Source organism: Mycetocola miduiensis (assembly GCF_900115155.1).
GTDB classification, from domain to species: Bacteria; Actinomycetota; Actinomycetes; order Actinomycetales; family Microbacteriaceae; genus Mycetocola_A; species Mycetocola_A miduiensis.
The window spans coordinates 233,236-348,578 of the sequence record NZ_FOVM01000002.1; the positions used below are offsets into that span (position 1 = coordinate 233,236).

At 66.2% G+C, this 115,343-nt stretch carries 102 protein-coding genes, 4 tRNA genes and 1 riboswitch (2 of these 107 only partly in view); of the genes, 71 read left to right on the plus strand and 35 right to left on the minus strand.

The window, feature by feature from the left end; translation table 11 throughout:
* The 4 genes from smc to ffh all read left to right on the plus strand — a co-directional run.
* A protein-coding gene (gene smc, locus BM197_RS04835) for a chromosome segregation protein SMC (RefSeq protein WP_090709338.1) crosses the window boundary here: on the plus strand, positions 1–2,795 show its 3' portion. 832 nt of this gene lie to the left of the window's left edge; only the last 2,795 of its 3,627 coding nucleotides appear in the window; its start codon lies off the left edge, out of view; its stop codon occupies positions 2,793–2,795.
* Between the two features lie 35 nt (positions 2,796–2,830).
* Positions 2,831–3,706, plus strand: a complete 876-nt coding sequence (gene ftsY / locus BM197_RS04840; RefSeq protein ID WP_090709340.1) for a signal recognition particle-docking protein FtsY — start codon at positions 2,831–2,833, stop codon at positions 3,704–3,706.
* Positions 3,706–4,203 (plus strand): DUF2004 domain-containing protein, encoded by a 498-nt coding sequence (locus BM197_RS04845; protein WP_245762391.1) that lies wholly within the window; start codon positions 3,706–3,708, stop codon positions 4,201–4,203. Before ftsY ends, BM197_RS04845 begins: the two co-directional genes overlap by 1 nt.
* Positions 4,204–4,387: 184 nt before the next feature.
* Complete coding sequence (ffh, locus tag BM197_RS04850) at positions 4,388–5,953, plus strand: signal recognition particle protein (protein WP_090709344.1); 1,566 nt, start codon at positions 4,388–4,390, stop codon at positions 5,951–5,953.
* 61 nt (positions 5,954–6,014) lie between these two features.
* On the opposite strand, the gene map is transcribed toward ffh, so the two are convergent.
* Both map and BM197_RS04860 read right to left on the minus strand, forming a co-directional pair.
* On the minus strand, positions 6,015–6,791 hold the full coding sequence (gene map / locus BM197_RS04855; protein ID WP_090709346.1) for a type I methionyl aminopeptidase: 777 nt from the start codon (positions 6,789–6,791) through the stop codon (positions 6,015–6,017).
* A gap of 19 nt (positions 6,792–6,810) precedes the next feature.
* Positions 6,811–7,980, minus strand: a complete 1,170-nt coding sequence (locus tag BM197_RS04860) for a glutamate--cysteine ligase (protein WP_090709348.1) — start codon at positions 7,978–7,980, stop codon at positions 6,811–6,813.
* Between the two features lie 74 nt (positions 7,981–8,054).
* On the opposite strand from BM197_RS04860, the gene BM197_RS04865 reads away from it, so the two are divergent.
* The 10 genes from BM197_RS04865 (at position 8,055) to BM197_RS04910 (ending at position 14,127) form a co-directional block, all read left to right on the plus strand.
* On the plus strand, positions 8,055–8,843 hold the full coding sequence (locus BM197_RS04865; protein ID WP_090709350.1) for an LLM class F420-dependent oxidoreductase: 789 nt from the start codon (positions 8,055–8,057) through the stop codon (positions 8,841–8,843).
* Between the two features lie 174 nt (positions 8,844–9,017).
* Positions 9,018–9,440 (plus strand): 30S ribosomal protein S16, encoded by a 423-nt coding sequence (gene rpsP, locus BM197_RS04870; protein WP_090709352.1) that lies wholly within the window; start codon positions 9,018–9,020, stop codon positions 9,438–9,440.
* A gap of 3 nt (positions 9,441–9,443) precedes the next feature.
* On the plus strand, positions 9,444–9,680 hold the full coding sequence (locus BM197_RS04875) for an RNA-binding protein (RefSeq protein ID WP_090709355.1): 237 nt from the start codon (positions 9,444–9,446) through the stop codon (positions 9,678–9,680).
* A gap of 2 nt (positions 9,681–9,682) precedes the next feature.
* Positions 9,683–10,345, plus strand: coding sequence for a ribosome maturation factor RimM (rimM, locus tag BM197_RS04880; protein ID WP_090709356.1), 663 nt, complete (start codon positions 9,683–9,685; stop codon positions 10,343–10,345).
* 186 nt (positions 10,346–10,531) lie between these two features.
* Positions 10,532–11,278, plus strand: coding sequence for a tRNA (guanosine(37)-N1)-methyltransferase TrmD (gene trmD, locus BM197_RS04885; RefSeq protein ID WP_090709358.1), 747 nt, complete (start codon positions 10,532–10,534; stop codon positions 11,276–11,278).
* 9 nt (positions 11,279–11,287) lie between these two features.
* Positions 11,288–11,800, plus strand: a complete 513-nt coding sequence (locus BM197_RS04890; protein WP_090709359.1) for a hypothetical protein — start codon at positions 11,288–11,290, stop codon at positions 11,798–11,800.
* Between the two features lie 171 nt (positions 11,801–11,971).
* Entirely contained in the window at positions 11,972–12,319 is a 348-nt protein-coding gene (rplS, locus tag BM197_RS04895; protein ID WP_090709360.1) for a 50S ribosomal protein L19, read from the plus strand.
* Between the two features lie 75 nt (positions 12,320–12,394).
* On the plus strand, positions 12,395–13,147 hold the full coding sequence (lepB, locus tag BM197_RS04900) for a signal peptidase I (RefSeq protein WP_090709362.1): 753 nt from the start codon (positions 12,395–12,397) through the stop codon (positions 13,145–13,147).
* Positions 13,147–13,791, plus strand: coding sequence for a ribonuclease HII (locus BM197_RS04905; RefSeq protein WP_090709363.1), 645 nt, complete (start codon positions 13,147–13,149; stop codon positions 13,789–13,791). The genes lepB and BM197_RS04905 overlap by 1 nt, the downstream gene beginning before the upstream one ends.
* 12 nt (positions 13,792–13,803) lie before the next feature.
* On the plus strand, positions 13,804–14,127 hold the full coding sequence (locus tag BM197_RS04910) for a DUF2469 domain-containing protein (RefSeq protein WP_090709364.1): 324 nt from the start codon (positions 13,804–13,806) through the stop codon (positions 14,125–14,127).
* A gap of 40 nt (positions 14,128–14,167) precedes the next feature.
* Here the strand turns inward: BM197_RS04910 and BM197_RS04915 are convergent, their stop codons facing one another.
* Entirely contained in the window at positions 14,168–16,774 is a 2,607-nt protein-coding gene (locus BM197_RS04915) for an ATP-binding protein (RefSeq protein WP_090709366.1), read from the minus strand.
* A gap of 145 nt (positions 16,775–16,919) precedes the next feature.
* On the opposite strand from BM197_RS04915, the gene BM197_RS04920 reads away from it, so the two are divergent.
* The 4 genes from BM197_RS04920 (at position 16,920) to dprA (ending at position 21,398) form a co-directional block, all read left to right on the plus strand.
* Positions 16,920–18,197, plus strand: coding sequence for a low temperature requirement protein A (locus BM197_RS04920; protein ID WP_218151817.1), 1,278 nt, complete (start codon positions 16,920–16,922; stop codon positions 18,195–18,197).
* A 98-nt stretch (positions 18,198–18,295) separates the two neighbouring features.
* The gene (locus BM197_RS04925) at positions 18,296–18,652 is read left to right on the plus strand and encodes a YraN family protein (protein ID WP_090709685.1); all 357 of its coding nucleotides are present in this window, start codon (positions 18,296–18,298) and stop codon (positions 18,650–18,652) included.
* A complete protein-coding gene (locus BM197_RS04930) occupies positions 18,652–20,181 on the plus strand; it encodes a YifB family Mg chelatase-like AAA ATPase (RefSeq protein WP_090709368.1) in 1,530 nt (509 codons plus the stop codon). Before BM197_RS04925 ends, BM197_RS04930 begins: the two co-directional genes overlap by 1 nt.
* Positions 20,181–21,398: a DNA-processing protein DprA gene (gene dprA / locus BM197_RS04935; RefSeq protein WP_090709369.1), complete on the plus strand. Its 1,218-nt coding sequence runs from the start codon at positions 20,181–20,183 to the stop codon at positions 21,396–21,398. The genes BM197_RS04930 and dprA overlap by 1 nt, the downstream gene beginning before the upstream one ends.
* A gap of 70 nt (positions 21,399–21,468) precedes the next feature.
* Here the strand turns inward: dprA and BM197_RS04940 are convergent, their stop codons facing one another.
* On the minus strand, positions 21,469–22,317 hold the full coding sequence (locus BM197_RS04940; protein ID WP_177216725.1) for an aldo/keto reductase: 849 nt from the start codon (positions 22,315–22,317) through the stop codon (positions 21,469–21,471).
* 280 nt (positions 22,318–22,597) lie between these two features.
* On the opposite strand from BM197_RS04940, the gene BM197_RS04945 reads away from it, so the two are divergent.
* The 3 genes from BM197_RS04945 to BM197_RS04955 all read left to right on the plus strand — a co-directional run bounded on the left by BM197_RS04945 (position 22,598) and on the right by BM197_RS04955 (position 26,127).
* Positions 22,598–22,978: an SCP2 sterol-binding domain-containing protein gene (locus BM197_RS04945; RefSeq protein ID WP_090709371.1), complete on the plus strand. Its 381-nt coding sequence runs from the start codon at positions 22,598–22,600 to the stop codon at positions 22,976–22,978.
* Positions 22,971–25,070, plus strand: a complete 2,100-nt coding sequence (locus BM197_RS04950; RefSeq protein ID WP_090709372.1) for an amylo-alpha-1,6-glucosidase — start codon at positions 22,971–22,973, stop codon at positions 25,068–25,070. The genes BM197_RS04945 and BM197_RS04950 overlap by 8 nt, the downstream gene beginning before the upstream one ends.
* Before the next feature lie 145 nt (positions 25,071–25,215).
* Positions 25,216–26,127, plus strand: coding sequence for a tyrosine recombinase XerC (locus BM197_RS04955; RefSeq protein WP_090709374.1), 912 nt, complete (start codon positions 25,216–25,218; stop codon positions 26,125–26,127).
* Positions 26,128–26,133: 6 nt separating this feature from the next.
* Here the strand turns inward: BM197_RS04955 and BM197_RS04960 are convergent, their stop codons facing one another.
* Complete coding sequence (locus BM197_RS04960) at positions 26,134–26,715, minus strand: M23 family metallopeptidase (RefSeq protein WP_245762392.1); 582 nt, start codon at positions 26,713–26,715, stop codon at positions 26,134–26,136.
* A gap of 304 nt (positions 26,716–27,019) precedes the next feature.
* Here BM197_RS04960 and rpsB point away from each other — a divergent pair, with 304 nt between their 5' ends.
* From rpsB to BM197_RS05005, 9 genes are all read left to right on the plus strand, one after another.
* Positions 27,020–27,976: a 30S ribosomal protein S2 gene (rpsB, locus tag BM197_RS04965; protein WP_090709376.1), complete on the plus strand. Its 957-nt coding sequence runs from the start codon at positions 27,020–27,022 to the stop codon at positions 27,974–27,976.
* A 24-nt stretch (positions 27,977–28,000) separates the two neighbouring features.
* Complete coding sequence (tsf, locus tag BM197_RS04970; RefSeq protein ID WP_090709378.1) at positions 28,001–28,828, plus strand: translation elongation factor Ts; 828 nt, start codon at positions 28,001–28,003, stop codon at positions 28,826–28,828.
* A 106-nt stretch (positions 28,829–28,934) separates the two neighbouring features.
* A complete protein-coding gene (pyrH, locus tag BM197_RS04975; RefSeq protein WP_090709380.1) occupies positions 28,935–29,651 on the plus strand; it encodes a UMP kinase in 717 nt (238 codons plus the stop codon).
* A gap of 71 nt (positions 29,652–29,722) precedes the next feature.
* On the plus strand, positions 29,723–30,277 hold the full coding sequence (frr, locus tag BM197_RS04980; protein WP_090709381.1) for a ribosome recycling factor: 555 nt from the start codon (positions 29,723–29,725) through the stop codon (positions 30,275–30,277).
* A gap of 36 nt (positions 30,278–30,313) precedes the next feature.
* Positions 30,314–31,315 (plus strand): phosphatidate cytidylyltransferase, encoded by a 1,002-nt coding sequence (locus BM197_RS04985; protein ID WP_245762393.1) that lies wholly within the window; start codon positions 30,314–30,316, stop codon positions 31,313–31,315.
* A gap of 40 nt (positions 31,316–31,355) precedes the next feature.
* Positions 31,356–31,907 carry a DivIVA domain-containing protein gene (locus BM197_RS04990; RefSeq protein ID WP_090709383.1) on the plus strand — a complete coding sequence of 184 codons (552 nt, stop codon included), beginning with the start codon at positions 31,356–31,358 and terminating at the stop codon, positions 31,905–31,907.
* 55 nt (positions 31,908–31,962) lie between these two features.
* Positions 31,963–32,676: an aggregation-promoting factor C-terminal-like domain-containing protein gene (locus tag BM197_RS04995; protein ID WP_245762394.1), complete on the plus strand. Its 714-nt coding sequence runs from the start codon at positions 31,963–31,965 to the stop codon at positions 32,674–32,676.
* 87 nt (positions 32,677–32,763) lie between these two features.
* Complete coding sequence (locus BM197_RS05000; RefSeq protein ID WP_090709385.1) at positions 32,764–33,063, plus strand: hypothetical protein; 300 nt, start codon at positions 32,764–32,766, stop codon at positions 33,061–33,063.
* A gap of 10 nt (positions 33,064–33,073) precedes the next feature.
* Complete coding sequence (locus BM197_RS05005; RefSeq protein WP_090709387.1) at positions 33,074–33,796, plus strand: alpha/beta hydrolase; 723 nt, start codon at positions 33,074–33,076, stop codon at positions 33,794–33,796.
* An 8-nt stretch (positions 33,797–33,804) separates the two neighbouring features.
* Here the strand turns inward: BM197_RS05005 and BM197_RS05010 are convergent, their stop codons facing one another.
* Complete coding sequence (locus BM197_RS05010) at positions 33,805–34,851, minus strand: AI-2E family transporter (RefSeq protein WP_090709389.1); 1,047 nt, start codon at positions 34,849–34,851, stop codon at positions 33,805–33,807.
* 192 nt (positions 34,852–35,043) lie between these two features.
* Here BM197_RS05010 and BM197_RS05015 point away from each other — a divergent pair, with 192 nt between their 5' ends.
* Together BM197_RS05015 and BM197_RS05020 are read left to right on the plus strand one after the other, a co-directional pair.
* Complete coding sequence (locus BM197_RS05015; RefSeq protein WP_090709391.1) at positions 35,044–36,912, plus strand: DUF8094 domain-containing protein; 1,869 nt, start codon at positions 35,044–35,046, stop codon at positions 36,910–36,912.
* Entirely contained in the window at positions 36,912–37,868 is a 957-nt protein-coding gene (locus BM197_RS05020) for a tetratricopeptide repeat protein (protein ID WP_090709393.1), read from the plus strand. The genes BM197_RS05015 and BM197_RS05020 overlap by 1 nt, the downstream gene beginning before the upstream one ends.
* 99 nt (positions 37,869–37,967) lie before the next feature.
* Here BM197_RS05020 and glgB read toward each other — a convergent pair whose 3' ends face one another.
* Together glgB and BM197_RS05030 are read right to left on the minus strand one after the other, a co-directional pair.
* Entirely contained in the window at positions 37,968–40,340 is a 2,373-nt protein-coding gene (gene glgB / locus BM197_RS05025; protein WP_245762395.1) for a 1,4-alpha-glucan branching protein GlgB, read from the minus strand.
* Positions 40,337–42,403: an alpha-1,4-glucan--maltose-1-phosphate maltosyltransferase gene (locus BM197_RS05030; RefSeq protein WP_090709394.1), complete on the minus strand. Its 2,067-nt coding sequence runs from the start codon at positions 42,401–42,403 to the stop codon at positions 40,337–40,339. The genes glgB and BM197_RS05030 overlap by 4 nt, the downstream gene beginning before the upstream one ends.
* A 115-nt stretch (positions 42,404–42,518) precedes the next feature.
* Between BM197_RS05030 and glgP the strand changes: the two genes are divergently transcribed.
* Positions 42,519–45,080: an alpha-glucan family phosphorylase gene (gene glgP, locus BM197_RS05035; protein ID WP_090709396.1), complete on the plus strand. Its 2,562-nt coding sequence runs from the start codon at positions 42,519–42,521 to the stop codon at positions 45,078–45,080.
* Between the two features lie 10 nt (positions 45,081–45,090).
* Here glgP and ybaK read toward each other — a convergent pair whose 3' ends face one another.
* Both ybaK and glgX read right to left on the minus strand, forming a co-directional pair.
* Complete coding sequence (gene ybaK / locus BM197_RS05040) at positions 45,091–45,579, minus strand: Cys-tRNA(Pro) deacylase (RefSeq protein ID WP_177216726.1); 489 nt, start codon at positions 45,577–45,579, stop codon at positions 45,091–45,093.
* Between the two features lie 33 nt (positions 45,580–45,612).
* Entirely contained in the window at positions 45,613–47,667 is a 2,055-nt protein-coding gene (glgX, locus tag BM197_RS05045) for a glycogen debranching protein GlgX (protein WP_090709399.1), read from the minus strand.
* A gap of 56 nt (positions 47,668–47,723) precedes the next feature.
* Between glgX and BM197_RS05050 the strand changes: the two genes are divergently transcribed.
* The 3 genes from BM197_RS05050 to ligA all read left to right on the plus strand — a co-directional run bounded on the left by BM197_RS05050 (position 47,724) and on the right by ligA (position 52,534).
* Positions 47,724–48,944, plus strand: a complete 1,221-nt coding sequence (locus tag BM197_RS05050; protein ID WP_090709401.1) for a cysteine desulfurase family protein — start codon at positions 47,724–47,726, stop codon at positions 48,942–48,944.
* Positions 48,945–48,985: 41 nt separating this feature from the next.
* Positions 48,986–50,113, plus strand: coding sequence for a tRNA 2-thiouridine(34) synthase MnmA (gene mnmA, locus BM197_RS05055; RefSeq protein ID WP_218151818.1), 1,128 nt, complete (start codon positions 48,986–48,988; stop codon positions 50,111–50,113).
* 81 nt (positions 50,114–50,194) lie between these two features.
* Complete coding sequence (ligA, locus tag BM197_RS05060; RefSeq protein ID WP_090709405.1) at positions 50,195–52,534, plus strand: NAD-dependent DNA ligase LigA; 2,340 nt, start codon at positions 50,195–50,197, stop codon at positions 52,532–52,534.
* Positions 52,535–52,715: 181 nt separating this feature from the next.
* On the opposite strand, the gene BM197_RS05065 is transcribed toward ligA, so the two are convergent.
* A complete protein-coding gene (locus BM197_RS05065) occupies positions 52,716–54,431 on the minus strand; it encodes a long-chain-fatty-acid--CoA ligase (RefSeq protein ID WP_090709407.1) in 1,716 nt (571 codons plus the stop codon).
* An 86-nt stretch (positions 54,432–54,517) separates the two neighbouring features.
* Here BM197_RS05065 and gatC point away from each other — a divergent pair, with 86 nt between their 5' ends.
* From gatC to BM197_RS05120, 12 genes are all read left to right on the plus strand, one after another.
* Entirely contained in the window at positions 54,518–54,817 is a 300-nt protein-coding gene (gatC, locus tag BM197_RS05070; RefSeq protein WP_090709409.1) for an Asp-tRNA(Asn)/Glu-tRNA(Gln) amidotransferase subunit GatC, read from the plus strand.
* Positions 54,817–56,328, plus strand: coding sequence for an Asp-tRNA(Asn)/Glu-tRNA(Gln) amidotransferase subunit GatA (gatA, locus tag BM197_RS05075; RefSeq protein WP_090709411.1), 1,512 nt, complete (start codon positions 54,817–54,819; stop codon positions 56,326–56,328). The genes gatC and gatA overlap by 1 nt, the downstream gene beginning before the upstream one ends.
* Positions 56,328–57,842 (plus strand): Asp-tRNA(Asn)/Glu-tRNA(Gln) amidotransferase subunit GatB, encoded by a 1,515-nt coding sequence (gatB, locus tag BM197_RS05080; RefSeq protein WP_090709412.1) that lies wholly within the window; start codon positions 56,328–56,330, stop codon positions 57,840–57,842. Before gatA ends, gatB begins: the two co-directional genes overlap by 1 nt.
* Before the next feature lie 116 nt (positions 57,843–57,958).
* On the plus strand, positions 57,959–58,552 hold the full coding sequence (locus BM197_RS05085; protein ID WP_090709414.1) for a hypothetical protein: 594 nt from the start codon (positions 57,959–57,961) through the stop codon (positions 58,550–58,552).
* Positions 58,553–58,612: 60 nt separating this feature from the next.
* The gene (locus BM197_RS16230) at positions 58,613–58,783 is read left to right on the plus strand and encodes a hypothetical protein (RefSeq protein ID WP_177216727.1); all 171 of its coding nucleotides are present in this window, start codon (positions 58,613–58,615) and stop codon (positions 58,781–58,783) included.
* Positions 58,784–58,920: 137 nt separating this feature from the next.
* Positions 58,921–59,157, plus strand: a complete 237-nt coding sequence (locus tag BM197_RS05090; RefSeq protein WP_090709416.1) for a hypothetical protein — start codon at positions 58,921–58,923, stop codon at positions 59,155–59,157.
* A 184-nt stretch (positions 59,158–59,341) separates the two neighbouring features.
* Entirely contained in the window at positions 59,342–60,589 is a 1,248-nt protein-coding gene (gene dinB, locus BM197_RS05095; RefSeq protein ID WP_090709417.1) for a DNA polymerase IV, read from the plus strand.
* 51 nt (positions 60,590–60,640) lie between these two features.
* The gene (locus BM197_RS05100) at positions 60,641–61,000 is read left to right on the plus strand and encodes a hypothetical protein (RefSeq protein ID WP_090709419.1); all 360 of its coding nucleotides are present in this window, start codon (positions 60,641–60,643) and stop codon (positions 60,998–61,000) included.
* Positions 61,001–61,036: 36 nt separating this feature from the next.
* Positions 61,037–61,147, plus strand: a riboswitch (TPP riboswitch).
* A gap of 26 nt (positions 61,148–61,173) precedes the next feature.
* A complete protein-coding gene (locus BM197_RS05105) occupies positions 61,174–61,824 on the plus strand; it encodes an ECF transporter S component (RefSeq protein ID WP_245762396.1) in 651 nt (216 codons plus the stop codon).
* Complete coding sequence (locus BM197_RS05110) at positions 61,821–63,323, plus strand: ABC transporter ATP-binding protein (protein ID WP_090709421.1); 1,503 nt, start codon at positions 61,821–61,823, stop codon at positions 63,321–63,323. The genes BM197_RS05105 and BM197_RS05110 overlap by 4 nt, the downstream gene beginning before the upstream one ends.
* On the plus strand, positions 63,320–64,108 hold the full coding sequence (locus BM197_RS05115) for an energy-coupling factor transporter transmembrane component T family protein (RefSeq protein WP_090709423.1): 789 nt from the start codon (positions 63,320–63,322) through the stop codon (positions 64,106–64,108). The genes BM197_RS05110 and BM197_RS05115 overlap by 4 nt, the downstream gene beginning before the upstream one ends.
* The gene (locus BM197_RS05120) at positions 64,095–64,673 is read left to right on the plus strand and encodes a nucleoside/nucleotide kinase family protein (protein ID WP_245762397.1); all 579 of its coding nucleotides are present in this window, start codon (positions 64,095–64,097) and stop codon (positions 64,671–64,673) included. Before BM197_RS05115 ends, BM197_RS05120 begins: the two co-directional genes overlap by 14 nt.
* A gap of 15 nt (positions 64,674–64,688) precedes the next feature.
* On the opposite strand, the gene BM197_RS05125 is transcribed toward BM197_RS05120, so the two are convergent.
* The 4 genes from BM197_RS05125 to orn all read right to left on the minus strand — a co-directional run bounded on the left by BM197_RS05125 (position 64,689) and on the right by orn (position 67,196).
* Positions 64,689–65,921 (minus strand): D-alanyl-D-alanine carboxypeptidase family protein, encoded by a 1,233-nt coding sequence (locus tag BM197_RS05125; RefSeq protein ID WP_090709427.1) that lies wholly within the window; start codon positions 65,919–65,921, stop codon positions 64,689–64,691.
* Between the two features lie 58 nt (positions 65,922–65,979).
* Positions 65,980–66,330, minus strand: coding sequence for a metallopeptidase family protein (locus tag BM197_RS05130; protein ID WP_090709429.1), 351 nt, complete (start codon positions 66,328–66,330; stop codon positions 65,980–65,982).
* 120 nt (positions 66,331–66,450) lie between these two features.
* Positions 66,451–66,526 (minus strand) — tRNA-His (locus BM197_RS05135).
* Between the two features lie 49 nt (positions 66,527–66,575).
* Entirely contained in the window at positions 66,576–67,196 is a 621-nt protein-coding gene (gene orn, locus BM197_RS05140; protein ID WP_090709430.1) for an oligoribonuclease, read from the minus strand.
* Positions 67,197–67,301: 105 nt separating this feature from the next.
* Between orn and BM197_RS05145 the strand changes: the two genes are divergently transcribed.
* The 3 genes from BM197_RS05145 to nadE all read left to right on the plus strand — a co-directional run bounded on the left by BM197_RS05145 (position 67,302) and on the right by nadE (position 68,893).
* Positions 67,302–67,374 (plus strand) — tRNA-Arg (locus BM197_RS05145).
* A 123-nt stretch (positions 67,375–67,497) separates the two neighbouring features.
* Entirely contained in the window at positions 67,498–68,013 is a 516-nt protein-coding gene (locus BM197_RS05150) for a DUF427 domain-containing protein (RefSeq protein WP_090709432.1), read from the plus strand.
* Positions 68,014–68,068: 55 nt separating this feature from the next.
* On the plus strand, positions 68,069–68,893 hold the full coding sequence (gene nadE, locus BM197_RS05155; protein WP_090709434.1) for an ammonia-dependent NAD(+) synthetase: 825 nt from the start codon (positions 68,069–68,071) through the stop codon (positions 68,891–68,893).
* 74 nt (positions 68,894–68,967) lie between these two features.
* Here the strand turns inward: nadE and BM197_RS05160 are convergent, their stop codons facing one another.
* From BM197_RS05160 to BM197_RS05170, 3 genes are all read right to left on the minus strand, one after another.
* Positions 68,968–69,678, minus strand: coding sequence for a hypothetical protein (locus tag BM197_RS05160; protein ID WP_090709436.1), 711 nt, complete (start codon positions 69,676–69,678; stop codon positions 68,968–68,970).
* A gap of 82 nt (positions 69,679–69,760) precedes the next feature.
* Positions 69,761–70,051: a hypothetical protein gene (locus BM197_RS05165; protein WP_090709438.1), complete on the minus strand. Its 291-nt coding sequence runs from the start codon at positions 70,049–70,051 to the stop codon at positions 69,761–69,763.
* A 323-nt stretch (positions 70,052–70,374) separates the two neighbouring features.
* Entirely contained in the window at positions 70,375–71,382 is a 1,008-nt protein-coding gene (locus BM197_RS05170) for an aldo/keto reductase (RefSeq protein WP_090709440.1), read from the minus strand.
* 228 nt (positions 71,383–71,610) lie between these two features.
* On the opposite strand from BM197_RS05170, the gene BM197_RS05175 reads away from it, so the two are divergent.
* The 4 genes from BM197_RS05175 to BM197_RS05190 all read left to right on the plus strand — a co-directional run bounded on the left by BM197_RS05175 (position 71,611) and on the right by BM197_RS05190 (position 74,961).
* Entirely contained in the window at positions 71,611–72,159 is a 549-nt protein-coding gene (locus BM197_RS05175; protein ID WP_177216728.1) for a single-stranded DNA-binding protein, read from the plus strand.
* Between the two features lie 162 nt (positions 72,160–72,321).
* Positions 72,322–72,801 (plus strand): DUF6993 domain-containing protein, encoded by a 480-nt coding sequence (locus BM197_RS05180; protein ID WP_090709444.1) that lies wholly within the window; start codon positions 72,322–72,324, stop codon positions 72,799–72,801.
* Between the two features lie 4 nt (positions 72,802–72,805).
* Positions 72,806–74,488 (plus strand): energy-dependent translational throttle protein EttA, encoded by a 1,683-nt coding sequence (gene ettA / locus BM197_RS05185; protein ID WP_090709446.1) that lies wholly within the window; start codon positions 72,806–72,808, stop codon positions 74,486–74,488.
* Complete coding sequence (locus tag BM197_RS05190) at positions 74,488–74,961, plus strand: acyl-CoA thioesterase (protein ID WP_090709447.1); 474 nt, start codon at positions 74,488–74,490, stop codon at positions 74,959–74,961. Before ettA ends, BM197_RS05190 begins: the two co-directional genes overlap by 1 nt.
* Here BM197_RS05190 and BM197_RS05195 read toward each other — a convergent pair.
* Positions 74,958–75,848 (minus strand): acyl-CoA thioesterase, encoded by an 891-nt coding sequence (locus BM197_RS05195; RefSeq protein ID WP_090709450.1) that lies wholly within the window; start codon positions 75,846–75,848, stop codon positions 74,958–74,960. The genes BM197_RS05190 and BM197_RS05195 overlap by 4 nt on opposite strands.
* A gap of 63 nt (positions 75,849–75,911) precedes the next feature.
* On the opposite strand from BM197_RS05195, the gene BM197_RS05200 reads away from it, so the two are divergent.
* Entirely contained in the window at positions 75,912–76,568 is a 657-nt protein-coding gene (locus BM197_RS05200; RefSeq protein WP_090709452.1) for a DUF8185 domain-containing protein, read from the plus strand.
* A gap of 3 nt (positions 76,569–76,571) precedes the next feature.
* Here the strand turns inward: BM197_RS05200 and BM197_RS05205 are convergent, their stop codons facing one another.
* The 4 genes from BM197_RS05205 to pepN form a co-directional block, all read right to left on the minus strand.
* Positions 76,572–78,734 carry an elongation factor G-like protein EF-G2 gene (locus BM197_RS05205; protein ID WP_090709454.1) on the minus strand — a complete coding sequence of 721 codons (2,163 nt, stop codon included), beginning with the start codon at positions 78,732–78,734 and terminating at the stop codon, positions 76,572–76,574.
* Positions 78,735–79,049: 315 nt separating this feature from the next.
* Positions 79,050–79,442: a globin gene (locus tag BM197_RS05210; protein ID WP_090709456.1), complete on the minus strand. Its 393-nt coding sequence runs from the start codon at positions 79,440–79,442 to the stop codon at positions 79,050–79,052.
* On the minus strand, positions 79,439–80,455 hold the full coding sequence (locus BM197_RS05215; RefSeq protein WP_090709458.1) for a mechanosensitive ion channel family protein: 1,017 nt from the start codon (positions 80,453–80,455) through the stop codon (positions 79,439–79,441). Before BM197_RS05215 ends, BM197_RS05210 begins: the two co-directional genes overlap by 4 nt.
* Before the next feature lie 119 nt (positions 80,456–80,574).
* Positions 80,575–83,121, minus strand: coding sequence for an aminopeptidase N (pepN, locus tag BM197_RS05220; protein ID WP_090709460.1), 2,547 nt, complete (start codon positions 83,119–83,121; stop codon positions 80,575–80,577).
* A 129-nt stretch (positions 83,122–83,250) separates the two neighbouring features.
* Here pepN and BM197_RS05225 point away from each other — a divergent pair, with 129 nt between their 5' ends.
* The 5 genes from BM197_RS05225 to BM197_RS05245 are packed head-to-tail and all read left to right on the plus strand — an operon-like array spanning position 83,251 to position 87,592.
* Positions 83,251–83,877, plus strand: a complete 627-nt coding sequence (locus tag BM197_RS05225; RefSeq protein ID WP_090709462.1) for a mycothiol-dependent nitroreductase Rv2466c family protein — start codon at positions 83,251–83,253, stop codon at positions 83,875–83,877.
* A 45-nt stretch (positions 83,878–83,922) separates the two neighbouring features.
* On the plus strand, positions 83,923–84,426 hold the full coding sequence (locus BM197_RS05230; RefSeq protein WP_090709464.1) for a ribose-5-phosphate isomerase: 504 nt from the start codon (positions 83,923–83,925) through the stop codon (positions 84,424–84,426).
* A gap of 1 nt (position 84,427) precedes the next feature.
* On the plus strand, positions 84,428–85,423 hold the full coding sequence (locus BM197_RS05235) for an Fpg/Nei family DNA glycosylase (RefSeq protein ID WP_090709466.1): 996 nt from the start codon (positions 84,428–84,430) through the stop codon (positions 85,421–85,423).
* A gap of 25 nt (positions 85,424–85,448) precedes the next feature.
* A complete protein-coding gene (locus BM197_RS05240; RefSeq protein ID WP_090709468.1) occupies positions 85,449–86,069 on the plus strand; it encodes an FMN-binding negative transcriptional regulator in 621 nt (206 codons plus the stop codon).
* On the plus strand, positions 86,066–87,592 hold the full coding sequence (locus tag BM197_RS05245; protein ID WP_090709471.1) for an amidohydrolase: 1,527 nt from the start codon (positions 86,066–86,068) through the stop codon (positions 87,590–87,592). Before BM197_RS05240 ends, BM197_RS05245 begins: the two co-directional genes overlap by 4 nt.
* A 65-nt stretch (positions 87,593–87,657) precedes the next feature.
* Here BM197_RS05245 and BM197_RS05250 read toward each other — a convergent pair whose 3' ends face one another.
* Together BM197_RS05250 and BM197_RS05255 are read right to left on the minus strand one after the other, a co-directional pair.
* Complete coding sequence (locus tag BM197_RS05250) at positions 87,658–88,143, minus strand: Dps family protein (RefSeq protein WP_090709473.1); 486 nt, start codon at positions 88,141–88,143, stop codon at positions 87,658–87,660.
* Between the two features lie 119 nt (positions 88,144–88,262).
* Positions 88,263–92,153: an SCO7613 C-terminal domain-containing membrane protein gene (locus BM197_RS05255; protein ID WP_143094997.1), complete on the minus strand. Its 3,891-nt coding sequence runs from the start codon at positions 92,151–92,153 to the stop codon at positions 88,263–88,265.
* 101 nt (positions 92,154–92,254) lie between these two features.
* On the opposite strand from BM197_RS05255, the gene BM197_RS05260 reads away from it, so the two are divergent.
* Positions 92,255–92,794, plus strand: a complete 540-nt coding sequence (locus tag BM197_RS05260; protein WP_090709477.1) for a gamma carbonic anhydrase family protein — start codon at positions 92,255–92,257, stop codon at positions 92,792–92,794.
* A 4-nt stretch (positions 92,795–92,798) separates the two neighbouring features.
* Here BM197_RS05260 and BM197_RS05265 read toward each other — a convergent pair whose 3' ends face one another.
* Both BM197_RS05265 and BM197_RS05270 read right to left on the minus strand, forming a co-directional pair.
* Positions 92,799–92,984 carry a hypothetical protein gene (locus BM197_RS05265; RefSeq protein ID WP_090709479.1) on the minus strand — a complete coding sequence of 62 codons (186 nt, stop codon included), beginning with the start codon at positions 92,982–92,984 and terminating at the stop codon, positions 92,799–92,801.
* 52 nt (positions 92,985–93,036) lie between these two features.
* Positions 93,037–93,110, minus strand: a tRNA-Gly gene (locus BM197_RS05270).
* 166 nt (positions 93,111–93,276) lie between these two features.
* Here BM197_RS05270 and BM197_RS05275 point away from each other — a divergent pair.
* The 5 genes from BM197_RS05275 to clpX all read left to right on the plus strand — a co-directional run bounded on the left by BM197_RS05275 (position 93,277) and on the right by clpX (position 97,758).
* Positions 93,277–93,350, plus strand: a tRNA-Pro gene (locus BM197_RS05275).
* A gap of 57 nt (positions 93,351–93,407) precedes the next feature.
* Entirely contained in the window at positions 93,408–94,835 is a 1,428-nt protein-coding gene (gene tig, locus BM197_RS05280) for a trigger factor (RefSeq protein ID WP_090709482.1), read from the plus strand.
* 152 nt (positions 94,836–94,987) lie between these two features.
* A complete protein-coding gene (locus tag BM197_RS05285; RefSeq protein ID WP_090709484.1) occupies positions 94,988–95,575 on the plus strand; it encodes an ATP-dependent Clp protease proteolytic subunit in 588 nt (195 codons plus the stop codon).
* A gap of 29 nt (positions 95,576–95,604) precedes the next feature.
* Entirely contained in the window at positions 95,605–96,306 is a 702-nt protein-coding gene (locus BM197_RS05290) for an ATP-dependent Clp protease proteolytic subunit (protein WP_425435681.1), read from the plus strand.
* A gap of 174 nt (positions 96,307–96,480) precedes the next feature.
* Entirely contained in the window at positions 96,481–97,758 is a 1,278-nt protein-coding gene (gene clpX / locus BM197_RS05295; protein WP_090709486.1) for an ATP-dependent Clp protease ATP-binding subunit ClpX, read from the plus strand.
* Between the two features lie 131 nt (positions 97,759–97,889).
* Here clpX and BM197_RS05300 read toward each other — a convergent pair whose 3' ends face one another.
* Positions 97,890–99,938 carry a M3 family metallopeptidase gene (locus BM197_RS05300; protein WP_090709489.1) on the minus strand — a complete coding sequence of 683 codons (2,049 nt, stop codon included), beginning with the start codon at positions 99,936–99,938 and terminating at the stop codon, positions 97,890–97,892.
* Between the two features lie 62 nt (positions 99,939–100,000).
* Between BM197_RS05300 and BM197_RS05305 the strand changes: the two genes are divergently transcribed.
* Positions 100,001–100,807, plus strand: a complete 807-nt coding sequence (locus BM197_RS05305) for a class I SAM-dependent methyltransferase (protein ID WP_090709490.1) — start codon at positions 100,001–100,003, stop codon at positions 100,805–100,807.
* A 70-nt stretch (positions 100,808–100,877) separates the two neighbouring features.
* On the opposite strand, the gene BM197_RS05310 is transcribed toward BM197_RS05305, so the two are convergent.
* Genes BM197_RS05310 through valS form a run of 3 tightly spaced genes read right to left on the minus strand, consistent with a single transcriptional unit; the run spans position 100,878 to position 104,194 of the window.
* Entirely contained in the window at positions 100,878–101,141 is a 264-nt protein-coding gene (locus BM197_RS05310; RefSeq protein WP_090709492.1) for a hypothetical protein, read from the minus strand.
* Entirely contained in the window at positions 101,141–101,587 is a 447-nt protein-coding gene (locus tag BM197_RS05315; protein WP_090709494.1) for a GNAT family N-acetyltransferase, read from the minus strand. The genes BM197_RS05310 and BM197_RS05315 overlap by 1 nt, the downstream gene beginning before the upstream one ends.
* A 9-nt stretch (positions 101,588–101,596) precedes the next feature.
* Entirely contained in the window at positions 101,597–104,194 is a 2,598-nt protein-coding gene (gene valS, locus BM197_RS05320; protein WP_090709496.1) for a valine--tRNA ligase, read from the minus strand.
* 173 nt (positions 104,195–104,367) lie between these two features.
* Between valS and BM197_RS05325 the strand changes: the two genes are divergently transcribed.
* The gene (locus tag BM197_RS05325) at positions 104,368–106,539 is read left to right on the plus strand and encodes an acyltransferase family protein (RefSeq protein WP_090709498.1); all 2,172 of its coding nucleotides are present in this window, start codon (positions 104,368–104,370) and stop codon (positions 106,537–106,539) included.
* A gap of 61 nt (positions 106,540–106,600) precedes the next feature.
* Here BM197_RS05325 and BM197_RS05330 read toward each other — a convergent pair whose 3' ends face one another.
* From BM197_RS05330 to BM197_RS05345, 4 genes are read right to left on the minus strand one after another with little or no spacing between them, the layout of a single operon-like run.
* Positions 106,601–108,220, minus strand: a complete 1,620-nt coding sequence (locus BM197_RS05330) for a dipeptide ABC transporter ATP-binding protein (RefSeq protein ID WP_090709500.1) — start codon at positions 108,218–108,220, stop codon at positions 106,601–106,603.
* Entirely contained in the window at positions 108,217–109,074 is an 858-nt protein-coding gene (locus BM197_RS05335) for an ABC transporter permease (protein ID WP_090709502.1), read from the minus strand. Before BM197_RS05335 ends, BM197_RS05330 begins: the two co-directional genes overlap by 4 nt.
* A complete protein-coding gene (locus BM197_RS05340) occupies positions 109,071–110,063 on the minus strand; it encodes an ABC transporter permease (RefSeq protein ID WP_090709504.1) in 993 nt (330 codons plus the stop codon). The genes BM197_RS05335 and BM197_RS05340 overlap by 4 nt, the downstream gene beginning before the upstream one ends.
* Positions 110,038–111,696: an ABC transporter substrate-binding protein gene (locus BM197_RS05345; protein ID WP_090709506.1), complete on the minus strand. Its 1,659-nt coding sequence runs from the start codon at positions 111,694–111,696 to the stop codon at positions 110,038–110,040. Before BM197_RS05345 ends, BM197_RS05340 begins: the two co-directional genes overlap by 26 nt.
* Before the next feature lie 152 nt (positions 111,697–111,848).
* On the opposite strand from BM197_RS05345, the gene BM197_RS05350 reads away from it, so the two are divergent.
* Together BM197_RS05350 and ileS are read left to right on the plus strand one after the other, a co-directional pair.
* A complete protein-coding gene (locus BM197_RS05350) occupies positions 111,849–112,454 on the plus strand; it encodes an acyl-CoA-like ligand-binding transcription factor (protein WP_090709701.1) in 606 nt (201 codons plus the stop codon).
* 331 nt (positions 112,455–112,785) lie between these two features.
* Positions 112,786–115,343, plus strand: partial view of an isoleucine--tRNA ligase gene (ileS, locus tag BM197_RS05355; protein WP_090709508.1) — the 5' portion only. It continues 853 nt past the right edge of the window; the window shows 2,558 of its 3,411 coding nt (coding positions 1–2,558); the start codon lies at positions 112,786–112,788; the stop codon falls past the right edge of the window.

Sequence of the window (115,343 nt, forward strand, 5' to 3'; positions counted from 1 at the left end):
GCGACGCCGTCGACGGCGCCCGTCGCACGAGCTTCAGCCTCGAGTCCGCCCAGGAACGCCTTCGGAACCTCTTCACTCTCGCCAACCAGCGACTCGCTCTTCTCGGTTCGCAGGGTGAGGCGCAGGATGCCGGCCCGAGCGTCACGAAGTCGATGGTCGAAGACGCGCACGCCGAAGTCGCCCGGCTGAAGCAATCGATCGCCACGGCGGATGCCGCATGGCAGCGCGCGCAAACCGACACCGCGTCCGCCCGCAACCGGCTCGACGCGGTCGACACGGAGATCGCCGCGCAGAGTGCCCTCGTCTCCCGGCACGACCTCGAGATCACGAAACTGACCGGGCAGGCCGAGACCGCCGCCTCACGACTGGCCGCCGTTCGCGGGGAACGACTGAGACAGGAGAACGCCCTCGACGCCGCCACCGAACGCCGCCGGGCAGCCGAACGACAGCTCGACGAAGTCGAAGAGTCAGCCGGCGATATCGATGCGGGGGAGAGCGGGCTTGACGAAGCGTACGAACTCGCCCAAGCGGCGGTGTTCGAGGCTGAGGCCGAGATCGAACGACTCCGTGACCTGTTGCACGGGCACGAACGAGAACGGGACGCCCTCGCCGCCCAGACCAGTGCGCTGTCGCGGGCGCTCGACATCAAGGACGGCTCCACCGACCTCGTCGCCGCACGGCTCGTGGGGCTCCGCGGTGTCGTCGCCGATTCGGTGCAGGTCCAACCTGGGTACGAGACGGCGATCGCCGCCGCCCTCGGCACCCTCGCCGACGCCGTGCTCGCGGAAGACCTGGCCGCCGCCGAACGTGCGATCGCGTATGCGCGGGAGCGTGACCTCGGCCGCGTCGAAGTTGTCATCGCCGACGCAGCCGGTATCCCCGTCGACTGGCCGGACATCCCGGGGGTGCGCAGCGCCGCCTCCGTCGTCAGCGCGCCCGACGGCATCCTCGGCATTCTCAACCACCTCGCCATCGCCGAAGATGTCGACGCCGCCCGGGCAGCTGTTCCCACCCTGGCCGGCGCGAACCTCGGCGGACCTGTGACGCTCGTCACGCGGGCGGGCGATGTGCTCACCGACTTCGTCCTCCGCGGCGGGTCGGGCGGTAAACAGGGTCGGATCGAGCTTCTCGCCGAACGCGACACCGCCGCAGACCGGCTCGCCGAAGTGACCACCCTCCTCGACACCGTCCGGTTCGACCTCGCTGAGCAGCGTGGTGTTCTCAGCGCAGCCAAAGAGGAGTCGAAGCACGCCCTCACGGCGCTGCGCGAGTTCGACTCCCAGGTCGCCGCGCAGGCGGAACGCCTCAACCGTGCCCGCGTGCAGGTCGAGGCGTCGGCCGCCGAATGCGACCGGCTCAGCGCGGCGTTCGCGCTGAGCGCGGATGCCGTCACTACCGCGGAGGCCGCCGCAGCACGGGCGAAGGCCGACCTTGAAACGGCGAGTTCGCGCCCTCGCCCGATCCTCGATGTCTCGGCGCGGGAATCCCTCCTCGTCGAGCTCGAGGCTGCGAGGGAACGTGAACTCGAGGCGCGACTGCAGCTGGAAACCGCCCGGGAACGGGTCCGGGCCGAGGAACAACGCACAAGCAATCTCGTCAAGCAAATGGAAGCCGACCGCCTCGCCGCCGAAGCCGCTGCACGACGTGCGGTGATCCGCGCCAGGCAGGTAGAAGCCGCGACCGGCGTCGCCGACGCTCTCCCCGCCGTGCTGGCATCCGTCGATCGCTCCGTCGCCGAGGCGAAACTCGTCCTCGAACGCGCCGAACAAGAACGCGCCAGTCAGAACGCCGAACTGGTCGCCCTCCGCCGTGAGGAGGCGGCGCTCCGGGAGCGGCTGCAGGCGATCACCGAGAACGTGCACGGCCTTGAGCTTCAGATCTACGAGAAGAAACTCCACCTCTCGAGCCTGCTCGAACGCGCCGGCTCCGAGCTGGGGCTCGTCGAGGACGTGCTCGTCGCCGAATACGGCCCGACCGTTCCAGTACCGCCCGATGGCACGGAAACCGCCGGCACCGAAACCGCCGGTACTGAAGCCACCGGCACCGAAACGACCGGCAGCAGCACCGAGACGCCGACGGCATCCGACGAGGACGATCCGGATGCCACGCCCGCCGGCATCCCATTCGACCGCGCCGCCCAGCAGAAACGGCTCGAGAAAGCGGAGCGCAAGTTCGCGCAGCTCGGCCGGGTGAACCCGCTCGCGCTCGAGGAGTTCGCCGCCCTCGAACAACGGCACGTGTTCCTCACCGAACAGCTCACCGACCTCACCAACACGCGCAAGGACCTCCTCGCCATCATCGAGGAACTCGACGAGAAGATGCAGGTGATCTTCGGCGAAGCCTTCGACGACACGAAAGCAACCTTCGCCGACGTGTTCCCGATCCTGTTCCCCGGCGGCACCGGAAGCATCTCGCTGACCAACCCGGACGACCTGCTCACCACGGGCATCGAGGTCAGCGTGAAACCGGCAGGCAAGAAAATCGAACGACTGTCCCTGCTCTCGGGCGGCGAACGCTCACTTGCTGCGGTCGCACTGCTGATCGCGATCTTCAAGGCACGTCCCAGCCCGTTCTACATCATGGACGAGGTCGAGGCCGCCCTCGATGACGCCAACCTCGGCCGGCTGCTGACGATTTTCGAAGACCTGCGCCGCACCAGCCAGCTCATCGTGATCACCCACCAGAAGCGCACCATGGAGATCGCTGATGCCCTCTACGGCGTCTCCATGCGACAGGACGGTGTATCGGCGGTCGTCGGGCAACGGGTCGCAGCGCCCGAGGAGAAGGCCAGCTGAACAAGCGGCCCCGGAACTCTCGGTAGTCTGGGCTCATGGCAGAACGCACGCCCTGGTCACTCTCCGGCGCCCTCAAAGGTATGTTCCAGAAGCCGACGATCGATGAGACGACGTGGGACGACCTCGAACATGCTTTGCTGACCGCGGACTTCGGTCCTGACGTCACTGAAGCCACCCTCGACGATCTCCACAAGAAGGTCGACCGGTATCGCACGACGGACCCTCGCGACCTGCAGCGGATGCTCCGCGAATCGATCGAAGAACGCCTGTCGAAATACGACACCACCCTCAAACTCTCCGAGCGCCCTGCCGTCGTGCTCGTTGTCGGCGTCAACGGTGTCGGCAAAACCACGACGATCGGCAAGTTCGCCAAGTTCCTCGGCACCTACGGCCGCAGCGTCGTCGTCGGGGCCGCAGACACCTTCCGTGCCGCCGCCGTCGATCAGCTCGCCACCTGGGCCGAACGCGGGGGCGCGCAGATCATCCGTCCGCAGCAGCAGGGCCAGGACCCGGCATCCGTCGCCTTCCAGACCGTCGAGTACGCCAAGCGCACCGGCGTCGAAATCGTGCTGATCGACACCGCCGGCCGCCTGCAGACCAAGAGCGGCCTGATGGATGAACTGTCGAAGATCCGCCGCGTCGTCGAGAAACAGGCGCCGATCTCCGAGGTGCTCCTCGTGCTCGACGCCACGACCGGGCAGAACGGCCTCGCCCAGGCTGAAGCGTTCATCGAGCACGCCGGCGTGACCGGCCTCGTCCTCACCAAACTCGACGGTTCCGCCCGCGGCGGTTTCGTCCTCGCCGTGCAAGAGCGCACCGGCATCCCCATCAAGCTCGTCGGCCAGGGTGAGGGCATCAACGACCTCACCGGTTTCACCCCGCACGTCTTCGCACAGAAATTGGTTGGTTGATGATCGAGCACGACTTCTTCGGAGCGATCGAGAACGATGAGACCGGAGGGCTGTACTGGTCCGAGACCGTCGAGGTCGGCGAGCAGGCGGTAGACGTCTCGGTGAGCGCCCCCGGCGGCGCGCACCTCGCGCCCGACGCGCTCGACAACGCGGCCGGCGTCATCAGCTCACTCGAGGGCCTCGATCTGCGCGCCCGCGAAGCGATGCTCTCCGACGTGGATGATCGCAACTCCGACGTCACCCAGTTCATCGAGCAGACCGTTGAGGAGGCGGGGGAGGACCTCGTCGATCTCCTCGTCGACCACTCCGGCGACAACGACGTCGACATCATCCGTTCGCTGCAGCTCATCCGCGTGGCCATCTCACCGCACCAGGCAGGAGAAAGTGCGCCGTTCGCGTCGTTCGAGTTCGCTTTCGACCCGGACAACTCCGATCTCGCCCTCGTCGTGTACCTGTCGAATCGTGGAGAATCGGTCGGGATCGAACTGCTCAGCTAGGTCCGCTGCGCAATTCCGCCAGAACGCGCTACCGCCGTCGCGCGACCGGCCCGTTTCTGCGGAGTGGCCCCCGGCTGCGACTTCATGCTGGCGGAGCTGTGCACACCGCCCGCTGGCACCGATCCGGGCGTGTCGGGGGCCGTGGGTGCGACGGTGTCTGAACCCTCGGTAAACTGAGAACCAAATGGCTACTTTTGGAAACCTCTCAGACCGGCTCTCCGAGACCTTCAAGAACCTCCGCAAGAAGGGTTCGTTGTCGGCATCAGACGTCGACGGCACCGTACGCGAGATTCGTCGCGCCCTGCTCGAGGCGGATGTCTCGCTCGACGTGGTGAAGGATTTCACCGGCAAGGTACGCGAGCGCGCCCTCGGTGACGAGGTCAACAAGGCACTCAACCCGGCGCAGCAGGTCGTGCAGATCGTCAACGATGAGCTCGTCGCCATCCTCGGCGGGCAGCAGCGCCGGCTGGAGTTCGCGAAGAACCCGCCGACGGTCATCATGCTCGCCGGCCTGCAGGGTGCAGGTAAGACGACCCTCGCCGGCAAGCTCGCGAAGTGGCTGGCCAAAGAAGGCCACACGCCGCTCCTCGTCGCCGCCGACCTCCAGCGCCCCAACGCCGTCACCCAGCTCAGCGTCGTCGCCGAGCAGGCCGGCGTCGCGGTGTACGCGCCCGAGCCAGGCAACGGCGTCGGCGACCCGGTCCGGGTGGCGAAGGACTCCATCGTCTACGCCCGCACCAAGCAGTACGACACGGTCATCGTCGACACGGCCGGTCGACTGGGTGTCGACGCCGAGCTGATGAAGCAGGCATCGAACATCCGCAACGCGGTGAGCCCGGACGAAGTACTGTTCGTCATCGACGCGATGATCGGTCAGGATGCCGTCGCTACCGCGAAGGCGTTCCAGGACGGCGTCGACTTCACCGGTGTAGTTCTCACCAAGCTCGACGGTGACGCCCGAGGCGGCGCCGCGCTGTCTGTGGCGTCCGTCACTGGACGACCCATCATCTTCGCGTCGACCGGGGAGAGCCTCGATGATTTCGAGCCCTTCCACCCCGACCGCATGGCCAGCCGTATCCTCGACCTCGGTGACATCCTCACCCTGATCGAGCAGGCCCAGGCTGCGTTCGACGAAGAAGAAGCCATGGCGATGGCCGAGAAGTTCTCGACCGACAGCTTCACCCTCGAAGACTTTCTCAAGCAGATGCAGCAGCTGCGGAACATGGGCTCCATCAAGAAGATGATGGGCATGCTCCCCGGCATGGGACAGATGAAGCAGCAGCTCGACGCCTTCGATGAGCGGGAGATCGCACGCACCGAGGCGATCATCCAGTCGATGACGCTTGCGGAGCGGCGCAACTCCAAGCTGCTCAACGGTTCCAGGCGCCTGCGCATCGCCCGCGGTTCAGGTTCGACGGTCACCGAAGTGAATGCACTCGTCAACCGGTTCGAGCAGGCCGCGAAGATGATGAAGACCGTGGCGAAGGGCGGTGTCCCGCAGATCCCGGGCATGGGCCCGATCCCCGGCGGTGGCGGCGGAAGCAGTTCTCGCAAGCAGCAGCCCAAGAAGAAGGGTTCGAAGTCAGGAAACCCGGCCAAGCGTGCGTCGGAGAACGCGGCGCTGGCCGCCGGCGTCAAGCCGGCGGGCGCTGCGAGCGGTGGCGGCTTCGGGCTCGGCGGGGGAGCTTCGGCTTCGGCCGCCCCGAGCGAAGAAGAACTCGCCAGCCTGCAGAAGTTCCTCGGCCGCTGACCCATTCGGCGCTGACCCATTCGGCGCTGACCCGGTCGGGCGCTGACCCAGCCAGTCGGGGCTACGCCTTCGTCGGCAGCGTGAGAACCTCGGCTCCGTCTTCGGTGATGGCGATCGTGTGCTCGCTGTGCGCCGTCCGGCATCCGGTCGCGCTGCGAAGAGTCCACCCGTCTGCGTCTGTGACAAGTTCGGCGGTGTCCGCCATGACCCACGGTTCGAGCGCGAGCAGGAGTCCGGGGCGCAGCTGGTAGCCGCGGCCTGGCCGGCCGCTGTTCGAAACGTGGGGGTCCTGGTGCATCGTTGAGCCGATGCCATGGCCGCCGAACTCGGCGTTGACCGGGTAGCCTGCTTCGCTGAGGACGGTGCCGATCGCGGAAGAGATGTCGCCGATCCGGGCCCCCGGGCCGGCAGCGGCTATCCCCGCCCTCAGTGCGCGTTCGGTGGCGCTGATCATCGCGACACTCTCAGCCGGACGGGCGTCGCCCACGAGGAAGCTGATGGCAGAGTCCGCGGCGAGCCCGTTCTTCAGCACGGCGAGATCGAGTGTCAGCAGGTCGCCGTCGGCAAGCGCATAGTCGTGCGGCATCCCGTGGAGCACAGCGTCGTTGACCGATGTGCAGACGTAGTGGCCGAACGGCCCCCGCCCGAACGAGGGCTCATAGTCGACGTAGCAGGATTGTGCTCCGGCCTCCTCGATCATGGCCCTGGTCCATCGGTCGATGTCTAGGAGGTTCGTACCGACGGCGCATCGGCTCTTCAGCGTCTGCAGGATCTCCGCGACGAGGGCCCCGGACTCCCTGGCCTTGACCAGTTCGGCGGCGTTCAGAATTTCGATCATGCGGTGCCTTCCCGTACCTTCAGCCCGGCAGCTGCGCTGAGGGCAGCTGGCGTGCCTGGCGTGACCCGTCGTGGAGTTCGCGCGCGAGTGCCGTCACGACAGAGGTGAGGTCGCCGTCGTTCGCTTTGGCAACACTGAGCTGGCGTGAGTAGCTCGCGCCGTTCTCGAGGATGCCCTCGATCGAAGCGAGCTCCTCCGCGCAGCCCAGGCGCCGGGCGATCGGGGCGAGGGTGACGAGGAGGTCCCGGATGTCGTCGGTGACGAGGCGTTCGTTCCCCTCCGTGTCAAGGATGATGTGGGCGTCGAGACCGTAGCGTGCCGCCCGCCACTTGTTCTCGCGGACGTACCAGGGCTGTAGCACGGTCAGCGGCTTGCCCTCATCGATGCGGGTAGACAGGTGTTCGACGAGGCAGTGGATGAGCGCGGCCACCGCCGCGAGCTCATGATGCGTCGACGCGCCGTCACAGAACCGGACCTCTAGTGTTCCCCAATGCGGTGACGGTCGGATGTCCCAGCGCACCTCGGTGTAGTCGTCGATGATCCCCGGGACGGTCATATCGGCGACGTAGTTCTCGAACGCAGCCCAGTCGGCCAGCTGGTAGGGCAGGCCGGCGGTGGGCAACTGCTGGAACATCAGGGCACGGTTCGAGGCGTAACCGGTCTCCACCCCGCCCCAGTACGGGCTTGACGCCGAGAGCGCCTGCAGGTGCGGAATGTAGCTCAGCATCGCGTTGAGGATGGGTATGACCTTTTCGCGGTCCTCGATTCCGACATGCACGTGGACACCCCAGATCATCATGTTCCTGCCCCACCAGCGCGTGCGCTCGATGAGTTTGTGGTACCGCTCCTTGTTCGCCACGGGCTGGTCATACCACTGGCCGAATGGGTGCGATCCGCTGCCGATGATGTCGATGCCGCGGCCGAGGGTGACCTCGCGCAGTTCCTGGAGTTGACCGTCAAGGTCGGCGACGGCCTCGGCGACCGTCGTGTGCACTGAACTCACCAGTTCGACCGTGTTGAGCAGCAGCTCACCGGTGATGTGCGGATGCGGCGAGCCGTCGGGTTGATGCAGGGCCTGGAGGACCTCATCGGCGGCAGAGACGAGCTCCCCGCTGTCACGGTCGACGAGGGCGAGTTCCCACTCGATGCCGACGGTCGATCGTTCCGACCTGGCGAAGTCGATGCCCATAGTGAATCCGTCCGCTTCTGCCAGGTGGACCCGGCACCGTTTCATCTTTCCATGCTGCGCTTAAGATGGGGCCCATGCCAAAGCAGCCGAACCGCGCCGTCCGTATCGGCGTGCAGATCGCCCCGCAGCACGCGCCGTACGCCACCATCCGCGAAACCGTGGCGCAGCTCGAAGACCTCGGTGTCGATATCCTCTTCAACTGGGACCACTTCTTCCCCCTGAGCGGCGAACGGGACGGTCTGCATTTCGAGTCGTGGACGATGCTCGGCGCCTGGGCGGAGCAGACCAGCCGGGTCGAGTTCGGTGCGCTCGTGAACTGCAACAGTTATCGGAACGCAAACCTGCAGGCCGACATGGCGCGGACTCTCGACCACATCTCCGGCGGCCGATTCATCTTCGGCACAGGGGCGGGCTGGTTCGAGCGGGACTACGACGAGTACGGCTACGAATTCGGCACGCCGGGCAGTCGCATCGCTGCGCTCGGCGAAGCGCTTCCGGTCATCACCGAGCGTTGGGCAAAGCTCAACCCGCCGCCGACGCGGCGCATCCCGGTGATGATCGGGGGAGGCGGAGTGAAGAAGACCCCGCGAATCGTCGCGCAACACGCCGACATCTGGCACAGCTTCAGTTCGCCGACGGTCCTCGCCGAGAAACTCGAGATACTGCGCGGTCACGGCGAAGCGGTGGGCCGAGACGTCTCAGAGATCGAAATCTCCACCGAGCTCCGGGGCAGGGATGAGGCAGCGGCAGACGAACTGCTCGATCTCGGAACAACTCTGTTCACCCTCGGACTCAGCGGGCCACATCACGACATCGGGGCCGTTCGTCGGTGGCTTGACTGGCGCGACAGCGTCAACGGCTGAAACCGTTCGGTGGGCTGGTCACACGCTCGCCGATTATCTGACAGAATGGTTAGTCGAGTCTGCACTCGCCCGACCCTCTAATCAGGCGCTGCAGCAATAAGAGCTTTCGGACCGATGTGCCCCCACGCAGCCGGTGACGAGCACAATCACACAACAATAAATTTCAGGAGAATTGTGTCTGTCAAGATTCGTTTGAAGCGCCTGGGCAAAATCCGCGCACCGTACTACCGCATCGTCGTCGCCGACTCGCGCACCAAGCGTGACGGCCGCGTCATCGAAGAGATCGGTCTGTACCACCCCACCGAGAACCCCTCGATCATCGAGGTCAAGTCTGAGCGTGCACAGTACTGGCTGTCCGTCGGCGCCCAGCCGACCCCGCAGGTCGAAGCCATCCTCAAGCTCACGGGTGACTGGGGCAAGTTCAAGGGTGACAAGGACGCCGTCTCGACCGTCAAGGTGAAGGAGCCCAAGGTTCCTTTCGTCGCTGACGAGAAGAAGAAGCCCGTCCTCAAGCCGAAGGCCGAAAAGCCTGCGGTGAAGGAAGAAGCCCCGGCCGAGACCGAGGCCGCTCCGGCCGTTGAAGAAGAACAGGCCTAACTAGTGCTCGCACCTGCTCTCGAACACCTCGTCAAGGGGATTGTTGACAATCCGGACGACGTGACCGTCGTAGCGCAGAGCTCACCACGCGGTGAGGTCCTCGAGGTTCGCGTGAACCCCGAGGACCTCGGCCGTGTGATCGGCCGCTCGGGCCGCACGGCAAAGGCGCTTCGCACACTCGTTTCCGCTCTCGCCGATGGTCGCCGCGTCCGCGTCGACGTCGTCGACACCGATTCTTAGAAGTGAACGCCGCCGAAACGCCGAGGACCCAACTCCGGGTCGGACGGCTCACCAAAGCCCATGGGCTCAAGGGAGCCATCAAGCTCGAACTCTTCACCGATGACCCCGCCCGTCGCTTCGTGCCTGGCGCCGTCTTCACCCTCCAGGTTCCGACCGGGTCGCCCTGGCACGGAAAGTCCCTCACCCTGACCGAGTTGCGCTGGTACAACGGCCACCCGGTGGGATTCTTCGAGGGCGTATCCGACCGTACCCAGGCGGAAACCCTCGTGAAAGCGATCCTCTGGATCGAGCAGGACTCGGCTGAGGCATCCCTCGAAGAGGACGCCTGGTACGACCACCAGCTCGTCGGACTCGCGGTTCACCGCGACGGCGAAAAGGTCGGTACGGTCGCCCGCGTCGACCATTTTCCGGCGCAGGACCTGCTCATCGTCGCCACAGCGACCGGTGAGGTCATGGTCCCGTTCGTCAAAGCGATCGTTCCAGCGGTCGACGTGAAGGCCGGAATCGTCACGGTCACCCCTCCCGCCGGGCTCTTCGAAGAGCTCACGGACGAGGAGGACGACGAGACGGATGCCGCGGCGTCCGCGCTGCCCGTTGACACGGAACACGCCGACTCACCCACTGACGACAGTGCGCCGAAGTCGGACGCCGACTCTGCGTCCTGACGCATCCTCCGCCGCCTGATCCCCGGCGCTGCCAAAACGACAGTCGGATGCCGCAGAGCATGGTTCAGGATGCGCAAATGCACCTGAGCGGCCCGGCTCAGAGCCATCTGCGCATCCTGAAGGTGTGCACTGAAGTACCGGACGACGCGGTCGGGCGCCCGCGTGCATCCGCCTAGGATTTCTAGCATGCGCATTGATATCGTCACGATTTTTCCCGAGTTCTTCGATGTGCTGGACATTTCGCTGCTCGGCAAGGCAAGGCAGGCCGGAATCATCGAGCTCGGCGTGCACAACCTGCGCGACGCCACCACCGACCGCCACCGCACCGTCGATGACACTCCGTACGGCGGGGGAGCCGGAATGGTGATGAAACCCGAACCATGGGGCGAGGTTCTCGACGGCATCCTCGACGCCGACGATGAACCGGATGCCGGTCCTCTCGTCATCTTCCCCTCACCGGCAGGCGAGGTCTTCACGCAGGCGATGGCACGGGAGCTCGCCACCGAGTCCCACCTCGTGTTCGGCTGCGGACGCTACGAGGGCATCGACCAGCGGGTGTTCGACCACACGGCGACGCGGGCGCGCGTGCGACTGGTCAGCCTCGGGGATTACGTGCTCAACGGGGGAGAGGTCGCCGTGATGGCGATGGTCGAGGCGATCGGCCGCCTGATCCCCGGTGTCGTCGGCAACCCGCACTCCCTCGTCGAGGAATCTCACGAGGACGGGCTGCTCGAGGCGCCGAGCTACACCAAACCCGCGTCGTGGAGGGGACTCGATGTTCCACCGATCCTGCTCAGCGGCAACCACGGCGCCATAGCTGCGTGGCGGCGCGATGCGCAGCTGGAACGGACCCGACGGGTGCGCCCCGATCTTCTCGCTCCGGCCGACGAGAAGACCGGTGAGAAGAAGGAATCTCCCAGCACGCGGTCGTAGGCTAAGAGCATGATTCTTCGTCGGGCGTTTCGCATCTGGATGCTCATCGCTGCGGTCGCGCTGCCGATCTGGCCGCTCGTGGGCTGGGGCATCTTCGGGGGCGGCGGTTGGCAGTTCCTCGTCCTGATCATCGCGATGCCGATTCTTTTCATCACGATGGCCGCCGTTGCCGGCCTGATCTGGGCGCGGCCGACGGTTCGCCGTGAACGGGCCGTGTCCTGGCTCGACGTCGGAATCCTCACCCTGTGGCACGCCTCAGTGATCGGTTTCGGACTTTTCGGGCCGTCGTCCAATGCGTTCGCCGTGCTCGGCGTTCTCGCCGGGCTCGCGGCGTTCTGGGTCGTGCTGTGGGAGTTCTTCACGGATGCCAGAGACCGGGCCAGAGAGACGATGGCGGAGTTCGAGCGGATGGCCGCGCGTCCGACCAGGCGATCGACAGCGCCGCTCGCTCGCGACGGCGAGGAGCTCATCGTGATCGAAGAAACCGTGATCGAAGAAAGCAAGATGCGGCCGAAGGACTGAGCCGCGCTTTTGCGCGCGGCATCCGGTTCATGGCAGAATAGACGATTGTGCCGCGGCCAGACTCTGCCACAGGGGAGTCAGCGCCATTGCCCTGACATTTCGGGGCGCCGGACACACACCATCATCCCTTATTCGTAGTCGACCTGTGGCGGTTACAGAGAGCGAACTATCATGCACATCCTCGACAGTGTCGATGCAGCATCCCTCAAGTCAGACATCCCCGCATTCCGTGCCGGCGACACCGTCAAGGTGCACGTCAACATCATTGAGGGCAACCGTTCTCGTGTCCAGATTTTCCAGGGCGTCGTTATCGGCCGCCAGGGCGAGGGCGTCCGCGAGACGTTCGCCGTCCGCAAGGTCAGCTTCGGTGTCGGCGTGGAGCGTAAGTTCCCGGTGCACTCCCCGGTGATCGAGCAGATCGAGGTCGTCACCCGCGGTGACGTCCGTCGCGCCAAGCTGTACTTCCTCCGCGACCTGCGCGGCAAGAAGGCCAAGATCAAGGAGAAGCGCGACAACTAAGTCCCGCAGATCCGTTCAAAGTGAACAGGCCCCGAGCTCCCCACCCATAAACTGGTGGGGAGCTCGGGCGGTTAAATGACAGAAACAACAATGCCGGCGGATGATATCTCTGCCGGCTCCCGGCGGCGTACCCGGCAAAAGGGTGCGCTGCTTTTCCTTCGCGACATCCTCATCATCTTCGTGGTCGCACTCCTCGTCTCGTTCCTGGTGAAGACCTTCCTCGTCCGGTCCTTCTACATCCCCTCTGCGTCGATGGAACAGACCCTCCAGATCGACGACCGGATTCTGGTCAACGAGCTCGTCCCGGACCTGGTCACGCTTGAACGCGGCGATGTCGTCGTGTTCCGTGACCCGGGCGGATGGCTGGGGCCGACACCTGAGCCGGACGCCCCGCCGATCACCGTTGCGGCGGACTGGGTGCTCTCCCTCATCGGGCTGTCCGCCTCCGACAGTGATGACCACCTCATCAAACGCCTGATTGGGCTGCCAGGTGACCACGTCGTCTGCTGCAACGCGCTCGGCCAGATGAGCGTCAATGACGTGCCGCTGAGCGAGCCGTACGTCACTCTCCAGCCGGGCACGACGGATGTCTCCAAGATCCCGTTCGACGTCGTTGTGCCGAATAATTCGCTGTGGGTGATGGGCGACAACCGCTACAACTCCCGCGACTCGCGGTATAACCGTGAGCAGCCGGGCAACGGATTCGTTCCCATCGACAACGTCGTCGGGCGTGCCTTCGTCATCAGTTGGCCGGTCGCGCACTGGGGCTGGCTCGACAATTACCCGGAGGTTTTCGGCAGCGTTCCTGATGCGGAGCCGGCGAAATGATGGCCGTGTCGGATCCGTCCGACCTCGTCGAACGCGAGTTCTTCGACGCGGGCGCCCGTTATGTGATCGGATGCGACGAGGTTGGCCGAGGGGCCCTCGCTGGCCCTGTCGCCGTTGGTATGGCTGTGATCGCGGCGGACTGCGGGCCACACCCGGCCGGGCTGCGGGACTCCAAGCTGCTGAGCGAGAAGCGCCGGGTCGGCCTCGCCCCGCTCGTGCGCGACTGGGTGCTGTTCTCCGCCGTCGGCCTCGCCGACGCCCAGGAGGTCGACGAGCTCGGAATCATCCACTGCCTCGGGCTCGCCGGCAAGCGTGCCCTGCGTCTGCTCCACGCCCAGGGAGCGGACATCGCCGCGAGCGTGATCCTTCTCGACGGTAACTCGGACTACCTCAACCCGGCTTTGGCCAGCCCTCTCGATGTGCGGACCCGGGTGAAAGCGGACCGGGATTGTGTGTCGGTCGCGGCGGCATCCGTCATCGCAAAAGTGCACCGGGACAACATGATGATCGCCTCTGACACGGTGTCGCCCGGCTACGGCTGGAGCGGCAACAAAGGCTACGGCAGCGAAGTCCACATGGAAGCCATCAAGTCGCTCGGCGTCACCTCGATACATCGGAAAAGCTGGCTCGTCGCCTACGCGTAGGATGGATGCACCATGGAAGAAGACGAGTTCGAGGACTACGACCGCGAGGTTGAGCTTGCCCTGTATCGGGAGTACCGCGACGTCGTGTCGCAGTTCAAGTATGTGATCGAAACCGAGCGACGGTTCTACCTCGCCAACGGCGTCGACCTCGTCCGCCGTGACACTGAGCACGACTTCTACTTCGAGATCACGATGAACGACGTCTGGGTCTGGGACGTGTACCGGTCAGACCGGTTCGTGAAATCCGTGCGGGTGCTGACGTTCAAGGACGTCAACATCGAAGAGCTGTCGACCCGCGACTTCGAACTGCCGAAGGAGCTCGCACTCGACGAGTAACGGCTCGCCCCATCGGCCTGCAGGTCAGTCGCTGCGCAGGTCAGTCGGCGTGCAGGGCGTAGACCACGGCTTCGTCGACCGACAAGGCCTCGCTGTCCCTCCGCACCTGCTCCAGCGCATCGCGGTCCTGTCCGGCGAGGAGCGGAGCGAGGTAGCGTTCGTGGAACGAGAACCGGTTCGCGCCGTACAGGCCGGTCTGCTTCCGGAGTTCGTCTGCCGCGTGAAGGAGCCGCCCGGCGCGTTTCAACTGCCGGCTGGCCGCTGCGATCGCGGTGAGGCCCTCCAGCCCGTACACGACCCCCTCGGCATGCCCGATGTGAGCGGCCGTCGCCAGGCTCTCCTCGAAGAGCTGTCGTGAATCGACGGTTTTGCCGTTCACGAACTGCGCCCAGCCCAGGTGCTGGAGGGCGACGGTCGTTCCCAGGTCGTCGTGTCCTTTCCTGGTCAGGGTGAGGCTCTGCTCGAAGTGCTCGATGGCATCCGGAACCGCGTTCTGCATGAGCGAGAGCCGCCCGAGGGTGACGAGCGCCATCGCCTCGCCCCAGCGGTAGCCTGCGTTCCGCAGGAGCTGGACGCTGCGGTCCAGCGATTGTTCCGCCCGTTCGGTGTCTGGATGCCGGTCGGCGACCAGCGCGAGGGCGAGGAAGATGAGTGCGAATCCTTCACCGACGCGATCGTCTATCCGGTGAAAGAGATCGACGCTCTCGGCGAGCCCGGGGATCACCCGGTCGTTGGCCTCGTGCCAGAGCGTGATCGACCGGGTGAAGTAGAGCGCGATCGCCCGGGTCCGTTCGGGGAGAGGTTCCTTCGATCCGAGCACCTCGTCCATCCACGCGCGAACCTCGCCGAGCAGTCCGCCGACCCACCAGTAGATGAGGAGGCACCAGGTGAACTTGGCGACGGTGACCAGGTCCTTCGAGTCGAGCAGGTACCGTGCTGCGGCGCGCAGGTTGTCACGGTCGTCGTTGAGCTGGTCGATGACCTCGTGCTGGCGGATACCCTCGAGGTCATCCTCCAGCGACTCCGCGAGGCGGAGGAAGTACCGGGCGTGCGCGGAGCGGGCGGCATCGAGCTCCCCGGATGCTTCGAGCTGTTCGAGCGCGTATTCGCGGACGGTGGCGAGCATCGAATAATAGGGGCGGTCGCCCCGGTCGAGCTCCCGGACCAGGCTGTTGTCGACGAGGACGCCCAACGCGGTGATGGTGTCTGTGCTGGGCCCGGAAACGTCGCCCGCCACCGATTCGACGGCGTCCAGCGAGAATCCGCCGGCGAAGACCCCGAGGCGGGCCAGCAGCCGTTTCTCGTCATGGCCGAGCAGTTGCGTGCTCCATTCGATGGTGCTCCGAAGCGCCTGTTGCCGTAACGGAAGATCCCGCGCGCCTCCGGAGAGGAGTGACAGCCGCCGGTCGAGGCGAGCGAGGATCGCCGCAGGGGGGAGCATCCGCACCCGCGCCGCAGCGAGTTCAAGGGCCAGTGGGACGCCGTCGAGTGCGACGCAGATGGCGGCGATGGCGTCGACGTTTTCTGGCGTCACTCCGAAATCCGGTTTGACCGCGCGAGCACGTTCGACGAAGAGCACGACGGACGGTGACTGCATCGCCGTCTGTGCCTCGAGGGTGCGTGCGGTGTCGGGAAGGGCGAGTGGCCCCACTTCGACTGCGTGTTCGCCGGTGACATGGAGCAGGGAGCGGCTGGTGACGAGGAACTTCACACCCGGTGCGACGGAGAGGAGCGAGATGAGTGTCGGGGCGGCGCCGAGAACCTGCTCGAAGTTGTCGATCACGATGAGCATATGACGGCGGCGGAGAGCCGTCTTGAGTTTGACGAGCACCGGTTCGTCGCCGGTGTCGAGGACTCCGAGGGCTTCGGCGATGGCGTTCGGGACCAGCGCCGCGTCCTGCACCGACGACAGATCGACGAAGGTGAGTTCCAGATCAGGGTCCGCTGTTCCTCCCGACCGGTTCGCCACTTCGACGGCGAGCCGGGTCTTGCCGATCCCTCCTGACCCGATCAGGCTGACCAGGCGGACCGAATCCCGTTTCAGCAGGGTGTCGATCGCGTCCAGTTCGGTTTCACGACCGATGAGTTCGGTCAGCGCCGCAGGAAGAGCCGTCGTCCGGTCGGCAAGGACCACCGGGGTCGTGCTGGTGTCCAGCGGCACGGGGCGGCTCTGGTCGAATCGTTCGGCGAGGAGGGTCGCGAGGTCTGACTCGAGCAGTTTCCTGAGCTCCTGCGGGCTGGAGAACGTTTTAAACGCCGCCTTGTCGTCGTCTCGAACCCTGTTGAGAAGCTCGACGAGTCGGTCCTCGCGCTTCGATGCCGGCTCGCGAATGTAGATGAGCTTCGGGAGGTCCGGGGCCAGGTTGTACTCGTCCTCGAGACCGGAGACCGTTTCGCCCGGTGCTACCCAGCCGTATCGTTCGGCGTAGATCCCGACGAAGACGTCACTCTGGGCGAGGTAGGACCGGTACAAGGCCCGGGGCGGATGCGGGCGGGCACCGAGCTCGAACATGACCGGCGCGAGGTGGAGACGTTCGATCGCAAGGCGCGCGAATTTACGCTCGAGGGCGAGCTCCTTCAGAGTGGAGCTGACGAAGACTCGCAACCGTTGATCGGGTGTCCGTATCGCACCCGTGGTGTGCGTCATACGAGAAATTCTGCCGAATCAGCGCCCCGTGGTCTAGGCCCAGCCTGAGGGTCGCTCATTTTTTGTGCACGAGGAGGATATCGTGGAGGGCGCGGGCAACAGATTCTCCTCGCTTCTGCGGGGAGCCCGTGTCACCATTGTGCACATGCCCGAGACCGTCGAACCGTCGAGGCGTCGGGGGCTGAGTCACCGGCTGATCCCGATGACCGGTCGGGATCCGCAAGAACCGCACCGCGGCGCGACCCCGCTCGAGCTCCTCTTCGACCTCACCTTCGTCGTCGCGATCGGCACGGCGAGTTCTGAGCTCGCCCACCTGGTGGCCGAGGGACACGTGGCATCCGGTCTCGGCGCCTTTTGCTTCTCGATGTTCGCGATCTGCTGGGCCTGGATCAACTTTTCGTGGTTCGCATCTGCGTATGACACGGATGACTGGTTCTACCGGATCACCACCATGGTGCAGATGATCGGCGTCATCGTGCTCGCGCTGGGCCTGCCCGATGTGTTCGACTCGGTCGACGAGGGCGAACACCTCGACATCGGCATCGTCGTTGCGGGCTATGTCATCATGCGGATCGCCATGGTCGCGCAGTGGTTGCGCGCGGCGAGGGACGATCCTGGTCGCCGCAGCGTCGCCCTGGCGTACGCGGGCTTCATCACGGTGGCGCAGATCGGATGGGTCACTCTGGCTGTGCTTGACCTGCCGATCGGGGTGGCCTTCGTCATCGCTCTTCTGCTCTCTCTGTTCGAGCTCGGCGGCCCGGTCGTGGCCGAGCTGCGTTTCGGGAGCACCGGATGGCATGCGCACCACATCGCCGAACGGTACGGGCTGCTCACGATCATCACGCTGGGCGAAGGCGTGTTCGGAACGGTCGCGTCCGTGGCTGCCGTCGTCGACGAGCAGGGCTGGAGCATGGAAGCCATCCTCATCGTCGTGGCCGGAGTCGGGATCACGTTCGGGCTGTGGTGGAACTACTTCGTGCTGCCGTCAGGCCCGATTCTGGCGCGCTACCGACGGCGCAGCTGGGCGTGGGGATACGGCCACATCGTCGTGTTCTCCGCGATCGCCGCCACCGGGGCAGGGCTGCACGTCGCCGCCTACGTGGTGGAAGGCGTGGCGCACATCGGGGTGTTCGGGGCAGTGCTCTCCGTCGCGGTTCCCGTGCTTGTCTTCTGCACCGCTCTGTTCGTGCTGTACACCCTGCTCCTCGGACAGGTCGACCCCTTCCACATCGCCCTCTTCGCCGGCACGGTGCTCGCGCTCGTGCTCGCCGTTGTGCTTGCGGGGAGTGGGGTGTCGCTCGGGGTGTGCCTGCTCGTCGTGACCGCTGCACCGGCGGTGATCGTGGTCGGCTACGAAATCATCGGCCACCGGCACGTGGCAGCCGTGCTGGCTCGCGCGTTGGGTGGACAGCCGTCGGAGTAGCCCTCCACAGCCTGCGCGGCCGGCTACCGGATCCCCAGATCTGCGGGTGATGGATCGCGGCCGTTCACCGTGCTCCACCATCGGTGGTGGAGGCGATCATGGCAGGCAAGGACGAGCTCGGGCGGCGGGGAGAGGATCTCGCTGCCCGGTACCTCGAGGATGCCGGCTATCGCGTCGTCGCTCGAAACTGGCGATGCGCCCGCGGTGAGATCGACATCATCGCGAGCATGGCCGACACCCTCATCTTCGTCGAAGTGAAGACCCGTTCCGGTCTTGCGTTCGGGCATCCGTTCGAAGCGATCACGGAGGCGAAGCTTGCCCGGCTCCGCGGACTCGCGGCTCGGTGGTGCGCTGAGCAGCACCCGCAAGCGAAACGGATCCGCCTCGACGCCATCGCGGTCGTCGCACCGAGGAACGGGCCGCCGTCGGTCGAGCACCTTCTGGGCGTGTTCTGATGGCGGTGGGCCGTACGTGGTCGGTTGCGTTACTCGGGCTTGATGGCTCGCTCATCGAAGTCGAGGCGGACATCTCGTCACAGCTCCCGAAGTTCGTGATCATCGGGCTCGCCGACAAGTCGCTGGGCGAAGCAGAAGGACGCGTGCGGCAGGCAGCCACCAACTCGGGATGCCGCCTGTCCGGGCAACGGATCACCGTGAACCTGTCGCCGGCGAGCCTGCCGAAGAACGGGTCAGGCTTCGACCTGGCTATTGCGCTGTCCTGCCTCGCCGCCGACGCCGTCGTGTCCAATGAATCGATCGACCGCGTCGTCCACCTCGGCGAACTCGGGCTCGACGGGCGCCTTCGGCCCACGCCGGGAATCCTGCCCGCCGTCCTCGCCGCAATGCGTGCCGGACGAACAACGGTCATGGTTCCGACCGGGAACGAGGACGAAGCGAAACTCGTGCCAGACATCCGGGTCGTCGGTGTCGCCTCGCTGCGGGAAGCAGCGATCTGGCACGGCGCAGAGCTCGACCCGATCCCGGTCGAACCGATCCTGCAGGCCGGAACAGGCGCGCCAGACGAACCTGCCCTCGACCTGGCCGATGTGGTCGGTCAGCACGATGCCGTCCAGGCGATGCTCGTGGCGGCGGCCGGCGGTCACCACCTGATGATGCTCGGACCGCCCGGGGCAGGCAAGACGATGCTCGCCGCGAGACTGCCGGGCATTCTCCCGGACCTCACCGTTCCGGAGGCGCTCGACGTCACCTCGATTCGTTCTCTCGGCGGCAGTCCCATCGGAAGGGCACTCGCCTTTCGGCCTCCGTTCGAAAATCCGCATCACACGGCGACGGCCGCGGCGATCCTCGGGGGTGGCAGCCGAACCATCCGCCCGGGTGCTGCCGCGCGAGCCGCGCACGGTGTTCTCTTCCTGGATGAAGCACCTGAGTTCCAGGCCAGTGTGCTCGATGCGCTTCGCCAGCCGCTCGAGTCCGGCACGATCAGCATTCATCGCGCCAACGCCGTCGCGCACTTTCCCGGTCGTTTCCAGCTCGTCCTCGCGGCGAACCCGTGCCCGTGCGGCCAATACGGGGCGAAGGAGAACACCTGTGTCTGTCCACCGAGCGCGATTCGCCGATACCTCGGTCGGGTCTCCGGCCCGCTGATGGACCGGATCGACATTCAGCTCCGGGTGCGGCGGATCACGTCTGCCGAACTGGCTCTCTCGGCTGAGGATGAACGGCTCACGAGTGCGTCCGCGCGTTCCGTCGTTGCTCAGTCCCGTCAGCGCACGGCGACGCGCCTGGCGGGGACGCCCTGGACGACCAACGGCCAGGTGCCGGGCCCGTGGCTCCGGAGCGGGGACCGCCTGCTCTCGCGCACGGTCACGTCGCCGATCGATCGGGCTCTGGAGCGGGGGGCCATCACCATGCGAGGGTACGACCGCGTGCTCCGGGTCGCGTGGACCCTCTGCGACCTGGACGGGACCGACCGGCCGGATGCGTCGCAGATCGGTCGTGCCTTGTTTCTGCGGAAGGGGATCTGATGACGGTGTTCGGACTGAACGGTGACGACGTGCGTCAGAGCGTTGCGGGCGTCGGCCCCGTCGGCGATGCCGACGGGGCGGCGGAGCGTTTCGCTCGTGCGGCCTGGAGCGGAATCGTGGAGCCGGGGGACAGCATGGCGGGGTTCCTGGTGTCTGCGGCCGGAGCATCCGCGGCTCTCACCATGCTCGTCGAACACTGGAGCGTCGACCGGATCGTCGCGGTTCTCGGGCCCGACACGGGGGTCGACGACCTCGGCAGCATGCTCGACCGTGCACTCGCACGCTGGCGGCCGCGGCTCGATTCCCGGGCGACGCTTCGACACCTCCGCCTCGCGGCACTGTGCCGGACGATCCTCGTCACGCCGGGCGACCCGGGCTGGCCCGACCGCCTCGGCGATCTCGGTCCGCACGAGCCGCTCGCGCTCTGGCTGCGCGGGCGGACGGATGCCCTCCGCGAGACGTCCCGGTCGTTCGCTGTTGTCGGAGCACGGGCCGCGACTCACTACGGGGAGCACGTGGCGGGGGAGGCAGGCAGCGGCCTTGCCGGCCGCGGGTTCGTCGTGGTCTCCGGCGCCGCGTACGGGATCGACGGCATGGCACACCGGGCGGCGCTCGCGGTGGACGGCACGACCGTCGCGTTCCTCGCCGGTGGTGTCGACCGGCCCTACCCGAGCGGCCACGCGTCGCTGATCGGGCGCATCATCGAGACCGGCGCGATCGCCTCGGAGGTGCCGTGCGGGGGAGCGCCGTCGAAGTGGCGCTTTCTACAGCGGAACCGGCTCATCGCAGCCGTCGCCGACGCCACTGTGGTTCTCGAAGCGGGCTGGCGTTCTGGCTCCCTCAACACCGCCGGCCACGCGGCCGCCCTCGGCCGGCCCCTGGGAGCGGTCCCCGGCCCGGTCACCAGCCCCGCGTCGGCCGGATGCCATCGGCTGATTCGTGAGTTCGGCGCTGTTTGCGTCACAACGGTCGACGAAATGGCCGAACTGGTGGGAGAGCCGATCGTCATGACCGAGTCGCGCGCCGGGGAGCGCAGTTCTGAGGAGACCCGCGTGCTGGACGCCCTCAGCGGACGCTCGCCACGCTCCGCGGCAGATGTCGCCTCCCGGTCGGGGCTGCCGGTGGACACGGTGCAGTCGGTCCTCGGCTTCCTGGAACTCGAAGACCGCGTGGCCGAACGGTCGGGCGGGTGGGTCTACCTACCGCGGGCGAAATGAGAGGTCGACGAGGGGTGTTCAGGCCGTGAGCCCGGGCGCGTGGAGCCGCCTCCCGGCTGGTGGCGGCCCCTCAGAGCATTTCGAGGGGTTGGGGGCCGCGGGGCGGCGGGAAGGCCTGGTCCAGCATGTTCAGATCCTGCTCGGTCAGGCGCAGGTCGACGGCGGCCCGGTTCTCCCGAACGTGCTCGGGCGTGCCGGCACGGGGGATCACGTTCACGCCCTCCCGGTTCATCAGCCAGGCGAGCGCGACCTGCGCCGGGGTGGCCTCGTGCCGGTTCGCGACTTCGACGGTCATGGGATGGACCAGCAGGCGGCCCTGCTCGATCGGTGAGTAGGCCATTACCGGGATTCCCTGCCCTTGCAATGTCGACAGCAGGTCGTACTCGATGCCCCGCCGGGTCAGGTTGTAGAGCACTTGGTCGGTCTGGACCGCGTCCCCGCCCGGGAGGCTCAGCAGCTCCGCCATGTCCCGGATGTCGAAGTTGCTGACGCCCCAATAGCGGATCATGCCCAGCCGGACCAGCTCCTCGAAGGCGCGCAACGTCTGCTCAAGCGGCACCCGGCCGCGCCAGTGCAGCAGGTACAGGTCGAGCCGCTCGGTGCCGAGCCGCCTCAGGCTCTGGCGACACGCCTCGATCGTGTCCGCGTACGTCGCATGTGACGGCAGCACCTTGCTGACCAGGAACACCTCGTCCCGGCGCCCGGCGATCGCCTCGCCGACCAGCACCTCGGCCGCGCCGCTGCCGTACATCTCAGCGGTGTCGATCAACGTGAGCCCGAGGTCGATGCCTAAGCGCAGGGCGGCGAGCTCCGACGCTCGTCGGGCAGGAGTCTCGCCCAGGTACCAGGTGCCCAGACCCATCACGGGGATGGAATCCCCCGCGGGCAAGCGGACCGTCGGGATGGTCTGAATCGACATCAGGGTGCTCCGTCGCTCTCGGGGTGGGGGGGGTCGCGAGACCACCACGTTCGCACCTCGCGCGGGACCGCGGCATCCCGTATCCATGGGATCCGCGCGTCGCCCCTGCTGCCCGGTGCGCTGATGGCGACCACCTCCAGCGTCGCCTCGCGGCCGCGCCCAGGCCGGGTCCGGTTCCGGACCAAAATTGCCCGGTGTGGATGCGCTGGAGGCGGCGTACGCTGGTGACGTCGGGGAGCTGTCGACTGAGTCGGGAGCTGTCGACTGAAAGGGACTCTCGATGATGGACGCGACCGCTGAATTCTTCGACGAAATAAGCCAGCGAGGGCACGAACCGATGCTGAAAAGGCTCAGTGCGACGCTGCGCTGGGACATCATCGACGGCGATACGACCGAGCATCGGCTGGTCAGAATCGACCACGGCGACCTCAGAGTGACCATGAGCGAGGAGCCCGCCGAATGCGTGATCATCGTCGATCGCGCGGTGTGCAACGACGTCATCAGCGGCCGAACGAGCGCACTGGCGGCGCTGCTGCGCGGCGCGGCCACCGTCGAGGGGGACACAGAGCTGATGGTTCTGGCGCAACGACTATTTCCCCGCCGGCGGGGTGTCTCGGCCGGCCGAAGCTACGTTGCCGGGGGAGGCGCTCTCGATGGCTGAGGACCAGGTCCAGATCCTCCACGGCAACACCTTCGTGGTCAGCGACGCGCAGGGGGACATCGAAGCCTCCGCCACCGACCCGTCCGGGCTGTTCTCGCTCGACACGAGGTTTTTGTCGCGATGGGTGCTCACGGTGAACGGTGACCGGCTGACCGCGCTGTCCACCGATGACCTGCACTATTTCGAGAGCCGGTTCTTCCTGGTGCCTGGGTCTGGCACCGTGTACGTCGATGCGAAGACCACCGTCATTCGTCAGCGCGCGGTCACCGAGGGCTTCCGGGAGCAGCTCACCGTCCTTAACCACGACGTGAAACCGGTGGAGCTGACGATACGGCTCGACGCCGCAGCCGACTTCGCGGACCTGTTCGAGGTCAAGGACGCCCTTGAGAAGAAGGGCACGCGCTCCATCCTCACAGCAGGCGGCCAGTTGGTGATGACCTATGAGCGCGAGAGCTTCCGCCGCGCCACCACCGTCTCCTCGACCGAACCGGCCGAGGTCGACGACGGTGGCCTGCAGTTCTCCATCCTGATCGAGCCGCACGGATCCTGGAGCACCGAGCTCGACGTCCGCGTGGCGAGCCTCGGTCCCGGCGGGCGCCCGCTCACGGCCCAGACGCCTCCCGCCGACGAAGCGCGACGGGAGGCGCTGGCCGACCTTGAGCAGTGGGTCGCCAACGCACCGCGGCTGACCTGTGACTGGGACTCGCTGATCACGACCTACCAGCGCAGCCTCGTCGACCTTGCGGCACTGCGGTTTTCGCCGCTCATCGCGCGCGCCGACAGCCTTCCCGCGGCGGGCCTGCCCTGGTTCATGACGATCTTCGGCCGCGACAGCATCTTCACCAGCCTGCAGGCGCTGCCGTTCACCTCCGAACCGGCGAGGACGACACTAAGGGTGCTGGGCGACTGGCAGGGGAACCGGGTGGACGACTTCCGCGACGAAGACCCCGGCCGCATCCTGCACGAGGTGCGCTACGGGGAGCTGACCGCGTTCCAGGAGCGACCCCACTCGCCGTACTACGGCAGCGTCGACGCCACACCTCTGTATGTGGTCCTGATGGACGAATACGAACGATGGACGGGCGACGCCCAACTGGTGCGCGACCTCGAGATGGAGGCGCGAGCCGCCCTGCGCTGGATCGACGACTACGCCGACCTGCAGGGCAATGGCTACATCGCTTACCAACGACGCAACGAGGAGACCGGCCTGGAGAACCAGTGCTGGAAGGACTCCTGGGACTCGATCTGCTACCGCGACGGCCGGCTGCCCGGCTTCCCGCGGGCCACCTGTGAGGTGCAAGGCTACGCCTATGACGCGAAGATGCGCGGCGCTCGCCTCGCTCGGCTCTTCTGGAACGACGCCACCTACGCCGACGAGCTCGAGCGGCAGGCCGCCGACCTCAAGGCCCGATTCAATCGTGACTTCTGGGTCGAGGACGGGCAGTACTACGCGCTGGCCCTCGACGCCGACGGAACCCAGGTGGACGCCCTCACCTCCAACATCGGCCACCTGCTGTGGAGCGGGATCGTCGACGCCGACAGAGCGTCCGCGATCGCCGGACACCTGCTCGGCCCACGACTCTTTTCCGGCTGGGGAATACGTACGCTGGCCGAGGGTGAGGCCAGGTACAACCCGATCGGCTACCACGTGGGCACCGTCTGGCCCTTTGACAACTCGTTCATCGCCTGGGGGCTGCGCCGCTACGGCTTCAAGGCCGAGGCCGCGCGTGTCGCAGCGGGCAACCTGGATGCGGCGGACTTCTACCACGGTCGGCTGCCCGAGGCATTCGGCGGCTATGAACGCGCGCTGACGAGGTACCCGGTCCAGTACCCAACGGCGTGCAGTCCGCAGGCGTGGTCCACCGGTGCGCCACTGCTCCTTCTGCGTACGATGCTGGGGCTGGAGCCGGTGGGCGATCACTTGATCGTCGACCCGGCGCTGCCGGTTGGCATCGGCCGCATCGAACTGCTCGACATCCCCGGTCGCTGGGGCCGCATCGATGCCTTCGGGCGTGGCCTGGTCGAGGTCAACCGCGGGCCGAAGTTGCGTAACCAGCTCGGCGATCCCACCCGCCCTCACCACCTCGGTTAGGAAAGGCTATAGACCACCGACTCGTCGTAGCCGCGCATGCAGTTTCCGCTGATTTTGGGTCGTTTTGTGCCCGATCAAACGCCCGGATGCCCGGCGTTGGGTGAGTCTGCCGCCTCCAGCGGTGAGAGTAGGCGAGTCTGGGGAGGTGAAGATTTCCTCGGCCGTCGCGCGCTACGTCGACCACGTGTCCGTCGAGCGCCAGTACTCGGTGGCGACCAGCCGCGCCTACGAGTCCGACCTTGCCGCGTTCACCGCTTTCGCGGCCGACCGCGGCATCGACGCCGTGACCGAGGTAGACCTCGAACTGCTCCGGGACTGGCTGTGGCAATCGTCCCAGTCGGGCCTCGGCCATGCCACCATCGCCAGGCGGTCCGCTTCCGTACGCGGCTGGTCAGCGTGGCTCGCCCGTAACGGGCACATCCCCGTCGACACGGCCGCGCGGCTGCGCTCCCCGAAGACCGGCCGTTCCCTGCCTCACGTCGTTCAGCGCGCGCAGATGGATGCCCTCCTCGACGGACTGAGCGAGAAGGCCGGCACCGGCGACCCGGTCGCCCTCCGGGACTCGGCGCTCATCGAACTCCTTTACGCGAGCGGCCTGCGCGTCTCAGAGCTGTGCGGCCTCGACGTTGATGACGTCGACCTCGACCGGCTCACCGTGCGGGTGCTCGGTAAAGGGTCGAAGGAGAGGGTCGTCCCGTTTGGTGTGCCTGCCCACTCGGCGCTCGTCGATTACCTCCGCCAGGCCCGGCCGGCGCTGCTGGCCACAAGCACGACCCCATCGCACGCCGTCTTCCTCGGCGCACGCGGCGGGCGCCTGAACCCACGCAGCGTCTACAACACCGTCAGCCGGCTCCTCGCCGGCATCCCCGGCGGAACGAGCGGTGGACCGCACACCCTGCGCCACACGGCGGCAACCCATTTGCTCGACGGCGGCGCCGACCTCCGGACGGTGCAGGAACTTCTCGGCCACGCGTCGCTCGGCACGACCCAGATCTACACCCACGTGTCAATGGAACGGCTGAAAGAGAGCTACCGCACGGCGCACCCCCGCGCCTGAATCCGCTCACCGGCCAAGCGGCAACAGCACGGCACGTTCGAGGGTGCCGACGAGGGCCAGCGGGTTGACATACTCGCCATAGAGCCGCACGCCGAAATGCACGCACCGGCCGTCACAGTGACCTCCGGATGCGACGACGCCGATCGCGTCGCCCGAGTGCACTTCAGCGCCCGCGGACACTGCGGCGAGTACGGGTTCGACACTCGAGACGATCCCGTCGCCGTGCCGCACCGACACGACGGGACGGTCCACGACGACGCCGGCGAAACTGACGACTCCGTCGGCAGCCGCCAGGACGGGTCGGCCCTGGGCCGCCGTTACGTCGATGCCGCGGTGTCCGGCGGCGAACGGCGTGGGTGGGGCTTCGAACGGGCGTTGAAGCTGGTGCGGAGGCGAGACGGGCCAGCCCCACACCTGGTCGAGCGCCGCGGACACGGCGGGGGAGCGCGCCGCGAAAACGTCGGGGGACGCAGGCAGTGTCACCGCCGTGCCCGCGGAAGAACTTGCCGGTCCGACCAACACCAGGGCCGCCACGACGACGAGAAGAATCGCAGCGGCAACCCGCCCCCGACGCAACAACGCGGTCATACCGGGACAGCCTGCCGCCCACCGAGACGTTGCGCGACCGCCGGCGAGGGACAGTGGATAATTGGTGACGCCGAGCCGGCGGTGGAGGACCCCGGGAACGCTCCCGATCCTGTTATGCTGAAGGAAGCGTCCCGCGTGTCGGGATGACTACGCGTGCCCATTCGGCCAACACATCCATTCGGTCCTTGCTTCTTCGGAACAGGGCGGACGTGCGCCGGGCACCAGGAAGAGCGGCCACTCGGCCGCTTTGAACAACCGATCGACGCCTGCCCGGAAAGGGCGCGTCAGAACAGGAGAACGGCTCATGGCCGTCGTAACCATCCGCCAGCTGCTCGACAGCGGCGTGCACTTCGGGCACCAGACCCGCCGTTGGAACCCGAAGATGAAGCGTTTCATCTTCACGGAGCGTTCCGGCATCTACATCATCGACCTCCAGCAGTCGCTTGGGTTCATCGACAAGGCATACGACTTCGTCAAGGAGACGGTCGCCCACGGCGGAACCGTTCTCTTCGTCGGAACGAAGAAGCAGGCTCAGGAAGCAATCGCCGAGCAGGCGACCCGCGTCGGCCAGCCGTACGTGAACCAGCGCTGGCTCGGTGGCCTCCTCACCAACTTCCAGACGGTGTCGAAGCGACTCGCCCGCATGAAGGAGCTCGAGGAGCTCGACTACGAGGACACCTCGAAGTCAGGCTTCACCAAGAAGGAACTCCTCATCAAGAAGCGCGAGCTCGACAAGCTTCACAAGTCACTCGGCGGAATCCGCAACCTCACCAAGACGCCGTCGGCGCTGTGGGTTGTCGACACCAAGAAGGAGCACCTCGCGATCGACGAGGCACGCAAGCTTGGTATCCCCGTCATCGGCATCCTCGACACCAACTGCGACCCGGACGAAGTCACCTACCCGATCCCGGGTAACGACGACGCTATCCGCTCGGTCGGCCTGCTTACCCGCATCATCGCGGACGCTGCTGCCGAGGGCCTGATCCAGCGCCACCAGAAGCCAGAAGAGGGTTCCGCTCCGGTTGAGCCGCTCGCTGCCTGGGAAGCTGAACTGCTCGGCGCCGAAGCTGAGAAGACCGAAGCTGCTGACGCACCCGTCGAGCAGAACGACGCCGACGCTGAGGTTGCCGAGAAAAACGCGGCCAAGAGCGAAGAGGCACCCGTCGAGGTCGTCACCGTTGAGAGCGACGAGAAGACCGAGGAACGCCTCGAAGCCGAAGCGACCGACGCTGAGAAGCAGCCGGCCGCCGACAACAACTAATCCGAACGAGGAGTGCAATAACTTATGGCAAATTTCAATCTTGCTGATGTCAAGGCTCTTCGTGAGCAGCTCGGCACGGGAATGGTCGACACCAAGAACGCCCTCGTCGAAGCCGAAGGCGACCTGGAGAAGGCCACCGAGATCCTGCGCCTCAAGGGTGCGAAGGGCAACGCGAAGCGTGCCGACCGCTCCACGAGCGAAGGCCTCATCGCCGCGAAGGACAACGGCTCCAGCACCACGCTGATCGAACTCGCCTGCGAGACCGACTTCGTGGCAAAGAACGACAAGTTCGTCGCCCTCGCCGACAAGGTGCTCGAGGCTGTCGCAGCTTCAGGCGCCGCATCGCTCGAGGACGCACTCGCTGCTCCCGCCGGCGACAAGACCGTTGCTCAGCTGATCGACGACGAGGCAGCGATCCTCGGCGAGAAGGTTGAACTCCGCCGCGTTGCGTTGGTTTCGGGCGAGAAGTTCGCCACGTACCTGCACAAGACGTCGAAGGACCTGCCCCCGCAGATCGGTGTTGTCGTCAGCTACAGCGGAGATGACGCCGAGACCGCACGGGCCATAGCCCAGCACATCGCGATGTTCGACCCGCAGTACCTCACCCGTGAGGACGTGCCGGCTGACATCGTGGATAAGGAGCGCGAAATCGTCACGGAGATCTCGAAGAACGAGGGCAAGCCTGAGGCTGCACTGCCCAAGATCGTCGAAGGTCGCCTGACCGGGTTCTTCAAGCAGGTCGCCCTGCTCGAGCAGGACTACGCTCGCGACAGCAAGGTTCAGGTCAAGAAGGTTCTGGCAGACGCCAAGCTCGACGTGACGGGCTTCGCCCGCTTCAAGGTCGGCGCGTAGGTCTGCCATGGGAGTCCGGATCACATCGTGATCCGGACTCCTTTTTCATGCGCGACCTCGGTCGGCACACAGTAGCTTTGTCAGGATTCACGAAAGGACGACACGGATGTCAACAGCCACGAAGAAGCGCAGGGTCCTGCTCAAGCTGAGCGGAGAGTCCTTCGGGGCAGGGTCGCTTGGAGTGAACCCGGATGTCGTCAGCCAGATCGCGCGCGAGATCGCGGAGGCCGCGGCGACGGTTGAGATCGCCATTGTCGTCGGTGGAGGCAACTTCTTCCGCGGTGCCGAACTGTCCCTCCGCGGAATGGACCGCGGCCGGGCCGACTACATGGGCATGCTGGGAACCGTGATGAACGCCCTCGCGCTTCAGGACTTCCTCGAGCAGGCCGGTGCTGAGACCCGCGTCCAGTCCGCCATCTCGATGACCCAGGTCGCCGAGCCGTACATTCCCCGTCGCGCCGAGCGCCACCTGGAGAAGGGCCGCGTCGTCATCTTCGGCGCCGGCGCCGGTCTGCCCTACTTCTCCACAGACACCGTCGCCGCGCAGCGCGCGCTCGAGATCGACGCAGACATCGTGCTCCTCGCCAAGAACGGCGTTGACGGCGTCTACACGGCTGACCCGAAGCTCGACTCCAGCGCCACCCGGATCGACTCGATCACCTACCAGGAGGCGCTGCAGACCGGCCTGAAGGTCGTCGACTCCACAGCCTTCAGCCTGTGCATGGACAACTCGATGCCGATGCAGGTTTTCGGCATGGCGCCGGCGGGAAATGTGACCAATGCGATCCTCGGAGCGCGCATCGGCACACTCGTCAGCAACTGAACCGACACGAGTTCACCGCACCGCCCCCTCTAGAATGGGTGCGATACAACACGCAATAAAAAGGAGTCGCTGTGATCGCGGATGTTTTGACTGACGCTGGAACCCGGATGGACAAGGCCGTCGAGGTGGCCAAGGATGACTTCGCCACCGTGCGTACCGGTCGCGCCAACCCTCAGATGTTCCAGAAGATCCTGGTGAACTACTACGGAACGCCCACGCCCCTTGAACAGCTTGCTTCTCTGCAGAACACCGAAGCCCGCACGATTATCGTGAGCCCGTACGACAAGAGCGCCCTCAAAGACATCGAACAGGCGATCCGCGACACGCCAAACCTCGGGGCAAACCCCACGAACGACGGCACGATCGTGCGGGTCACCCTGCCGGAGCTCACCGCTGAGCGCCGCAAGGAATACGTCAAGATCGTCCGTAACAAGGGGGAGGACGCCAAAGTGAGCGTCCGCAACATCCGCCGCAAGGCCAAGGATGACCTCGACGCCCTCAAGAGCGAGGTCGGAGACGACGACGTCGCTCGGGGTGAAAAAGAGCTGGAGCAGGTCACCAAGACGCACATCGACGCGATCGACGACGCGCTGAAACGTAAAGAAGCCGAGCTTCTCGAGATTTAGGACCGATCGCTGTGATCCGAAGGAACCGGTGCACCAGTGCCTGACGCAGATGACGGCAGCGCTCCGCGTCGGCCAAGGTCGAAGCGTGGCTCCCGCGACGATATCTCCGCGCAGCTGAGGTCGCGTCGCGCTGACATCGAGCGCCAGGTGCGGGCGACCCGCGCGCAGATCGATGAAGCGAATACCCGGATGGAAGCCCGCGCCGGGCGCAACCTCATTCTCGCAACACTCATCGGGCTTGGTCTTGGCCTCGCCATGCTGTTCAGCCTGATCGTCGTCAAGGAACTGTTCGTCCTCTTCGGCGCCGCCATCGTTGCGTTCACCGTGTTCGAACTCGCCAAGGCGTTCCGACGTGCCGGTCGCGCCATCGATGTCTGGCCGGCGGTCGTCGGTGGCGTCGCCATCGTGGTCTCCGGGTACTTCTTCGACCCGGCCTCCCGCTGGGCGATGCTCGTCGGGACGATCGTGTTCATTCTCGTCTGGCGACTCGTCGCCCAGATGGCGCACCCCACCCCCCGCCGCACGCTCGAGATCCTCCGTGACCTCGTCGCCGCCGTGTTCGTTCAGGTCTATGTGTCGTTCCTCGGCAGTTTCGCTGTCATCCTGGTGCGCCAGCCCGAGGGACAATGGTGGACCCTCGCCTTCCTGATTATCGTCATCGCAGTCGACATCGGCGCCTATGTGAGCGGGCTCAACTTCGGCAAGCACCCGATGGCCCCGTTGATCAGTCCGAAGAAGACCTGGGAAGGACTCGGGGGAGCCGCTGTCGCCGCCGTGATCGCTGGCATCCTGCTCGCGATCTTCATGCTGCACAGCCCCTGGTGGGTCGGCCTCATCCTTGGGCTCGCTCTCCTCGGGACGGCGACGATGGGCGATCTCACCGAGTCGCTCATCAAACGCGATCTCGGAATCAAGGACATGAGCTCGTGGCTGCCAGGCCACGGCGGGTTCCTTGACCGCCTCGACTCCATCCTCCCGTCCGCGCCGATCGCGTTCACGCTGTACCTCCTGTTCAGCAACGCCCCCGTTGTCGGATAAGTCCGCCGCGCCGGGGCAGCGAAGCTGAAAGGATGAACAGGTGACGAACACATTCCCCACCGCTCGGAAGGGAACTCGCGGGTACTCACGGAACCAGGTGGATGCCTTCCTCCGGGCTGCCCGGGAAGCGTACGACGTCGATGACAGTGTGACGCCGACGATGACATCGGCTGACATCAGGAGGACGTCCTTCGCGCTCACCCGCGGCGGTTACGCCACCGGCTCGGTCGACGCCGCGCTCGAACGGCTCGAGGACGCTTTCGCGTTGCGGGAACGCGACCGGGCATTGGGCGACGCCGGCAAGCGAGAATGGCTGACATCCGCCAGGGAGACCGCCCAGGTCATCCTCAACCGCCTGGCGCGGCCGACCGGGCACAAATTCTCGCGCACCGGCTTTCTCGCCCAGGGGTATCGCACCGAAGATGTCGACGCTTTTTCCGAGCAGATCGTCGCCTACTTCGAGAAGGGAACACCTCTCAGCGCCGACTCCGTGAGAACCGCGATATTCCGGCCTCAACGCGGCGGATACGTCGAGTCCCAGGTCGACCTTCTGCTCGACGCCGTGACCGAGGTCATGCTCGCCGTTCGGTGACGCGCCCGGAAAAACACTCGCATCTGTCCCCGTTCTGGGCTAAAGTCGGGGAATCGTGGGTAGACATATAGCGCAAATCGAGTCCTCTGTACCAGCTCCGAAGGTCAGAAGGGCTTTTGAGAGACCCCGATCGCGCAGCCCGTTCACTCTCTTCATCTTCGCCTTCACCGCTGCCGTCGGCTTCGTCGCCGTGAACGTCGTCGACCCATACTCCGGCGCGACGGCATCCCCGTACTTCCAGGTCGCTGAGCGCTACGACGGCAAGGCCACGCAGAAGCTTGCCGTGGCCGGGGCGTACGACACCAGCTTCACGCGCGACGGGTACACCGTTATCGCGCCGCCGCCTCCGCCGCCACCCGTCGTGGTCGAGCCGGTCGTCAAGGACGACAAAAAGGCGACCGAGGCCAAGAAGGCGACCGAGGTCAAGAAGGCGACGAGCGCCCCGCTGCCCGTGGTGAAGGCCGACCCTGGTTCCGCCCAGGCGATCGCCCACGACATGGTTCTCGCACGTGGATGGGGCGAAGACCAGTTCTCCTGCCTTGTTTCGCTATGGAACAAGGAATCCGGCTGGCGCGTCAACGCGTCCAACAAGTCGAGCGGCGCATACGGCATCCCGCAGGCGCTCCCCGGCAGCAAGATGGGCAGCGCAGGCAGCGACTGGGCCACGAACCCCGCCACGCAGATCACCTGGGGTCTTGGCTACATCAGTGGCCGGTACGGGACCCCCTGCGGCGCATGGAGCCACTCGCAGGCCAAAGGCTGGTACTAAGCGGAGAAATCGGCCGTCCGTCTGATGGCGGGCACGTCGACTTTCGCGGATGCCGGTTCACCCGTGTCCACTGCCTAGGATGAAAGCATGCCTCGAAGCAACCGTCCGCGCGGCGCCAAGCCGGCTCGGAACGACGACGACGGTGACGATCTGTCGCGCCTGATGAACGGCTGGAAGCGGACCGAGACGCGGCGCGGCGCCGAATGGAACGTACAGCCCGTGAGCGCCGGACAAGCGGTCAAGGACTACCTCTGCCCGGCCTGCTCGCTTACGGTCAGCCGCGGCACCGCTCACCTCGTTGTCTGGCGCGCGGACGGCGTTCTCGGTGACGCCGCCGACCTTGCAGCACGCAGGCACTGGCATACCCACTGCTGGCGAATCGGTTAGGAAGGATGCGATGACCCTGGAAATCCGTGGCGGTGTCGAACTGCCCGCAACGCGCGAAAACATCGAACTCGTCACCGCGGACGGGCTCACCCTCGTCGGCGAACTCGCCACCCCGCAGGGCCGGGAACCCGTCGCGACGCTGGTGACGCTGCATCCGCTGCCGACCGCAGGCGGTTTCATGGACTCGCACATCCTTCGCAAGGCCGCCGGCCGACTTCCCGCACTCGCGGACATCGCCGTCCTGCGGTTCAACACCCGCGGTACTTCCTCTCCGCGCGGCACGAGCGACGGCGCTTTCGGCGAGGGGATCACCGAAGAACACGACCTCGACGCCGCCATGGCGTTCGTCGCCGAGCGCGGCCTGCCAAAGCCCTGGCTCGTCGGCTGGTCGTTCGGGACCGAACTGGTTCTGAAGTACGGACGGTCACATCCGATCGCGGGTGCGATTTTGCTTTCGCCGCCGTTGCACCGTGCACAACCGGACGAGGTCGCGTCGTGGCACGACGATGACCGCCCGTTGATCGCGCTGATCCCCGAGTTCGACGACTACCTGCGCCCGGAGGAGGCCGCAGAGCGGTTCTCCAGCGTGCCCGGCATGACACTTATCCCAGTCGACGGTGGCAAACACCTCTGGGTCGGTGAGAACCAGACTCGCCGCGTTCTCGAAGAGATCGTGCGAGCGGTCAACCCCGCGGCCCTCCCACTGCAGACCGAGTGGCCGACCGACGACTAGATCGTCAGTCAGAGCTCGTTCGCGCGGGGAATCACAACCTGCTTGATGATCAACAGCACCGCGGCAGCGGTCGGGATCGCGACGAGCGCTCCGAGCAGGCCCAACAGCGAACCGCCGGCAAGCGCCGCGATGACGACGAGCGCACCAGGGACGGCCACAGCGCGCCGCATCACGTTCGGGCTGATCACATACGCCTCGATCTGCATGTAGATGAGGTAGTAGATACCAGCGAACAGTGCGGTGACGGGGGAGCCGAGTCCCGGGATGAGACAAACCAGGGTGATGATGATCGACCCGATGAGTGTTCCGACCAGCGGGATCATCGAGAAGAAGAACGCGATGGTTGCAAGCACCGGCGGAAACGGCGCGTCGATGATCGACAGGAAGATGAAGGACAGGATGCCGTTGCAGGCGGCCGTGCCGACCTGGCCGATCACATACCGGCCAACGGAGTCGGTGATCTGCTCGGCGAGGTCAGCGAAACGTTCCCGCTTCGTCGCTGGCACCAGCTGGTACAGGCCACGCTTGATCGAGCCGAGCGACGCGGTGAAGTAAATAGTGAGGATAAGGATGATCAGGGCGCCGAAGAGCGCCGAGCCGATGGCGAACGCCACCTGGATCGCGCCGGATCCGATGTCGGTGATGTTGTCGGTCAGGAACTTTCCGGCGTCCGCGATGATCGCGCGGACATCGAGGCCCGGGAACTGGTCCGAGAGGACCTCGACCAGTGGGTACTCCTGGAACTGTGCCTGCAGGCCGGGGATAAGAGCGATCAACTCGGAGACCTGGTCGATGATGATCGGAACAACCATCCAGACCAGTCCGGCAAACAAGGTCAGCAGGCCGACAATCACCACGATGAGCGCCGCCCAGCGCGGGAACTGCTTCTTTTCCAGCCACGAAACCAGTGGGTCAAGGCCAAGGGAGATGAAGATCGCGGCCCCGATATAGGTGAGTATCGTCTGGAGTGTGACAACGGAGAGGATGATCAAAAGACCGAGTCCGACGCCGAGCGTGCCGATGAGTCCGACACGGAACGGGTTTGAAATCTTCACTGCTGTCCCTCCATCGGCGCACGTCAGATCATCGTACTGTCCGGTGCGAGAGACGCCGCATCGGGCGGCATCCGCTAGCGTATTAAGCGCCCTCTCAGGCATTTCGACTACTGTGAAACGTCTGTCCTGTTGCTACCGGCCCGGATTTCCGAGCAAATTCGCCCTGCGGTCGCAACCTGTGAAGGAGATGTAGTGCGCTTCGTTCTCGCGATTTTGGCGTTTGTGGTCGCCGCGGCCATGATCGTGCTGGGTATCGCCCAACACACGATCTTTCTCGGCCCCTCGACATACGCCGTCAACACCACGGTCAAAGGTGACCTGCCGTACACCGTGATCAGCGGTGAGGAACTCACCCAGCAGCCCGGCCAGCAATCGCTGACCGTATCAGGTTCGGACCAAGTCTTCCTCGCCTACGGGCGCACGGCCGACGTCCAGGCGTGGCTCGGGGAATCCCCGTACAACGCGCTGACGGTGGACTCCGAGAACCACAGGCTGAAGTCATCCGTCGTCACCCCGAAGGCGGTACAGACCGACGACGTCGCGGAGGAGCCGACCGAGGGCGGCGCCGCGGCGCCGGAGGACGCTGCGCCGACCGCGGAAGAACAGGCAGCGCTCGACGCTCAGGCCAACCCCGCAGGTTCTGACCTGTGGCTCGCGGAGTACTCGGAGGAAGGAGCCCTCGTCCAGACGATCAGCGTGCCAGACGATGTCAGCGTCATTCTTGCTTCGAACGGCACGGATGCCGCGCCTGACCGCGTCGAGGTGTCATGGCCCCTCGACAACGCGACTCCGTGGGCCGGTCCGCTGATCGTGGGAGGCATCCTGCTGCTGATCGTCGGACTCGTCCTCTATCTGCTCGGTATCCAGCACATGCGCCGGTCGCGCGGCCCACGCCGCAAGGGTGTCACCGCCGGCCCCGGAATGGAAAAGATGCCGAAGGTGCCCAAGCCGTCCCGCTACAAGTCCGATAAGCAGCACGGCAGTGCGCCGAAGCGTAAGCGATCGATTCGCAAGTCGATGGTCGCGATCGTTCCGATCGCCTTGGTCTCCGCTCTCGCGCTCACGGGATGTTCCGCCAGTTCCTGGCCCGACTTCTCCGGCACCGGGCAAGTAACGCCGACACCGACCCCGACCGATCTTCTCCCCGTCGAAGACCAGCCGTACCCAGCCGTGACCGGCCCTCAGCTGAAACGGATCGTGTCGCAGATCTCCGGAGTGGCGCTCGAAGCGGATGCCGCGCGCGACGCAACACTCGCCGCCACCCGATTCTCGGGACCGGCGCTCGAGGAACGAACCGCGAACTACGCGATTCGGGCGAAGCTCCCGGACTACGCGTTGCCGACTCCGATCCCGGCAACGGCGGGCGGACTGACACTCCCTGAGGCCACCGAAACCTGGCCACGGACCGTGCTGACCGTCGTCCACGACGACACCGATCCGTCCCTCGCGCCGACCGCGGTCGTCCTCGTGCAGGAGAGCCCCCGCGAGAACTACCTGGTGCAATCCGCCGTCCGGCTCGAGCCTGACGCCCAGATCCCGGATGTCGCCCCGGCCACCATCGGAACGGCGCGGCTCCCACCGGAGTCCACGTTCCAGATCCTCCAGCCCAACCAGCTGGCGGCAGCGTACGCAGACGTCATCACCAACGGTGACCAAAGCGAGTACTTCGACCTGTTCGAGGCGGAAGGCGATTCCCTGCGGACGGCGATCGCCGCCGACCGGCAGGCCAAGAAAGACGGCTTGCCCTCGACAGCGACCATTGAGTTCTCAGCGGCAGCGGGAACGGCGACCCCTGTTGCACTGGCGACCAATGAGTCCGGTGCTATCGTCGCGGTGGACATCGTCGAGACTGAGGTCGTCAAACCGGTCGACACCGGAGCGAAAATCAAGCTCGCACCCGACTCCGCGACTTCGGCGCTGAGCGGGCTGACAGAAACGGAGACGGGCGTGCAGGCCACCTACACAGACCAGTTGTTGTTCTACGTTCCACCAGCAGGCAGCACGGAGTCGATCCGCCTGCTCGGCTTCAGCCAGGCACTGAACAAGGCGGCTGGACTCTGATGAGCGGCATGCAGCCCGCCGCGGAGCACCTCCGAGGCGCCATCGACCTGTCCAGCCTGGTAAACCGGGGGACCGCCCCTGGCGGCCCAGCAACGCCGGCCGCAACCAGTGCCCCCGGCGCTGCAGCGTCTTCAGGCGGTGCGGTCATCGACGTGCCCAGCCTCGTGCTGGAGGGGTCTGACGCGAACTTCAGCCAGTTCCTCGACCTGTCGATGCAGGTGCCGGTCCTGGTCGACCTCTACGCCGGTGCCCCGACGCCCGGACTCAGCCAGATCGTCGAGAGCTACGGCGGGCGCCTTCTGCTCGTCACCGTGGATGTCACCACGAGCGTGCAGTTGCGCCAGGCCTTCCAGGTGCAGTCTGTGCCCGCTGCTGTTGCGCTCATCGGCGGTCGTCCGCTCCAGCTGTTCGCCGGGGCTCTGCCTGAAGACCAGGTCCGCCAGGTCCTCGAACAGGTCCTGCAGGCCGCAGCGCAGAGCGGCGTGACCGGCACAGCATCAGCTACGGCCCCTGCCGACGACACCGAGCCGGTCGAACCGCCGTTGCCTCCGCTGCACGCCGAGGCTTACGACGCGATCGAACAGGGCGACTACCCGCGGGCGATCACGGCGTACCAGACGGCCATCGCTCAAAACCCAACCGACAAGATGGCTGTCGCAGGGCTTGCCCAGGTCAGCCTGCTGCACCGGCTTCAGGGCAAGACGATCGATGAGATCCGCGCCGCTGCCGCCGCTGGGCCCACCGAACTGGACGCCCAGCTCGACGTCGCCGACCTCGACCTCTCGGGCGGACACGTCGAGGACGCCTTCGACCGCCTGCTGACGTTGTTCGAAACCGCGGATGCCGACGACCGCAACACGATCCGAACCCGGCTCCTCGAGCTGTTCGAGGTCGCAGGCCTCGACGACCCGCGCGTCGTGCGTGCCCGGGCGCGGCTGACCAACCTGCTGTTCTAGGGCGCCGGTACCGACGAAGACACCCGTCCCGGTCAGATCCACCTGTTCTCGCAGGTGTTTCCGTCCGGGACGGGTGTTTTCGAGTGAGGCCCTCCCGTCTTACGAGCGGCGGCGCAGCCAGAGAGCGCCGAGCGGGGGCAACGTGAGCTCGGCGGATGCCGGGCGGCCGGCCCACGGCTGGTCGACGGCGACGACAGTTCCGAAGTTGCCGACACCGGACCCGCCGAACTCGGCGGCATCCGTGTTGAGGATCTCTTCCCAATCCCCGGATGCCGGAAGACCGACACGGTACGGCCCGACCGGTACGCCCGAGAAATTGAAGAGCGCGACGATCTCGTTGCCGTCGTGGTCGCGGCGGAGGAAGGAGAGGACGCTGTGCGCCGCGTCACCGCCGTCGATCAGCTCGAACCCGCCCTGGTCGTTGTCGCGGGCCCAGAGCGCAGGGTTCTCGCTGTACAGGCCGTTGAGCTGCCCGACGAGGCTGAACAGCCCCTGGTGGCTGGGCTGGTCGAGGATCCACCAGTCGAGGCCCCGTGCTTCCGACCATTCTGACGGCTGGCCGAACTCGGTCCCCATGAACAGCAGCTGCTTGCCGGGGTGAGCCCACATGAAGGCCAGGAAGACGCGCATGTTCGCGAGCTTCTGCCAGTGGTCGCCTGGCATCCGCGCGAGCAGTGAACCCTTGCCGTGCACGACTTCGTCGTGACTGATCGGAAGCAAGAAGTTCTCGCTGAACGCGTAGACGAAGCTGAAGGTCAGTTCGCCGTGGTGGTAGGAGCGGTACATCGGGTCGTGCTTGATGTACTGCAACGAGTCGTGCATCCAGCCCATGTTCCACTTGAGCCCGAAGCCGAGCCCGCCACTGGAGGTCGGTGCGGTGACGCCGGGCCAGCTGGTGGACTCCTCGGCGATCATCACGACGCCGGGGTTGCGCTTGTAAGCGGTCGCGTTGGCTTCCTGCAGCAGGCTGATCGCTTCGAGGTTCTCGCGTCCGCCGTGCACGTTCGGGTACCACTCGCCCTCCTCACGGGAGTAGTCGAGGTACAGCATGGAGGCGACGGCGTCGACCCGGAGCCCGTCGACGTGGAACTCTTCGAGCCAGTACAGGGCATTCGCCACGAGGAAGTTGCGGACCTGGCTGTTTCCGAAGTCGAAAATGTACGTGCCCCAGTCCTTGTGCTCACCGCGCCGGGGGTCGGGGTGCTCATAGAGCGCCTGCCCGTCGAACCGGGCGAGCGCCCACTCGTCGGTGGCGAAGTGGCCGGGGACCCAGTCCATGAGCACACCGATGCCGGCCTGGTGCAGGCGGTCAATGAGGTACTTGAGGTCGTCGGGGTGACCGAAGCGGCTGGTCGGCGCGAAGTAGCCGGTGATCTGGTATCCCCACGAGCCGCCGTACGGATGCTCCGCGAGCGGCATGAATTCCACGTGCGTGAATTTGAGGGCACGGAGGTATTCGATCAGCGGGTCGGCGATGTCCCGGTAGCCGAGCCCCGGCCGCCACGACCCGAGGTGCATCTCGTAGATGCTCATCGGTGCGTCGTGCGGGTTGGTCGCTGCGCGGTGTTCCATCCACGCGGCATCCGCCCACTCGTAACGGGATTCGCCAACGACGGATGCCGTCGCCGGTGGAATTTCGGTGAATCGCGCCATCGGGTCGGCACGGGTCACCCAGTTGCCATTCGCACCGAGCAGCTCGAATTTGTAGAGCGCCCCGGCCTCAAGGCCTGGCACGAACAGTTCCCAGACCCCGGTCGGACCCATGTTGCGCAGCGAGTGCAGGCGGCCGTCCCAGCCGTTGAACTCACCGAGCACCCGAACGGCCTGGGCGTGCGGCGCCCACACCGTGAAAGCTGTGCCGGAGACCCCGGAGTGCTCGACCAGATGGGCGCCCAGGGCGTCCCAGAGCCGCTCGTGCCGGCCTTCGCCGACGAGGTGGAGGTCGAGTTCACCGATGGTCGGGCTGAACCGGTACGGGTCCTCCGTGCGCCACACGACTCCGTCGCCGTAGTCGCTCTCGACGGTGTAGTCGGGGAACCCCGCAGAGTGTTCGCCCTCCCAGATACCGTTGTACAGGTGGCTGAGCTCCAACCGTTCACCGCCGCCGAGAACCGCGGTGACGCTTGCGGCGTGCGGCCGCAGCGTCCGCAGCACGGTTTTGTCACCCGACGGGTGCTGCCCGAGCACGGAGTGCGGGTCGTAGTAGGACCCGGTGGAGACGGCCCCGAGGACATGCTCGGACGGTGCCGATGCGTTCCGGGATGCTGTCGCGGGCGTCGCGGGCGTCGCGGGCGTCGCTGGCGTGGTTGGCTCCGGCGGCTCCGGCGGCGTTACCGGAGTCGGCGGCGTAGCCCGGGTTGCGGAGCGGGCCGGTTTCGACGGCTTCGAAGTCGACGGTGAAGCCGACGGTTTTGATGAAGCCGGCGGTGTTGACGATGCCGGGGTCGATGCGGGCTTGATGGGATCGGTCACGAGGTGGCCTCCTGGACGTGGAAGATGTGGACCGGCTCGGTGAAGGCGTCGAGGCGAACAAAGTTGTGCTCGCCCCACTGCCACGTGGCGCCGGTGATGAGATCGGTGACCTGGTACGGCATGCCTGGTGCGATTCCGAACGCAGAACTGTCGATGTGCACCGTCGTCTCCCGGACGGAGTGCGGGTCGACGTTCGCGACCACAAGGATGGTGTCGGATACCCCGGTGCCGGTGAACTCCGGCGCGAGGTGTTTGCTGTATACGAGGATCGAGTCATCGTCGCTGGAGTGCAGGCGCAGGTTCCGCAGTTGTTGCAGCGCGGGATGCGCCCGACGGATTTTGTTGAGCATGCCGAGATAGACGGAAAGCGACTTGCCCGCGGCCTCCGCGGCAGCGAAGTCGCGCGGCTTGTACTCGAACTTCTCGTTGTCGATGTTCTCTTCCGCGCCCGGTCTGGCGACATTCTCGAACAGTTCGAATCCGGAGTAGACACCCCACACCGGTGCTGCGGTCGCGGCGAGGGCTGCACGGATGGTGAACGCCGCCGGCCCCCCGAACTGCAGGTACTGGGTGAGGATGTCCGGCGTGTTGACGAAGAGGTTCGGGCGCAGGAAATCAGCGGTCTCGGTGCTGATGCTCGTGAAGAACTCCTCGAGCTCGGTCTTCGAGTTGCGCCAGGTGAAGTAGGTGTAGCTCTGCTGGAAGCCGACCTTTGCGAGCGCCTGCATCATCGCCGGCCGGGTGAACGCTTCGGCGAGGAAGATGACGTCGGGGTCCTCGGCGTTGACCGTTCCGATCAGCCACTCCCAGAACTCGACGGTCTTCGTGTGCGGATTGTCGACGCGGAAGATCTTCACACCGAGGGAGACCCAGTACCGGACGATCCTGAGGACTTCGGCACGGATGCCCTCAGGGTCGTTGTCGAAGTTGATCGGGTAGATGTCCTGGTACTTCTTGGGCGGGTTCTCCGCATACGCGATGGTGCCGTCGGGCAGGGTGGTGAAGAACTCGGGGTGCTCGGTGACCCAGGGGTGGTCGGGCGACGCCTGCAGTGCGAGGTCAAGAGCGATCTCGATGTTGTTCCTGGCGGCCTCGTCGAGGAAGAAGCGGAAGTCGTCGACCGTACCGAGGTCTGGGTGAATGGCGTCGTGACCGCCGTCCGCTGACCCGATGGCCCATGGCGAACCGGGGTCGTGCGGGCCGGGGGTGAGCGTGTTGTTCGGCCCCTTGCGGAAGGTCGTTCCGATCGGGTGGATGGGAGGCAGGTAGACAACGTCGAAGCCCATGGCTGCGACCGGAGCGAGCCGTTTCGCCGCCGTCCGGAATGTCCCGGACGTCCAGGAGCCGTCGGCGTTCTGTTTCGCCCCTTCGGACCGGGGAAAGAACTCGTACCAGGAACCGACGCCGGCACGGGTCCGCTCCACGCGGATGACGGCCTCCTCCGACTCACTCGCCAGGCTCGACATCGGGTTCTGCCTCGCGATCTCGTGAAGTCTCGCGTCGTCGAGGACCGCCATGCGCTGCTCGAGAGGAGCATCCGTCGCAGCCAGCTCAGCGGCCTTCGCTGCCAGGTAGCTGCGCTCAGCGGCGGGGCGGGACTTTTCGGCTGACGAACGCCGCAGGAGCTGGGCGCCGATCGTGAACATCAGCTCGACGTCGATTCCCGCAGGAATTTTGATCGCGGCATTGTGATGCCAGGTCTCGAAATCGTCGGCGTATGCGCGCACACGGAATCGCCAGGTGCCCTGTGCCGTCAGCTGGGCGAGGGCCTCGTAGTCGTCGAGGCCGACGGTGACCAGGCGCATCGGATGCCGCGCGGTGGCACCGGACGGATCGGTGAGCAGAAGCTCAACCCCGATCGCGTCGTGGCCTTCACGGAACGCCGTGGCCCGGAACGGAACCACTTCACCGACGAACGCGCGTGCGGGCCAGCGGCCGCAGGAGACGACCGGTGAGAGGCCGAGTACAGGAATTCTGCCAATGCCGGGTTTTGTGCTGGAGTCGGACTGCGCCGCGACGGCCTTCGAGGGCCTGGACGTTGCGCTGGATGCTTTCTTCGCCACAAACCCGACCGTACCGCGAATCCTTCCCGTTCGCCGGTGCCTTGCGAAAACGCCGTCGGGCCAATAAAGGGCTCTCACCACAGCAAACGGCCCCACGCGCCCTAGGCTGAACCCCGTGAAGGCGATTAGACGATTTACTGTGCGCCCTGCTCTCCCCGAGCGGCTGAGCGCCCTCGAGCACCTGGCCGGGAACCTGAGATGGTCCTGGCACGGGCCCACACAGGAGCTGTTCTCTGAGATCGCACCGAATGCGTGGCGCGATTTCCAGCACGACCCGATCAGCCTGTTCGGGCAGATCAGCCAGGACCGGATCGACGCCCTGGCCTCTGACGACAGTTTCGTGCACCGCGCGAACGCGCTGAGGGAAGATCTCAACCGGTACCTCACCGAGCCGCGCTGGTACCAGGGCCTCGAGGGCGACAAGCCCGAACTGATCGCGTACTTCTCGCCCGAGTTCGGTATCGCTGCGGCGCTTCCGCAGTACTCGGGTGGTCTGGGCATCCTCGCCGGCGATCACCTGAAGAGCGCGTCGGACCTCGGTGTTCCCCTCGTCGCCGTCGGCCTGTTCTACCGCGCCGGCTATTTCAGCCAGGCACTGTCGCCGGACGGCTGGCAGCAGGAGACATATCCTGTGCTCGACCCGGATGGGCTCCCATTGCGGGTGCTGCGCCAGCCAGACGGCAGCCCGGTCATCGTCACACTCATGCTCCCCGACGACCAGGTGCTCAGCGCCAGGATCTGGCTGGGTCGGGTGGGCCGGGTCACCCTGTTGCTGCTCGACTCCGACATTCCGGAGAACAGCGAAGAACTCTGCCATGTCACCGACCGTCTCTACGGAGGGGCCGAAGAACACCGGCTGCGCCAGGAGCTCCTGCTCGGAATCGGCGGTGTGCGCGCGATCGGCGCGTGGGCTGAACGCTCAGGGGTACGACCGCCCCAGGTCTTCCACACCAATGAAGGCCACGCCGGGTTCCTCGGCGTTGAGCGGATCCGCGACCTGATCCGCGGCGGGCTGAACTTCAACGAGGCTCTCCAGGTTGTCCGGGCAGGCACCGTCTTCACGACCCACACTCCGGTCCCGGCGGGAATCGACCGCTTCGACTCGGCGTTGATCCGACGCTACTTCACGACCGACCTGCTGCCGGGTGTGTCGGCCGAGGATGTGCTCGCGCTCGGACGTGAGCCCGGAGCGGGCATGGATGGCGCCTTCAACATGGCGGTGATGGGCCTCCGCCTTGGACAGCGGGCCAACGGCGTCTCGCAGCTGCACGGTGAAGTGAGCAGGCGGATGTTCAGCGACCTGTGGCCGGGATTCGACACCGAAGACGTTCCGATCGGCTCGGTGACGAACGGTGTTCACCCGGCCAGCTGGACGGCCCCGCAGCTGACCGAGCTCGCGATTCGCACCCTGGGAACGTCCGACACCGCGAACGCGGACTGGGCGTCACCGTCGGTGACAGACGCCGACCTTTGGGGTGTCCGTAACCAGATGCGGCAGGAGCTCGTGTCGGATGCGCGCAGGCGGCTGAAGCGAGCATGGCTCGCCCAGAACCCTGGCGGCATCGCACCGGACTGGATGGACACCGTGCTCGACCCTCGCGTGCTGACGATTGGTTTCGCCCGACGCGTTCCCACGTACAAACGGCTCACCCTGATGCTTCACGACACCGAGCGGCTGCGCCGCCTTTTGCTGCATCCGGGACGGCCGGTGCAGATTGTTATCGCCGGCAAGGCTCATCCGGCCGACATCGAGGGTAAGCGGCTGATCCAGAAGGTCGTCGAGTTCGCCCAGGACCCGGCGGTGCGTGAACGGATCGTCTTCCTGCCCAACTACGACATCTCGATGGCGCAGAAGCTCTACCCGGGAACGGATGTCTGGCTCAACAACCCGCTCCGACCGCTCGAAGCGTGCGGCACATCCGGCATGAAAGCTGCGCTGAACGGCGTGCTCAACCTGTCGATCCTCGACGGCTGGTGGAACGAGTTCTTCGACGGTGAAAATGGCTGGGCGATCCCGTCCGCGGTCACCGAAGACGCCGAGGAACGGGACCGCCGCGAGGCGGAGTCGATGTACGACCTCATCGAACACCAGATCGCGCCCCGGTTCTACGAGCGCGACACGGACGACGTCCCGACGAACTGGCTGGGAAACATCCGTCACACCCTCTCCACCCTGTCGCCGGAGCTGAGCGCCGACCGGATGGTCAGAGAGTACGTCAACGCCCTCTACCGCCCTGCGTTCAACAGCACCTCGGTGCTGCGTCACGACGGATTCCGCGCCGCGCGCAGCCTCGCCGAGTGGAAGGCGCGGGTGAGGGATGCCTGGTCTGGCGTCTCGATCACGCACGTGGAGTCGGGTGGACTGGATGTTGCTCCACAGGTCGGTGACGAGCTGCACCTGCGAGCGACGGTGCGGCTCGGCGCCCTGACACCGAACGACGTCTCGGTGCAGGTCGTCTACGGCCGGAGCACGGTGAACGGCGATGACCTGAAGGACGTGCAGACGGCGGAACTTGTACCTGCCGACGATGCTGAAGCGTCTGAATCGGGGGAGTGGCTGTTCGCCGGCACTGTCAGCCTTCGACGCCCGGGCGGATTCGGGTACAGCGTCCGGGTCGTACCGTGCCACCCGCTTCTGGACAACCCTGCGGAACTGGGCCTGATCGCGATCGCCTGAGCGGTCGTGATCAGCGGCGGCTGATGGCGGCGAGCGACCCACCGGTCACCGAGAGGAGGTCGGCGGGGTCGAGCTCGATGTCAAAACCGCGGCGTCCGCCTGAGACAAAGACGGTGGCGAACTCCCCGGCGGATGCGTCGATGATCGTGCGGAGCCGGGTCCTCTGGCCGATGGGGCTGATTCCGCCGACGACGTAGCCGGTCTTGCGTTCAGCGAGCGCCGGGTCGGCCATGCCAGCGCGCTTGGCACCGACAGCGGAGGCGAGGGCCTTGAGATCGAGAACGCCTGTGACCGGAACGATCGCGACAACGAGCATCCCGTCAGCATCGGCGAGCAGGGTCTTGAAGACCTGGTTGCCGTCGACGGCGAGCGCTTCGGCGGCTTCGCGTCCGTACCCGGCGGTGCCTGGCTGGTGCTCATACGAGTGCGGCGTGAACGCAATACCAAGCGACGCCAGCGCGGCCGTTGCGGGGGTTCCCGCCGAGTTCTTTTTCGCCACAATGCGGTCCTTCTCAGTAGCTCTTAGTCCTGCTTAGTCGTCGGAGAACGCCTGGAACAGCAGCATGGAGGTCGGCGAGATGTCGATCGTCTCGCCCGGGGCGAACGACCTGATCTCCGTCAGCGGCGTCTCGTCCTCGCTGCGCCAGAGCAGGTCGTAGCGCACCACCCCGTCGTGGCGGGGTAGCGTGACAGTGACCCCTGCTTCGACGCCGTGCACAATGAGCAGGATCCGGTTGAACTCCTCGACCTCCGGGGTGCTCGCCGCCACGTACTGGAGCGTGCGGTTGCGGGCGCTTGTCCAGTCGTCGTCGCTCATGGTGTTGCCGGACTGGTCGTACCAGTCCATGTGGCTCGAACTCGGCACCGTCTCGCCGGGGCGGCCGAACCGTACCGGGCGCAGCGCCGGGTTCTCGCGGCGCAGTTCGATGAGCCGCCGAGTGTGGGCGTGGAGGTTGTGCTGCCACTTGTCGACGGGGAAGCTCAGCCAGGTCAGTTCGGAGTCGTGGCAGTAGGCGTTGTTATTGCCGCGTTGGGTGCGGCCGTACTCGTCGCCGGCGGTGATCATCGGAACTCCGGCAGACATCAGCAAGGTGCCGAGCAGGTTGCGCATCGCCTTGCGCCGGGTGGCGAGGATGGCCTCGTCGTTGGTCGGGCCTTCAGCGCCGTGGTTGAACGAGCGGTTGTTGTCGGTTCCGTCCCGGTTGGATTCGCCGTTGCCGACGTTGTGCTTGACGTCGTAGGAGACGAGGTCGGCGAGGGTGAAGCCGTCGTGGGCTGTGACGAGGTTGATCGATGCCAGTGGGCCGCGTTCGGTGGAGAAGGTGTTGGCCGACCCGGCGAGCCGTGTCGCGAACCCGCCGATCCCGACAGGAGCCGTGCTCGCCCGTCTCGCGTAGTCGACGTCGGACAGCCAGAAGTTACGTGCCCGGTCACGGTAACGGTCGTTCCAGTCGATCCATCCCGTCGCAAAGTTACCGGTCTGCCATCCGCCCATGCCGACATCCCACGGCTCGGAAATCATCTTCACCCCGGCGAGCGCCGGGTTCGAGATGATGTCGGTGAGCAACGGGTGGTCGGGGGCGTACTCGTGCTTGCCGTCGCGACCGAGCGTTACCGCGAGGTCGAACCGGAACCCGTCGACCTGCACCTCGTTCGCCCAATACCGCAATGAGTCCATCACCAGGCGGTGCGCTGTCGGGTGCGACGTGTCGAGGCTGTTGCCGCATCCGGTGACGTCGATGTACTCCCCGGTGTCGCTTTGGCGGTAGTACGCAGCGTTGTCGAGGCCCCTGAGGCTTGTCGTCGGTCCACCCCTGCCCTCTTCGGCCGTGTGGTTGTAGACGACGTCGAGGATGACCTCGAGTCCCGCCTCGTGGAGAAGGCGGACCATGCCCTTGAACTCCCGGAGGATCGCCCCAGGGCCCTCCGCCTGGGCGGCCTTCGACGCGTACGGTGCGTGCGGGGTGAAAAAGTTGAGGGTGTTGTACCCCCAGTAGTTGGTGAGTCCCTGGCGGAGGAGACGCTGCTCGGAGACGAAAGCGTGGACGGGGAGCAGTTCCACCGCCGTGACGCCGAGATCCTTGAGGTAGCGAATCGACGATTCGTGGGCGATTCCGGCGTAGCTGCCGCGCAGGTGCTCCGGCACATGCCGGTTCAGCTTGGACATGCCCTTCGCGTGGGCTTCGTAGATCACCGTGTGGTCGAGGGGAGTGGCTGGCTTGGCAACTCCTCCCCAGTCGAACGTGGTGTCGACGACAACCGACCGGTACTGCCCGGCGCTTACCCGGACGAGGCCGCGGGCGTACGGGTCGATCAGCAACTGCGCCGGGTTGAACGCCGATGTGGGCGATGACGGGCCTGACGCGCGGATCGCGTAGCGCGTCCCCACCCGGAGGGTGCGGGACCGGCCCACCCACACGGAGTCCGGTCCCTTGTGCATCGGGACGGTCTTGGTCATCCAGTTCGGGTCGGTGTCGTCGAAGATCACCAGTTCCATCGAACCGGCGCCCGACGACCAGACCCGCAGTTCACCGCCGTGTGACGTGATCCGAACGCCGAGATCGTGCAGGGGATCGGCTGGTGTCATGCGTTCTAGAGTAGTTTGTGCGCACACCGTGCGCGTACCGGCGGAAAGGGAGTGGGATGGTCGTCTATCTCGATCATGCGGCGACGACACCGATGCTCCCCGACGCCATCCTCGCTTATGCTGACGCGCTCGGTGTCGTGGGGAACCCGGCATCCATCCACTCACAGGGCCAGGCGGCGAAGCGGATGCTCGAAGAGGCCCGGGAGAAGATCGCCGCGACCCTCGGCTGCGACCCGATCGAAGTCGTCCTCACCTCAGGGGGAACCGAAGCCGTCAATCTGGCAATCAAGGGCATCTGGTGGTCGCGGAACCGCGGCGCCCCCAAGCCGGTGATCCTCGCCCCCGGCGGCGAGCACCACGCCACGATCGACACCCTCGAATGGCTCGAACAGCATGAAGGCGCCGAGATCGGCTGGCTGCCGCTCGACGACGACGGTCTCGTCCGCCCCGACGAAGTGAAGGCTGCACTTGAGCGCTACGGAGATCGGGTCGCGCTCGTCACCCTGCTGTGGGCGAACAACGAGGTCGGAACGATCCAACCGGTGACCGAGATCGCGGCGCTCGCCGCAACATCCGGGGTGCCGGTCCACGTCGACGCGGTCGCCGCCTACGGCTACCTCGACATCGATTTCCGGGCCGTCCGCGACGCATCCGGCAGTTCAGGCGGTGCCGGGCTCGTCGCGATGAGCGTCTCGGCGCACAAGATCGGCGGCCCTGTCGGCGTCGGTGCGCTCGTCCTGTCCCGGTCGGCCAGCATCGAGCCGCTGTTGCACGGTGGCGGGCAGCAGCGGCGGGTGCGTTCGGGAACCCAGGATGTCGCCGGCGCCGTGTCTTTCGCGGTGGCCGCAGCTTTCACCACCGGCCATCGTGCCGATGAGGCTGTGCGGCTCGCCGCCCTGCGCGATCGCCTGATCGACGGCATCCTCACCGCCGTTCCGTCGGCGCGGCTGAACGGCCCAGCCGGGGGCGGCAGGCTCCCCGGTAACGTTCACGTCGCTTTCGCCGGCTGTGAGGGAGATTCGCTGTTGTTCCTGCTGGACATGGCCGGGGTGTCCGTCTCCACCGGCTCCGCCTGCCAGGCCGGCATCCCCGAACCGTCCCATGTGCTCCGTGCGATGGGTCGGACGGAACTCGAGGCGCGAGGTGCCCTCCGCGTGACGCTTGGGCACACCACCAGCGACAGCGACATCGACGCGCTGCTCGCAGCCCTGCCCGGGGCGTATGCGCAAGCATCCCGGGCGGGACTCTCCGACCGTACGACAAAGCTCGGAGCCTGACCCGCAGTTCGCGTCCAGCAAACGGCGCGTACACTTCTCGGGTGAAGGTTTTAGCAGCAATGTCCGGCGGAGTCGACTCCGCAGTCGCCGCCGCGCGCGCCGTGGAGGCTGGCCACGACGTCGTCGGTGTCCATCTCGCGCTCAGCAGGATGCCAGGTACCCTGCGCACGGGTAGCCGCGGTTGCTGCACCATCGAGGACTCGATGGACGCGCAGCGCGCCGCCAACATCATCGGCATCCCGTATTACGTCTGGGATTTCTCTGAGCGATTCAAGCTCGACGTCGTCGACGATTTCATCGCCGAGTACGCGGCAGGGCGCACACCGAACCCGTGCATGCGCTGCAACGAGAAGATCAAGTTCGCCGCGCTGCTTGAAAAGGCGATCGACCTCGGCTTCGACGCGGTGTGCACCGGCCACTACGCGACGATCGTGACGGATGACGTCGGCAACCGCGAACTGCACCGTGCGAGCGCGTGGGCCAAGGACCAGAGCTATGTACTCGGCGTGCTCACCGCTGAGCAGATCGCGCACTCGATGTTCCCGCTCGGTGCAACGCCGTCGAAGGCGGAGGTGCGCGCCGAAGCGGCGGCCCGCGGGTTCAGCGTCGCCAACAAGCCCGACAGTCACGACATCTGCTTCATCCCCGACGGAGACACCCGCGGCTGGCTCGCCGAACGCGTCGGCGCCGAGAAGGGTGAGATCCTCGACCGGAACGGCTCGGTCGTCGGTTCCCACGAGGGCGCTGCCGCGTTCACCGTCGGGCAGCGACGCGGGCTCAACCTCGGTGTCCCCGACCCCGACGGTCGTCCCCGGTTCGTCCTCGAGGTGCGTCCGAAGACCAACGAGGTCGTCGTCGGTCCGAAGGAAGCACTCGCCATCGCCGAGATCGCCGGCTCCCGGTTCACCTGGGCTGGCGCCGCGCCGGAGCATCCCGAGGTCGCGTTCGACTGCGACGTGCAGATCCGCGCCCACGCCGATCCCGTTCCCGCAGTCGCTGTCGTGCAGGCTCATGCCGAGACCGGCGAACCCGAGCTGATGGTGCGACCGGGAACACCCCTCGACGGTGTCGCCCCCGGGCAGACCGCCGTCGTCTACGTCGGCACACGAGTGCTCGGCCAATGCACGATCGACCGCACGGTCAGCGCTGTTCCCACCCCGGTTTCCTGACGCGACACCGCGCCTCGAACGCGGTCGGTGTGCCCCGCGCTACCCCTCTCCGGTGTCTGCGGCTGTCTCTAGACTGGGCAGGTGACAGAGAGCACCGAACACGAAAACGCCACCCAGCAGTCAACGCCGAAGGACCTTGAGAAGGCCGCGGCTGAGGCGGCGAGGCTGACGACGCGCATCCTCGAGTTGCGCGACGCGTACTACGAGCAGAACGCGTCACTCGTCTCCGATGCCGAGTATGACCAGATGATGCGCCGCCTCGAACTGATCGAGCACTTCTTCCCGGAGCTCCAGGGCCAGGACAGCCCCACCCAGACCGTCGGCGGCCGTGCGCAGGCGTCGCTGTTCGACCCGGTGACCCACGCTGAACGGATGCTCAGCCTCGACAACGTCTTCTCCGCCGAAGAACTGCGTGCCTGGGCTGAGCGGGTGGAGCGCGCATCCGGCCGGTCGGTGCACTACCTGAGTGAGCTCAAGATCGACGGGCTCGCGGTCAACCTGCGCTACGAGAACGGCAGGCTCGTCAGCGCGGCAACCCGCGGTGACGGGGTCGTCGGCGAAGACGTGACCGAGAACATCGCCGCCATCCGGTCCATCCCCACCCGGCTGGCCGGGACGGGGCATCCGTCGCGCGTCGAAGTGCGCGGCGAAATCTTTTTCCCCGTCGAGTCGTTCCGTGAACTCAATGAGCTGCAGCTGGCGGCGGGCGAAAAGGTTTTCGCCAACCCACGGAATGCGGCGAGCGGGAGCCTTCGACAGAAGGCCGAAAGCAAGAACGCCGCTCAGCGGAAACTCATGGACAACCGGCTGGGCCGGCTGCAGATGCTCGTGCACGGGATCGGAGCGTGGCCGAACCCGCCGGTGTCTGCGCAATCCGAGGTATACGGACTCCTGAAGGAATGGGGACTTCCCACCTCGAGCCACTTCAGGGTCTTCGACACCATCGATGGGGTGATCGGGTTCATCGAGCACTACGGCGAGCACCGCGCAAGCGTCGAGCACGAGATCGACGGCATCGTCGTGAAGGTGGACGAGCTCGCGCTCCACGACGAACTCGGTGCCACCAGCCGCGCCCCGCGCTGGGCGACCGCATTCAAGTACCCGCCGGAGCAGGTGAACACGAAACTGCTCGACATCGTCGTCAGCGTCGGACGCACCGGGCGGGCAACACCGTTCGCGCAGGTCGAGCCGGTGCGCGTCGCCGGGTCGACGGTGAGCCAGGCGACCCTGCACAACCAGGACGTCGTGAAGGCGAAGGGCGTTCTCATCGGCGACACCGTCGTGCTGCGCAAGGCCGGCGATGTGATTCCCGAAATCCTCGGGCCGGTCGTCGAACTGCGCGACGGCTCCGAACGGGAGTTCGTCATGCCCGTCGGATGCCCGTCGTGCGGGACACCGCTTCGCCCGGCGAAAGAGGGCGACAAGGACCTCCGCTGCCCGAACTCGCGCTCCTGTCCGGCCCAGGTGCGAGGCAGGGTCGAACACATCGGCTCCCGTGGGGCGCTCGATGTCGAGGGACTCGGCGAGGTCGCCGCAGCGGCACTCACCCAGCCGCTCGAACCCGCCGCTGCGCCGCTCGCCGACGCAAACGGCGACGTCTCAGAGGCCGGCCTGTTCGACCTCACCATCGAGGACCTCTTCCCGGTCACGGTGACGGTCTTTGATTTCGAGACCGGGCTTCCGAAGCTGGGCCCTGACGGCGAGGTGAAACGGGTGACTCCGTTCCGCCGCAAGCGCGGCCCGAAAGACGGCCCATACGACCCAACCGCTGCTGAGTTCTCCGGCGACGAGTCCTTCGTGCCGTCGAAGGGCGCGATCGAGCTGCTGCAGAACCTGCAGTCGGCGAAGACGAAGCCGCTGTGGCGCATCCTCGTGTCGCTCAACATCCGTCACGTCGGACCGGTCGCAGCGCGGGCACTCGCCGACTACTTCGGTTCGCTGGATGCCATCCGGTCCGCGAGCCGGGACCAGCTCGCCGAGACCGACGGTGTCGGCGGGATCATCGCCGATGCGGTCCTCGACTGGTTCGAGGTCGACTGGCACCGCCAGATCGTCGACCAGTGGACCAAGGCGGGCGTGCAGTTCACGACCCCTGGGCACCTGGGTCCCGGTTCTGCAGGGAACGGCGGGGGAGTGCTCGCCGGTCTCACCGTTGTGGCCACTGGCTCGCTCGAAGGGTTCACCCGCGAAGGTGCCCAGGAGGCGATTATCGCGGCTGGCGGCAAAGCAGCGTCGAGCGTGTCGAAGAAGACCGACTTCGTAGCCGCAGGGCCAGGCGCCGGATCGAAACTCGGCAAGGCCGAAGAGCTCGGTTTGCGGATCATCGACGCGGCGCAGTTCGCACTTCTGGTGACGCAGGGGCCTGCGGCGCTCGACGACGCCATCGTCGGCGACGAGAGGGCCGACGTTCCCGCCAGCTGAGCTGAGCGGATTCCGGGCGCGTGTCTACCCAAGGTGGATCCGCGATGCTGCCTTGGCCGCGGTCGCGGCCGCGCGCGTTCGAGCGGATGGATTCGCTGGGCGTCGGCGTGTCGGGTGTCTCGCCGCGGCGTTTCGCCAAAATCTCCGCTCGAGGCTCCGCCGACGGGTCGGCGGCCGAGGGTCAGCGCAGGATGTCGCCCTGACGGCCGGTCTCCTTCTGCAGCAGCATCTCCCGCACCTGCTTACGGAGGACCTTGCCGATGAGGGATGTCGGCAGCTCATCGATGGCGACAATGCGGCGAGGAACCTTGTACGGGGTGAGGTTCTCCCGTGCGAACTGGCGGATCGACTCGCGGTCCAGCTTCTCGCCCGGCCGCACGACGATCGCAGCGACGACGTCCTCGCCGGAATGCGCACTGGGCATTCCCACGACGGCGACGTCCTGGACCGCGGGGTGCAGGCGCAGGGCGTTCTCGACCTCCGTCGGCGCGACGTTGAAGCCGCCGGTGATGATCAGCTCCTTGAGCCGGTCCACCACGCTCACGAAACCGTCGGCATCCATCGTCACGATGTCGCCGGTGCGGAACCAGTCCCCGTCGACGAAAACAGCACTGGTTTCCTCGGGCTTACGGTAGTACCCCGAGAACACTTGAGGACCACGGACGATCAGCTCGCCGGGCGTCCCGGGCTCCACATCGACGGTCGGGTCGTCCGGGTCAACGACACGGATTTCGGTCCCCGGGATGGGCAGGCCCACCGTGCCGGGTTTGCGCCGGTCCGAAACGGGGTTCGCCATCAGAACGGGGGAGCACTCGCTGAGGCCGTAACCCTCGATGAGGTAACCGCCGGTGGCCTCCTCAAACGGAACGACCAGTTCGTGCGGCAGGGCCATGGCGCCGGTGATCCCGATCTCCAGGCCGCGCAACGAGACGCCCATCTCCTTCGCCCGCGCCAGCAGCTTCTCCGCGATCGGCGGAACGGCCGGCAGGAAGGTGGGCGGATGCTTCGCGGCCGCCTTGAGAACGAGGTCCGCGTCGAACTTCGGGAACAGCACCAGGCGGGCGCCGAGGCTCATCGCGAAAGTCAGGCACAGGGTGAGCCCGTACGCGTGGAACATCGGCAGGACGGCGTAGATCGTGCAGCCGGCGTGGGTAATGGTCGGGGTCCATGCCCTGGCCTGGACGGCGTTCGACAGAAGGTTAGCGTGGGTGAGCACCGCCCCCTTCGGCATGCCTGTGGTCCCGGACGTGTACTGGAGAATCGCGACATCCGTCGCCTCAGGGCGAGGATGCGATGGGTCGATCGTGCGCGAAGAGCTCAGCGTGGCCCACGAGATCGTGTCCTTGGTCTTCGCGGTGAGCGTCGCCCGCGACTCGCGGGCCTTGGCGACCGGCAGCCGAAGAGCCAGCCGCATCGACAGGGGCATGGACCGGGTGATGTCGACCGAGACGAGCGAGCTCACGGCGATGTCATCGGGGAACTCCTGGACCCTCGCAACGACCTTGTTCCAGACGATGGCCACCTTCGCTCCGTGGTCCTCGAACTGGTGCCGCAGTTCCCGGGGCGTGTAGAGCGGGTTGTGTTCCACCACGATCGCGCCGAGGCGCAGGATCGCGTAGAAGGCGACGATGTGCTCCGGGCAGTTCGGCAGGACCAGCGCGACCGGGTCTCCCTTCTTCACGCCGAGCGCCTTCAGGCCCTCAGCGACCCGGGCAATGGCGTGCTGCAGCTGACGGTACGTCGTCGTCGCTCCGAAGAACTCGAGGGCAACCTGTGTCGGGTACGAGGCAGCGGATGCGTCGACAAGGTCGCCGAGGCATCCGTTCTGTTCCGGGATGTCGTGGGGAACATCCGGTGCGTAGTTGGCCAGCCATGGACGCAGGGAGGTATCGCTCACTCGTCCAACTCTAGCGGCGGGCGAGTGGGGCGTTACGAGGGCCCAATAGAATGGATGCACACCCCAGTACTTACCGACGGAGTCCCATGTCTGAAATTTCTGAGGAGCAGGTGGCGCATCTGGCGAACCTCGCCCGCATTGCCCTCACTCCCCAAGAGATCTCGAGTCTCACGACCGAACTCGACCAGATCGTCGACAGCATCGCGAAGGTGCAGCAGGTTGCGACCCCGGATGTTCCGGCAACGAGCCACCCCGTTCCCCTGTCGAACGTCTTCCGCCCAGACGTGATCGGTGAGACGCTCACCATCGAGCAGGCGTTGCGGAACGCACCGGAGCACGATGACAACCGATTCAGGGTCTCCGCGATCCTGGGGGAGGAACAGTAGTGAGCGACATCATCCGCCTGACGGCCGCAGGCCTGGCCGAGAAGCTGCAGAACCGCGAGATCAGCGCCGTCGAAGCCACCCAGGCACACCTTGACCGGATCCATGCCGTCGACTCCGATGTGCACGCCTTCCTCCACGTCTCCGACTCCGCTCTCGACGCGGCTCGTCGGATCGACGAACGACGCACCGCTGGTGAGGAACTCGGGCCGCTGGCCGGCGTCCCGCTCGCCGTGAAGGACGTTCTCGTCACCACGGACATGCCGTCCACCTCAGGCAGCCGGATCCTCGAGGGCTACATGTCCCCGTTCGACGCGACCGTGGTGAAGAAGGCACGCGAAGCCGGCCTCATCCCGATCGGCAAGACCAACATGGACGAGTTCGCCATGGGGTCGTCGACCGAGCACTCGGCATACGGGCCGACCCGCAACCCGTGGGACCTCGGCCGGATCCCCGGCGGATCCGGCGGAGGATCAGCGGCGGCGGTCGCCGCCTTCGAAGCGCCGCTCGCGCTCGGCAGCGACACCGGCGGATCGATCCGACAGCCCGCCCACGTCACCGGCACCGTTGGTGTCAAACCCACCTACGGAGCGGTCAGCCGGTACGGCGCGATCGCGCTCGCGTCGAGCCTCGACCAGGTCGGACCGGTCACGCGCACCGTCCTCGATGCCGGTCTGCTGCAGGATGTCATCGGCGGACATGACCCGTTCGATTCGACCTCCCTCACGGATGCCTGGCCGTCCATGGCCGCCGCCGCACGGGAAGGCGCCAGGGGCGATGTACTCAAGGGATTGAAGGTCGGCGTGGTCAAGGAACTCTCAGGCGAGGGCTTCCAGGCCGGCGTTCAAACCCGTTTCGACGAAACCGTCGCCCTTCTGCAGAAGCAGGGCGCCGAAGTCGTCGAGGTCAGCGCACCGCACTTCGAGTACGCCGTGTCCGCCTACTACCTGATCCTGCCCGCCGAGGCCTCGTCGAACCTCGCCAAGTTCGATTCGGTCCGATTCGGGATGCGGGTGCAGCCCGACGGTGGCGGCACCGTTGAGCAGGTCATGGCCGCGACCCGTGAGTTCGGCTTCGGCCCTGAGGTCAAGCGACGCATCATCCTCGGCACCTACGCCCTCAGCGCCGGCTACTACGACGCGTACTATGGCAGCGCACAGAAGGTGCGGACGCTCATCCAGCGTGACTTCGACGCCGCATTCGCGCAGGTCGATGTGCTCGTCAGCCCGAGCGCCCCGACCACGGCGTTCAAGTTCGGCGAGAAACTCGAAGACCCGATGGCGATGTACCTCAACGACGTCGCGACCATCCCGGCGAACCTCGCCGGCGTTCCTGGCATCAGCGTCCCGATCGGGCTCGCCCCCGAAGACGGCCTGCCGGTCGGAATTCAGATCATGGCACCGGTGCGCGAAGACGCCCGGCTGTACCGCGTCGGCGCGGCAATCGAAGCTCTGCTCGAAGCACAGTGGGGTCACACACTGATCTCCAAGGCTCCGGCACTGGGAGGCAAATAATGGCAAAAGACGCCCTGATGGACTACGACAAGGCCCTCGAACTGTTCGAGCCGGTGCTCGGCTTCGAGGTGCACGTCGAACTCAACACCAAGACCAAGATGTTCTCGCATGCGCCGAACGACTTCGGGTCGGATGCCAACACCAACGTCACGCCGGTGTGCCTCGGCCTGCCCGGTGCGCTGCCCGTCGTCAACGAACAGGCGGTGCGGTACTCGATCAGCCTCGGCCTCGCCCTCGGCTGCTCGATCGCGCCGTCGTCGCGATTCGCACGCAAGAACTACTTCTACCCGGACCTGGCGAAGAACTACCAGATCTCGCAATACGACGAGCCGATCGCCTTCGGCGGATCCGTTGACGTTGAACTGCCCAACGGCCGGCAGGTGACGGTGCCCATCGAGCGCGCGCACATGGAAGAAGATGCAGGCAAGCTCACCCACGTCGGCGGTTCCACCGGCCGGATCCAGGGCGCCGAGTACTCGCTCGTCGACTACAACCGCGCCGGGGTTCCGCTCGTCGAGATCGTCACCGACATCATCTACGGCGCCGAATCGGATGCCCCGGAACTCGCAAAAGCGTACGTCGCCACGATCCGCGACATCGTCGTCAGCCTCGGCATCTCGGATGCCAGGATGGAGCGCGGCAACCTGCGCTGTGACGCGAACATTTCGCTCCGGCCGCGCACTCCTGAAGGCCAGCCGTCCGCGCCCCTCGGAACTCGCACTGAGACGAAGAACGTGAACTCGCTGCGCTCCGTCGAGCGCGCCATCCGTTACGAGATCCAGCGCCAGGCTGCGATTCTCGCCGACGGCGGAACCATCACCCAGGAGACGCGTCACTGGCACGAAGACACCGGGCGCACAAGCGCCGGGCGACCCAAGAGCGACGCCGACGACTACCGGTACTTCCCGGAACCCGACCTGCTGCCCGTGCAGCCGAGCGCCGAACTCATCGAGGAATTGCGCGCTGCCCTCCCGGAACCGCCCGCTGAACGTCGTCGCCGCCTGAAGGCGGAGTGGGGTTTCACCGACCTCGAGTTCCAGGACGTCGTCAACGGCGGGCTCCTGGTTGAGATCACCGAGACGGTCGCCGCAGGGGCGACACCGGCCGCTGCCCGCAAGTGGTGGACTGGTGAGATCAGTCGTATCGCGAACGTGAACGGGGTGGAGGCATCTTCCCTCGTCTCTCCTGAGAACGTCGCCGCGGTCGCCGCGCTCGTCGAGGCCGGAAGCCTCAACGACAAGCTCGCGCGCCAGGTGCTCGAAGGCGTTATCGCCGGCGAGGGCACGCCCCAGGAAGTCGTCGACGCGCGCGGGCTCGCGGTCGTGTCTGATGACGGCGCGCTCATCGCCGCCATCGACGAAGCACTCGCGTCACAGCCCGACGTGCTCGCGAAGATCCGCGACGGCAAGGTGCAGGCAGCCGGTGCCGTGATCGGAGCGGTCATGAAGGCGATGCGGGGCCAGGCAGACGCCGCGCGCGTGCGCGAACTGGTGTTGGAACGCGCCGCCGGCTAACAATTCCATCGGGGCGGTTCGCGACATCCGTGCCGCGAATCGGCCCGCTGTTTTCTCGGAGGAGGCTGCCAGTTTGCGGCCTTTGCCGCCGATTTTTTCGGAGGTACGATGCTGGCATGCTGGTCGAGGGCTCGATTCGCTGGCAGATCACTGAGGACTGTCCGAGAGATCTGTTGCTTGCGCTTGCCTTGCGGGAACTCGGCGGCCTGAGCGACATCTGTGAAGAGCAGATTCCGCCGGCAGACCCCATGCTTGAACCTGTCGACCGGGGTGGCATCGATACCGACGCCCTGGCAGCTCAGTGGCGCGGCTGGTGGGCGGGCATCGTCCGCCGGGCCACCCGCCCGTTCATCAGCCAGGTTCGGCCACCGCACTTCGAGGTCTTCGACCGCGCCCTTGAGCTCCAGGAGCTCGTCTACAACTGCTACGACACCGCGATGGCCTGGGTCGAGGACCGCCACGCGGAATACCTGCGTGCTGTCGCGGCGCGGGAGCATCCGCTCGCCGACGCCTATGAACTCGTTCAACGGCGGCAGTTCGAACTGCGCAGGCAGAGCGGCTCGTTCCGGCTGGACCTCGAGGTGCTCCCCGTGCGCGGTGTAGGGGCGTGGGTCGTTGCCCCCGACACGGTGATCATCAGCCAGACGCTGCGGTACGACCCTGTTGCGTTCCGGGAGTGGCTGAAGCCGGTCGTGATCGCTCTCGTCTGAGGTCTCCGGTGAGCCGGCCTCGCTGGCACCACCGAACCGGCCGGCCGCCGGGCGGTCGTCGTGGTTTCGCAGACGCTCGATGAGACGCCGACCGGGGGAGATCCGATTTCGGCTGCCCGACGGCTCGGTGGCATCGTCGACTCGGCAAATGTCGTGGCATCACGGGAGTGTGCGTGTTCCGTCTTGTTCGACCATACCTTCGAGGTCGTGCAGTCCGGCCCGATTCTGTGACCGGCGGTCGTCGTGGGCGGAGGAGTTCGTTCCTGCGCCGATTCACTCGCTGCGGTCGGATTCACGCGGCGCGCCGGGTGAATCCGACCGCAGCGGGTGAAAAGACGCCTGCGGGGGTCCCCAGCTAGGCTGCGCGTATGACTCATCGCGCGGCATCCGGGCTGCCCACTCCACTGGTGTGGGGGCTCGCAGCGGGCTACTCGGCGCTCGTGCTCGGTGCGGGCGTGTGGGTCAGCCTCGCCACGGGCAATTGGTTCGCCGTCCTTTTCGCCATCGGGCTCACCGCCCCTGTCGAAGTCCTGCTTCTGAGCCGGCACCGGCGTCGCAAGGCAGCGGTTGCCACGGTTTCGGCACCGGCAGTCCGCTCCGAGTGAACGCCAGCAGCGGAGACTGCTGACCGCCACTTCACCCGTTCCGGACCGAAACACCCGGCGCGCCGCGTGAAACCGACCGGAACGCGTGAAAAGACGCGGGGAAAGCGGCGAAATCGGATGTCGGCGGCAGGCCCACTCTCGAACACACGTTCGCATCTTCTCTGCGCTGTGGGACAATTGGCGTATGAGCAAACAGGACGGCAGCGCCAGGCAGGTATCTGCCGTCAATGATGAAGGCGCTCACATCCTGCACATCGACATGGACGCTTTCTTCGCCTCCGTCGAACTGCTCGACTATCCCGAACTCCGCGGCAAACCCGTGATCATCGGGCATGCCGAAGGTCGCTCGGTGGTCACGAGCGCCACCTACGAAGCCCGCCGGTTCGGTGTGTCGGCAGCGATGCCGGTGTCGAAGGCCATGCGGTTGTGCCCGCAGGCCGTCGTCCTGCCCCCGCATCACGAGCGATACTCGCACTATTCACGCCAGGTTCTCGGAATCTTCCGGGATGCCACGCCGCTGGTCGAGGCGCTGAGCATCGACGAGGCGTTCCTGGATGTGTCAGGTGCGCGGCGACTGATCGGCTCTCCCGCCCAGGTGGGACAGCTGATCCGTGAGCGGGTGCACCGCGAAACGGGCCTCACCTGCTCCGTCGGCGCAGCGGCGACGAAATTCGTCGCGAAGGTGGCATCCGGTCGGGCCAAACCTGACGGTCTGCTGGTCATTCCACCTGCAGAAACCCTCGCGTTTCTCCACCCTCTTCCGATCCGCGCGCTCTGGGGGGTCGGGGCGAAGACAGAGGAGTCCCTGCTGCGAATCGGGCTGCACACCGTCGGTGACGTCGCAGACACTCCGCTCGCCACCCTGAGGAAAGCGGTGGGCGACGCGACGGGCATCAAGTTGCACGATCTCGCACACGGGCGCGATCCACGATCGGTCGTCACCGCGGCGACCGAGAAGAGCATCGGTCACGAAGTGACTTTTCACACCGACATCACGGACGCCGCCCGATTGCGCCTAGAGCTGCTCCGGCTCGCCGACCAGGTCGCCGTCCGGTTGCGGAAGGCCGGGTACCTGGCCCGGACAATCGCCATCAAGGTTCGCTTTGATGACTTCACCACGCTGACCCGGTCGCACACGCTCGCCGAGCCATCCAACGTCGGTCGTCGCCTCTACGAAGAAGCCAACGACCTCTTCACTGCGCTCCAGGTCGACGGGCGACCGGTGCGCCTCGTGGGTGTCCGCGCCGAGCACCTCGTCGACGGGGACGATCAGATGGCCGCCCTGTGGGACCCGGATGAGGAATGGCGCGACGCCGAGACGACGATCGACTCCCTGCGCGCACGATTTGGGGGAGCGGCCGTCCGTCGCGCATCCATGCTCACGCGGCCGAGCGGTGAGACAGCGGGCGGCACCCGCGCTCCGCGGGAGTGAGATCCGGCGCAACCCCTTGGTTCGCCCGCTGCATCCCGCTAGCGTGACGGTATGACAAAACTACCGCTCGACCTGGCCGACAAATTCAAGTCTGTCGGAGTGACCACCGTGTACGGCGACCCCGTAGACGTCGACGGCGAAAAGCTCGTTCCCGTCGCCCTTGCCTGGTATGGATTCGGTGCCGGTGAGGCCGAAGGCGAAGGCGACGCCTCGTCTGCAACGATGCACGGAAACGGTGCCGGGTCCGGCGGCGGCGGCGGAGGCTTCGCGCTCCCGATCGGCGCATACCTGAAGAGCCGCGAAGGACTGCGATTCGAACCGAACATCGTCTCGCTGGTCGCTGTCGGCATCCCCTTCGTCTGGGTGGTCGGCAGAGCACTCGCGCTCGTCATCCGCGCGCTGAAGAAGTAGGAATCGCCCCCGTCCGGCGGAACCAACTAGACTGACGGTAGTAAACACGGGAGTCCGGTGAACCGGGCTGAGAGGAAGATTCCATAATCTTCGACCGTCGAACCTGATCTGGGTCATGCCAGCGCAGGGAGGCAAACTATCTCACTACCCGTGCCCACAGAAGGGCGCGTATCGTGCATTCAACTATTCAGGCAACTCCGTCACTCTCCGGTGAAATCAGGCCGAAACGGAATCTTCGCTGGCGGGTCGTCGACATCGTCGTCGCCAGCGTTCTCGGCGTCGCAGCTGGTGTGATCTTCTGGGCCTGGGGTCTGGCCTGGGGACCGCTCAGCGCGGCACTGGCGTTCACTCCCGGCCTCGGCGGCCTGCTTGCCGGCGGCTGGCTCTTCGCCGGGGTGCTCGGAGGCCTCGTCATCCGAAAGCCCGGCGCTGCGCTCTATACCGAGCTCGTGGCTGCAGCCGTCTCTGCCTTGATCGGAACCGTCTGGGGCTTCGAAACCCTCATTTGGGGACTTGTCCAGGGCATCGGGGCGGAGATCGTGTTCGCTGCATTCTTCTACGCGAACTGGCGGATCGGGGTCGCCCTGCTCGCGGGTGCTACCACCGGCCTCGCCGTCGGGCTGCTGGACACCACCTTCACCAGCTACGCGGCGCTCGATGTTGCGGCGAAAACCACCTACGTGGTGAGTGCGATCGTCTCAGGCGTGCTCATCGCCGGGCTTCTCTCCTGGTTCGCGGTCCGGGGTCTCGCAGCGACGGGGGCGCTCAGCCGTTTCGCCTCCGGAAGGCAAGCCAGAACCGTCACGGGCACCAGCGGTCAATGACCGCTGCCTTCTCGGCCCGTCCCGTCCCTGGCGCGCAGATTCGCGCCAGGGATTGGGGCTGGCGGCACGCCGGCCGCGGTACCCCGGCCGTTTCTGCGCTCGACCTCGACATCGAAGCAGGGGAGCGGGTGCTGCTCCTTGGAGCCTCAGGTGCGGGCAAATCGACGTTGCTTCAGGCGATGGCCGGGGTGCTCGGCGGCGAAGAGGAAGGCGACGAGTTCGGGTCCATACTGCTCGACGGGCGACGACCTGCGGATGCCCGGGGCCGGGCTGGACTCGTCCTCCAGGACCCAGACTCACAGATCGTTCTGGCACGGATCGGGGATGACGTCGCGTTCTCCGCGGAGAACCTCGGGGTTCCGCGGGACGAAATCTGGAAGCGGGTTCGCTGGGCGCTCGACGCGGTCGGACTTGACCTCCCGCTCAGTTCCTCGTCATCGAACCTCTCCGGTGGGCAGAAACAGCGCCTCGCGCTGGCCGGCGTCCTCGCGATGCGGCCGGGCCTTCTGCTCCTTGACGAACCCACGGCGAACCTCGACCCGGCAGGCGTGCGGGAGATCCGAGACGTCGTCGACCGCGTTGTCGCCGATACCGCCGCAACACTGGTCGTCGTCGAACACCGGGTCGCCGTCTGGCGGGATGTCGTCGATCGCGTGATCGTGCTGAACCCCGCAGGCGGGATCCTCGCAGATGGGCATCCCGATGCCGTCCTCGAACGGGAGGGACCACGCCTCGCCGCCGCCGGAGTGTGGGTCCCAGGCATCCCGCCGCGGGTGGCACCTCGCCCACACCGGGTATCACCGGGGCTCGACCTGCTGCAGGCCGCCGACCTCTCGGTCGGCAGGACGCCGTTCGGCTCGAAGGTGCCTTCTGTCGCGGCATCCGGTCTCGATCTCACCCTTGCCGAGGGCACCGGCACGGCGGTGACGGGAGCGAACGGAACCGGCAAGTCCACCCTGGCCCTGACCCTTGCCGGGCTGCTGGAGCCGGCCGGAGGAGTTCTGCGTGCCACGCCCACCCTGGCCCGTGGCTTGCCTCCCGCACCGATCCGGTGGAAGTCGCGTTCGCTCCTCACCCGGCTCGGCACCGTCTTCCAGGAACCGGAGCACCAGTTCCTTGCGCAGAGCGTGCACCGTGAGCTCGCTATCGGTCCGACGGCGCTGAAGCTGGGCCAGGACGAGATCTCCTCGCGCGTCGATGACCTGCTCCAGCGGTTGCGGTTGGGGCATCTCGCCGACGCGAACCCGTTCACCCTCTCCGGAGGCGAGAAACGCCGGCTTTCCGTTGCGACCGTGCTGGCAACGCGGCCGCAGGTTCTGCTGCTCGACGAGCCCACCTTCGGGCAGGATGCGGTGACCTGGGGCGAGCTCGTCTCGCTGCTCGGTGAACTGGTCGACGGCGGCAGCTCTGTCGTCACCGTGACGCATGACCTCGCGCTTGTCGCCGCGTTCGCTGACCACGAGCTCGTCCTCGGCTCGGCCACCGAGGTACGGGCATGAGCGCACTCCTGCCCGAGATTCAGGATTCCGCTATCGCGCGCGTCAACCCGGTCGCGAAGCTCGCTGTTGCTGTCTTCCTCAGCGTCACGCTTCTCCTCTCGATCGACGTCGTGTCGGCATCCGTCGCGCTGCTGCTCGTCGGCATCCTCCTTTTCTGGTCAGGACTCGATGCACGCCAGTTCTGGATGCGCACGGCGCCTCTGTGGCTCGCGGCGCCGTTCGCCGGGCTGACGACGGTGCTGTACGGCGAGGACAGCGGCGCGGTCTTGTTCGAATGGGGACTGATCTCGGTCACGGAAGGCTCGCTCACCCTCGGCCTGTCGATCACGCTCAGGGTTCTGGCGATCGGGCTGCCGAGCATCGTTCTGTTTGCCACCACCGATCCCACAGACCTCGCCGACGGCCTCGCGCAAGTGTTGCGGTTGCCCGCTCGATTCGTTCTCGGCGGCCTGGCGGGGGTGCGGATGATCGGACTGTTTCTCGACGACTGGCGTGCTCTCGGCCAGGCCCGCCGTGCGCGGGGTGTCGGCGACTCCCATGCGCTCGTGCGCCTCGGTACGCAGGCGTTCGCCCTGCTCGTCCTTGCCATCCGGCGAGGCAGCAAACTCGCGACGGCGATGGAGGCGAAGGGATTCGGATCCGACATCGCGAGGACCTGGGCGCGGCCGTCCCGCTTCGGCGTCGCTGAGGTGGTGCTCATCGGAATCGGAATCGGCATCGCCGGAGTGTCTGTTGCCGCGGCGGTGTATGCAGGAACCTGGAGCTTCATCCTTGACCGGTCGTGACTCTGCACGGGTGGGGGCACCGGTCGTCGTGAGCGTCGACGAGGCGGTGACCCGGATTCTTGCGCTCCGCTCCCTGCCCGTTGAGACGGTTCTGCTCGACGGTCCGAGTGGAGCCGGCAAGTCGACCCTCGCAGACGCACTGGCCTCCGCGTGGGCGGGAGCGGTCGGCCTCGTGCGGATGGACGACATCTATCCAGGCTGGGGCGGGCTCTCCGCCGCGAGCGGGCACGTGCATGACAGCCTGCTTGAGCCTCGGCGTCGCGGCGTCGAGGCCCGCTGGCGGCGGCACGACTGGGGAACGGGGCAATCCGCGGAGTGGCACAGGGTGCCTGGCGACCATTCGCTGATTCTCGAGGGATGCGGTGCGCTGTCGCGCCGCAACGCCTCACTGGCGACGATTCGGATCTGGCTCGACGCCGACGACGAGGTGCGCAAGCAGCGGGCGCTCGCGCGGGACCAGGGCGGCTTCGACGCCCACTGGGACGGCTGGCAACACCAGTTCGGCGTGTTCCTTGCGCAGGAGGCGCCGGTCGACGCGGCTGACCTGGTTCTCCGCATGCCGTGACACGACCGTGTCGGCTCAGAACGAGTCGATCCATGCGTCGATGACGATGGCCGGGTGACCCAGCCGCCAGAAAAAGTCCGGGTCGTAAACCGCGGAATCGATTTTGAGCGGAACGGTGCGCTCGGTGCCGGAGCCGTCATCCACGAGGATGCTGCCGATCGTGGCTCCCGCCCCTGCCGTCGTCACCGGGTCGGTGTCCACGGTGATCGACGGTGTCGTTCGTATCCACCGGAGTGTGTCCGGTGACAGTCCGGCGACGCCGCGTGCTGTGTCGCCCCATGCTGTGGTGAGTGTCACCACCGGGGTGCCTTCCGCAATCGCAGGCCGGGCTGAGACTCCTGCTTTGGCGCTCTCCACGAGCGCCAGCATTCCGGCGTCGAGGGTGTCCCAGTCCGGCTGGCCGAGAAACGCGCCGTATACCCTGAGCGGTCCTTCGACGCCCTCGACCTTCACGTCGAGTCCGAACTGGAGGCAGATGCCGGCGGCATCCGTGTAGCTGCGGGAAATGCCGATGACACCGTTCTCAGGCATATATGTCGTGGTGTTGTCCACGCCGCGGCGGCTGGGCAGGCCAGTCACCGGCTCTGACAGGAGCGAAGCGATCGCCGGGGTCTCAAGGGCCAGCGCTGACAAGCGGGCCAGGTCGGCTGCCGTGCCGACGCTCCGGTCGCTCAGCCCGGTTGCGTCGACGACGACGGTGTCGGCGAGGTCGTTCTCGGCGAGCCAGGAATTCGCGGCGACGACGTATTCATCGACGGATCCGAACGCCCACCGCGCGAGAGTGTCGGCGTGGTTGTTGCTCGAGGAGAGCAGCATGGCCTGGAGCATGTCGCGCTCGGTCCAGGCATCGGCGGTGTACACCGTGACGGTGCGGGTGCCCGAATCACGGTAGTCGATGTAGGACAGGTAGTCGTCGCTCGTGATCGGAACGGTCGGCCCCGGCTCGTTCTCGTTGAGCGGGTGCCGATCGAGGACCACCAGTGCGGTGATCGCTTTGGTGATGCTTGCCATCGGCATGGGCTCAGTGTTCCCGGCTGCGGCGAACGGCGCGTCGATCGCGTTGAGCGTGATGGCGCTGGCCCCTGATGCCGGGAGGACCGGCGGGGTGGCGGGTTCGGGGTCGTCGAGTGCGATCCGGGAGACGGATGCTGCCGGCAGCGGGCCGAGAAGCGTCGCCGGCCCGTAGAGCCCTGCCCCGAGGATCACCACGGTGCCCGCGAGGATGCCGATTCCGCGTGCTACGCCCACGGGAGAAACCTTGAAACTGTCACGGCCTCAGGCTAACCCGGCGAGGAAGAATCGCCCGTCAGCCCCACCCGAGGGCGTGCAATTCGTCGTCGTCGATTCCGTAGAAGTGAGCGATTTCGTGCACGAGGGTGATGCGCACCTGCTCACGGAGCTCAGTGGCATCAGTGACGATGTGCAGCAGTGGCTCCCGGTAGATGCTGATCATGTCGGGGAGTTCACCGAAGCCGTACTGGCCTCGGTGGTCGAGAGAGACGCCGTGGTACAGGCCGAGCAGGTTGAGGGAGCCGTCCTCCGGGCGATCTTCGATCACGATGGCCACGTTGTCGAGACCGTTGACCATGTCGTCGGGGAGGCTGTCGAACACGTCGCCGACGAGGGCTTCGAAGGTGTCTGCATCCATGTCGACCATGTGCGTCACCGTTCTGGGCTGCTACCGCATTGCGCCTGGCGCTTGCTACTTGGGGTGAGTAACGGGGCTTGAACCCGCGACCTCGCTTTGGTGCTGAACCACAACCAGGCGCTTGCTACTTGGGGTGAGTAACGGGGCTTGAACCCGCGACCTCCTGGACCACAACCAGGCGCTCTACCAACTGAGCTATACCCACCATGCGCAACTCACGGCCGGGACCGTTCGATTGCAACTATGGAAGTCTATTACACAATTCGGGTGTAGTTGTTCACTACGGTCGCTGCGACGGATTTGGCTTCGTCCGATGTCGGCCCTGGCAGAGGAACGAAGGCTGCCTCGCGGTAATACGCGAGTTCGCGGATCGATTCAAGGATGTCGGCGAGGGCGCGGTGGCCGCCGTCCTTCGCGGGCGCGTTGAAGTAGATCCGTGGGTACCAGCGACGGGCCAGTTCCTTGATGGAGGACACGTCGACGTTGCGGTAGTGCAGGTGCGAGTCGAGGCGAGGCATGAATTTCGCGAGGAATGCGCGGTCGGTGCCGATCGAGTTGCCGGCAAGTGGAGCCTTCTGCTCGTCGGGGACATGACTGAGGATGTACTCGAGGGCCTGGAATTCGGCATCCGCGAGGCTGACGCCGTGGGGGATCTCCTCCAGGAGCCCGGATGACCGGTGCATGTTCGTCACGAACTCGCCCATGTTCTCAAGCGCGGAGGCGTCGGGCTTGATGACGATGCTGATTCCGTCGTCGATCGGTTTGAGGTCGAAATCGGTGATCACCACCGCGATCTCCACCAGTTCATCGACAGCGAGGTCGAGCCCGGTCATTTCGCAGTCGATCCATACCAGGCGGTCGCTCACATTACTCATGCCCTAATGCTACTTGCGACCTGCGACCTTCCCCGCCGACACCGGGGTTGGCCGGGTGACGCTGCGGCAACGGCACTGGTCGCTGCGGTATTCTGGGTTCTGCCCGCCTCCGTAGCTCAGGGGATAGAGCAGGAGCCTTCTAATCTCTTGGTCGCAGGTTCGAATCCTGCCGGGGGCACTTTCAAAAACGCTTCGTCCCGTTCGTCTGACGCAGATGCAGGGTTTTCGGGATGCTAATCGACATGTGCGTCAGACGAACCACTTTCGGCGGATCTCCAGCAGCCTCGGTCACGATCGTCCAATGAACCCATCGCTGCGTTTACGCCGGCCCGTTCCACTGCCCGCGGGTCGTGGGCAGGAGTCCGTGTGGGACTACCCGCGGCCACCACGCGTTGAGGCAAGTTCGGAACATGTGGCGATCCGTCTCGGTGGCCGCGTGATCGCAGAAACGATGCGTGCGCTGAGGGTCCTCGAGACGAGTCATCCGCCCGTCTACTACCTGCCGAAAGATGCCTTCGCCGACGGAGTGCTAACGCCCACTGGTGGGTCGACGTGGTGCGAGTTCAAAGGCAAAGCGGAGTATTTCGACCTATCGGCGGGGGATGCCACGGTCCACCGCGGCGCCTGGCACTACCCGGCACCGAGGCGGGCTTTCGAACAACTCGTCGGCCTGGTGGCCGTCTACCCGGGCCTGATGGACTCGTGCGAAGTCGACGGCGAGATCGTTCGGCCCCAGGAAGGCGGCTTTTACGGCGGTTGGGTGACCTCGCGGATCGTCGGACCGTTCAAGGGGACGCCGGGGACGACGGGCTGGTAGCCGCCGGGCGGCGTCTGGATACATGCCCGTAACCCGACGGCGGTACGTTAACAGAATGCGAGCGCTACAGGCACAGATCATTGCAGAGCTGGATGTCAAGCCCACCATCGACCCAGCCACCGAAGTGAGCAGGAGAGTCGACTTCCTGATCGACTACCTGCGGGCGACATCCGCCAAGGGTCTTGTCCTTGGCATCAGCGGCGGGCAGGATTCGAGCCTCGCCGGCCGGCTGTGCCAGTTGGCGGTCGAGAAGATGTCCGCCGACGGGACCCCTGCGACTTTCATCGCCGTGAGGTTGCCGTATGCCGTCCAGCACGATGAAGACGACGCCCAGCTGGCGCTGGAGTTCATTCGCCCGGCCCGCACCATCACGTTCAACGTGCGCAGCGCCGTGGATGCCGTCGAGGATGAATACGAGGCCGTCGCCGGCAAGCCACTCACCGACTTCCACAAGGGCAACGTCAAAGCTCGTACACGGATGATCGCGCAGTATGCGATCGCAGGCGAAGAAGGATGCCTCGTCGTCGGAACCGACCATGCCGCGGAAGCCGTTACGGGCTTCTACACGAAGTTCGGCGACGGAGGTGCCGACCTGCTGCCGCTGAGCGGCCTGTCGAAGCGGCAGGGTCGAGACCTCCTCGTATACCTCGGGGCACCGGACCGGTTGCACCAGAAACCGCCGACGGCAGACCTTCTGGACCGCAAGCCCGGACAGACCGACGAAGCGGACCTGGGGCTGGAGTACGAAGACATCGACGACTACCTCGAGGGCAAGACGGTTCCGGACGAGATCGCCGCCTCCATCGAGGCCCGCTTCCTCGCCACCCGGCACAAGCGCGCCACACCGGTCACCCCTGTCGACACCTGGTGGCGTTCCTGAGTCAGGGCCTTCGCGCTTAACGACAGAGGCGGTCCCGCAATCATGCGGTACCGCCTCTGTCGTCCGGGAACCTGTCAGGCGAGTTTCTTCTCAGCCTCGGGGTCGGCAGCCGCGCGCTTGACGTCCATCGCGGCGACGTCGTCCATCAGTTTCTGTGTGGTGGTGTCTGCGCTCGGGTAGGTTGCCGGCGTTACCGTCGGCTCGCCGGAATCAGTCGGTGTGAACTTCTCCCGCTTTTCACGAGCGGTCCACGCGTCCTGCTCGGCCGCAAGCGTCTTCTCGGATGCGGTGGCTTCAAACTTCCAGCGCTCGAGGTCGCTTTCGAAGACGCGACGGGTGCGTGAGGGGCGGGCCTGCCATTCGAGAAGGCGGTCGCGGAACTCGGCCCGGACGGCGGCGAGCTCGAAACCGAACGTTGCGGAATCGCGCTTCATCTCGGCCAGCTGGTGCGCGGCCCAGTTTGCGGCAACCGCAGCGCCCTTGACCGGCAGAAGTCGGAGCTGGATGTCAGCCTGTCCGGCCGCACGGTCGGCGATGAGCTGTTCCTGTGGGCTCAGCGAGTTCCACGAAGCAGCCTCGGTCGATGCGTCGATCAGGGCTGCGATAGCGGATGCCTTGAGGTCACGGTCACGCTGGTCGACCAGACGTCGCACAGCGGCTTTCGTGACGGCCGCGGCGAGAAGCGCCGAGACGAGTATTGCGAGAGCGACGACCGCGGCCATGAACAGCACAGGTCGGGTGTCGGGTGCGGTCAGCCAGGCTACGAATTCATTCCACCATTCCATGTGCCGAACGTTACCGCGCAACCCGCCCAGACCCGCGGCATTCGGGCCGTGTCGCGAATTGTCGGCTGCGACGTTGGAACGGTCACAGTGAGTGGAGGCAGTCCATCGCGTCGTCGATTCGCCAGAACTCGCCAAGCGTGTGGAACCGTGCGGACTGAGGTGCAAGGCGTTTGGCGATGAACATCGTGCCGTCGGCGTCGTTCCGGCGCTCGATGTGACCGAGAATGCGGCCGTCTGCCACGGTCGCACGCCAGAGGTCTTCCTTCACGCGGACGAGGTTGAGCCCGGTTCGGTGGCGGGCCACGTCTGGGCCGTTCGCCGTCGCGTCGAAGGGGGCTGCGACGGTCGGATGTGTCAGCGTCGTGAGTGTCATTCTTCCTCCTTGCCTGCGGCCGGCCCCGGATTGATCTCGTGTTCCCACGCTAAACACCACCACCGACATCCACTCGGTCACCCGGAGTGGGCGCACATAACTCCGCCAATCCGTGCGGGCTGTCGGCGTGCCGCGGGGTCCCGGTCCGGAACTACGCCGCCGACCCTCGGCATCGCCGCCGTTCAGGCTGAGTTGTGACCACCGCGGCCGTGCGCAGAAGCTGAATATCGTCCCAGAGTGGCCGCTCACCAATCCTCCGGTAACGCAAAGTCCCCGAATAGAAAGCTATTCGGGGACCTGGCGGCACTGGAACGGCTGCGAACCTAGTTCAGGCCTGTGCCGTCGACGGCAAACGGCTCGATGGCCTGCAGTTCCGCGTCGGTCAGTGGCGGCGCTTCGAGCGCGCCGACGTTCTGCTCCAGCTGCTTCACTGAACTCGCGCCGATGAGCGCCGACGTGACCTGCGGATGCCGCAACACCCAGGTGAGGGCAAGCTGGGCGAGGGTCTGGCCCCGGTCCCGCGCGATGCCGTCCAGCGCCCTGGCGCGCTCGAGGTAAGTTTCGTTCAGGTTCTCTGGCGACAGGAAGCGGCTGGTTGCTGCGCGGGAATCTGCCGGGACGTCTCCGCCGAGGTAACGGTCGGTGAGCAGCCCCTGGGCGAGCGGGGAGAACACGATCGCCCCCGCACCGACCTCGTCGAGGACGTCGAGCAGTCCGTTCTCGACGTGGCGGTTGAACATCGAGTAGCTGGGCTGGTGGATGAGCAACGGGATCCGGTGTTCAGCCAGCGCTGCCGCAGCCTTCCTGGTCTGCTCGGGGGAGTAGTTGGAGATTCCGGCGTACAGTGCACGCCCTGAGTTCACCGCTGTGGCGAGTGCTCCCATCGTCTCTTCGATCGGGGTGTCCGGGTCGGGGCGGTGGGAGTAGAAGATGTCGACGTAGTCGAGACCGAGCCGCCCGAGGCTCTGGTCGAGCGAGGACAGCAGCGTCTTGCGGGAACCCCACTCGCCGTACGGGCCCGGCGCCATGTTGTAGCCGGCTTTGGTCGACACGATGATCTCGTCGCGGTGTGGTGCCAGGTCGGTGGCGAGGATGCGGCCGAAATTCTGCTCGGCTGAGCCGGGAGGCGGACCGTAGTTGTTTGCCAGGTCGAAGTGGGTGATCCCGAGGTCGAAGGCCCGTCGGACGATGGCGCGCTGGGTCTCCCACGCGCGGGCATCGCCGAAGTTGTGCCAGAAGCCGAGGCTCACTCGGGGAAGGAGCAGACCGCTCCTCCCCGTCCTGGCGTACTGCATCGAGTCATAACGGTTTTCGGCGGCAACGTAGCTCATGACGCAATGCTAGTGAGTTCGGCCGCTCGGCTGCCTGCTCAGGCGTCCTCCACGACGGATGCATGTGCGCCGCTTCTCCACGGATCCCGCGCAACGCCGTTCCCGGGCACGCCCCTCGAGCACACTCGACATGTGGTTCCCGAGCCGGCGATCCGGCACGAGGGTCGGCCCGGGAACCACATCCACGCCGGAGATCCCGGGCGTGCGTTGTCGAGGACGGAGCATCCAATGACCGACACCATCACCCTGACGGGGCTCGTCGCAACTGTTCCTTCCGTGGTGAACCAGGACGACAAGGTCCCATTCATCAGTTTCCGGTTGGCGTCGAACCAGCGGTACTTCGATCGCCGCACCTCCCAATGGGTCGCCGGAGACACGAACTGGTACACGGTGAGCGCGTTCCGGGCGCTCGCGGTGAACGCCGCGGCATCCGTGCACAAGGGTGACCGTGTGCTCGTCACGGGGAGGCTGAAGGTTCGGCGTTGGGAGGCCGGCGAGAAGAACGGGCTCTCGGTCGACGTCGAGGCGGACAGCATCGGGCATGACCTCATGTGGGGCACAGCCCGGTTCGAGCGGACCACACAGCGCGACCCAGCACCGCCGCCCGACATCCAGCCCGCGACCGTGTCGCCGTCGACGGATGGCGGCACACCCGTTCCGGACCTACCGACGACGTCTTCACAGGGCGGCCAGGAAGCGTGGGGCGTCACGGTCCCGGGGCGGCAGACGGACGACCTCGTGGGCGCCTCCGCCGAGACGATCGATGTCCCGTTCTGACCCGGGTGCGCTGCCTGCTTACGGGGCCGTGCCCGTCTACGGTGCCGTGCCCGTCTGCGGTGCCGTGCCCGCCAACGATGCCGTGCCCGCCTACGATGCCGTGCCCGCCTACGATGAAGGAGGCGCGGAACCTGCGCCGAAACCAGGCGGAAGGTCACAGGCATGCGCAGCACCACAGGCACGGCCATCCGCCTCTTTCCCGCGGCCGTGGGGCTGGCTGTTGTGCTCACCGGATGCACCGCTCCGGCGGAATCGGATCCCGTGCGGCCGGGCTCCTCCTCATCGGCCACCACGGCTCCGACGTCGGCACCGACGTTCGACCCGAACGCGTCGGCTGAGGAGGCCATGGCGGTCTTCGACACCGTCAACACGGTCACCCTCGCGACGGATGCCGACGCAAACGGCCGCGCCTTCATCGACGGCCTCGCCGAGGCCGGTTTCGACAAGGCGACGATGGAGCTCACCGCCGACGAGACGACGATCGGCAACGCCGCTGATTCGATCCAATTCTCCGTTCGCTGGGGTGAGTCCTGCCTGATCGGCCAGAACGGCTCGGCGGTCGGCGGCTACCACTCCACACTCGCCCCTGTGCTCGGGTCCGGTCGATGTCTCATCGGCAGTACACGGCCGATAGACTGGTAGCAATATGGCTGAATATATTTACTCCATGGTGCGCGCCCGCAAGGCGGTCGGAGACAAGATCATCCTCGACGACGTCACGATGTCGTTCTTCCCCGGTGCCAAGATCGGCGTTGTTGGGCCCAACGGCGCCGGAAAGTCCACCATCCTGAAGATCATGGCCGGACTGGACACCCCGAGCAACGGTGAAGCCAAACTGACCCCCGGCTACACCGTCGGCATCCTGATGCAGGAACCGGAACTCGACGAGAGCAAGACGGTACTCGAGAACGTTCAGGAGGGCGTCGGTCCGATCAAGGCCAAGGTTGACCGGTTCAACGAGATCTCCGCGGCGATGGCCGAGCCAGACGCAGACTTCGACGCGCTCCTCGCTGAGATGGGCACGCTCCAGGAAGAGATCGACCACGCCGACGCGTGGGACCTCGACTCGCAGCTCGAGCAGGCCATGGACGCACTCCGAACCCCGCCGGGCGACCTGCCCGTTTCGAACCTCTCCGGTGGTGAGAAGCGCCGCGTCGCGTTGTGCAAGCTCCTGCTGCAGAAGCCGGACCTGCTGCTCCTCGACGAGCCCACTAACCACCTCGACGCCGAGAGCGTCCTCTGGCTTGAGCAGCACCTCGCCAAGTACCCCGGCGCCGTCCTCGCCGTCACCCACGACCGGTACTTTCTCGACCATGTCGCCGAGTGGATCGCTGAAGTAGACCGCGGTCACCTGTACCCCTACGAGGGCAACTACTCGACCTACCTCGAGAAGAAGCAGGAGCGACTGCAGATCCAGGGCAAGAAGGACCAGAAGCTCTCCAAGCGCCTCGCCGAAGAACTCGAGTGGGTCCGCTCCAACGCCAAGGGCCGCCAGGCCAAGTCGAAGGCCCGTCTCGCCCGCTACGAGGAGATGGTGACCGAAGCCGAGCGCACCCGCAAACTCGACTTCGAAGAAATCGTCATTCCCGTCGGCCCGCGTCTCGGCGCCCAGGTCATCGACGCCAATAAGCTGCAGAAGGGCTTCGGCGAACGCATCCTCATCGAGGACCTCAGCTTCACCCTGCCCCGCAACGGCATCGTCGGAATCATCGGCCCGAACGGCGTCGGAAAGACGACCCTGTTCAAGACCATCGTCGGCCTCGAGCCGCTTGACGCCGGTGACCTCAAGATCGGTGAAACCGTCGACATCTCCTACGTCGACCAGAGCCGTGGGGGAATCGACCCGAACAAGAACCTGTGGGAAGTCGTCTCAGACGGCCAGGACTACATCCAGGTCGGAAAGACCGAGATCCCGTCGCGGGCCTATGTTTCGCAGTTCGGATTCAAAGGACCCGACCAGCAGAAGAAGGCTGGTGTTCTCTCCGGTGGTGAGCGGAACCGCCTCAACCTGGCACTCACGCTCAAGCAGGGTGGAAACCTTCTGCTCCTCGACGAGCCGACCAACGACCTCGACGTCGAAACGCTCGGAAGCCTCGAGAACGCGCTCCTCGAGTTCCCCGGTTGTGCCGTGGTCATCACTCACGACCGGTGGTTCCTCGACCGCACGGCCACCCACATCCTCGCCTACGAGGGCACCCAGGACGATCCCGCCAACTGGTACTGGTTTGAAGGCAACTTTGAGTCGTACGAGCAGAACAAGATCGAACGCCTCGGCCCGGATGCCGCGAAGCCTCACCGTTCCGCGTACCGCAAGCTCACGCGCGACTGATGCGGGTCCACGTCCCGATCCATCTTCGTTGGGGCGACCTCGACGCCTATAACCACGTCAACAACGTCGAGCTCATGCGCCTCCTCGAGGAGGCGCGCGTGCGCGTGTTCTGGCGTGACGACAGCGAAGGCGGTGACATCGATTCGGGCATGGCCCTGATCGAGGCGGAAGCGGGCTCGGACACCATCACGCTCATCGCTCGTCACGAGGTCGAGTACGTGATGCCGATTCCGTACCAGCGCCAGCCCCTCGATGTGCAGGTGTGGATCGGGAACCTCGGCGGTGCGAGCCTCGAAGTGGGCTACGAGGTGTACGGACCGTCCGGGCCCGACCAGCCGCTGTACGCGCGAGCGTCCAGCACCATCGTGCTCGTCGACGCGAAAACGTCACGCCCCCGCCGGATCACCGACGAGGAGCGCACGGCCTGGACCCGGTACCTCGAAGACCCGGTCGCGTTCACCAAACGGCGTTAGCCGACTCCGCCTTCGGACAGCGCAGGCGGAACCCGCACCATTCCCTCCTGGGCGACGCTCGCGACCAGCTGGCCGTCCCGTGAGTAGAACCGGCCCTGGGCGAGCCCGCGCCCGCCGGATGCGCTCGGCGATTCCTGCACGTAGAGCAGCCACTCATCGACCCGGACCGGACGGTGCCACCACATTGCGTGGTCGAGGCTCGCCACCTTGAGGTCGCGGGTCATCCACGGGAGCCCGTGGCGGCGAAGAATCGATTCGAGCATCGAATAGTCGCTCGCGTACGCCAGGGCGGCGCGGTGAAGACCGTCGTTGTCGGGAAGATCACCGATCGCTTTGATCCAGACCGCGTTGGTCGCCGTACGCTCGCCCTCCACCGACAGGTAGATCGGTGAGGGAACATGACGGATGTCGAACGGCCGGTCGTCGGCCCAGGCCTGCGCAACAGGGTGGTCGATGTGGCCGAGGACGTCCGCTGTGGTCGGCAGGTCTTCAGGCTCCGGGTAGCCCTCCGGCATCGGGGCGTGGTGGTCGAGACCCTCGTCGGGGTCCTGGAACGACGCGATCATCGACAGGATCGGGAGTCCGTTCTGGTAGGCCTGCGTCCTCCGAGTGGAGAACGAGCGACCATCGTGGATCCGGTCAACGCTGAAAGTGATCGGCTGGTTGACGTCGCCCGGGCGCAGGAAATAGCCGTGCATCGAGTGGATGACCCGGTGCTCCTCGGTCGTCCTCGACGCCGCCGTCACCGACTGGGCGAGCACTTGACCGCCGTAAACCCGGCCCCCCGGCATCCACTGCGATGGCCCCGTGAAGATGTCCTCACTCGTCCTCGCACCTGTGTCAGACAGGTCGAGGGCGTGAAGCAGCGAATCGAGGGGGTCGGTCATGGTTCTCCGATCGATGGCGGGGCGGTCGGGCGAATCGGCCCTGTTAGGTAGTTTAGACAGCAGATGACGAACACATTTTTGCTTCAGGATGCCCACGCCGCCGCCGATCTTCGGACCTACCTCGCACGGGTTCGGGTTGTCGACGATACCGCGGTGCGGTTGGTCGCGGGCGGGGGAGTGCTCGCCGTCTATTCCGCCGTCCTGTACCCGCGTGGTCTCCTCGATTCCAGCCCGACGATCCTGGGCCTGCGGACGTTCGCAGAGACCTCCGGTGCCGGTTTCGACCGCGTCGTGCCGCCTGCCGCGATCTCTGACCGGCTGGCCGCGCTCGACGCATCCGTCGATTCGCCGGCGGTTCCACTGCCCGACAGCGACGTCCGAACCAGTTGGTCCGGCATCGCCCCACCCCGCGGCGGCTGGGAGCGGACCGGGTCGGTCAGTTCCGTTGCGCTCGAACTGACGGCCCGCGACGGTGCGGGAGAGGTTGCCCGTGCGGTCCCGGAGAACACCGGTGACCTCCGCGTGCAGCGGGTTCGCTCCGAGGTCTGGTCCCGCCCCCTCGACGGGTACCCGGAGGTGCCGTCCGGGATCGCGTTCGCTGCCGCGAGCCTCGGTTTTCTCGTCGGCGAGGAGGAGGTCCCGCTCTACAGTTCGGGGCAGTGGCTCCGTGCCAGCCCCGTGCGCGGGCACGTTCTCGTCCGGACCGGTCGCGCCGCCTGACACTCAGGCGTTCACGGGCGCCTTTGACGGCACAGGTTCGTGGCGCAGGTAGGTGCGGCGGAAGACACCGGTGCCTGCGGTCAGCGCACGCAACTCGATCGCGTAACGCAGCAGTTCGGCATCCGGGATCTCGGCACTGATTTCGGTGAGGTCGCCGCCAGCCGAAGAGGTCCCGGTCATGTGGCCGCGCCGAGACGACAGATCGGTCATGACCGCGCCGACATGGGTGTCCGGCACGCTGATCGTGACGGCGGAGACCGGTTCGAGCAGCTGGATGCGCGACGCGGATGCCGCCTCACGCAGCGCGAGCGCCCCAGCCGCCTGGAACGCGGCATCCGACGAATCGACGCTGTGCGCCTTCCCGCCGACAAGCCTCACCCGGATATCGACCACAGGAAAACCGGCCGACACCCCTTTCTGCATCTGCTCCCGGACGCCCTTCTCCACCGACCCGATGTAGTGGCCCGGGACCACGCCACCGACCACGTTGTTGACGAATTCGAATCCGGCGCCGCGTTCGAGCGGTTCGACCTCGATCTCGCAGATGGCGTACTGGCCGTGTCCGCCTGACTGCTTCACGTAGCGACCGCGGGCGGATGCCGGCGCGGCGAAGGTCTCGCGCAGTGGGGTGATGACGTCCATGGTCTGCAGTTTCACGCCCTGGCTGCGGAGGCGGTCGAGGACGACCTCGGCGTGGGCTTCACCCATGCACCAGAGGATGAGCTGGTGGGTTTCCGGGTTACGTTCGACGCGGAGCGTCGGGTCGACGGCCGCAACCTTCCCCATGCTTCGAGCCAGCGTGTCGTCGTCGGCTCGGGATGCCCCCTGCACGGCCACGGGCATCAACGGCTCCGGCATGTCCCATTCCTGCACGAGCAGCGGCTGTTCCTTGTCGGAGATGGTGTCACCGGTCTCGACGCTGCTCAGTTTGGTGAGCGCGCAGATGTCCCCGGCGATGCAGGACGGCACCGGACGCAGGGTGGAACCGAGCGGAGACTGCAGGTGCGTGACCCGTTCGTCGCTGTCGTGGTCCTGGTGGCCCCGGTCGGCGAGCCCGTGCCCGGCGACATGGATGTTCGAGTTCTCGCGCAACGTGCCCGAGAAGATCCGCACCAGGCAGACCCTGCCGAGGAACGAGTCGATGGTCGTTCGGACTACCTCGCCGACAAGAGGCCCCGCCGGGTCGCAGCTCAGCCGACCTACCGATCTGCCACCGAGGTCGGTCACTGGCGGGACCGGCCGCTCCAGAGGAGACGGGAACGCCCCGGTCATCAGCTCGAGCAGCTCAGCGGTGCCGACGCCGGTTTCGGCGGATGTCGGCAGCACCGGAAAGAACGACCCGCCCGCCACCGCGGTTTCCAGGTCAGCGATCAGGGTGCCGAGCTCGATCTCCTCGCCGCTGAGGTAGCGGTCCATGAGCGTCTCGTCCTCGCTCTCGGCGATGATGCCTTCGATCAGTGTGCCGCGGGAGGCTTCGGCGTCGGCGAGTTCGTCGGCGGTGGCTGGCCGGTAGACCGGGGTCCTGCCTGTGCCGTAGTCGGACACCGTGCCCGACAGCAACCCGCGCAGGCCGCTGATCGCCCCCGACGTTCGGACGGGTAGGTAGAGGGGCAGCACCGAGTTGCCGAATGCCTGCTGGCAGGCCGCCAGGACGGCGTCGTAGTTGGCTCGCGGATGATCGATCCGGCTGATCACGACGGCACGCGGCATCCCGACCCGGTCGCATTCGGACCACAGGGCGGTCGTGGCAGCGTCGACACCGTCGACCGCAGACACGACGAAGAGGGCGGCATCCGCTGCTCGCAGACCGGCGCGCAGGTCACCGACGAAGTCCGGGTAGCCCGGTGTGTCGAGCAGGTTCACTTTGATGTCATCAACGGCGATCGGCAGCACGGACAGGGCGACGGACCGTTGCTGGTGGATCTCTGACGGGTCGGAGTCGCTCACCGTCGTGCCGTCGACGATCGAGCCGATGCGCGTGAGGACGCCGGTCGCGGCAAGCAAGGCCTCGGTGAGCATCGTCTTGCCAGACCCCGACCGGCCGACCAGCGCGACGTTGCGGATGTTCTCCGGGCGTCCGGCCCACACGCCGGGCGAGGCGTCCGCACGCTCAGTGGTGCTCCGCCCCGGAGCCTTCACAGAGCCATTCGTACCCTTAGCCGACATGAAAAACTCCCTACTTCACCGGTCGCTCGCACGATATGACACGATTCGACACCCTGGAGCCGCCCGACGGCAAGGGCTTCGACCGAGATGACGACAGGGGTCAGCGCAGCTGGGCGGCGATCGACCGGCCGACCGTGCGACCCGTCAAAAGGCAACCGCCTTGCCGGTGAGGTCCGGGTTCTGTTCACTGCCGGAGAGCGCGAACTCTTCTCGATGATTCGTTGGGTCAGGACGAACCAGCTGTGGTGGCCGGCTTGCTCATCGGAGGAGATCCGGGTCCGCTGTCGGGTTACCTGCCCGGGTCACCCGTGGGGGTTATTCGTCGAAGGTGTTGACCATCGCCTGCGCGGCGCGCTCGAGGTAATCCCAGAGCGTCGCCTCGTGCAGGGGCGACAGCCCGAGGGTGTCGACCGCGGCGCGCATGTGGAGGAGCCAGCGGTCACGGGCGTCCGGGTTGACCTTGAACGGCATGTGCCGCATCCGCAGCCGGGGGTGACCACGCTGCTCGCTGTACGTCGATGGCCCGCCCCAGTACTGCTCAAGGAACATCGTGAGTCGTTCGGCTGCCGGACCGAGGTCCTCTTCCGGGTACATCGGCTTGAGTACCGGGTCGTCGGCGACGCCCTTGTAGAACTCTACGCAGAGCTTTTCGAAGGTGGGGCGGCCGCCGACTTCGGCGTAGAACGAGCTGGAGAGAAGATTGCTCATGACTTCCGTGGTGCCTTTCTCGGCGACTTCCGCCCGACGTGCGGTGCTTCGTTGACGACCGAGAGCGCTTTCGTCCGCGGCGGGCGAGCGCCGGTGACGGAAGAAGCACCGTCGAAGCCCTCGAGGACGACGCTCTTCAGCGAAGGAAGCTGAATGCCCATGGCGTCGGTGGCGGCCTTGAGCCTGGCGCGAAGTTCGCGGGCGACATCGTCCTTGGCCGGCGGACGGGTCTTCACGACGAGACGAATGACGAGAGCTTCCTCAGAGATGGACTCGATGCCCCACAGCTCAGGGCGCTCAAGAATTCTGCTGCGCCACTTCGGATCCTGGGCCAGCGATGACGCGGCTTCCATCATCCGGTCCTGCACGGCCTCGACGTCGGCGTCATACGGGACGGCCAGGTCGATGATGACCCGCGCCCAGCCCTGCGACATGTTGCCGACACGGAGGATCTCGCCGTTCCGCACGAACCAGAGGGTTCCGTTGACGTCACGGACCTGGGTGATCCGGATGCCGACGCGTTCGACGACACCGGTGGCCGGGCCGAGGTCGACGACGTCGCCGACACCGAGCTGGTCCTCCATCACCATGAACAGGCCGTTCAGTACGTCCTTGACGATGTTCTGGGCACCGAAACCAAGGCCGGCACCGAGCGCGGCGGTGAGGAGCGCGAGCGACCCGATGATGTTCTGGTCGATCTGGTTGACAATGAGCACGATCGTGATGATGACCACGGTGACGTTGACAATGTTGCCAAGCACTGTGCCGAGCGTGCGGGTGCGCTGAACAAGCCGCACGGCGGCAAGGGGCGAGACGTTGAGGGCCTGGGTGTCTTCGGCGCCCTGGTTTTTCTTCACTCCGGAGACGATCTGGTTGACGATCCGCCGGATGACGAAGTGGAGGAGCCAGGCCGCGACCAACGCGCCGACGATGATGCTCGCGATGGCGACGAGGCGGCCGAGCGGGGTGAGGAAGAACGCGTCGACGCTCGCCCAGAAGTCAGTCATATTCATTGCTTCAAGTCTACCGGGTGGCCTCTGAACGGATGCTGGAGGCGCTGGTTAACGCGAGTTGCCCGGTTTACCGGGTTCGGACGGGCCGGAACCCCGAAAACCGGGCAACTCGCGGAAGGTTACGCCTGTGCGTCCCGCTCCTGTGCCTTGAGCGCACGCTCGGCGCCGGCGAGGCTCTCGACGACGATCCGGCGAAGCGCTGGCGGCTCCGGGTTCGTTTCAAGCCATGCGAGAGTGGCGTCGCGGAGTTCCTCGTTCGCGAGAGGCGCCGGGTACAGCCCCATCACCAGGTATTCGGCGATCTTGTAGCTGCGCGACTCCCAGACGTGCTGGAGCATCCCGAAGTAGTCCGGAATGAACGATGCGAGCACATCCTTGTCACGAGCCCGCTGGAAGCCGATCCCGGTCCACTGCACGATCGCGTTAGGGGCCGTGTCGGTGTCGACGACGGATGCCCACGCGGCGCGTTTCGCCTCGAGCGTCGGGATCGCTGCACGGGCGAGCGCTGCCGCCTTGGCCCCGTTTGCGGTGTTGTCGTCGGCCAGGGCGGTGTCGACCTCCTCGTTCCCGGCGGCGCCGCCGGCAGTGAGCGCCGTGAGCAGCTCCCAGTCGAGGTCGGTGTCGACCGTCAGGCCGTCAAGGACAAGCTCCCCTGAGCGCAGGCCGCGCAGGATGTCGACGTGCACATCGGTCGACGCGACGCCGGCGAAGAACTTCACGAACTGGAACTGGGCGTCCGAACCCGGCTCCGCGCCCTCTGCCAACTGCCACAGTGTGTCGCCGACCTCGACGAGCACGTCTTCACGAGCCTCGGGGGCGACGTACTGGGTCGCGGCGAGCAGGAGCTGGGTGAGGGTTGTCCGGATGGTCGTCGACTCGGTCTCGCTCGCGATGTTACCGAGCACCAGCCGCACGTATTCGCGGGCAGGGGTCTCGGCGTCGCGGGTCGCATCCCACGCGGCGGCCCAGACGAGTGAGCGGGCGAGGGGATCCTCGATGGTCGCGAGCGACGTCGTTGCGACGGCGAGCGACGCGTCGTCGAGGCGGATCTTGGCGTAGGCGAGGTCGTCGTCGTTCAGGAGCACCAGGTCGGGACGCTTTCTGCCGACCAACTCCGGAACATCCGTTCGCTCGCCGTCGACGTCCAACTCGAGACGGTGCTGGCGAACGAGCTTGCCGTCGACGGAGTTGTAGAAGCCGATGGCGAGGCGGTGTGGGCGGATCGTCGGGTATTCGGCCACGGCACTCTGCAGCACGGTGAAACCGGTGATCACTCCAGACTCGTCGACGGAGATCTCCGGACGGAGGGTGTTGACCCCGGCCGTCTCGAGCCACAGCTTGCCCCAGCCGCTGAGGTCACGACCGGATGCCGTCTCCAGCTCGGTCAGCAGGTCGACGAGTTCGGTGTTGCCCCACTCGTGCTTCTTGAAGTACGCGGAGACCCCGGCGTAGAACGCGTCGATGCCGACCCAGGCGACGAGCTGCTTGAGCACAGACCCGCCCTTGGCGTAGGTGATGCCGTCGAAGTTGACCTGCACGTCTTCGAGGTCGTTGATGGTCGCAACGATCGGGTGGGTCGACGGCAGCTGGTCCTGGCGGTACGCCCAGCTCTTCTCCATGGCGTTGAACGTCGTCCAGGCGCCGGTCCACTCGGTGGCTTCCGCGACGGCGATGGTGGATGCCCACTCGGCGAACGATTCGTTCAGCCAGAGGTCGTTCCACCACTTCATCGTGACGAGGTCACCGAACCACATGTGGGCCAGCTCGTGGAGGATCGTGACGACGCGGCGCTCCTTGACGGCATCCGTCACCTTGGAACGGAAGATGTACGCCTCGGTGAACGTCACCGCTCCCGCGTGCTCCATGGCGCCGGCGTTGTACTCGGGCACGAAGAGCTGGTCGTACTTCTCGAACGGGTACGGGTAGTCGAACTTCGACTCAAAGTATTCGAAGCCCTGACGGGTCTTCTCGAAGATGTAGTCCGCGTCGAGGTACTGCGACAGGCTCTTGCGCGAGAAGACGCCAAGCGGGATGGTGCGGCCGTCGCTCGAGGTGAGTTCGCTGCGCACCACCGCGTACGGACCGGCGATGATGCAGGTGATGTAGCTCGACATCACCTGTGTGGGTTCGAACGCCCAGGTCTTGCTGTCCTCGCCGGCAGCGACAGGCTCCGGGGTCGGAGCGTTCGAGATGATATCCCAGTGGGCGGGGGCGGTCACCGTGAACCGGAACGTCGCCTTCAGGTCGGGCTGCTCGAACACCGCGAACATGCGGCGGGAGTCGGGGACCTCGAACTGGCTGTACAGGTAGACCTCGTCGTCGACGGGGTCGACAAAGCGGTGCAGTCCCTCACCCGTGTTCATATAGATCATGTCGGCGTCGACGGAGAGCTCGTTCTCGGCCTGCAGGTCGTGGAGGGTGATGCGGGTGCCGTCACTCACAACAGCCGGGTCGAGGCTCACACCGTTGAGGGTCACAGCGTGCACGGTCCGCGTGATCGCGTCGATGAAGGTGGACGCGCCGGGTGTGCCCGTGAAGCGCACCGTCGTGGTCGAACGGAAGGTCTCAGGGCCGGTGGTGAGGTCGAGGGTGACGTCGTAGCTTGAGGTCGAAACGAGCGATGCCCGTTCCTGTGCTTCGGCGCGGGTGAGGTTTTCTCCGGGCAACGCGGAACTCCTTTGTGCGAAATGGGACGGGCGGATCGTGTCCGAGTTGCAAGCGTAGTCCTTTGCTTCCGAGCCCCGCGGGAACGGTCGCGGGAATGCGGGGCCGGGGTTCCATGGTTGGCTGGACGTATGAGCACCGATATTTCGACCTCCGTCCCGACCGCCGTCGACTTCTGGTTCGACCCCTCCTGCCCGTGGGCCTGGATGACCTCCCGCTGGGTCGATGAGGTTGCCCAGCTGCGCAACCTCGACGTCACCTGGCACGTGATGAGCCTCGCCGTTCTCAACGAAGACCAGGACGTCTCCGAGGAGTACCGCGCGTTTTTCCCCCGTGCGCTCCGTTACACCCGCCTCGTCGCCGCTGCGAAGGAAGAATTCGGCCAAGCGATCGTCAAACCGCTGTACGACGCCCTCGGCACGCAGATCCACCTCGGTGAATCGACAGACCCGGATGTCGTGATCGCGCAGGCGCTCGCCGAAGTCGGGCTGCCGCCGGAGTTCGCCGAGCACTCGCTGAGCGACACGTACGACCCGCAGATGCGGGCGAGCCACTTCGACGGCATCGGCCGGGTGGGCCAGGATGTCGGGACTCCGGTCATCGCCGTGAACGACGTCGCCTTCTTCGGCCCGGTCATCTCCCCGGCCCCGGTCGGTGAAGAGGCCGCCAAACTCTGGGACGGCGTCGTCGCCGTCGCGGCGTACCCCGGGTTCTTCGAGATCAAGCGCAGCCGCACGGTCGGTCCGATCCTCAACTGACCGGTGTCGGGCGCCGGCGCGCGTAGGAAACGGCAGAATGGAAGCATGCGCATCCATATCGCCACCGACCACGCCGGCCTCGACTTCAGCCAGCACCTCCAGCAGCATCTTCGCGATAACGGTCACGAGGTCGTGGACCACGGACCGACCGAATACGACGCGCTGGACGACTACCCGGCGTTCTGCATCAACGCCGCCATTGCCGTCGCGCGCGACCAGTCGGCGGGAGTTGAAGCGCTCGGCGTCGTCTTCGGTGGTTCAGGCAACGGTGAGCAGATCGCAGCGAACAAGGTGCGCGGCATCCGGGCAGCCCTCGTCTGGAACCTGAGCACGGCGAAACTGGCCCGCGACCACAACGACGCCAACGTCATCTCGATTGGGGCCCGCCAGCACTCCGTCGACGAGGCCATCGCCTTCATCGACGCGTTCATCGCCGAGCCGTTCACCGCTGAAGAACGCCACGTTCGCCGGATTGCGCAGCTCGCCGAGTTTGAAGAGACCGGCACGATCGAGGGCAAGGGCGTCGACGCCCTTACCGAACGCGGCTGATATGCCTGAGGGGCATTCCGTCCACCGCATCGCGCGGCAGTTCAGGCAGAACTTCCAAGGCCACCGCGTCCGTGTCACCTCACCCCAGGGTCGGTTCGTCGACGGCGCGGCGATCCTCGACGGGCGCACCGTCACCGATGTGAAGGCTGTCGGCAAACAGATGTTCATCGACTTCGACGACAGCGTCTGGTTGCGGGTCCACCTCGGGATGTACGGGGCCTGGGACTTCGCCGGTGAGATCACCCAGGATGCGACGATCGCTTCCGCGAACGGCCGGATGGGGCACACCAACCAGCGGGGCACTGACCTGGCGGCGGCGATCCTCGATGATGCCGGGGAGAATTCCCTGAGCTCGATCGGCGCCCCGCGGAAGACCCGCGTGCGAATGTCTGAGCAGACCAAAGGCCTCGCCGGTTCCGAGTGGGAGACGTTCCCGCCGGAGCCGGTCGGCGCAGTGCGCGTGCGGCTCCTCGCCGAGCACGCCGTCGCCGACCTGCGGGGTCCGACCGCCTGCGAGGTCATCGACGACTCCCGTGTCGGCGAGGTGATTGCGAAACTGGGACCAGACCCGCTGCTCGACGACAGTGACGAAGCCGAGGACCGGTTCACCGCCGTCGTCCGACGAAAGCCGACCCCGATCGGGTTGCTGCTCATGGACCAGTCGGTGGTCTCCGGCATCGGCAACGTATACCGGGCAGAGCTGCTGTTCCGTGCCGGCGTCAACCCGCACACACCGGGCAAGCTCGTGCCTGACGAGACCGTGCGGGCGATCTGGCAGGACTGGTCGAGGCTCTTGCGGATCGGCGTCGAAACCGGCCAGATGATGACGATGGACAACCTCACCGGCGACGACTACCGCAAAGCCATGGCGCATCGCGACGACCGGCATTGGGTGTACAAACGTGAGGGCCTGCCCTGCCGGGTGTGCGGAACGCATATCCTGCTCGAAGAGATGGGCGCCAGGAAGCTGTACTGGTGCCCGGTCTGCCAACGCTAAGTTCACCCGATTCGAGAAGGATCCGATGCGACAGAATCCCAGTTTCGTGCTCGGCGACATCCCCGAGATTCGCCGGCTGATCGAACAGAACCCGTGGGTCACCCTCGTGAGCGAAACGGCCGACGGCCTCGTCGCATCCCACTACGCCGTCGTGCTGGACCCGGACCGGGACGACCTCACAATCCTCGGCCACGTCGGCCGCCCCGACGAGGCCATCCACGAGCTCGGATCCCACGAGCTGCTCGTGATCGTGCAGGGTCCGCACGGCTACATCTCACCGGGCTGGTACGACGACAATCCAGCGGTGCCGACCTGGAACTTCGTCGTCGCACACCTGCGCGCCGTCCCCGAAATCCTCGGCGACGAGGAGAATTACCGGGTCCTCGGCCACCTCGTGGAACACTTCGAGAAGCGCATGCCTGAACCCCGGCTGATGGAGGGAACTCCGGCGAACGCCGAATACGCGCGCCGTATCAGCAGCGGAACGGTCGGCTTCCGCCTTACCCCGACCCGCGTCACCGCGAAACGCAAGCTCAGCCAGAACCGGCCGGCCGAGACGGTCGAGAGGATCATCGACCAGCTCGAGAACGGTGTCGAATACCCCAACCCAGCCCTCGCCGCCGAGATGCGCCGGGCTCGCCGATGACCGAATTCCGGCTCCGCGCTGCCCGGCCGGGTTCCGGCATCCGTCGCACCCTCACCGACGTGCGCCTCGCCGGCGGGGACGGCCGGCCTGTCGACGTCATGCTCGAGGATGGCACCGTCGCCGAGTTCCGGCCGGCAGGAACCGGCCCCGCCGAGGGCGAAGAAACCAGGGGCGATGGGCGGTGGCTCCTGCCCGGGCTGTGGGATTCTCACGTGCACTTCACCCAGTGGGCGCAGACGTCCCGCCGGTTCGACCTTGCCGGCACGTCGACGGCGGCCGAGGTGCTCGCGACGGTCGACGCGCACACCGCCCCGAATCCGGACACGTCCGCCGGTTCGGATGAACCCGCCGTCGGGTTCGGGTTCCGCGACGCGCTCTGGCCATACGCGGCAGACCTCGCCGCCTTCGACCGGGCGTCGCACGGGCGTGCGGTGATCCTCATCGCAGGTGACCTGCACTGTGTCTGGTTGAACAGTGCCGCGCTGCGTCAGCACGGTCACGCCGGCCATGCCACGGGCATCCTGCGCGAAGAGGACGCGTTCGCCGTGCACCGCAGCATCGAAAGCGCCCCCGAGAGGGTCGTCGACGGTTGGGTGCGCGACGCCGCCGATGCCGCCGCCGCCCGGGGTGTAGTCGGCATCGTCGACTTCGAAATGGCATGGAACCTCGAATCGTGGACGAGACGCATCGCGGCAGGCACCCTTGCGTTGCGCGCCCGGTTCGGCATCTATCCGCAAGACCTCGACCGAGCTATCGCCGAACGCCTGCAGTCCGGGCAGATCCTTCCGCACACCCACGGCCTGCTCGAAGTCGGGTCGTTCAAGGTCATCACCGACGGATCGCTCAACACCCGGACCGCCTACTGTGTCGAGCCGTATCCCGGGGTGGCGGACCCGAACCCCCACGGGATCCTGAACGTGCCGCCGGGCGAGCTCATCGACCTGATGTCACGCGCACGGAACGCCGGCCTCGACTCAGCCATCCACGCCATCGGAGACCAGGCCAACACCCATGTCCTTGACGCGTTCGCCGCCACGGGTTCCCGAGGCTCGGTGGAGCACGCCCAGCTGCTCTCGTCCCGAGACATCGTCCGGTTCGCGGAACTCGGGGTGACAGCGAGTGTGCAACCCGAACACGCGATGGACGACCGGGATGTCGCGGACCGGTATTGGGCGGGCAGGACCGATCGTGCGTTCAGCCTCCGCAGCATCCTCGACGCCGGCGGGAGACTCGCCCTCGGCTCGGACGCGCCCGTCGCCCCGCTCGATCCATGGCAGGCCATTTCGGCCGCGGTGGGGCGCTCCCGTGACGGACGCGCACCGTGGCATCCGGAGCAGTCGGTCACCGTCGCCGAAGCGATCGCGGCGTCCACGCGAACCGGAAGCCCGACGATCCGGGCCGGGCAGGTCGCCGACCTCGTCCTCGTCGACAGGGACCCGTACACGGCGTGCCCGGAAGAACTGCGACGGATGCCGGTGGCCGCCACAATCTTGGGCGGCCGTGATACCTTCAACGCGCTCTGAGCGGAAGCTCCGTTAACGCGAAAGGAGGGCCGCCCGGATCGAGCGGCCCTCCTTTCGTCGTGTTGCTACTTGGAGACGTGGGCGACGAGGAACCAGCGGTCCTTCTCGAGTCCGCGGGCGATCTCGATGGCGATGTCCTGGCTGGTGAGGTCGATCGAGTCCAGCTCGTCGACGGCCGTCTTGATTGAGGTGAGGGCGGCGTCGATCTGTGCGACGAACTCAGCGATGGTGGTGTCCGACTGCTGGAATCCTGCCGTCAGTTCACCCGTCGTGGTCTTGGCGGCGACGGTGGCCAGTCGGGCGTCGACGGGAAGGCCGAGGGCGACGATGCGCTCAGCGGCGCTGTCTGCCCAGTCCTGGGCGTGTTCCACGATGGTGTCGAGGAGTTCGTGGACTCCGACGAAGTTCGCTCCGCGAACGTGCCAGTGAGCCTGCTTTCCGTTCACGACGAGAGCGGTCAGGTCGATGACGACCGGGCTCAGGAACTGTGCGACTCCCGCTGCGACGTCGGGGCTGACGGAGGTGGATGAAACGGTGGTGAGATCTGTCATGAGTATTCCCCTTCGCTGGGCGCGTGATGCGCTGTTGGAAACAACGCTACTCAGCTACGCACATTCCGCAAGGAAGCGAAGGCTCGTCTAACCTCACGGTTTACGGGTTCCTGGAGCCCTCAGCGCAGCGACGTGATCCCACGGGCCGCAGCCTTGAGATCGCGGATCCGGCTTTCGTAGGTCGCCGCCAACACGATGAGGGTCACGCCGCCGACGCCCGCCCACAGCCACCACGGGACGCTGCCGTACAGATCGGAGATCCAGGGCCAGAGCTGCGCCAGCCCGTGCGCAACCACGACGACCGCGCCGATCAGCGTGGGTGCCTGTAGCTTCAGCGCGAGGCCCGCACCGAACACGAGGAGAGCGACGACACCCAGGGTGACGACCCGCCAGAGCTCGTTCGATAAACCGAGGTTCGCGACCAGCGACGGCACCAGGAGAACACCGAGACCCGGCCCGAGTTCTGCCCAGGAGCCACGCTTCTGGTGGCGGCTGAGCCGAACACCACCCACGATCAGTGCGACCGCGAGGGGGACGGTAGCGAGCTCGAACGGATCGACGGTCCCGGTAACCAGGAGCGCGCAGGCGAGGACGACGGCGCAGCCGGCGGATGCCCAGCGGAAGGCTGGCGAGAATTCATCGTGAACGGATGCTGTGATCAGATAGCCGCACAGTACGACCAGCACCAGGAGTCCACGCCACGCGTCGAGGTTGCCGGTGAGAAGTGCTGTGAGGGTTGGCAGGGTGAGTACCAGAACGGATGCCACGACTGCCGCCGTTGCGAGCGCGGCCGGTGTCTGCCGTTGGCGGTGCCAGAGCAGGCCTGCCGCAAGAAGGAGGAAGGCGCCACCCGCCGACCACACCTCGAACGGAATGCTCGAGCCATCCCGGTTGATGGCGGCGCTTCCGACAGAGGTAAGGGTCGCACCTGAGACGCCGGCGAGCCATACGACGACACTGCAGCGGAGGCCACGGAACACCGGAGGAAGGAAAGCGCCTGCGGCGATGAGGATTGCACACATCCCGAGCACGACACCCGTTCTCAGCGGCTCGGCCCCGGCGGAGGCAATTGCGCTCGGGCCGACGCTGACCGCGAGTGCTGCAGCGAGAAGGGCGGAGCGTCCCGGCTGGACCCGTCCGTCCGCCACCGGCCGCCGAATGAGGAGAACACCGAGGATGGCGAACAGAAGGGCGGACACCGGCAGAGTGTAGAACTCGACAACAGTGACGTCGGCGCGCAGGAGTCCGAGCCAGAGCCCGGCGACAGCGAGGGGGAGCCCCAGCCATGCCACGTGCCGACGGGGCGAGGTCCCGGCGACGATGTCGCCGTCGCCGCTGGCGACGAGGACCGCGGCGACAGCGAGAAGCACGAGTGTGAGCCAGCCAAGCTCCGGTTCGACCGTCGCCGAAACTACGACGGCAACGGCGGCGACAGCCAGGGCACCGTCCCATCCGACGCGCGCTGGGGACGTTCCGGGGAGGCCGTCTCGTCGCGGGAACAGGACCGCCCCGACCGCCGCCAGGACCACGATCGCACCGGCGAGAACCACTCCGGTCGCCTGATCCCGCTGGGCGCCGAATAGGAGGGCCGGGGCGAATTCGGGCCAGGCGATGTCGACGGCCCCGACGATCGCGGCCGGCGCGACGGCCGCAGTGACGAAACGTTCGGGCCAGGCGGCCGCCCGCCCCGGGACCTGCCACGCCAGGCTCGCCGCTGCGGCCGCAACCACCGTCGCGAAAAGGGGCACCGGACTTCCCTGGGCGTACAGTTCCGAAATCCCGATGACTGCTGCGACGGCGGCAACGGCGGAAAGTACGGCAGCGTCTGCCCGGCTGAGCAGATCGACGGCGAACGGAATTGCGGCGCCGACGAGGAGTGCGACGACTGTCATCCACAGCGCTGGCATCGCCACTCCGGCTGTCGTGCCGGTGACCGATTCGAACCATGCTGGCACCATCCGCGCGCTGAGAACGAGCGCGATCGCGGCCGAACCGGTCGCGATCACGGCCAACGCTGCCGTCACCGGAGCCGCCGCGAGCCGGACGAGAGTCTGCCTGGCGGACGCGAGCAACACCACCGAGGCGATGGCGGTCACCGGGAAGGTGGCCGTGCTGGTGAGGCCGATCGTGCCGAAGACGACAACGGCCGCGGCGAACACGATGCCGAGCGCCAGGCGTAGAGCAGCCTGCTCCACCACGACGACAGCCGCGAGCAGGGCAGCGGCGAGAAAACCGAGACACAGGGCGGATGCCACGGGCTGGCCGATCGACGCCGAGGCACCGATGAGGCCGAGCCCGCCGATGCCGGCGGGAATCCAGCTCGACCCTTGAGCACGCCCGAGGGTCGCGAGGGTCGCGATGCCGATGGCTGCGACGAGTATCAGGGCGAGCGGGGACTCGATTCCCATCTGAACGAGCGGATTCGCCGGTACCCCGAACGCGGGAACGCTGAACGGTGTCGTCGTGGCTCCCCAGGCGGACGTCGCGACGGTGAACCCGAACGCGGGCGCCGCCGCGAGCCCGGCAACGCCGAGTGGGATCACCGCGGCGAGACGGAGCGCGGGAACCAGGCGGGCGAGTGGCGCAACGTGGGTGAGAGCGGCGACGAGAAGAGCCGCGAGGGCGGTGACGGATGCCGGCAACCAGAGAATGGCATCCACGACCCGGCCCCCGAGGAACAGGGACAGACCGGCGCCTGAGGCGGCGAGACCCAGGCCCACGGCCGCGATCACATCCCAGGCGTTCAGGCCGATCGGCCTCGCAGCATCCGCTCCGTCGGGGACTCGCCGGGCGGGCGCGGCAGCGAGCATGACGAGCCACACTCCGGCGACGACCGCGAACGCCATGCTCCGGGCCGCCGGCAGTTCCGGGAACGCTCCGAACGCGCAGAGCGCGGCCACGGCAGTGGCGATCATGCCGCCGGCCAGGAGGATCGTCCGCTCGAGCGGGCGCTCTAGCCGGGTCCAGATCAGTGACGCGACGCCGACGCTGGTGAGAGCGGTCCAGGCGCGGGTCCAGCCGTCGACGTCGACGAGCAACCCCTGGACGAGGGCGAAACTCGCGAACGGCCCGATCAGCACCGCGGACAGTGAGAGGGTTCGGAGTGGGATCGCGCGGGCGCCGACCGCGAGAAGGGCGGTGAGAAGACCCGCTGAGAGACCTGCGTACAGCCAGCCGTCGATGTTCGCGGAGCCGAACACTCCGTTAGCCCGGATGATCCACAGGTCGAGCAGGAACAGGACAACAGCAAGCGATGCGATACCTTCGGCGGTGCCCTGCAACCGTCGGCGGAGTAGCAGAACGGCGACCCCGAACACGGCAACGCTTGCCACGCCGGTGAGCAGCGACCGCACCTCAAGGCTCGCCACAAGGTACGCGACGAGGACGAAGAACAACGCCATGACCGATACGAGGATCACGCCGACGGTCAGCATGAGGATTTGCACACCGGAACGCCGCGGTTTTGCGGCCATGGGATGCTCTGTGCTGGACGGGTGCTGCGGCTGCGGCACCCGGTTCCCGGTTGCGAAGGGGTTGGATTGACCTTGCGTGTTCGAAGCGAGAGTGGCAGCCGGCTGCGCGGTGGGGAACGGCTGGGGAACGGGGTATGCCTGCGGGGCGTACACCGGCACGGCGGCTGCGGCGGCACGGGCTCGGGTTACGACCTGTTCCCGCTCCATCTGGGCACCGCGCATGCGGGTGAGGAGCACCTGTCGTGAGGACTCAGCGAGAGCGACGGCACTGCCGGCCTCAAGCAGGAGGTGCGCTTCGGGGACGCTGAGGTCGAGACGACATACCGTGCACACCGGGCCGGTGGACCCGTCCAGCACTGTCGGGAGCGGCGCAATGGCGATCGTCCCGAAGCAGGCAGGGCACAGTGTCGTGTCGGTGAGAAACTCTGGCCGGAGAGGCCAGCGGGCCGGAACCCCGTTGGGGCCTGAAGGGCTCGATGTCGATGGCGTCGATGTCGATGGCGTCGATGGCGCAGGAAAGCCCGGTGTCGGAGACATGGCCCCGATTGTGGCAGAGCCGCGACGCGCGTGGGCGTCGTTGGGCGATTGGGGGACAAGACGGCCGTGTGGAGAAAATCCGGTCGCGATAGGGTGACGGCATGACGAGCGACAGCGCAGCAAGCATCATCCCGCTATCCGGCATGGACGGACCGGTGATCGCCGACACGGCCTTCGTCGCACCCGGAGCACGGATCGTCGGAAACGTCACGCTGAAGGAGGCGTCAAGCGTCTGGTACAACGCCGTCCTCCGTGCTGACTCCGCCTCCATCGAACTCGGTGAGGGCAGCAACATCCAGGACGGCGTCGCGGTGCATGTGGATTCCTCGTCGCCCGTGGTCATCGGGCGCAACGTGTCGGTCGGTCACAATGCTGTCGTGCACGGCTGCACCATCGGGGACACCGTGCTTGTCGGCATGGGAGCCGTCGTACTCAGTGGTGCGGTCATCGGCGACGAATGCCTCATCGCCGGGGGAGCGGTCGTGCTCTCCGGCGCCGTGATCCCGCCTCGGTCACTCGTCGCAGGAGTGCCGGGGAAAGTGCGCCGGGAGCTGACCGACGACGAGGTGGACGGCATCCGCAAGAACGCCGAGATCTACCTCGAACACACCCGGCACCACGCCCAGTCGCTCAGAGGCTGATCGCCTAGTCGGACCCGTACTTCCTGATCCACCGTCGGTGTGAGGTCATGGCCGTGCCAAGGCACACCGCGGAAGCCACCATGAGACCGACACCCGCTCCGAAACGCCCGGTGCCGAGAAAAATGCCGGCTGCGACGAAGAGCGCAACACCGACAGCGGTCCAGATCGAGTGAGGGCGGAGCATCTTCATTGCTTCACCTTTGACTCGCCGGTATCGAACGTGCCGGTGCTGAACGGGGAACTGGAGGGGATGACGGGAATCGAACCCGCGTGATCAGTTTGGAAGACTGAGGCTCTACCATTGAGCTACATCCCCGCGGCCGGAAGACCGGCACCCGAATATCGTAGTACACGTTTCGGGGTCGGATGTGCAGCCACCTGTTACGGCGGTTTTTTACCGGCATCCGTGCATTAGACTGTCGGAGGCCTTCCATTACCGCCTTCTTGATTGGTGTGTGAGTCCACACCGGTAGTTCAGCTACCGGGGCGTAGCTCAGCTTGGTAGAGCGCCCGGTTTGGGACCGGGAGGTCGCAGGTTCGAATCCTGTCGCCCCGACAAGTCCGACCTCCTCAGATCGAGGAAAAAATCCACAACACAGGAGAACACACCAACGTGAAATCCACGGTCGAAAAGCTCAGCCCCACACGTGTCAAGCTCGCCATCTCGGTGACGCCTGAAGACCTGAAGCCGAGCATCACCCACGCCTACGGCCACATCGCCGAACAGGTCAACATCCCCGGATTCCGCAAGGGCAAGGTTCCGCCGGCGATCATCGACCAGCGCATGGGCAAAGGCGCCGTTCTGGAGCACGCGGTCAACGAAGGCCTCGACGGCTTCTACCGCGCCGCTGTCGAAGAGCACAGCATCCGCACCCTCGGACGCCCCCAGGCTGACATCGTCGAGTGGCCCAGCGACAAGGACTTCTCGGGAGACCTGCAGCTCGCCATTGAGGTCGACGTGCGCCCAGAGATCACCCTGCCGTCCTACGACGACATCACCATCGAGGTCGATGAAGCCGAGATCACCGACGAGGACGTCACCGCTGAGCTCGACAAGCTCCGCACCCGCTTCGGCACGCTCGTCACCGTCGACCGCCCCGCGAAGACCGGTGACTTCGTCCAGATCGACCTCGTCGCCACGATCAACGGCGAAGAAGTAGACAACGCCACCGGCATCTCCTACGAGGTCGGCTCAGGCGACCTGATCGAGGGCATCGACGAGGCGCTCGAGTCGCTCACCGCCGGTGAAGTCACCACTTTCAGCGCACCGCTGCTCGGTGGCGAGCACGAGGGCGAGAACGCCGAGATCACTGTCACCGTCGGCGCCGTCAAGGAACGCGAAATGCCCGCGGCTGACGACGACTTCGCTCAGATCGCCAGCGAGTTCGACACCATCGCCGAGCTCACCGAGAGCCTCAAGGAGCAGGTCGCGCGCCAGAAGGCGTTCGGTCAGGGCGCTTCTGCCCGCACCAAGCTGCTCGAGAAGCTCGTCGAGCTCGTCGAGATTCCCGTTCCGGAGAAGCTCGTCGAAGACGAAGTACACCGTCACCTCGAGGGCGAAGGCCGACTCGAAGACGACGAGCACCGCGCTGAGGTCACCGTTTCGAGCGAGGCCACGTTCAAGCAGCAGATGCTCCTCGACACCATCGCCGAGGCCGAGAACGTCCAGGTCAGCCAGGATGAACTGACCCAGTACCTGATCCAGGGCGCTGCGCAGTACAACATGGAGCCGGGCGAGTTCATCAAGGTCCTCGACGAGAACGGCCAGATCCCGGCAATGGTCGGAGAGGTCGCCCGCAACAAGGCCCTCGCCGTCGTGCTTGCGAAGACCACCGTCGTCGACACAGCCGGCAAGCCTGTGGACCTGACCGGATTCGTTCCGACCGATGAGGACGAGACCGAAGAGCTTGTGGCCGAAGAGGCTTCTGCCGATGAGGCTCCGGCCGATGAGGCTCCGGCTGACGAGACCACCACGGACGAGGCTGCGGCCGAGGCTGACAAGCCCAAGAAGGCCAAGAAGACCGCGAAGACCGAGAAGTAGGTTTTCTCACGATGGATGCCCCGGGAGTGATTCCGGGGCATCCGTCATTTAACCGCGGGGCGGCGCGATATCTGCCCACGGCGAACAGAGCAGTTCCGGTGCGTTGGCTCCGATAGATTCGATTACACGCAACAACTGAAATGGAGCGCGACATGGCCGAACTGACACTGCCCAACAGTGTTTTTGACCGACTGCTGAAGGATCGCATCATCTGGCTCGGCGCCGAGGTCCGCGATGAGAACGCGAACGAGATCGCTGCGAAGCTGTTGCTGCTCGCGGCTGAGGATTCCAAGCGGGACATCTACCTGTACATCAACTCGCCCGGTGGCTCGATCACCGCGGGCATGGCGATCTACGACACCATGCAGTTCGTTCCGAATGACATCGTCACCGTCGGCATCGGCATGGCCGCGTCGATGGGCCAGCTTCTGCTGACCGCGGGGACGAAGGGCAAGCGGTACATCACGCCGAACGCCCGCGTGCTGCTGCACCAGCCGCACGGTGGCTTCGGTGGAACGTCGAGCGACATCCAGACCCAGGCGCAGCTCATCCTCGACATGAAGCGCCGCCTGGCCGAGATCACCGCTGCGCAGACCGGCAAGACCGTCGAGCAGATCAACGCCGACGGCGACCGCGACCGCTGGTTCAGCGCGCAGGAAGCCCTCGAGTACGGGTTCGTCGACCACATCCGCGAATCGGCCACTGATGTGACCGGTGGCGGCGGAACCGAATCCAACTAAGCGTCGAGAAACCAAGAGGACAGAACACTATGGAAACCCCGACCTTCCGCGCCGCAGGCAACTTCGCTGCAACAGCGGCTGCCATGCCGAACTCCCGGTACATCCTGCCGAGCTTCGAGGAGCGCACCGCTTACGGCTACAAGCGCCAGGACCCTTACGCCAAGCTCTTTGAGGACCGCATCATCTTCCTCGGCGTACAGGTCGATGACGCATCCGCTGACGACGTCATGGCGCAGCTGCTTGTGCTTGAGAGCATGGACCCCGACCGCGACATCGTCATGTACATCAACTCACCGGGTGGATCGTTCACAGCGATGACGGCGATCTACGACACGATGCAGTACATCCGTCCGCACATCCAGACCGTCGTGCTCGGCCAGGCGGCGTCCGCCGCAGCTGTGCTCACCGCGGCAGGCACCCCCGGCAAGCGGCTCGCCCTGCCGAACGCCCGCATCCTCATCCACCAGCCCGCCATCGGCGAGGCCGGCCAGGGCCAGGCATCCGACATCGAGATCCAGGCGGCTGAGATCCTGCGCATGCGCGTCTGGCTCGAGGAGACCCTGTCCGCACACTCCAACCGCAGTGTTGAGCAGGTCAACAAGGACATCGACCGTGACAAGATCCTGTCGGCGTCCGAGGCCCTCGAGTACGGCCTGATCGACCAGGTGCTCACCAGTCGCAAGCACCTGCCGACGCTGAACAAGACCGCGTCAGGCGCCATCGCGTCCTGAGCGCACGCGCCATCCAGAATCAAGAAAACGGAGCCGGGGGAGACCCCGGCTCCGTTTTGTTCGCTGTAGGCAATCGTGAGTTTTTCGAGACAGGGCAGCCCGCTTGCAGTGCGATGTCGCAGGTTCGGGTTAGGCTCAATTCAGGCAACCGGCCAGTAAGAGGAGTGTGGACAGATGGCTCGAATCGGTGAGAGCGCCGACCTGCTCAAATGTTCCTTCTGTGGCAAGAGCCAGAAGCAGGTCCAGCAGCTCATTGCGGGGCCGGGCGTGTACATCTGCGACGAATGCGTCGAGTTGTGCAACGAGATCATCGAGGAACGTCTTGCCGAGGCCGGCGAAGCAGCCGCCCCCGACTTCGAACTGCCCAAACCCAAGGAGATCTTCAACTTCCTTGAGGAGTACGTGATCGGTCAGGAGCCAGCGAAGCGGGCGCTTTCCGTCGCTGTGTACAACCATTACAAGCGAACCCGGGCACGCACGACGCTCACCAGTGCCGACACGATCGCCGACGACGTCGAGATCGCGAAGAGCAACATCCTGCTGATCGGCCCGACCGGCTGCGGCAAGACCTATCTTGCCCAGACCCTCGCCAAGCGGCTGAACGTTCCCTTCGCCGTCGCTGACGCCACCGCGCTGACCGAGGCCGGTTACGTCGGTGAAGACGTCGAGAACATTCTGTTGAAGCTGATCCAGGCGGCTGACTACGACGTCAAGCGCGCTGAAACAGGCATCATCTACATCGACGAGGTCGACAAGATCGCCCGCAAGGCCGAGAACCCGTCGATCACCCGCGACGTCTCCGGTGAAGGCGTGCAGCAGGCGCTGCTGAAAATCCTCGAGGGCACCGTCGCATCCGTTCCCCCGCAGGGCGGGCGCAAGCATCCGCACCAGGAATTCATCCAGATCGACACCACCAACGTGCTCTTCATCGTCGCCGGTGCATTCGCCGGGCTCGAAGAGATCATCTCGTCGCGGGCAGGCAAGAAGGGCATCGGCTTCGGTGCCCCACTGCACTCCAAGGGCGACGACATGAACCTGTTCAGCGAGGTTCTGCCAGAAGACCTGCACAAGTTCGGCCTCATCCCGGAGTTCATCGGGCGTCTCCCGGTCGTCACCACAGTGACGCCACTCGACCAGCACGCGCTGATGGAGATCCTCACCGTTCCGAAGAACGCCCTTGTGCGGCAGTACCAGCGCATGTTCCAGATCGACGGTGTCGAGCTGGAGTTCGAGCAGAGTGCACTCGAGGCGATCGCCGACCTGGCTGTGCTGCGCAAGACCGGTGCCCGTGGGCTCCGTGCGATCCTCGAAGAGGTTCTCGGCCCGGTGATGTTCGAGGTGCCGTCGACCGAAGAGGTGGCGCGCGTCGTGATCACCCGGGAGTCGGTTCTGGAAAACGCGGCACCGACGATTGTTCCCCACAAGCCGCGTCGCCAAGAGAAGTCAGCGTAGCCAGCATCCGTCGGGCGCAAGTTCGGCGAATCGTCGATCGGTCCCAAAGGGCTGTTCGATCGCGCACGAACGACCCCTTGGGCCAGATCGATGGTGGGAACGACCCTTTGGGCCCAACCGATACGCTCGGGTCAGTCCGCTAGGCCGCGTCGCTCCAGCAGCGGCTCGATGCGGGCATCCCGGCCCCGGAACTCGCGATACGCCTCGAGCGGATCCTTGCTGCCACCGACACCCAGCAGGAGGGAACGGAACCGGTCGCCGTTCTCGCGCGTCAGCCCGCCGTTCTCCGTGAACCACTCGACGGCATCCGCATCGAGGACCTCACTCCAGATGTAGGAGTAGTAGCCGGCGTCATAGCCGCCGGAGAAAGTGTGCGCGAAGTAGGTGCTCGAGTACCGTGACGGCACGGCCGGGTTATCGAGCCCGGCCGCAGCCAGAGCGTCCCGTTCAAATGCGGCGACGTCGCTGACCACCGTGCCTGAGCCAATCCGGTGCCAGGCCTGATCGAGCATGGCCGCAGCGAGGTATTCGCTGGTGAGGAATCCCTCGTTGAACGAGGTGGACCTGCGGATGTTGTCGACGAGCTCCTGGGGCATCCGTTCGCCGGTCTCGTGGTGCACGGCGTAATTGGCGAGCACCTCCGGCCACAGCATCCACATCTCGTTCACCTGGCTCGGGAACTCGACGAAGTCACGGTACACGTTTGTTCCGGCGAATCGCGGGTAACTGACCCGGGCGAAAAGCCCATGAAGGGCGTGGCCGAACTCGTGGAAGAACGTTTTCACCTCGTCGAAGCTGAGCAGGGTGGGCGCACCCGGCGCGGGTTTGGGCACGTTGAGGTTGTTCACGACAACAGTGGGCTGGTCGAGCAGTGCGTTCTGAGCGATCAACGGGTTCATCCACGCGCCGCCCCGCTTGGAGTCGCGCGTGTAGAGGTCGAGCAGGTAGAGGCCGACGGGGGAGCCGTCCGCTTCGCTCACCTCGAAGACCCGGACTTCCGGATGGTAGGCGTCGAGGTCGGTGCGTTCGGTGAACCGTACACCGTAGAGCTGCGCGGCGGCGAAGAAGATCCCGTCTATGAGCACGCGCTGCGCTTCGAAGTACGGCCGCATGGCCGCCGTGTCGACGGCGTACCTGGCCTCACGCACCTGCTCGGTGAGAAACGCCCAGTCCCAGCTCGACACCTCGTACGAAATCTCACCGGCATCGACGAGCGCCTGCAGGTCGGTCAGCTCAGCACGGGCGTTGCGCGCGGCGGCCGGCGCGAGCGATCCAAGCATTCGAGCGACGTTCTCCGGATTCTTCGCGGTCTCATCTGCTGTCACGAACGCCGCGTGCGAGTCGAAGCCGAGCAGGGTAGCCCGCTCGGCTCGGAGCCGCGTGATCTCGAGGACGAGGCTCTTGTTGTCGTAGTCACCGCCCCGGATGCCTCGCGAGCGCGACGCGCGCATGATCCGTTCACGGACGTCCCGCCTGGTGAGACTCGCAAGGGCCGGATGCCCCGTCGGCAGCACCAGGGTGAGCAGGTAGCGGTCGTCAAGTCCGCGCTCCCGGGCAGCTTCAGCCGCGGCGGAGATCTCGCCCTCGGTGAGCCCGTCGAGCTCGGCAACATCGTCGAAGAGAACAGCGAGGTCGTTGGTGTCGGCAAGCAGATTCTTCTCGAACCGGGTCGTCAGGGTCGACAGTGTGCTGTTGAGCGTACGGAGCCGGTCCTTCTCCGGTTCGCTGAGGCCCGCGCCGGCGAGGGTGAATTCGGTGTGGTACCGCTCGAGAAGGTACCGCGATTCGTCATCCAGCCCGAGGGCATCGAGCCGTGAATGCAGGAAGTCGATGCGGGCGTACAACGCTGGGTTCAGCCGGATCGCGTCGGAGTGGGCAGCGAGCAACGGGGCGATGTGCTCCTCAAGTGCCAAGGTAACTGGGTTCGAATCGGCCGAACTCTTGTTGAAGAAGACGTTTCCGGCCCGTGCGAGGATCTGTCCGGAACGCTCAAGCGCGAGGATGGTGTTCTCGAAGGTGGCGGCATCGGTCGACGTGACGATCGCTTCGATTTCTGCGAGCTGCTCGGTCATGCCCTGTTCGAAGGCAGGGCGGTAGTGCTCGTCGCGGATGTCGGCGAACGGCGGCAGCTGGTACGGCAGCGTGCTCGGAACGAGGAACGGGTTCAGCGGCTCTGGCATGTCCCAACCCTACGGCCGACATGTGTACCGAGCCCCTCCCGGCGCACCCATAGGGTTGAGTCATGGCTAACTCTGAACGCTACACGCTGGGGCATCACGAGAGCGTTCTCCGTACCCACAGTTGGCGCACTGTCGATAATTCAGCGGCATACCTGGCGCCCCACCTGACCCGCGGCGCTTCTGTGCTCGATGTCGGCAGCGGCCCCGGCACGATCACGATCGACATCGCCCAGCGGGTCTTCCCCGGCAATGTCATCGGGATGGATGCCTCCGCCGACGTCTGCGTCCACGCGTCGACCCTCGCGCGTGACAGCGACGTGCTGAACGTCGACTTCGTCGCCGGGGATGCGTATGCGCTCGACTTTCCCGACGACACCTTCGACGTCGTCCACGCCCACCAGGTGCTGCAGCACGTCGGCGATCCCGTCGCTGTGCTGCGTGAGATGCGCCGTGTGGTGAAGCCGGGCGGCATTGTCGCCGCGCGGGATGTCATCTACGGCGCTGCATCCTGGTATCCGCTTCTGCCCGGGCTCGACACCTGGATGCGTGTGTATCAGTCCGTCGCGCGATCCAACTCCGGCGAGCCGAATGCGGGCCGCTCGCTCAAGGCGTGGGCGTTCGAAGCGGGGTTCACCGATGTGGAGAGCACCGCGTCGGTGTGGTGCTTTTCAACCGACGACGATCGGGACTGGTGGGGCAGCGCATGGGCTGAGCGTGCCGTCAAATCCAGCTTCGCGTGGCAGTCGATTGAAACCGGCGCCGCCAGCCAGGCGGATCTTGAGGAGATCTCCGCGGCCTGGACCGCCTGGGTCGGCGACTCGCGCGGATGGTATGCGATGCCCCACGGCGAGATCCTGGCCCGTAAGTAGCGAACGGATGCCGTCCACCAGCACGCGGCGCGGCGTCCGCGAAACGGCGACTCGAGCTCGCCGCGCGGCGCTACTCCTCTTCGTCGTCGGTGAGGGCCGCGTCGTGCTGGCGGATCGTCGCCGAATCGGCGACGTCGTTGTAGGTGATGATCGTGCCGTCGTCGAGTTCGAGCACCGGGCGACGTTCAAGCCAGGTGAGCGTCCAGCGCCAGCCGCGGGCGTCGACGTCGTCGGCGCGAAGTTCATCCTCGACCGTGCGCACAGCCGAAACGACAACCTCGGGGAGCGAAGCGGCCGGCGGGTCTCCGACACTCCATCGGGTACCGAGTTGCATCAGACGGCGCGGTCGTAGGTGACCCAGTTCGTGCGCGCAGCGACCTTGTCGTAGAGCACCCGGGCTTCGTCGTTGTCAGGGGCGGTGATCCACCGGATGATGTCTGAGCGCTGGTCCCTGGCGATCTCGGTGACACGATCGATCAGGGCGGTCGCTATGCCGTTGCCCCTGGCCTCCGGCGAGACGAACAAGTCGTCGATGTAAATCCCTGTTCCCCCGGCAAGGGGGCGGGGGAAGGTTCGGTAGTGGGCGAGGCCGACGAGCGTCCCGTCTTCGTCCTGAGCGATGAGAGCCGACAGGTCATGGGTTTCGTCGGTGATCCAGCTCCACACCAGTAGGGCCTTTTCATCGGGCACCGGTGTGCCGTAGAAGTCGCCGTAGTCGGCGAACAGGGGCAGCCAGTTGAAGAAGTCGCGGTCTCGGGTGTTGCGAATCTCAAAAGTCATGGTTTCTCCTCAACTGGGGTTCGACGTAGGGGTGTCGACCGGGGCGAAGTCCACTCCGGTGACGGTCAGTTCGTCCGCCGGAGTGAAACTGAGCTTAACGATACGGCCGACCGCTTTCAGATCCCCCTCTGCGAGGGTCAATAGAGCGATATCATCCGGGGTTCCGGTGAGCGTCGCCTCGTTGAGGCTGGTCTTCTGTGACACCTTCGCGTCGGTCTTCACGCGACGGATGCTGGTCAGCGCCTGTCCGGTGAGGACGAGGAGTCGCGGGTTTCCAGACGCGGTCAGCTCGTCGGTCGTCGGCCAGCTGGCGGCGTGCACGGATCCGTCGTTCCACCACGACCAGGACTCGTCTGCTGCGAACGGGATGAAGGGGGCGAAGAGCCTCAGCAGAGTGCGGAGAGCCTCACGCAGAGCGGCGACAGCGGAAGCCTGGCCGGGGTGCGACGCGTCGTAGGCGCGTTCCTTCACGAGTTCGAGGTAGTCGTCGCAGAAGGTCCAGAAGAACGACTCGGTCGTCTCGAGCGCCTTGGCGTGGTCGTACGCTTCAAAGGCGGTGGTCGCGTCCGCGACGACCGTTTTGAGTGTCGCGAGCATGCTGAGGTCGATCGCTTCGGTCACCGGTGCGTCGGCAGCGGATTCGAAGCTGAGGATGAACTTCGACGCGTTGAGCACCTTGATGGCGAGTCGGCGGCCGATCTTGATCTGGGTCGGGTTCTGCGGGTCGAACCCGGCGTCCGTTCCGAGGCGTGAGGATGCTGCCCAGTACCGGACGGCATCCGAACCGTGCTTCTCGAGAATGTCGGCGGGGGTGATGACGTTGCCCTTGGACTTCGACATCTTCTTGCGGTCGGGGTCGAGGATCCAGCCGGAGAGAGCGGCGTGCTCCCAGGGTTTCTCGTTGTACTCGAGCGCTGAGCGCAGCATGGTCGAGAACAGCCAGGTACGGATGATGTCCTGCCCCTGCGGGCGCACGGAGAACGGGAAGACGACGTTCCACAGTTCGGCATCGCGTTCCCAGCCGCCCGCGAGCTGCGGGGTGAGCGATGAGGTCGCCCAGGTGTCCATGATGTCGAGTTCGCCGACGAAACCGCCCGGCACGTTGCGCTGGGATTCGTCGTAGCCGGGGGCTGTGTCGCTGGACGGATCGACCGGGAGCGACGCGGCATCCGGCAGGATCGGCGATTCGTAGATCGGTTCGCCGTGCCCGTCGAGGGGATACCAGAGCGGGATCGGCACTCCGAAGAACCGCTGGCGCGAGATCAGCCAGTCGCCCGTGAGGCCGCCGACCCAGTTCTCGTACCGGACACGCATGAAGTCAGGGTGCCACTGGAGTTCTTTGCCCAGTTCGATCAGGCGGGCACGGAGCTGTTCGTCGCGGGCGCCGTTCCTGATGTACCACTGGCGGGTGGAGACGATTTCGAGGGGCTTGTCGCCCTTCTCGTAGTACTTGACCTGGTGGGTGGTCGGCTTCGGCTCACCGATGAGGTCGCCGGAGTCGGTGAGCAGCTGGACGATGGCCTGCTTCGCGCTGAACACGGTTTTGCCGGCGATTTCGCGGTAGGCGGCGAGTCCGGACTCAGACGTGATCACATCGGGTGCTTCGTGGACGATCCGACCGTCGCGGCCCATGATGGTGCGGTTGGGCAGATCGAGCTCGCGCCACCAGACCACGTCGGTGACGTCACCGAACGTACAGATCATTGCGATACCCGCGCCCTTGTCGGGTTGCGCCAGGTGGTGCGCAAGCACGGGAACCTCGACGCCGAACAACGGGGTCGTGACCGTGGTACCGAAGTACGGCTGGTAGCGCTTATCGTCCGGGTGCGCGACCAGGGCGACGCAGGCAGGGAGCAGCTCAGGCCGGGTGGTCTCGATCTCGATGGTTCCACCGTCGGGCTTTGCGAAGGCGAGCCGGTGGTACGACGCCGGCTGTTCCTTGTCCTCGAGCTCGGCCTGCGCGACAGCGGTGCGGAAGGTGACATCCCACAGGGTCGGCGCCATAGCTTGGTACGCCTCACCGCGCTCGATGTTGCGAAGAAAGGCGAGCTGGCTGACCCGGATGGAGTCGTCGCCGATGGTGCGGTACGACTGCGACCAGTCGACGGACAGGCCCAGTGTGCGCCAGAGCGCTTCGAACTGCTTCTCGTCTTCAGCGGTGAGCTTCTCGCAGAGTTCGATGAAGTTGCGGCGTGAGATGGGCTTCTGGTCGGCCGCCTTGGAGCTCTTGCCATCTCCGCCTTCGAACGGCGGCACGAACCCGGCGTCGTATGGGAGTGTCGGGTCGCAGCGCACGCCGTAGTAGTTCTGCACGCGGCGCTCGGTCGGCAGGCCGTTGTCGTCCCAGCCCATCGGGTAGAAGACCTGCTTGCCGGTCATCCGCTGGAACCGGGCGACCACATCCGTGTGGGTGTAACTGAAGACGTGACCGATGTGCAGCGACCCTGACGCGGTCGGCGGGGGAGTATCGACGGAGTACACACACTCGCGGCCGCCCTCGAGAGCTGCGGCGCGGTTAAACCGGTAGGTGCCCGCTTCTTCCCACGTGGGACCCCACTTGGATTCAAGGCCTTCGAGTGCCGGCTTGTCTGGAACTTGCGCGGTCATGGGGTACTCCGATTTCGATATAGGCGGCACCGTGTGAACGTGCCTGAGTGTGTGGGGTGCGTCAATCGTAGCGGAGCCGAGCAGTCGATAAACCCGAGCGGGGGGTGCCGGGCCTGAACGTGTGGCGAGCGCAAGCCCCTGTCATCCGACGGGGCGCTTCCTAAACTGGCGCGGTGCAAGGTCTTCAAGCAGTGGGAACGACGAATCAGCAGCCGAAAACAGATGCTGGCCACCGCACCGACATCCAGGGGCTGCGCGCCGTCGCCGTGGTCCTCGTCGTCGTCTTTCACCTCTGGCCGGATGCTCTCCGTGGCGGCTATGTGGGCGTCGACGTCTTCTTCGTGCTCTCCGGCTTCCTCATCACGACCCATCTTCTCCGCGAAGTGGAGCGCACCGGCTCGGTCTCGCTCGCCGGGTTCTGGGCGCGACGTGCCCGGCGGCTCCTGCCCGCGTCGCTCACGGTGCTTGTCGTCACGACGTGTGGCATCTGGCTTGTCGCCCCAGCCGGTGCGATCGGGCGTTTTCTCGGTGAGGTGATGACATCCGCCGTTTACATCGAGAACCTCGCGCTTGCCGGAAGCTCGGTGGACTACCTGGCCGTCGACGCTGCCCCGTCTCCGGTGCAGCACTTCTGGTCGCTGTCGGCTGAGGAACAGTTCTATCTGGTGTGGCCGGTGTTGATTCTCGGGGCTGTGGTGTTGTCCAGGCGTCTGCGGTCAACCCACCTGTGTCCAGCGGAGTCCAGCAAGCCTCAGTACCGGCGGGCCGTCGGTGTGGCCCTTGTCCTCGTCGTCGCCGTTTCGCTGGCCTGGTCGGCGATCTACACGGTGAGGGATCCGGCACCGGCCTATTTTCTTGCGACGACACGGGCATGGGAGTTCGGTGCAGGAGGTTTGCTCGCGGTGGCGAGCCCGGTGTTCGCCGGTAGGCTCACCCGTCGCAGCATTGGCGGCGTTCGTGGCATCCGTGGCGTTCGCTCTGCCGTTGCGTGGGCCGGGCTGGCAGCGATCGGGCTGGCTGCGGTGGCGTACGGCCCCTCGACGCCGTTCCCCGGTTGGGCGGCGGCGCTGCCCGTCCTTGGCACCCTCGCGGTGATCGGAACGGCGGAGCCGACCGGACGATTCGCCCCGACGCGGATGCTGGCGCTCGGTCCGGTGCAGCGCATCGGCGATCTGTCCTATGGGATCTACCTGTGGCACTGGCCATTGATCGTTCTTCTCCCGCTTGGTCTCGGCCGTGCTCTCTCGTGGGTCGATGCCCTGGCCGTCGCAGTCGCCAGTGCGGCGCTCGCTGCCGCGACGGAACGCTGGATCGAGAATCCGATCCGCAGGGGAGTCCTCTCCGCCCGGAGACCCCGGTACACCCTGGTGGTGGTGGCGGCAGCGATGGCTGTGGTCGTGATCCTTCCGCTGTCGACTCTCGGGATGGCGGCCGAGCGGCTCACGGCGGAGCAGGAGAAGATCGAGGCCCTCGTTGACGCGAACCCGGAATGTCTTGGCGCAGCGGCGGTGGACAGTGGCGATTGCGCGAGGGTGACAGCGGTTTCTGCCGTGATCCCCGACCCGTCGCTGGCCGCTGCTTCCCCCGAACACTGCATCACCGACATCCGTTCGGCCGAGCTGAAGGTCTGCTCCTACGGCGTTCCAGCCGACCGGGCGTCGCGCAGGGTCGCCCTCGTCGGTGACTCCCACGCTGAACAGTGGCTGCCCGCGTTCGCCGAGATCGCAAGCCAACGCGACTGGGCGCTCGTTGTCCTCGCCAAGAGCTCGTGCCCATTCGGTCCTGACCAGCGATTCTCGAAGGACATGTCCGCCGAGGTCCTCGCCGTCATGAACGAGTCGTGCGCGGACTGGAACGAACAGGCGCTCGACTGGCTGGATCAGCATCCGGAAGTGAGCGTGATGTTCACCGCGGCGCGGGCGCGGAACGCCGTCGTCGCGGACGAAACGGATGCCGACTGGCAGGGGACCGCCAGCCGGCAGTACCGGGAGCGGTGGGCAGAGTTGGCGCCCACCATTGAGCGGGTCGTCGTTCTACGCGACACTCCGCGGATGAACGACGATTACCTGTCCTGCGTGGCCGGCTCCGGTGAGGGCGCCGCCGAGCTGTGCGCCGTGGACGTGTCCGAGGCGGTCGACAGGGACCCGGCGGTCGAAGCAGCCTCGGATTCTCCGGATTCCAGGGCAGCGGTGATCGACCTGACGAACTACTTCTGCCCTGACGGGTCGTGCCGACCGGTGATCGGCGGAGTCCTCGCGTACCGGGACACCCACCACATCAGCTGGGTCTACGCGAACACCCTCGTGCCGTTCCTGTCGGAAGAGATCGACGCGCTGATCCCTTAATTCCCGCCAGTTGCTGGTTTGAGGTGGTTCGCGGCACACCCTCATACGTAGCAACTCGCCGCTAGAGGGCGTCGACGAGTCGGGGCGCGTCGGCGACGAGCTGCGCGGTGTATGGATGCTGCGGGTGGTCGAACACGCGGGCCGCGTCGCCGGTCTCCACGATCCTGCCATTCTTCATCACCGCGACCCTGTCGCTCATGTGACGGATGACCCCGAGGTCGTGCGAGATGAACAGGTAGCTCAGGCCGCGTTCCGCCTGCAGCCGGTCGAGCAGGTCGAGTACCTGCGCCTGGATGGTGACGTCGAGCGCCGACACCGGTTCGTCGCAGACGATCACATCGGGCCGAGCGGCCAGTGCCCGCGCGATCGACACCCGCTGGCGCTGCCCACCCGAAAGATGCAACGGCCGGGCCTTCGCGACGGCCGGCGACAGGCCGACGGCGTCGAGCAACTCGCCGACACTGTGCCGATCCGCTTTCGGCGCCAGCTCACTCGCGTCGGTGAGGATGCGGCGAACGTCCGCCCGCGGGTCGAATGAACTCAGGCTGTCCTGGTAGATGGCGCCGACCTTCCGCCGGAGCGGTCGGCGGTCGCGCTCACGGAGCTCGGAGAACGCGCCGCCCTCGAGAAGCACCGCCCCGCCATCCGCTGGCGCGAGGGCGAGGACGAGCCGGGCGACGGTTGTCTTCCCCGACCCCGACTCGCCGACAAGCCCGAGCGTCTCGCCCCGCCGAAGCGTGAAGGAGACGTCGTCGACGGCCAGGAACGGGCTCGAAGGAGACGGGAACGACTTCGTGAGGCCGCGGGCTTCGAGTACCACGGGCGCCATGGCATCCTGCGTCGAGTGAACCGTCGGTGCCGGGACCGGCATCGCGTCGGGGACGAGCGGCACCCGGCGCGGCTTGTCAGTCGGGACGGCGGAGATCAGGCGGCGGGTGTATTCCTCGCGCGGCAGGGCGAGGAGTTCCTGGGTGTTTCCGGACTCGACGATGCGACCGCCCTTCATGACAAGCACCCGGTCCGCGATCGCGCTCACCACGGCGAGATCGTGGCTGATGAGGAGGATGCCGGTGCCCCGGGACTTCACATCGGCGAGCAGATCGAGAATGCGTGCCTGAATAGAGACGTCGAGGGCCGTTGTCGGTTCGTCGGCGATGAGGAGGGGCGGGTCGAGTGCGATCGCCGACGCGATAAGTGCCCGCTGCCGCAGGCCGCCGCTGAGTTCGCCGGAGCGCTGGGTGATCGCCCGTTCCGGGTTCGGCATGCCTACGCTGGCGAGCAGCTCGAGCACCCGTGACCTGGCGTTCTCGGCCGACAGGGGGGAGTGCAGGCGAAGGACATCACCGATCTCCCGCCCGATGGGGCGAAGCGGGTCGAGAGAGACGAGTGCGTCCTGCAGCACCAGGCCGATCTGGGAGCCGCGGATGCGCCGCCAGTCCCGTTCCGACGCCGCCGTGAGGTCGCGCCCGGCCACGCTCAAAGTCGACGAGGTGACACGGGATCCTCGCCCGGCGAGCCCGAGGAGGGACCGGGCGGTCACGCTCTTGCCCGAACCGGACTCCCCGACGATCGCGACGCACTCACCACGGGAGACGTGGAAGGAGAGGTTCCTAACAACCTCCGTGTCTCCGAACGAAACCGAGAGTCCTTCGACCTCGAGGAGGGTATCCGGCGCGGTCATCGCCGTCCCGCCGTTCGCCGGGTGAGGCTTCGGCCGAGGATGGTCGTCGCGATGGTGGTGAGCACGATCATGAGCCCGGGAAACACGGTGAGCCACCACGCGGTGCCGATGTAGGTGCGGCCGGCAGACAGCATGGCACCCCACTCCGCCGACGGCGGCTGGGCGCCGAGGCCGAGGTAGCTCAGTGCGGAGGCCCACACGACGGCCTGGCCGATGCCGAGGGTCGCCAGCACCATCAGCGGCGCGAGCGCGTTGGGCAGGATGTGGCGGGTGAGGATCCGCCGGGGCCCGTGGCCGAGCACCCGGGCGGATTCGACGTAACCCGACGAACGGATGCCGGCCAGCTGGCCACGGATGATCCGCGCGTAACCGGGCGCCGTCGACAAGCCCACGGCGATCGTCGCAGTCACCGGCCCGGGCCCGGCGATGACAATCACGAGGAGGGCCAGCAGCAGACCGGGGAACGCGAAGAGCACTTCGATGGTGCGGTTCACGGAGAAGTCCAGTATCCGGCCACCGAAACCGGCGATGACCCCGAGGATGAGGCCCAGGGTCACCCCGATCACTGTCGCCGAGACCCCGATCAGCAGTGACGTCGAGGTGCCGGCGATGACGCGGCTGTAGACGTCGCGGCCCGATTCGTCGGTTCCGAACCAGTGCTCGGGCGACGGCCCCTGGAAGGCGTCCCTGGCGGCGATTGCGTTGGGGTCGATCGAGGAGAGGAGGCCGGGGACGACGGTTGCAACAGCGAGGAAGAGGACGAAGGCCATGGCGAAGATCTCGCTGACACTCGGGCGGGCACGGCGGACCGGTGCTGCGCTCGCTGCAGCCGTCCGCAGGTCGAGTTCGCTCATGGTTGTGCCTCCGCGTTGCGCAGGCGGGGGTCCGCCAGTCGCGAGGCGGCATCCGTGACGACCGTCATGATGATGTAAACCAGCGCAACGAGGAGGACGACGCCGGTGACGATGGGGACGTCTCGCAGGGTGACCGCCTGGAGCAGGGTTCGGCCGAGGCCGGGGCGGGCGAAGATCGTTTCCACGACGACGGCACCGGAGATGAGGTAGCCGAGTGCCCAGCCGGAGAGGCTGATAGCGGGCAGGCTGGCGTGGCGGAGGGCGTGGCGAAGACGGATGCCGCGCTCGCTTTCGCCGCGGGCCCTCGCCGAGACGATGAACGGGGCGTCGAGCGTGTCGAGAAGTGTCTCGCGCATCACCTGTGCGAGGAACCCGGCGAGGGGGATGGCGAGGGTGAGGGTGGGTAGCACGAGTCCGGCCGGCGTGGCGGTGGAGACCGGCGGCAGCCAGCCGAGCGTGCTGCTGAAGATCGCGATGAGGACCGTGGCGAGCCAGAAATGGGGGAGCGCAGCACTGGTGAGTTCGATGCCCTGCCCGACCGCGGCGGCGACACGGCCGCCGCCGGTCGACCAGACGGAGAGGAGAAGGGCGATGAGCCAGGCCACGCAGAGGGCGGTGAACGCGAGGACGAGAGTGCCCCCGATCTGGGCGCCGAGGAGGTCGCTGACCGGAACCTTGAGGGCGTATGAGGTGCCGAGGTCGCCGGTGAGGAGGCGGCCGAGGGCGTTGAGGTACTGGACGGCGAGGGGGAGGTCGAGCCCGTAGTCCTGTCGGACCTGGTCGAGGGTCTCCTGCGACGCCTGGGACCCTGGCCCGCCGAGAACCGCTTCGGCGGGGTCGCCGGGGATCAGCCGGATCGCGAAAAACGTCAGGGTCGCGACCGCCCACAATACGAAGATGGCACCGCCCAGTCGGACGAGGAGCCACCGGATGCCCCGGAAGCCCCTCGACCGCTGTGCGGGTCTACTGCCCGCTGAGCCAGGCGTCATAGAACGTCGGCGTCGAAACCGTCGGAAGCGCGCGGGCATCCTTTACCCGAGTACCGAGCAGGAAATGGTTCTGCTGGTCGTACAGGGGCAGAATGTGGAAACCCTCGAGGATGATCTTCTGCGCCTGTTCGTACAGGGCCGCCCGCTCGTCTTCATCGGAGATCTCGGACGCGGAGGTCAGCAGGGCGTCGAGCTCAGGATCGCTCACTTGCGAGTGGTTCGCGAAGTAACCGCTCGGTGCCGGGATGATGCCGTCGGAGTGGTACAGGATGCGTAGAACGTCAGGGCCGACCTTCGTGTACGGGGCGCTCACGAGGTCGTAGTTGTTCTCACCCAGAACGCCGTACCAGCTCGAGAGGTCGAGAAGGCTGAGGTTGACCTCAAAGCCGGCGTCCTTCGCCGTGGCCTGGATCTGCTCGAAGAGGGACTGCTCGGCGGGGATCGACTGGTTCGTCGACACCGGGAAGGCGAGCGAGAGGCGCTCGCCGTCCTTCACCCGGTAGCCGTCGGCATCCCGTTCGGTCCAGCCGGCGGAGTCGAGCAGGGCGTTCGCCTCGTCGAGGTCGGTGCCGAAAAGCGACTCGTCCGAGTATCCGGTGGCTTCGATGCTCGACAGTGGCGAGTAGGAACGCTTTGCAGAGCCGAAGAAGAGCGACTCGATGCCGTCGTTGACATCGACCGCGCGGATGAAGGCTTCACGGACGGCGGGATCGTTGAATGGCGACCGGCCGGCGTTCAGCTCGATCCGGTTCGACGCCCCTGGGCGCGGCGCGTCGAGGTGGGCGAGTGTCGATGTCTTTTCTGCGGCAGCGATAGTGTCTGGCTGCGCGTTGTCGATCACATCCACCTGGCCGGCCTGAAGCGCCGCATACCGTGAGGCGGAGTCGGGGAGGAACCGCCACTCGATCCCGTCGAGGTACGCCTTGCCGTCGTGCTTGGCGTCGGCCGGTGGGGAGTTGTAGTCCTCGTTGCGGACGAGGGAGACGTGGTCCTGCTTGACCCATTCGTCGACGAGGAACGGCCCGGTGCCGATCGGCGCCTGGCAGTTCTCCTCCATGCCACGCGCAATTCCTGCGGGGGATTCGATCGCGGTCCACGGCTGCGAAAGCGACTCGAGCAGTGCGCTGTCTGGGGTGCTGAGGCTGAACCGGACGACGGTGTCTGAGACGACCTCGACGGATTCGACCTTGCCGAGCGCAAGGTATCCGGTCGACGATTCGGTGGCCGGGTCCTTCAAATGCTCCACATTGACCTTCACAGCCTCGGCGTTGAACGGGGTCCCGTCGGTGAAGGTGACGTCGTCCTTGAGGGTGAAGTCCCAGCTGAGGTTGTCGTCCGACACCGACCACTCGGTCGCGAGCCAGGGGATGATCGTGCCGTCGGTGTTCCGCGAGACCAGGGAGTCGAGGAACTGCCCGGCGATCAACGCCTGGGGATAGTTGCCGCCGACGTGAGGGTCGAGGCACGTCGGTTCGGCGTCGCCGCTTGCGTAGGTGAGGGTGCCGCCCGCGACCGGGGTCGATCCCGACTCACCGGGTGTTGCCTGGCATCCCGCGAAGAGAAGAGCGACTCCCGTGGCCGCGGCGACGGTTGCGAGTCCGCGGCGGGCACGCGAGTGTGGGGCGATATGCATGGGGTTCCTTGGCAGTTGGAGGCTGTTGGTACGGGATCGCGGACGGACGCTGAGTTTCTGGACGCGGTCTAATAACGACTCTAGCGCCGAATTTCTTCCCTCGGCGACTGGCCCTCGTGGCTGTCGGTACGCTGTGGCGTGGGAAGGCCGACATGAACGACACCACGCACCACATCGGGCGTCCACGGCGCTCGTCGAAGCGCACGCTCGAAGAGGCTGCCGCAGAGCTGTTCCTCGAGCAGACCTATGCGCGCACCACCGTCGACCAGATCGCAGCGCGGGCCGGCGTGAGCCGCAACACGTTCTTCAACTACTTCGGTTCGAAATCTGACCTGCTGTGGGTGGACTTCGACGAGACGATCGAGCGGCTCGGTGCCGAGCTGGCCGCCGAGGCGGAAGACCGGGCGGTCATGGATGCTGTCCGTGAGGCAATCGTGCGGGTGGCTGCATCGCACGCGGAGGACCGGGTCCCGTGGGCGCTGACCCAGGTGGACCTGATGGGAACCCGTGACGACCTGGAGGCATCCGGTCTTCGGCGGTTCATGAAACAGTGCGGAGTCCTCCAGGCGTTCGTGAGCCGGAGGCTCGGGAGCTCGGCCAAACCAGTGCTGCCGCGGGCGGTCGCGTTCGCGGTGCTCGGAGCTGCTGCTGCCGCCGCGGGCGTCTGGGCGAACGCCGGCGTTGGCCGGCGTCCGCTGGCTGACTATGTGGCGGAGGCAGTCGAGCCGGTCTGTGCCGGTTTCGCGCAGGTGCTCTGACCCTTCGCCGGCCACGCGCAACCGCGCGGCAGCCTGATCGCGAATTGCCCACTAAGCCGGGTGTTGCGGCTCCAAGACCCGGCCAAGTGGGCAACTCGCGACGTGGCGGTCCTCGAACCGCTATCCTTGATGGAACGACTGCGAACCGGCCATCACCGGGGAGTTTCCGGAAGAACAGCGGCACGAACCTGTGCCGCCCAGTAGAACCGGACGGGTCTGGCCCGTCACAGCCAATGAACGAGCGGCCGACACGTGCGGCAAGCGAGGTGGTACCGCGGATCGAACGTTGATCCGCCCTCGCAGGTGAACATCGAAACCTGCCGGGAGAAATATGCCATACCCCAAGTCCCACGACGACTCGCTCTCGACCGGAGCCGCGTTCGGCGTGACGCCGTCGCCGCGCTTCCCTGAGATCGAACAGGACGTGCTCGCGTTCTGGAAGAGCGACGCGACCTTCGAGGCATCCGTCTCGCAGCGAGAGGGTGCGGACGAGTGGGTCTTCTATGACGGCCCTCCCTTTGCCAACGGACTGCCGCACTACGGGCACCTGCTCACCGGCTACGCCAAGGACGTCTTCCCGCGCTACCAGACCATGCGCGGCAAGCAGGTGCACCGCCGCTTCGGCTGGGACACCCACGGGCTCCCCGCCGAACTCGAGGCCGAGCGCCAGCTGGGCATCACCGACAAGAGCCAGATCGAAGAGATGGGCATCGCGGCGTTCAACGCCGCGGCCAGGGATTCCGTGCTCAAGTACACCGAGGACTGGGAGCGCTACGTCACCCGGCAGGCGCGCTGGGTCGACTTCGAGAACGATTACAAGACCCTCGACATCACCTTCATGGAGAGCGTCATCTGGGCGTTCAAGCAGCTCCACGACAAGGGCCTCGCTTACGAGGGCTACCGCGTGCTTCCGTACTGCTGGCGTGACCAGACCCCGCTGTCGAACCACGAGCTGCGCATGGACGACGACGTTTACAAGATGCGCCAGGACCAGACGGTCACCGTCACCTTCCCGCTCACCGGTTTGAAAGCAGAGTCGCTGGGCCTCACCGCCGTCCGTGCGCTGGCCTGGACGACGACGCCGTGGACGCTGCCAACCAACGCAGCCCTCGCGGTCGGACCTGCGATCGAATACGCCGTGATCCCCGCCGGCCCGAACGGCACACCGGATGCCACGGTGCTGCGTGAGAAGCACGGCACCGGTGGAAGCACCGAGGTGCTCGGCGGTGAATACCTGCTCGCCACGGCCCTCGTCGGCAACTACGCGAAGGACCTCGGCTACGACTCGGCCGCGGATGCCATCGCCGCGATCTCGCGGACGGTCCTCGGCTCCGAGCTGGAGGACGTCACCTACGACCGCCTGTTCGACTACTACTCGGACGTCGACGCGTACGGCATGCAGAACGCCTGGCGGGTCCTCGTCGCCGACTACGTCACTCTCGAAGACGGCACCGGCATCGTTCACCAGTCGCCTGCGTACGGTGAGGAAGACCAGAGGATCTGCGAGGCGGCAGGCATCCCCGTCATCATCTCGGTCGACGAGGGCGGAAAGTTCCTGCCCGAGGTCACCGACGCTGCCGGGCTGCTCTGGTCTGACGCGAACAAGCCGCTCACCCAGGTGATCAAAGCCGAGGGCCGCCTGCTCCGCCAGGCCAGCTACGAGCACTCGTACCCGCACTGCTGGCGCTGCCGGAACCCGCTGATCTACAAGGCTGTGTCGAGCTGGTTCATCCGCGTGCCCGAGTTCCGCGACCGCATGGTCGACCTCAACGAGCAGATCAATTGGGTGCCCGAGAACGTCAAGCACGGCCAGTTCGGCAAGTGGATCGGCAACGCGCGAGACTGGTCGATCAGCCGCAACCGGTACTGGGGATCCCCGATCCCGGTCTGGAAGAGCGACAACCCCGAGTACCCACGTGTCGACGTGTACGGCTCGCTCGACGAGCTCGAGCAGGACTTCGGTGTGCGTCCAACCGACCTGCACCGTCCGTTCATCGACGAGCTCACCCGGCCGAACCCCGACGACCCCACCGGGCAGTCGACGATGCGCCGCATCACGGATGTCCTCGACGTGTGGTTCGACTCCGGATCGATGCCGTTCGCCCAGGTGCACTATCCGTTCGAGAACCGTGAATGGTTCGACTCTCACAACCCGGCCGACTTCATCGTCGAGTACATCGGGCAGACCCGCGGCTGGTTCTACACCCTCCACGTGCTCTCCACCGCGTTGTTCGACCGCCCGGCGTTCAAGAACGTCGTCAGCCACGGCATCGTCCTCGGCAGCGACGGGCAGAAGATGTCGAAGTCGCTGCGCAACTACCCGGACGTCAACGAGGTCTTCGACCGTGACGGCTCGGATGCCATGCGCTGGTTCCTCATGTCGAGTTCCGTCCTGCGCGGCGGCAACCTCGTCGTCACGGAGGAGGGCATCCGTGAGGGTGTTCGGCAGATGCTGCTGCCGTTGTGGAACACGTGGTACTTCTTCAGCCTGTACGCGAACACGGCGAAGGAGGGCGGTTACGACGCGAAGCGCCGCACTGACTCACCCGACGTGCTCGACCGCTACATTCTCGCGAAGAGCCGGGTGATGCTCACCGAGGTCACCGCGCACCTCGATAACCTCGACTCGACAATGGCCGCAGCGACGCTGCGCGACTTCGCCGACGTGCTCACCAACTGGTACGTGCGCCGTTCGCGCGACCGGTTCTGGACCGGCGTCGCCGAGGACGGCAGTGGCAGCGATGCCTTCGACACGCTGTATACGGTGCTCGAAACCCTGACCCGCGCTGCAGCGCCTCTCCTCCCGCTCGTCTCTGAGCGAATCTGGAAGGACCTCACCGGCGGTCGCAGCATCCACCTCGCCGATTGGCCGGATGCCGCCGAACTGCC

Excerpts from the sequence above, each read along its gene's own strand:
- BM197_RS04930 (WP_090709368.1), top strand. The coding sequence starts at position 18,652 with ATGGCGGTGGGCCGTACGTGGTCGGTTGCGTTACTCGGGCTTGATGGC.
- BM197_RS04945 (WP_090709371.1), top strand. The coding sequence starts at position 22,598 with ATGATGGACGCGACCGCTGAATTCTTCGACGAAATAAGCCAGCGAGGG.
- BM197_RS05285 (WP_090709484.1), top strand. The coding sequence starts at position 94,988 with ATGGCCGAACTGACACTGCCCAACAGTGTTTTTGACCGACTGCTGAAG.
- lepB (WP_090709362.1), top strand. The coding sequence starts at position 12,395 with ATGACAGAAACAACAATGCCGGCGGATGATATCTCTGCCGGCTCCCGG.
- BM197_RS05350 (WP_090709701.1), top strand. The coding sequence starts at position 111,849 with ATGAACGACACCACGCACCACATCGGGCGTCCACGGCGCTCGTCGAAG.
- orn (WP_090709430.1), bottom strand. The coding sequence starts at position 67,196 with ATGAGTAATGTGAGCGACCGCCTGGTATGGATCGACTGCGAAATGACC.
- ftsY (WP_090709340.1), top strand. The coding sequence starts at position 2,831 with ATGGCAGAACGCACGCCCTGGTCACTCTCCGGCGCCCTCAAAGGTATG.
- BM197_RS05170 (WP_090709440.1), bottom strand. The coding sequence starts at position 71,382 with ATGAGCTACGTTGCCGCCGAAAACCGTTATGACTCGATGCAGTACGCC.
- BM197_RS05210 (WP_090709456.1), bottom strand. The coding sequence starts at position 79,442 with ATGAGCAATCTTCTCTCCAGCTCGTTCTACGCCGAAGTCGGCGGCCGC.
- tsf (WP_090709378.1), top strand. The coding sequence starts at position 28,001 with ATGGCAAATTTCAATCTTGCTGATGTCAAGGCTCTTCGTGAGCAGCTC.
- BM197_RS05315 (WP_090709494.1), bottom strand. The coding sequence starts at position 101,587 with ATGACTTTTGAGATTCGCAACACCCGAGACCGCGACTTCTTCAACTGG.
- BM197_RS05150 (WP_090709432.1), top strand. The coding sequence starts at position 67,498 with ATGAACCCATCGCTGCGTTTACGCCGGCCCGTTCCACTGCCCGCGGGT.
- BM197_RS05180 (WP_090709444.1), top strand. The coding sequence starts at position 72,322 with ATGCGCAGCACCACAGGCACGGCCATCCGCCTCTTTCCCGCGGCCGTG.
- valS (WP_090709496.1), bottom strand. The coding sequence starts at position 104,194 with ATGACCGCGCAAGTTCCAGACAAGCCGGCACTCGAAGGCCTTGAATCC.
- BM197_RS05110 (WP_090709421.1), top strand. The coding sequence starts at position 61,821 with ATGACCGCTGCCTTCTCGGCCCGTCCCGTCCCTGGCGCGCAGATTCGC.
- BM197_RS05260 (WP_090709477.1), top strand. The coding sequence starts at position 92,255 with ATGACGAGCGACAGCGCAGCAAGCATCATCCCGCTATCCGGCATGGAC.
- dinB (WP_090709417.1), top strand. The coding sequence starts at position 59,342 with ATGAGCAAACAGGACGGCAGCGCCAGGCAGGTATCTGCCGTCAATGAT.
- BM197_RS05345 (WP_090709506.1), bottom strand. The coding sequence starts at position 111,696 with ATGCATATCGCCCCACACTCGCGTGCCCGCCGCGGACTCGCAACCGTC.
- map (WP_090709346.1), bottom strand. The coding sequence starts at position 6,791 with ATGATCGAAATTCTGAACGCCGCCGAACTGGTCAAGGCCAGGGAGTCC.
- BM197_RS05225 (WP_090709462.1), top strand. The coding sequence starts at position 83,251 with ATGAGCACCGATATTTCGACCTCCGTCCCGACCGCCGTCGACTTCTGG.
- glgX (WP_090709399.1), bottom strand. The coding sequence starts at position 47,667 with ATGACACCAGCCGATCCCCTGCACGATCTCGGCGTTCGGATCACGTCA.
- BM197_RS05130 (WP_090709429.1), bottom strand. The coding sequence starts at position 66,330 with ATGGTCGACATGGATGCAGACACCTTCGAAGCCCTCGTCGGCGACGTG.
- rplS (WP_090709360.1), top strand. The coding sequence starts at position 11,972 with ATGCACATCCTCGACAGTGTCGATGCAGCATCCCTCAAGTCAGACATC.
- BM197_RS05165 (WP_090709438.1), bottom strand. The coding sequence starts at position 70,051 with ATGACACTCACGACGCTGACACATCCGACCGTCGCAGCCCCCTTCGAC.
- BM197_RS05245 (WP_090709471.1), top strand. The coding sequence starts at position 86,066 with ATGACCGAATTCCGGCTCCGCGCTGCCCGGCCGGGTTCCGGCATCCGT.
- BM197_RS05255 (WP_143094997.1), bottom strand. The coding sequence starts at position 92,153 with ATGTCTCCGACACCGGGCTTTCCTGCGCCATCGACGCCATCGACATCG.
- ffh (WP_090709344.1), top strand. The coding sequence starts at position 4,388 with ATGGCTACTTTTGGAAACCTCTCAGACCGGCTCTCCGAGACCTTCAAG.
- BM197_RS04905 (WP_090709363.1), top strand. The coding sequence starts at position 13,147 with ATGGCCGTGTCGGATCCGTCCGACCTCGTCGAACGCGAGTTCTTCGAC.
- BM197_RS05215 (WP_090709458.1), bottom strand. The coding sequence starts at position 80,455 with ATGAATATGACTGACTTCTGGGCGAGCGTCGACGCGTTCTTCCTCACC.
- BM197_RS04890 (WP_090709359.1), top strand. The coding sequence starts at position 11,288 with ATGATTCTTCGTCGGGCGTTTCGCATCTGGATGCTCATCGCTGCGGTC.
- BM197_RS04920 (WP_218151817.1), top strand. The coding sequence starts at position 16,920 with ATGCCCGAGACCGTCGAACCGTCGAGGCGTCGGGGGCTGAGTCACCGG.
- BM197_RS05290 (WP_425435681.1), top strand. The coding sequence starts at position 95,605 with ATGGAAACCCCGACCTTCCGCGCCGCAGGCAACTTCGCTGCAACAGCG.
- BM197_RS05175 (WP_177216728.1), top strand. The coding sequence starts at position 71,611 with ATGACCGACACCATCACCCTGACGGGGCTCGTCGCAACTGTTCCTTCC.
- BM197_RS05005 (WP_090709387.1), top strand. The coding sequence starts at position 33,074 with ATGACCCTGGAAATCCGTGGCGGTGTCGAACTGCCCGCAACGCGCGAA.
- BM197_RS05115 (WP_090709423.1), top strand. The coding sequence starts at position 63,320 with ATGAGCGCACTCCTGCCCGAGATTCAGGATTCCGCTATCGCGCGCGTC.
- BM197_RS05240 (WP_090709468.1), top strand. The coding sequence starts at position 85,449 with ATGCGACAGAATCCCAGTTTCGTGCTCGGCGACATCCCCGAGATTCGC.
- BM197_RS04910 (WP_090709364.1), top strand. The coding sequence starts at position 13,804 with ATGGAAGAAGACGAGTTCGAGGACTACGACCGCGAGGTTGAGCTTGCC.
- BM197_RS05020 (WP_090709393.1), top strand. The coding sequence starts at position 36,912 with ATGAGCGGCATGCAGCCCGCCGCGGAGCACCTCCGAGGCGCCATCGAC.
- BM197_RS05335 (WP_090709502.1), bottom strand. The coding sequence starts at position 109,074 with ATGAGCGAACTCGACCTGCGGACGGCTGCAGCGAGCGCAGCACCGGTC.
- BM197_RS04915 (WP_090709366.1), bottom strand. The coding sequence starts at position 16,774 with ATGACGCACACCACGGGTGCGATACGGACACCCGATCAACGGTTGCGA.
- BM197_RS05090 (WP_090709416.1), top strand. The coding sequence starts at position 58,921 with ATGACTCATCGCGCGGCATCCGGGCTGCCCACTCCACTGGTGTGGGGG.
- BM197_RS05310 (WP_090709492.1), bottom strand. The coding sequence starts at position 101,141 with ATGCAACTCGGTACCCGATGGAGTGTCGGAGACCCGCCGGCCGCTTCG.
- pyrH (WP_090709380.1), top strand. The coding sequence starts at position 28,935 with ATGTCAACAGCCACGAAGAAGCGCAGGGTCCTGCTCAAGCTGAGCGGA.
- ettA (WP_090709446.1), top strand. The coding sequence starts at position 72,806 with ATGGCTGAATATATTTACTCCATGGTGCGCGCCCGCAAGGCGGTCGGA.
- BM197_RS05195 (WP_090709450.1), bottom strand. The coding sequence starts at position 75,848 with ATGACCGACCCCCTCGATTCGCTGCTTCACGCCCTCGACCTGTCTGAC.
- BM197_RS05050 (WP_090709401.1), top strand. The coding sequence starts at position 47,724 with ATGGTCGTCTATCTCGATCATGCGGCGACGACACCGATGCTCCCCGAC.
- BM197_RS05230 (WP_090709464.1), top strand. The coding sequence starts at position 83,923 with ATGCGCATCCATATCGCCACCGACCACGCCGGCCTCGACTTCAGCCAG.
- BM197_RS04925 (WP_090709685.1), top strand. The coding sequence starts at position 18,296 with ATGGCAGGCAAGGACGAGCTCGGGCGGCGGGGAGAGGATCTCGCTGCC.
- BM197_RS05250 (WP_090709473.1), bottom strand. The coding sequence starts at position 88,143 with ATGACAGATCTCACCACCGTTTCATCCACCTCCGTCAGCCCCGACGTC.
- BM197_RS05305 (WP_090709490.1), top strand. The coding sequence starts at position 100,001 with ATGGCTAACTCTGAACGCTACACGCTGGGGCATCACGAGAGCGTTCTC.
- BM197_RS05200 (WP_090709452.1), top strand. The coding sequence starts at position 75,912 with ATGACGAACACATTTTTGCTTCAGGATGCCCACGCCGCCGCCGATCTT.
- trmD (WP_090709358.1), top strand. The coding sequence starts at position 10,532 with ATGCGCATTGATATCGTCACGATTTTTCCCGAGTTCTTCGATGTGCTG.
- BM197_RS04845 (WP_245762391.1), top strand. The coding sequence starts at position 3,706 with ATGATCGAGCACGACTTCTTCGGAGCGATCGAGAACGATGAGACCGGA.
- BM197_RS05085 (WP_090709414.1), top strand. The coding sequence starts at position 57,959 with ATGCTGGTCGAGGGCTCGATTCGCTGGCAGATCACTGAGGACTGTCCG.
- BM197_RS05265 (WP_090709479.1), bottom strand. The coding sequence starts at position 92,984 with ATGAAGATGCTCCGCCCTCACTCGATCTGGACCGCTGTCGGTGTTGCG.
- BM197_RS04940 (WP_177216725.1), bottom strand. The coding sequence starts at position 22,317 with ATGTCGATTCAGACCATCCCGACGGTCCGCTTGCCCGCGGGGGATTCC.
- BM197_RS05190 (WP_090709447.1), top strand. The coding sequence starts at position 74,488 with ATGCGGGTCCACGTCCCGATCCATCTTCGTTGGGGCGACCTCGACGCC.
- BM197_RS04960 (WP_245762392.1), bottom strand. The coding sequence starts at position 26,715 with ATGACCGCGTTGTTGCGTCGGGGGCGGGTTGCCGCTGCGATTCTTCTC.
- BM197_RS05235 (WP_090709466.1), top strand. The coding sequence starts at position 84,428 with ATGCCTGAGGGGCATTCCGTCCACCGCATCGCGCGGCAGTTCAGGCAG.
- rpsB (WP_090709376.1), top strand. The coding sequence starts at position 27,020 with ATGGCCGTCGTAACCATCCGCCAGCTGCTCGACAGCGGCGTGCACTTC.
- clpX (WP_090709486.1), top strand. The coding sequence starts at position 96,481 with ATGGCTCGAATCGGTGAGAGCGCCGACCTGCTCAAATGTTCCTTCTGT.
- BM197_RS05000 (WP_090709385.1), top strand. The coding sequence starts at position 32,764 with ATGCCTCGAAGCAACCGTCCGCGCGGCGCCAAGCCGGCTCGGAACGAC.
- BM197_RS04950 (WP_090709372.1), top strand. The coding sequence starts at position 22,971 with ATGGCTGAGGACCAGGTCCAGATCCTCCACGGCAACACCTTCGTGGTC.
- BM197_RS04865 (WP_090709350.1), top strand. The coding sequence starts at position 8,055 with ATGCCAAAGCAGCCGAACCGCGCCGTCCGTATCGGCGTGCAGATCGCC.
- BM197_RS05340 (WP_090709504.1), bottom strand. The coding sequence starts at position 110,063 with ATGACGCCTGGCTCAGCGGGCAGTAGACCCGCACAGCGGTCGAGGGGC.
- nadE (WP_090709434.1), top strand. The coding sequence starts at position 68,069 with ATGCGAGCGCTACAGGCACAGATCATTGCAGAGCTGGATGTCAAGCCC.
- gatB (WP_090709412.1), top strand. The coding sequence starts at position 56,328 with ATGGCAAAAGACGCCCTGATGGACTACGACAAGGCCCTCGAACTGTTC.
- BM197_RS05160 (WP_090709436.1), bottom strand. The coding sequence starts at position 69,678 with ATGGAATGGTGGAATGAATTCGTAGCCTGGCTGACCGCACCCGACACC.
- BM197_RS04860 (WP_090709348.1), bottom strand. The coding sequence starts at position 7,980 with ATGGGCATCGACTTCGCCAGGTCGGAACGATCGACCGTCGGCATCGAG.
- gatC (WP_090709409.1), top strand. The coding sequence starts at position 54,518 with ATGTCTGAAATTTCTGAGGAGCAGGTGGCGCATCTGGCGAACCTCGCC.
- BM197_RS05205 (WP_090709454.1), bottom strand. The coding sequence starts at position 78,734 with ATGTCGGCTAAGGGTACGAATGGCTCTGTGAAGGCTCCGGGGCGGAGC.
- BM197_RS05100 (WP_090709419.1), top strand. The coding sequence starts at position 60,641 with ATGACAAAACTACCGCTCGACCTGGCCGACAAATTCAAGTCTGTCGGA.
- BM197_RS05330 (WP_090709500.1), bottom strand. The coding sequence starts at position 108,220 with ATGACCGCGCCGGATACCCTCCTCGAGGTCGAAGGACTCTCGGTTTCG.
- BM197_RS05300 (WP_090709489.1), bottom strand. The coding sequence starts at position 99,938 with ATGCCAGAGCCGCTGAACCCGTTCCTCGTTCCGAGCACGCTGCCGTAC.
- dprA (WP_090709369.1), top strand. The coding sequence starts at position 20,181 with ATGACGGTGTTCGGACTGAACGGTGACGACGTGCGTCAGAGCGTTGCG.